Genomic DNA, 112,332 nt, shown 5'->3' with positions numbered 1-112,332 from the left:
GTCCCGCTTAGACGGGCGCGTCAGACAAGTTGCTCGTAGAGGTCTTGCCAGTCGGGATTGCCCTGCTCGACCAACGCAAACTTCCATTCGCGCCGCCAGCGCTTCAAGCGCTTTTCATGGGCGATACACTCGACGATGGAGGGCGCCTGTTCGGCCCATACGAGCCTGTCCAGCCGGTAGCGGCGGCAGAAATCCGAACCATCCCCTGTGCGGTGCTGGTGTATGCGTGCCGCCAGATGCGCTGTCACGCCCACATACATGGTCCCGCGATAGCGATCGGCCATGATGTAGACCCAACCGCCTTGCTGATCCGGTTCCATGATCAAAGAACAGTAGAAGCGGGACCCCGGGTCAAGCCCGGGGTGACGGCACTTCTGTTCAGGCCGGCCTGACCGACGTTCGTCTCTCGAACGCAGCCGCCCTCAACCGAACACCGCCAGCCCCGCCGCAAGCAGGGCAATTGGCAGATGCGGCAACGCCACCGGCGGCGTGAAGAACTTGCCCCGGCGCAGGCTGGAGGCGATCTCGCCATGCGCATGGTGTGGCGGCGTCAGCGTCGTCGCCGGATCAGGCGCGGTCTTGGCGCGCGGCCCCTTGAACGTGCCGTGCCAGTAAGCGCGGATCTGGAGCGGGGCGAGCGTGCCCGCGGGGCTTATCCGCCGCATCTCGGTTTCGATCGCCTCGATCCGCGGCAGGAAGGACCATTGGAAGCATTTCCACAGGAATTCGATCAGCCAGAAGGAAGCCGCACTCGCCGCCGCAACCCAAAGGATGACGGAGCGGTCGGAGAGGCTGATGCTGTCCGATCCATAAGCTGCGACCACGCCGGCGAGCGAGACGGTCACGCTCCAGGTCTTTATCTGGAGCGCGCGTTCGTCGAACGTCTCCACATGGTCCTGGAGCTTGAAATATTCGGCCTGGAGAAGCTCTAACCGCGTCGGATCGTCCATACCGGTGCCCCCATCAGGGCGCGACCGGTCAGACCTGGCCCATCAATCCTGAAACGGGTCGCGCACCAGGATGGTATCGTCGCGCTCGGGGCTCGTCGAGACGAGGGCTACCGGGCACTGGATCAGTTCCTCGATACGGCGGACATATTTGATCGCCTGCGCCGGCAGGTCGGCCCAGCTCCGAGCGCCCGCGGTCGACTGGCTCCAGCCTTCGATCACTTCATAGACCGGCTCGACACGCGCCTGATCCTGCGGGTGCGGCGGAAGATAATCATAATGCTGGCCGTCGAGCGTGTAGCCCGTGCAGATTTTCAGCTCCTCGAACCCATCGAGCACGTCGAGCTTGGTGAGCGCGATGCCAGTGATGCCCGACACCGCGGCGGACTGGCGCACCAGCACCGCATCGAACCAGCCGCAGCGGCGCTTGCGGCCGGTGACGGTGCCGAATTCATGGCCACGCTCGCCCAGCCGCTGGCCGGTTTCGTCCTCCAGTTCGGTAGGGAAGGGGCCGCTGCCGACGCGGGTGGTGTAGGCTTTCACGATCCCCAGAACGAAGCCGGCCGCCGACGGCCCGAGGCCCGATCCGCCCGCCGCCGTGCCGGCGATCGTGTTGGACGAGGTGACGAACGGATAGGTGCCGTGATCGACGTCGAGCAGCACGCCCTGCGCGCCCTCGAACAGGATGCGGTCGCCGCGCTTGCGCGCCTCGTCCAGCGTTCGCCACACCGGCTTGGCGAAGGGCAGGATGAACTCGGCGATCTCGGCCAGTTCGGCCATCAGCGCCGCACGGTCGATCGGCGCCTCGCCAAAGCCGGCGCGCAGTGCGTCATGGTGCGCGCAGACACGGTCGAGCTGGAGGTCGAGATCGTCGAGATGCGCGAGGTCGCACACGCGGATCGCGCGGCGGCCCACCTTGTCCTCATAAGCCGGGCCGATGCCGCGGCGGGTGGTGCCGATCTTGCCGGCACCGCTCGCATCCTCGCGCAGCCCGTCGAGGTCGCGGTGGAAGGGCAGAATCAGCGGGCAGGTCTCGGCGATCTGCAGATTCTCGGGCGTCATCTTCACGCCCTGGCCGGCGAGCTTCGCCACCTCGTCGCGGAAGTGCCAGGGATCGAGCACCACGCCGTTGCCGATCACCGAAAGCGTGCCGCGGACGATGCCGGAAGGCAGCAGGCTCAGTTTGTAGACATTCTCGCCCACGACCAGCGTGTGCCCGGCATTATGCCCGCCCTGGAAGCGAACGACGCAATCCGCGCGCTCCGCCAGCCAGTCGACGATCTTGCCCTTGCCTTCATCGCCCCACTGGGCGCCGATGACGGTGACGTTGGCCATTCTACTCTTCTTTCCTTCTCAACCCTCTCCCGCCTTTGCGGGAGAGGAGGGGCCCGCCGCCGCATGGCGGTGGGAGGTGAGGGTCTTCTTCGTTCCTCCACCGCGTTCGCGGCAGGAGGGGCATTACAGGGTCACGGGCGCTCCGCCCTCTAAAATATGCGTGCATGCCGCTGCGGCGGGATCGTCGTCCTCCGCCAGTGCCGCGATCGTCGTCCAGCCTTCGCCGCGCAACTTTGCGGCCGCCTTCGGATCACCACCGACGGGCACGAACACGCGCTTGCTCGGCTCCTGGCCTAGCCCGGCATCGACCAGCGGATCGATATAGAGCGAAAAGCCGATGGCCGGCTCCTCGCGATCGTCGGCGTGCAGGATGGTGTAGCTCCCACCGCGGCCGATCTCGCCCGAAAGCCCCTCGCCGAACAGCGAGAAGCCGATCCAGCTCTGATATTCGAAGCCATGGCGCTCGGTCGGATCGAGCGTCAGATTGACCCGACCCGCGAACGCCGCCGCGATCCGCTCGATCGCGTCGAGGCGGGAGGTGAGGGGGGCAATGTCCCCCAGCGCGCGCAGCTTGGCCATGGCAGGCGCCACGGGTCCGGCCGCGGCGACCAGCGGCAGATAGGCTTCGGCCTCCAGCGCGGCGAGCGCGCCGACATCCTTGGCATCCAGCCGCTCGCGCACACGCTCCAGCCGCGCGGCGGTCAGCGGCATCGGCCCCGCGGCCAGCGTCTCGATCAGGTCGGGCAAAGTCAGGTCGACGGTGATGCCGGTCACGCCGGCCGTCTCCAGCGCCTCGATCGCGACGCCCAGCACCTCGATCGCCGCGGCCACCGAATCGCTGCCGATCAGTTCGGCGCCGGCCTGGATCAGCTCGCGCTCCGGGCGGAGCTGCGTCGTCTTGAGCTTGAGCACCGGCCCGCCATAAGCGAGCCGCAGCGGCCGCGGGCGATACGCCATCCGCGTCACGGCGATACGGCCGACCTGCGCGGTGATGTCGGGCCTCAGCGCCAGCGTCCGCTGCGAAATCGGGTCGACGACGCGCAGCAAATCGTGCGCACGCGCGGATTTCAGCCGGCCGACCAGTTCGTCCTCGAACTCGGCCAGCGGCGGCGCCACGCGTTCATATCCGTTGCGGCCGATCGCCACGATCACCCGATGCAACAGCCGCGACGCCGCCTCCGCCTGCGGAGGCAGCCGATCGCGAAGCCCAACGGGCAGAAGTCCGGGCGTGTTGGTCATGGCGCAGGCTCTTAGCGTTGTTTTCGCAGGACGCCAGCCCGCGAAGGGACGCCGGCGCCTTGCCGACGTCCCCGAAGGTTCATCAGAACCGCAGCGACTTCACCTTCTTCACGCCCGGCAGGCGGCAGATGTCCCACATCGCCGGTTCCGGCGCGGGCGTGTCGAGCGAGAGCAGCAGCACCGCCTCGCCACCGGCCGAGCGGCGGCCGAGGTGGAAGGTGCCAATGTTGACGCCTGCTTCGCCCAGCTTGCTGCCGAGGCGACCGATGAAGCCCGGCGCGTCCTCGTTGACGACATAGAGCATCGTGCCGGCGAGGTCGGCTTCCACCTTCACGCCGAAGATCTCGACGAGGCGCGGTTCCGAATTGGCGAACAAGGTGCCCGCCACCGACTTCTCACCCTGCTCGGTCGTTACCGAGACGCGGACGAGCGTGTGGTAATCGCCCTCGCGGTCATGGCGCACCTCGCGCACGTCGAGGCCGCGTTCCTTCGCCAGGAAGGGCGCGTTGACCATGTTCACCGTGTCCGAATAGACGCCCATCAGGCCCTTCAGCACGGCACCCGTGATCGGCTTCTGGTTCAGTTCGGCGGCCGCACCCTCGACCTCGATGGCGACCTTCTGGATCGCATCGCTTTCAAGCTGGCCGACCAGCGCGCCGAGGCGCTCGGCCAACGCCATGTAAGGCTTCAGCTTCGGCGCTTCCTCGGCCGAAAGGCTCGGCACGTTGAGCGCATTGGTGACGCCGCCGGTCATCAGGAAATCGGCCATCTGCTCGGCCACCTGGATCGCGACATTGACCTGCGCTTCGTTGGTCGAAGCGCCGAGATGCGGGGTCGAGATGAAGCCCGGCGTCCCGAACAGCGGGCTTTCCTTGGCCGGCTCGGTGACGAACACGTCGAGCGCCGCGCCCGCTACATGGCCGCTGTCGAGCGCCGCCTTCAGCGCCGCCTCGTCGATCAGGCCGCCGCGCGCGCAGTTGACGATGCGCACGCCCTTCTTGGTCTTGGCGAGATTTTCGGCCGACAGGATGTTGCGGGTCGAATCGGTCAGCGGCGTGTGGAGCGTGATGAAGTCGGCGCGGGCGAGTAGCTCGTCCAGCGTCACCTTCTCGACACCCATGTCGACGGCGCGTTCCGGCGTCAGGAACGGGTCGAACGCGACCACCTTCATGCGCAGGCCGAGTGCGCGATCGGCGACGATCGAGCCGATATTGCCGGCGCCGATCAGGCCGAGCGTCTTGCCCGTCACCTCTACGCCCATGAAGCGGTTCTTCTCCCACTTGCCGGCCTGGGTCGACTTGTCGGCCTCCGGTAGGTCGCGGGCGAGCGCGAACATCAAGGCGATGGCATGTTCGGCGGTGGTGATCGAGTTGCCGAACGGGGTGTTCATCACCACTACGCCCTTGGCCGAAGCCGCGGGGATATCGACATTGTCGACACCGATGCCGGCGCGGCCGACCACCTTCAAATTGGTCGCGGCTTCCAGCACTTCCTTCGTCACCTTGGTGGCCGAACGGATGGCGAGACCGTCATACTGGCCGATCATCGCGATCAGCTCTTCCTTGGTCTTGCCGGTGATCTCGTCCACCTCGACCCCGCGGTTGCGGAAGATCTGGGCGGCCAACGGGTCCATTTTGTCGGAAATCAGGACTTTGGGCATGTCTCGGGTTCCTTGTGGTCGTCACCCCGGCGAAGGCCGGGGTCCAGTTCAACCTTGGATCTGGATCCCGGCCTGCGCCGGGATGACGTGGAAAACAGGGTAGGGGAGTTAAGCGCGCGCCTGCGACCATGCCCAGTCGAGCCAGGGCCCGAGCGCCTCGACATCGGCGGTCTCGACGGTGGCGCCGCACCAGATGCGCAGGCCCGGCGGGGCGTCGCGATAGCCGGCGACGTCATAGGCCGCGTCCTGCGCCTCGAGCGCGCCGGCGATCTTCTTGACCAGCGCCAGCTTGCCCTCGTCGTCGAGGCCGGTGACGGCATCGTCGGCAAATTTCAGGCAGACCGAGGTGTTCGACCGCGAGGCCGGATCGGCCGCGAGATGGTCGATCCACGCCGTCTTCTGCACCCACGCATCGAGCGCCGCGGCATTGGCGTCGGCGCGCTTGATCAGCGCCGACAGGCCACCGATCGACTTCGCCCATTCCAGCGCGAAGATATAATCCTCGACCGCCAGCATGGAGGGCGTGTTGATCGTCTCGCCCTTGAAGATGCCTTCGATCAGCTTGCCGCCCTTTGTCATGCGGAAGATCTTCGGCAGCGGCCAGGCCGGCGTATAGCTTTCCAGCCGCTCGACGGCGCGGGGGCCGAGGATCAGCACGCCATGCGCGCCTTCGCCGCCCAGCACCTTCTGCCAGGAGAAGGTGACGACATCGAGCTTGTCCCACGGCAGGTCTTGCGCGAAGCAGGCCGAGGTCGCGTCGGCGATGGTCAGCCCCTCGCGGTCGTCCTTGATCCAGTCGCCGTTCGGCACGCGCACGCCCGAAGTCGTGCCGTTCCAGGTGAAGACGATATCGGTCGACTGGTCGAGCGCGGCGAGGTCCGGCAGTTCGCCATAAGGCGCCTTGACGACATCGGCTTCGATCTTGAGCTGCTTGACGACATCGGTGACCCAACCTTCACCGAAGCTTTCCCAGGCAACCATCGTGGCCTTGCGCGCTCCCAACAGCGACCACAAAGCCATTTCGACGGCGCCCGTGTCCGAACCCGGAACGATGCCGATGCGGTGAGTGGCGGGCACGCCCAATATCTCGCGCGTCAGTTCGAGCGCGTGGACGAGGCGGCTTTTTCCGAGTTTGGAGCGGTGCGAACGGCCCAGCGATCCCGTGGCGAGATGCGAAGCGGCCCAGCCGGGAGGCTTGGCGCAGGGACCGGAAGAAAAATGGGGGCGCGCCGGCTTGGTGCCGGGGCGGGCAGTGTCAGTCATATAGTCTCTCCTCACAGAGAGCGCGCGCCGCGTTGGGACGGCGTGGCCCGCCGGCGCTTCTAGAGATGACGCGCGGGATGTCAACCGTGCCAATGCGGGACAATTTTTGGCTTGGGGGGCGGAAACCGGTTTCGGTGGTGTCGCGACGCGGCAAAACTAAGTAATAATACCTATCGCGTCACGAGTCGGGATAATTTTCAGCAAGAAAAGCCCGGTCTTAGTAGGGAGTAGGGATCATGAAAGGAATCATGCTGGCCAGTGCAGCGGTGGTGGCCATTGGTGTGGCGACTCCGGCTTTGGCTACGATTACCTTCTTCGTGGACGATCCGGGTGCTGTTCAACCCGATGAGAATGTTCAGTATAACGACGGTTTAAGTCCTAACCCGTCCAATCCCTTCCTTGCGCAGACCAATCAAGGCACGGGAGTCACCTTCACGTCTGATGAGTTGCTGTTTGCCCCCTCGAGCGGACAGGCGCGCATCACGGGAAGTGACGACGGTCTGACGACCCTCACATTCTTCCTGACCGATCTGACCAAGGCGATGAGCGCGGTCGAGTTCGATCTGACCGATCCGAATGGACCTAATCACGGTTTCGCAACCGTGGACTTCTATGATCAGTTCGGCGCGATCACATCGACCGGTGCGTTTCAGCTTGGCCAGGGCAGCGATTGGGTTTCGGCGGTCGGTGACATCTCATCCGTGATCAGCAAGGTCACGATCACCACGACGCTGGATCTGGAAGATGTGCGTCAGGTCCGCATAACCGCGACCGACGTTCCGCTCGTTCCCGAACCGGCGACCTGGGCGATGATGATCGCGGGCTTCGGCCTTGTCGGCGGTGCGATGCGCCGTCAGCAGGTCACGCGCCTGAGCTTCGGCTGAAGAGCTTGTGGGGTGGGGAGTCCCGGTTCGCCGGGGCTCTCCAATATCCGGCTCCCGATCCGCCGCGGCGGCTTCCCCCTCCCATCGTCACCCCGGACTTGTTCCGGGGTCCACCGTCAAGCGGGCGACGCGGCCAGCGGCTCCAACCCGAACGCTACAGCCAGATCATTCCATGAGGGATTGTCCCGTTCGATCAGATTTCGTTTCCAGTCCCGCCGCCAGCGTTTGATTTGCTTCTCGCACAATATGGCAGCCTCCATCATGCCTGCGGCCTCCCACTAAACGAGGCATTTGATGCCACATCGCTTGGTGAAGCCGTCAAAAGTGCCTTCGCGGTGCTGGGCGACACGGCGAAGGAGGTTGGAGGTTACGCCGACATACAGGGTTCCGTTCGGGCCGCTGGAGATAATGCAGGCGCAAGGCTGTCGCTCGATCATCGGCGTCGATGAGTGCCGCACCGTGGACCCCGGAACACGTCCGGGGTGACGAGGGGAAATTCGTAACGTCAACAACTTCCGCAATGTCGTCCCATTCGTGAGGCCCAGCTCAAGCCGCAGCCGCTCGCCCCCAATTTCGCACGGCCCGACTCAGCCGAGCGATCCACGCGGTTGATTTCCATGGGCTTGATGCCCCAGGATTCCCGCGATGCGTATTCGGGGGGCATGGCTGCTGATGGCGCTGGCATTGGCCGGCTGCGTCGGCTCGCCGAGGGAAAAGCCACGGCGCCCACAGACATCGCAGCGGCCCGCGCCCGCCAAGCCTGCCGATGACCCGCGCGAACTCAAGCAATGTCTTGCCGACCTCGGCAAATATGGCGCGCAATATAATGTCCTGCCTGATCGCTGGTTCGGCAATGGCTGTTCGGCCACCGGCGCGGTGCAGCTTGTCGCGATCGGCATTCCCGTCACCAATCTGGGCGCGATGAAGTGTCGCACGGCCGAACGCCTTTCCGCCTGGACCAACGAGGCGGTGCAGAACGCCGCCATGGCGTGGCTCGACAATCGCGTGGTGAAGATCGAAAGCTTCGGCACCTACAACTGCCGGACGCGCAATGGCGTGCCGGGCGCCAAGATGTCCGAACATGGCCGCGCCAACGCGGTCGACATTGCCGCCTTCGTGCTGGCCGATGGCCGGCGGATCACGGTTGAAAAAGGCTGGAACGACCCGGATTCCAATGTCCGTAACTTCCTGCGTGCCGTCCACAAGGCGGCCTGCCGGCGCTTTGCGATCGTGATCGGCCCGGCAGGCGATGCCGCCCATTACAACCATTTCCATTTCGACATGGGTGCCGACGGGCCTTATTGTAAGTGAACCGCCAAGGCCCATTTCAGCAGGCATGCCGCGACATCGAATTGATAACAGAACAAGGCTATCCGGCTTTCCATGAGTAACCGTGAAATTCCCAAGCGCGTCTTTCCTCCCGCGAAGGACGATGCAGCATCCGCCCGCCATGTCACGCCTGCACCGCAGACGACCGATCCGGCCTATCGCCTCGCCTTCCAGGACATGGATTTCCTGCTGCGCGACGATCTCCGCCCCGTCCGCTTCCAGCTTGAACTGCTGAAGCCCGAACTGCTGCTCGACGAAGCCAATATCGGCTCCACCTTCGTGATGTACGGATCGGCCCGCATCCCGGAGCCGTCGAAGGCCGATATGCTCGTCGACGCCGCCGTTACCGATACCCAGCGGCGCATCGCCGAAAGCCTGAAAGCCAAGGCGCGTTATTATGATGAGGCCCGCGCGCTCGCCGAACTGGCCAGCCAGTCGCCGCTCGATGCCGACGGGCGCCGCCAGTTCGTCGTCTGCTCGGGCGGCGGCCCTTCGATCATGGAAGCCGCCAACCGCGGCGCCGCGGACGTCGGCGCGGATTCGATCGGTCTCAACATCGTGTTGCCGCACGAACAGGCGCCGAACTGTTACGTCACGCCGTCATTGAGCTTTCAGTTCCATTATTTCGCGCTCAGGAAGATGCACTTCCTGCTCCGCGCCCGCGCCGTCGCGGTCTTCCCCGGCGGTTTCGGCACCTTCGACGAGACGTTCGAGCTTCTGACCCTGATCCAGACCGGCAAGATGAAGCCGCTACCGATCCTGTTCTTCGGCAAGGAATTCTGGACGAAGGTGATCAATTTCGACGCTTTGGTCGAAGAAGGCGTGATCTCCCCCAACGATCTCAAGCTGTTCCGCTTCGTCGAAACTGCCGAGGACGCCTGGGCGCATGTCAACGCCTACTGGGCGAAGCGCGAAGCCGATCACCGCGAACAGCAAGCGGCGGAGTAGAGCGAGAGGTAATTCTGGAGAGCCACGCTCCCGCATTTTCAACCGTCATGCTGAACTTGTTTCAGCATCCACCCCTCCACAGGCGATGGCCTCGCAAGCGGATGAGTGGACCCTGAAACAAGTTCAGGGTGACGGCGGTGATGGGCAGGGCAAGCGCTTTATCGCGCTCACTCCGGATATTTCGCCTCAAGAAAGAACAGCCCGTCCGGCGGCGCATTCAGCCCCAGCTCGTTCCGGTCGCGCGCTTCCAGCGCCGCGCTCAGATCATCCGCCGACCATTTTCCCCGGCCCACCAGCATCAGGCAGCCGACCATCGATCGCACCTGATGGTGGAGGAAGGAGCGCGCCGCCGCCTCCACCGCGATCTCGTCGCCGTAACGCGACACATTCAGCCGATCGAGCGTCTTGACCGGGCTTTCCGACTGGCAATGCGCGGATCGGAACGTCGTGAAATCATGCAGCCCCACCAGCCGCCGCGCCGCCGCGTGCATCGCGTCCGCATCCAGCGGTGCGGCGACCTGCCACGCCCGCCCGGCATCGAGCGCCAGCGGCGCCCGGCGGTTGACGATGCGATAGGCGTATCGCCGGCCGATGCAGGAAAAGCGCGCGTGCCAGTCGTCCGCCACCGTCTCGCACGCCAAGATCGCGATCGGGTTCGGCCGCAGATGCGCGTTCAATGCTTCCATCAGGCGGAAGGGCTGGAAGGGCCGCGCCACATCGACATGCGCCGTCATCGCCTCGGCATGGACGCCGGCATCGGTGCGCCCCGCCGCGTGGACGCCCGCTTCCTCGCCGGTGATCCGCGTGACGGCTTCTTCGATCGTCTGCTGCACGCTGGGCCCGTGCGCCTGCCGCTGCCAGCCCATGAACGGGCGGCCGTCAAACTCCACGGTCAGGCGGAAACGGGTCATCCGATCCTCGTCCCCGCGGGAATGGCGAAACCGCGCAGCAATTCCCCCGCGCTCATCACGCCGCGGCCCGCGCGCTGCACCATCGTTGCGCGAATTGCTTGGGCGCCACACGCAATCGTCAGCGCGTCGTTAAGAACCGTGCCGGCTTCGCCTTCAATTTCAACCACTTCACACGATAGGATGCGGATGCGCTCACCCTGATGCTCGAAGAACGCGCCCGGCGCTGGGTTGAACGCGCGCACCTGTCGCTCGATCTCCACAGCGCTCCGGCCGAAATGTATCCGCGCCTCGGCCTTGTCGATCTTGGCGGCGTAGGTCACGCCCTCTTCGGGTTGGGATATGGGTGTGTAGCGGCCAAACTCCGCCAGCACCTCCACCATCAGCGCCGCACCCTTGTTCGCCAGCTCTTCGGTGAGCGTGCCGCCGGTCTTGGCATCGACCGGTGTTTCCACGGTCGCGAGCATCGGCCCGGTATCGAGCCCGCGCTCCATCTGCATGATGGTGACGCCGGTCGCCTTGTCGCCTGCAAGGATCGCGCGATGGATCGGTGCCGCACCCCGCCAGCGCGGCAATAGGGACGCGTGGACATTGAGACAGCCGAGCCTCGGCGCATCGAGAACCGGCTGTGGCAGGATCAGCCCGTAAGCGGCCACTACCGCAACATCGAGCTCCAACGCCGCAAACGCCGCCTGCTCCTCCTCGCCCTTCAGGCTCACCGGATGCCGGACCTCGATCCCCAGCGCTTCGGCTCGCTTCTGCACGGGGGAGGGGGCGAGCGCCTTGCCCCGCCCCGCAGGCCGCGGCGGCTGGCAATAAACGGCGACGACATCGTGCCCGGCCGCGACCAGCGCGTCCAATGTCGGCACGGCGAAGTCCGGGGTTCCCATGAAGGCGATACGCATGCTGCGCGCTTTGGGCATTGCATCCGCCCAACGCAAGTTTCTATCTGTCCGCCATGGCATCTCCCGAAATCGAAGCGCTCACCCAGGCGCTGGCCCGGCTGCCGGGGCTCGGCCCGCGATCGGCGCGGCGCGCGGTCCTGCACCTCATCAAGAAGCGCGAAGTGGCGATGGCGCCGCTGCTCCGCGCGCTGGAGCAGGTGAACGATCGGCTTTCGACCTGCTCCACCTGCGGCAATGTCGACACCAGCGACCCGTGCGCCATCTGCGCCGATCCCCGCCGCGACACGCGGCTGCTCTGCGTGGTGGAAGAAGTGGCCGATCTCTGGGCGCTGGAACGCTCGCGCCTCTTCCCCGGCCGCTTCCATGTCCTCGGTGGCCGGCTCTCCGCGCTCGAAGGCGTGCGGCCTGAAGACCTCGCGATCGATCGCCTCGTCAGCCGGATCGCCGCCGGCGGCATCGACGAGGTGGTGCTGGCGATGAACGCCACGCTCGAAGGCCAGACCACTGCCCACTATATCGCTGACCGGCTGGAACAATATCCGATCCGCCTGACCCAGCTCGCCCACGGCCTGCCGGTCGGCGGGGAGCTCGATTATCTCGATGAAGGCACTTTGGCCCAGGCGCTGCGCGCGCGCCGGCCGGTTGGATAGTCGCGCTCCCTTGAAAGCGGCGCCGATTCTCACTAGCTGAGCGGCATGGCCATTCTCCCGATCCTCGAGGCGCCCGATCCGCGCCTGCGCACCATTTCCACGCCCGTCGAGACGGTCGACGATGATTTGCGCGCGCTGATCGCGGACATGTTCGAGACGATGTACGACGCCCCCGGCATCGGCCTCGCCGCGATCCAGGTCGGCGTGCCGAAGCGTGTGCTGGTGATCGACCTTCAGGAAGAGGTCGATGCCGAGGACAAGCCGGTCCGCAATCCGCGCGTCTTCATCAATCCGGAGCTGTTCGATCCTTCGGAAGAAATTTCGGTCTATCAGGAAGGCTGCCTGTCGGTGCCCGACCAATATGCCGATGTGGAGCGCCCCGCGAAGATCCACGCGCGCTGGCTCGACGAGAAGGGCGAGAAGCATGAGACGGAGCTTGATGGCCTGCTCGCCACCTGCCTCCAGCATGAGATGGACCATCTCGAAGGCATTCTCTTCATCGACCATCTCTCGCGCATGAAGCGGGACATGCTGCTCAAGAAGCTCGACAAGGCCCGCCGCTCCCGCCGCGCGGCCTGATCCTAATGCACTGAAGGCAGGGCACGTCGGCAATCGTCGGCGCATTCCCGGCACATTTCCGCGCAGCGGCGGCAATGGTCGTGGTCATGCTGCTCGCATTCCGCCGCGCACATGTCGCATGCGGTGATGCAGGCTTCGAGCATCGCGCGCATCACCTCGACATTGCGGGCTGTCCGCCGGGCTGCAACCTTCATCGTCGCGGCGCAAATGTCTGCGCAATCCAGGCAGGATCGCACGCACTGGCGCATGTCCATTGTCTCGGCGACGCAGGCGTCGGCGCAGATCGTGCAGATCACCGCACTGAACATCGCGTGGCGAACGGCCGTCGCCAGATCCTCGTTCAGATCCGGTCCGACTTCGGGATGCGCGGCCAGCATCTTCTGGATCGACATCGCACGGCCTCTTGCTGCGGGAAGATGCAGGAAGGAACGGCCGCGCGGGAAATCCTGTTCCGGGCGGTCAGGCCGCTTTGGTGCGAATTATCCCGATGGCGGCGCGGGTTATCGCATCCAGGCCGATCGCTTCGTCCGCCGATAGGATAGCGATGCGCGCTCGCATCCGCGGATCCCAATATTTGCCGATATGTTCGGCAGTTGCCGCTACGGCGACAGCCTCGCCCTGCACGGCGAAGTTCCGCGCGATCTGGTTGGCCATATAGACCAGCTTTTCGTCGGGGCTCATCATTCGGCGGGTTCCAACGCGCCCTTCATGGTCTGGTGTTCGCGTTGTCGGGAATCTGCGCCACCACCGTCCTCGCGTCAAATGATTGCGGATCAACTGCACCGGCCACGCGCTTGCAAATTGGCGATCGGCGATGCAAGGTTCGCTATCTGTTCCCTGAAAGGCCGTCATGGATTTCCTGCTTGTCGCCGCGCTGCCGATCCTGCTCGCTCTGGGGCTGGGCGTGGGCTGGTTTCTGCGCGGCACCGCGCTTGCTGACCTGCGGCGGGAGCGGGATGCGCTCGCTCAGCGCGCCAGCGCGGCGGACGCGGCGAGGGCCGTCGCGGAGGCGCGGGGCGAGGAGTTGCCGCCGCTCCGCCAGATGCTCGATGCCGTTCGCGAGGAGCGTGATATCGCCGCCCGCGATCTCGCCGCGACCCGCGCTGCCGCGGATCGGCTGCCCGCGCTCGAACAGGCGCTGGTCGTCGAACGCACCCGCGCTGCCGATCTCGCCGCTGCCAAGGCCGCGTTCGAGCGTGGTGAGGAGGAGCGCGCCCGCGCCTACGAAACCCAGATCGCCCAGCTCAAGGAGATGGAGGCCAAGCTGACGGCGCAGTTCGGCGATCTTGCCGGCAAGGCGCTGGAAGCCGCCCAGACCAATTTCCTGAAGCGCGCCGACGAACGCTTCGCGCAGGCGGGGCAGGAAGGCGAGGCGAAGCTCAAGCTGCTCCTCACCCCCGTCGAATCCAGCCTCAAGCGCTATGACGAGAAGCTGGAGAAGATCGAGAGGGATCGCGTCGGCAGCTATGGCGAACTGCGCGAGGCGGTGGCGCAACTGGCGCAAGGCAATGATATCGTCCGGCGCGAGACGGCACGGCTGACCAACGTGCTCCGCTCCAGCCCCAAGGCGCGCGGCCGCTGGGGGGAGGAGCAGCTTCGCAACATCCTCGAAGCCGCCCAGCTTTCCGAAAATGTCGATTTCACGCTGCAAAGCTCGGTCAATGATGGCGAAAAGCAGCTTCGTCCCGATTGCGTGATCAACCTGCCCGGCGGGCGCTGCATCGTCGTCGACGTCAAATGTCCGCTCGTCCATTTCGAGGCGGCGTTTGATGAGGAGGATGAGGAGAAGCGCCAGGCCCTGCTGCTCCAGCACGCGGCGGCGATGAAGGCCTATGCTGCCGATCTCGGCCGCAAGGGCTATTGGAGGCAGTTCGATCTCTCGCCTGATTTCGTCATCATGTTCATCCCCGGCGAACATTTCCTGTCTGCTGCGGCCGAACGCGCGCCCGATCTGATCGACGGCGCCTTCCGCAACGGCGTAATCGTCGCGTCCACCATCAACATGCTGGCGCTCGCCAAGGTGATGGCCGGCATGTGGCGGCAGGAACATCTCGCCGAACAGGCCAAGGAAATCGCTGAGGTGGGGAAGGAACTCTACAAACGCCTGGCCACGATGGGCGGCCACGTCTCGCGCCTTGGCCGCAATCTCAATCAGGCGACCGGCGCCTATAATGATTTCGTCGGCAGTCTCGAAGGCCAGGTGATGACCCAGGCCCGTCGGTTCGAAGCGCTGAAGGTCGATACCGGCGGCAAGAGCATTGAACTGCTCCCGGTCGTCGAAACCGGCATCCGCCCGCTCAAGAAGCTGACGGCCGGCGATGAGGATGCGGCGGAAGCGGCGGAATAGGGGTGCTGGTCCCTTCCGCATCCTGGGCATATCACGGGTACGCCCTCCCGGAACCGGGCATGGCGGGTTTCCGTGTTTGCCACTAAATCCCGCCTGTCGGGACACCCCGACGTTGTGGATGTCGTCGACGATACGAACTCCCCTCGTCACCCCGGACTTGTTCCGGGGTCCACCGTGCGGCACTCATTGATGTCGATGATCGAGCGACGGCCGTGCGTCTACATCCTCGCCAGCGCCGTTAACGGAACGCTGTATGTCGGCGTAACCTCCGATCTCCTTCGCCGTGTCGCCCAGCATCGTGAAGGCATGTTTGACGGCTTCACCAAGCGATATGGCATCAAATGCCTGGTCTATTGGGAGGCGGCAGGCACGATGGAGGCTGCGATCCTGCGCGAGAAGCAGATCAAGCGCTGGCGGCGGGACTGGAAACGGAACCTGATCGAACGGGACAATCCCTCATGGAATGATCTGGCTGTAGCGTTCGGGTTGGAAACTCTGGCCGCGTCGCCCGCGTGACGGTGGACCCCGGAACAAGTCCGGGGTGACGAAGAGCGGATATCCGCTTCCCCCGATCAATCTGCCATTCAGGCCTGTCGACCGGACGCCGGAATGTGGACATCAATTCACCGCCTTCGCTACCTTCAATGATCTCGCCGTCCACCCTCCCAAGCCTTTCAATGTAGGACTTTATCTGTTCCACACTGGCAGATGGAACAGCACGCTCCCGGCCATTTCCTGGCAGTCGCGCCAATCGCGCATTCAGCGTCCCGTCCGTTGTCTCGCCGATGCGGCTGCGGCGCGGACATGTCGCGCGACGGACGCTTCACTGTCGCGTTGGCGGCGCGTCATCGTTGCGCTCCTGTTGCTCGGGTGTCGCGTCGCTGTTGCGCCAGTGGCGCGTCGCAGTCGCTTCGGCGGCGCTTCGCAGGCGCAATTCGCACCAAAAGCGCTCACAACCCTCAATTTCCTCAACTTCGCCTCAACCGGCTCGAATCACCGCCGGCGCTGGTTGAGCACCTCATAGGCCATCACTGCCGTCGCCACCGCTGCGTTCAGGCTGTCGGCCTTGCCGAGCATCGGCATCTTCACCAGAAGGTCGCATTCGGCGGCATAATCGTCGGGCAGTCCCTGCGCCTCGTTGCCGACGAGCAGGAAGGTCGGCGCTTCGTAGCGCGGCGCCTGATAGTCGATTTCGGTTTCGAGGCTCATGCCGACAAGCTGGCCGGGGCCGGCGCGCAGCCACTCGAGAAACTCAGGCCAGCGGGCCTGCGCGATATGCTGGGTGAACAAGGCGCCCATCGATGCGCGCACGGCCTCGACCGAGAAGGGATCGACGCAATCGTCGATCAGGATCAGGCCGCCCGCGCCCACCGCGTCGCCGGTGCGCAGGATCGTCCCGAGATTGCCGGGATCGCGCAGCGATTGCGCCACCATCCAGATATTGGCGGTGCTGCGGTCGATCGCGTCGAGGCCGGTGGCGAATTCGTCATAGACGCCCACCACCGTCTGCGGATTATCCTTGCCGGAAAGCTTGTGGAGGATGTCGCGATCGGTTTCGATCGCTTCGCCGCCATTCTTTTCCACGGCGTCGACAAGATCCTGCACCAGCCGATGATGCGCCGAATCCCTGGCGAAGAAGATGAAGCGGGGAATGCGGCCGGCTTCGCGCGCCTCCGTCAGGATGCGCAGACCTTCGGCCAGGAACATGCCTTCCTCGCGCCGGTGACGCTTTTCGCGCAACGACCGGATTCGCTTCACGAGCGGATTGGAAAAGGCAGTGATCTGGCGCGGCATTCCTGGCTCTTTCCCCTCTCCCGGCGGGAGAGGGAGGGGCCCAAGCCGCAGGCTTGGGAAGGTGAGGGCAAGCATCCCTTTCCCGCATGGGGGAAAGGGCGTGACGCTTCATTCCTCGCCGAACTTGGCCTCGACCAGCTCGCACAGCGCAACCAGCGCGCGTTCCGCATCCTTGCCGGCGGCGGTGATGACGATGCTGTCGCCCATCGCGGCGCCGAGCATCATCAACCCCATGATCGACGTGCCGGCGACCTTCGATCCGTCCTTCTCGACCTCGATCGTCGCGGCCTGGCCGCTGGCGAGCGTGACGAACTTGGCGCTGGCGCGGGCGTGCAGCCCCCGCTTGTTGGTGATCTGGACGGCGCGCTGGAGCAGCGCATCGCCGTTCATGCGGCCTCGCCCAGCACTTCGGAGGCGACCGAGATATATTTGCGGCCCGCTTCCCGGGCAGCGGCAACGGCGGCCTTTACCTTCATCATCTTCCGGGCTCCCTCCAGGCGGATCAGCATGGGCAGGTTGATTCCCGCGATCACTTCGATTCGCCCCGGTTCCATCAGTGAAATGGCCAGGTTGGACGGCGTACCGCCGAACAGATCGGTGAGGAGGATGACGCCCGATCCGCGGTCCACCCGCTTCACTGCGGCAGCGATGTCGGCGCGGCGCACCTCCATATCGTCATCGGGGCCGATACAGATCGCCTCAATGGCGTCCTGCGGCCCCACCACATGCTCCATCGCGACGATGAACTCCGCCGCGAGCCGACCATGCGTAACCAGCACCAATCCGATCATTCAACCACCCGAAGAATTGCTTCCCGCGCCATTATTTGGCTTCCCCTCCAGCGAGTCGTGCGGCGCTGTAGCGAGGTCACGATGAGCCACATTCGGGGAAAATCCCGCGCTGCGCAACCGTGCCGCTACCCGCTCCGCCACATGCACCGATCTGTGACGCCCGCCGGTACAGCCGAAAGCGATGGTGACATAGGATTTTCCCTCGGCCGAATAACGCGGCAGAAGCAGGAGGATGAGATCCTCGATCCGCGACACCGCAGCCTCATAGGCGGGATCCTCGGCGACATAATCCCCCACCGCCGGGTCGAGCCCGGTCAGCGGCCGCAGAACGGAATCCCAGTGCGGATTGCGCAGGAAGCGCATGTCGAACACGAGATCGGCATCGCGGGGGATGCCGCGTGCGAAGCCGAAGGACATGACGGCAAGCGTCGGCTCCACCGGCTGCTCTCCGCCGAACCGGTGGCGCAGTTCCTTTTGCAGCGCGTTGCTGGTCGTCTCGGTCGTATCGAGAACATGGTCGGCCGATCGGCGGAGATCGGCGAGCAGTTCGCGCTCGCGGGCGATGCCGTCCGCCGCCGGGCGATCGAGTGCAAGCGGGTGACGACGGCGCGTTTCGGAATAGCGCCGCTGCAGTTCCGCGCCGCCGCAATCGAGAAACAGGGTCTCGATGTCGTGGCCCTTGTCGTCACGGAGCTGGGAGATGCGCCGTGCGATCGTCGCCGGATCGAAGCCACGGGTGCGGCTGTCGATGCCGAGTGCGAGCGACCGATTGCTGTCCGCAGACCCCTCGGGCAACGGCGTGCCGAGCAGTCGTTCGAGCAACGACAAAGGCAGGTTGTCGACGACTTCCCACCCCATATCCTCGAACGTGTCGAGCGCCGTGGATTTGCCGGCGCCGGACATGCCGGTGATGAGCAGGATGTGCCGCGGGCGGCTGGCCGCAGTCATGGCTTGATCGGCAATCCGAACCGGGCGAGCGCGAGTTCGAGCTTGATCGGCGCCGACGCCTCCAGCGCGGCCAGCGCGATGACGGGCAATTGCAGCCCGGCGACCGGGCGCATCGCCGCACTGTCATCGGGCATGCGCTCCACCAGTTCGTCGAGCAAGGCCATCAGCGCCACGGGGGCGCTTTCGACGGTATCCATGGGCAAGATGCCGACGCCGCGCACCTCGATCCGGCCCTTGATATTGGCGGGCGCGGTGGCGACGAGACCGGCGCCGGCGCGGCGCACGATCGTATAGTCGTCGCTGATCAGGCGCGCGCCGCGATCGATCAGGCGCAACGCGAGGTCCGACTTGCCCGAACCCGAGCGACCATGCAGCAGCACGGCGCGCCCGCCGATCTCGACGCAGGAGGCGTGGAGCGTTTCGGATGAAAGCGGGGGGACGGTCATCGTTCGGCTACCGGCAGCCGGATGATGAAGCGGGCGCCTGATGGTGCATCGTCGCGATCCTGAACCATGATTGTCCCATTATGTGCCTCAACAATTGCCTTGGCGATGGCGAGTCCCAGGCCGCTATGCTGGCCGAAGGCCTCACCTTCGGGCCTAATACTGTGGAAACGCTTAAAGATGGCTTCGCGGACGTCGGGAGCGACACCCGGGCCTTCGTCGTCCACGCGGCAAATTACTTCGTCACCGTCGCGCGTCGCCGCGATTTTAACCAGCCCGCCAACAGGGGAGAAGCTGATGGCGTTGTCGACGAGATTCTCGATGACGCGCGTCAGCCGCGATCCATCGCCCAGAACGACGGCGGTGCCGGCATGGGGGCGGGCAAAGGCCAGGCGGACGCCCGATTCGACGCCGCGGCGCTCGCGTGCGGCGATCAACCCTTCGATCATCGCGCCGAGGTCGATCGTCTCGAAGCGCGCACGAGACAGTTCGGCATCGAGACGTGAGGCATCGGCAATGTCGGTGATCAGCCGATCGAGCCGGTGCACGTCGTCCCGAACCACTTCGAGCAGCTGATCCTGAAGCACAGGATCCTTGACCTTCTCCATGGTTTCCACCGCAGAGCGTAAAGAGGCGAGGGGGTTCTTGAGCTCGTGCGTCACGTCTGCTGCAAAGGCTTCGGTGGCGTCGATCCGATGCCGCAGCGCCTGGCTCATGTCCGATAGCGCGCGGGCCAGCAGCCCGATCTCGTCGCGGCGGGACGGCAGGCGCGGTACCTGGACCTCACGCGCACGGCCGAGGCGAACGCGATGCGCCGCACGGGCGAGGCGACGGAGCGGGCGGACGATGGTGCGGGCGAGAAAAAGCGACAGTAGTACCGACGTCGTAATCACCATCGCCAGCACAACGCTGAGGCGGAAGCGTTCGGCGCGGACGATGCGGGTGATGTCCCGCGCGTTGGTGGTGGCGAGCAATGTCATGCCGGTGTCGTGCAGTGGTGCCGCGGCCGAGACGACAGGCGTGCGATCGGGCGCGCGCCGCAGCAGTGTCTGGGGATGGCCCGAGGCCCGCGCCCGCTCGGCCTCCGGCCAGGCTGCGAGCACGTCGTGCGTTGGCTCGATGAATTTCTCCGGCTTGTCAGCGCCGACAATGATGTCGATTGCACGGTCGAGCGTGCGGGCGGCCTTGCGCTGCCATGCTTCCTCGTCGGGATCGCGCAGCACATAGGTGGGTTCGCCCTCCGCCCAGCTATCGAGCACGCGGTTGCCGCTGCGATCGTAGAGGCGCAGGCGCAAGCCGCTGGTCTTTTCCAGCTTTTCGAGCAGTTCTCGCTGGTCCCCGACCGGCGCCGCATCCAGCGCTTCGGCGATGAGGGTGGCCTGTGTCGCCGCCTGTTCGAGCCGTGCGTCATTGAGCTGCGAGCGGTAGCTGTCGAGGTAGAAGAAGCCACCCGCCAGCATCGCCAGCGCGAAGATGTTGACCGCCAGGATCCGCGTCGTGAGCGACCAGCGTGCGGACCAAAGGAGCGCGAGATCGCTCTCGTCACTCCTCCGCAAAGCGATACCCCACACCGTAAAGGGTTTCGATCGCCTTGAATTCGGAATCGACCTGGCGGAACTTGCGCCGCAGCCGCTTGATGTGGCTGTCGATCGTGCGGTCGTCGACATAGACGTCGTCCTGATAGGCCGTATCCATCAATTGATCACGCGACTTCACAAAACCCGGGCGCTGGGCGAGCGCTTCGAGAATCAGGAACTCGGTGACGGTCAGCGTCACTTCCTTGCCGGCCCATTGAACCCGATGGCGCGCCGGATCCATCGCTAGGCGGCCGCGGACGATCTTTTCGGCGGGCGCGCTCTCCTCCTCCGGCTCGGGCTGCGCTCGGGCATCGCTGCGGCGCAGAATCGCCCGGATTCGAGCGATCAGCAACCGCTGGGAGAAGGGCTTGGTGATATAGTCATCGGCACCCATGGCGAGGCCAAGCGCCTCGTCCAATTCGTCATCCTTGCTGGTCAGGAAGATCGTCGGCACTGCGCTCTTTTCGCGCAGCCGCCGCAGCAATTCCATCCCGTCCAGCTTCGGCATCTTGATGTCGAGCACGGCGAGGTCGGGCGGATTTTCGATCAGCGCCTTGAGCGCGGCTTCGCCGTCCGAATAGACCCGCACCGTAAAACCCTCGGATTGCAGGGCTATCGAAACCGAGGTGAGAATGTTGCGATCGTCGTCAACGAGCGCGATCGTAGCCGGCATTGACCCTTCACCCCACTATCTGGCTGGGAGCTTGCCTAGCCCAACCATTTCCGCCCGGCAACAAAGCTCCTCACCCTGTCGCATTGCAGCACATTCCTACCTTTGACCGTCGCGGCCTTGTCCTATATGCGCGCCCGAGACAGGGGGTGAACGCCTCCCTCGGCCAAGCCGAGACAGAATTTGTCCTGCTAAGGAGATCATAAGTGTCCAGCCGCATTCCTACTCATGGCCTCGCTGCTCAGGGCATCAACGTCGCCGCCCAGATTCAGTGGAATCTGCCGACCGCTCCGCTGGTCGAAGAGGCGGTGCGCCGGGGCGAGGGCGTGTTGGCCAAGGATGGCCCGCTGGTCGTCAAGACCGGCAAGCACACCGGCCGTTCGGCGAACGACAAATTCTTCGTCCGTGACGCCGAAACCGAGAACACGGTGTGGTGGGGCAAGGGCAACAAGAGCATGACGCCCGAGCAGTTCGCGGCGCTGAAGGAGGATTTCCTCAAGCATCTCGGCACGAAGGAAACCTTGTTCGTCCAGGATCTGTTCGGCGGATCGCAGCCCGAGCATCGCGTGAACGTCCGCGTGATCAATGAACTCGCCTGGCACAACCTGTTCATCAAGACGCTGCTGGTGCGCCCCGAGGCGGGTGACCTGCCGGGTTTCGTTGCCGAATATACGATCATCGACCTGCCGAGCTTCCGCGCTGATCCCGCGCGCCACGGCTGCCGTTCGGAAACCGTGATCGCGGTGAACCTCAGCGAGAAACTGATCCTGATCGGCGGCACGGCCTATGCTGGCGAGATGAAGAAGTCGGTGTTCGGCATCCTCAACTACAAGCTACCCGTGGAAGGCATCATGCCGATGCACTGTTCGGCCAATATCGGCCCGAACGGTGATACGGCCGTGTTCTTCGGCCTCAGCGGCACCGGCAAGACCACCCTTTCGGCGGACGCAAGCCGCACGCTGATCGGCGATGACGAGCACGGCTGGTCTGACACGGCGGTCTTCAACTTCGAGGGCGGCTGCTACGCCAAGATGATCCGCCTCTCGCCGGAAGCGGAGCCGGAAATCTACGCGACGACCAAGCGTTTCGGCACGGTGCTGGAAAATGTGGTGATCGACGAAGCGACCCGCGAGATCGACCTCGACGACGATAGCCTGGCCGAGAACAGCCGCGGTTCCTATCCGATCGACTTCATCCCGAACGCGTCCGAGCACAATCTCGGCCCGGTGCCGAAGAACATCATCTTCCTGACCGCCGACGCCTATGGCGTGCTGCCGCCGATCGCGAAGCTGACGCCGGACCAGGCGATGTATCACTTCCTCTCGGGCTACACGGCGCGCGTCGCCGGCACCGAGATCGGCGTGACCGAGCCGACCGCGACTTTCTCGACCTGCTTCGGCGCGCCGTTCATGCCGCGTCACCCGTCGGTCTATGGCAACCTGCTGAAAGAGCGGATCGCCAAGGGCGGCGTCGATTGCTGGCTGGTCAACACCGGCTGGACCGGCGGCAGCTATGGCGTCGGCAACCGCATGCCGATCAAGGCGACTCGCTCGCTGCTCAATGCCGCGCTCGACGGTTCGCTGAACGACGCCGAGTTTGTGGTCGATCCGAATTTCGGCTTCCAGGTGCCGCAAGCCGTTGCCGGGGTCGATTCGAAGATCCTCAATCCGCGCGACACCTGGGCGGACAAGGCCGGTTATGACGCGACGGCGCGCAAGCTGGTCGACCAGTTCATCGAGAATTTCTCGCAATTCGCCGACCATGTCGACGAGGGCGTGCGGCAGGCGGCGCCGAAGGCGGCCTGACAAACCTTATCACCGTTACCGGGAGGCGCGTCCGGCAACGGGCGCGCCTTTCCTTTTGCGCTTCGTGAATTCGGTGACGAGAAATGAGTGATTACGAACCGAGGCTATTTGCCGATGCGGCCGAGATTCGCCGGATCGGCGAGGGACTGCTGGCGCGGACGTTGCCCAAGGCGGAGTGGACGCACGAGGCGCATCTCGCGACCTGCGCCTGGCTGGTGAGCGAGCGGCCGGATATCGTGCCGGAGCGCGATCTGCCGGCGATCATAGCCGCCTATAACGAGGCGGTGGGCGGCGTGAATGACGACACGCAGGGCTATCATGAGACGATCACCCAGTGCTTCATCCGCGGGGTGCGGCTGCATCTGGCGAGGGTCGATGGGGCGGGGCTGCTGGAGGCGGTGAACCGGTTGTTGCGGGAAGCGGAGGGGCGGCGGGAGTGGCCGTTGCGATTCTTCAGCGCGGAACGGCTGTTTTCGGTGGAGGCCCGGCGGGGCTGGGTGGAGCCGGACCTGGCGCCGTTACCCGAGGTAGAGAGGCAGGTTTAGACTGAATCGAGGGGTGGGCTCCTCTAAACCTATATAAACACAATATTTTCAATAAGTTATATTAGAGCTGTTCGACGATCAATGTCGAGCCTTTCGCGCCCACCACGCGGGCGCGGGCACCGGTGGGCATGTCCGGGCCGGTCGCGTTCCAGACGCCGTCACCGACCTTCACCCGGCCATGGCCGTCGCCGATCGGCTCGACCACGGTGACGATTTCACCCACCAGCCGCGCGACGCGATCGTTGAGCAGGGGATCGGGCGAGCTCGCGGGAAAGGCGGCCATGTAGCGGCGCCCGGCATAGACCGCGGCCAAGGCGGCTATCGCGAAAACCAAAGCCTGCAGCGGCACCGACAGATCGAGCAGGAAGGCGACCGCACCGGTGACGGCGGCGGCCGCGGCCAGCCAGATCAGGAAAAAGCCGGGGGCAATGATCTCGGCAATCGCCAGCACGATCGCGGCGATCAGCCAGATCCAGTGCGGATCGAGATCGAAGGGGAATTCCATCGATCAGGCCTGTTCGAACGGGCCGGGCCGGCGCGGCGCCGGGGATGCGGGCGGGGAGGGTGGAACCGCATCGCCGCCGAGCGCATCCTTCGCCAACGCGCCGATGCCGCCGAGCGTACCGATCAACTGCGTCGCCTCCACCGGGAACAGGATCGTCTTGGCGTTGGGCGAGGTCGCGAACTGGCTGACCGCATCGACATATTTCTGCGCGACGAAATAGTTGATCGCCTGAACATTGCCGCCCGCGATCGCATCCGAAACCAAAGTGGTCGCCTTGGCCTCCGCCTCGGCGGAGCGCTCGCGCGCCTCGGCATCGCGGAACGCGGCCTCGCGCCGACCTTCGGCTTCCAGGATCTGCGACTGCTTCTGACCCTCGGCACGGAGGATCTCGGACGCGCGCATGCCCTCGGCCTCCAGGATCGAGGCGCGCTTCTCGCGCTCGGCCTTCATCTGGCGGCCCATGGCGTTGACGATGTCGGCGGGCGGGCGGATGTCCTTCACCTCGACGCGGGTGATCTTGACGCCCCACGCCTCGGTCGCCTGATCGACGACGACGAGCAGCCGCGCGTTGATCTCGTCGCGCTTGCTCAGCGTCTCGTCGAGATCCATCGATCCCATCACGGTGCGCAGGTTGGTGGTGGTGAGCTGCATGATCGCGACATAGAGCTCGGACACCTCATAGGCGGCCTTGGCGGCATCGAGTACCTGGAAGAAGACGATGCCGTCGACCGAGACCATCGCATTGTCGCGGGTGATGATCTCCTGACCCGGGATCTCAACAACCTGCTCCATCATGTTGATCTTGCGGCCCACGCGATAGAAAAAGGGGATGTAGAAATTGAAGCCGGGCTGGGCCACGGCGACGAACTTGCCGAAATATTCGATGGTATATTGATAGCCCTGCCGGACGACCGTGACGCCCGCCGCGACGAATATGATCGCCAAGACCAACAGAACCAGCGCGAGCGTACCCATCAGCCTTATCCCCCATGACTTACAGGGGGATAGTGCAACGGCGCGGGGCGGAGGCCAACTGGAATCGGAGGACGGCGCTCTCCGTAAAATTCGACAGTTCTCGAAATATGGATTGATTCAGCGTGTCGAGAGTGATAATTCGACATTCATCGAAATAATGGAGCAATCCGATGTCGAAAGCCAAACTGCTGCGCTTTCTGGAAGAGCTGGCCGAGCAGATGGGCGCAAAGCGCGGGCTTTGCTGCCACGACGCTGTGAGCAACATTCCTCGCCCGCCTCACCAAGCATGCTGTGAGAGGTCCGCATGATGGAGCCGGCCGCAGCCGTCGCCGCGTTTGGCGCTCTTGCTCACGACACCCGCCTGCAGGTGTTCCGCTTGCTGGTGCAGGCCGGTCCCAATGGTGTGACTGCCGGCGACATTGCCGAGGCGCTCAAGGTGCCCGCATCCACGATGTCGCACCATCTGGCGATTATCGAGCGCGCTGGTCTTGCCACCTCGCGCCGGGAGAGCCGCTCGATCTTCTACGCCGCTGACTATGAGGGCACACGCAAGCTGATCGCCTTCATGATGGAGGATTGTTGCCAGGGCCGCCCGGAGCTTTGCGGAACGGGCCTTGCTGCACCGTCCTGCGAAACGACCTGCTGAAGGAGCGAAGATATGAAGCGACTGCATGTTCATGTCGGCGTCGAGGATCTCGACCAGTCGATCCGCTTCTATTCCACTTTGTTCGGCGCCGGGCCGACTGTCGCCAAGGCCGATTATGCGAAGTGGATGCTCGACGACCCGCGCGTGAATTTCGCGATTTCGGCGGGGCACGCCACGACGGGCGTCGAGCATCTCGGTATTCAGGTCGAGGATCAGGCAGAGCTGGCCGAAGTCTATGACCGCCTGAAATCGGCCGATCGCCCCGTGCTGGAGGAAGGCGCGACAACCTGCTGCTACGCCAAGAGCGAGAAGAGCTGGATCAACGATCCACAGGGCGTCGTGTGGGAAGCGTTCCTCACCAACGGCGAGGCGACCGTCTATGGCGGAGGCCCCGATCAGGCGAACCTCGTGGCCCGATCGGACAATGCAGCCGATGCGTCCTGCTGCGCCCCGGCACTACCGAAGAGCGCGCAGTCCGCCTCCACTTCAACCTGCTGCGGGTGAGATCAGATCCATGGCTGACAAGGTCTACAACGTGCTTTTCCTCTGCACGGGCAATTCGGCGCGTTCGATCCTCGCCGAAGCGATCCTGAACCGGGAAGGCGAAGGCCGTTTCCGCGCATACAGTGCCGGCAGTTTTCCCAAGGGTGAGGTGCATCCCTGCAGCGAGGATGTGCTGAACAGCCTTGGCTATGACACGAGCGGATTCCGGTCGAAGTCGTGGGATGAATTTGCGGCACCGGGGGCGCCTCCGCTCGATTTCATCTTCACCGTCTGCGACAACGCCGCTGACGAAGCCTGCCCCATCTGGCCGGGGCATCCCACCACGGCCCATTGGGGAATCCCTGATCCGGCTGCGGTCGAGGGCAGTGCAGCCGAACAGCACGCCGCCTTTTTCGATGCCTATCGGATGATGGCCAATCGCATCCGGCTGTTCACCAGCCTGCCGCTGGCTTCGATCGAAAAGATGGCGCTGCAGGCGCGCTTGAACGAGATCGGCCAGGACGAAGGGCGCAGCGACATCGGCAAGACGGCCGATGCCGCCTGAAGCCTCGGCGATGGCCATCGCTCCGCCCGCGATTTCGGCATTCGAACGCTATCTGTCGGTCTGGGTGGCGCTGTGCATCCTTGTTGGTATTGCCCTTGGCGCGGCGGTGCCGGGGCTGTTTGAATGGATCGCCTCGGCCGAGGTGGCGCGGGTCAATCTGCCCGTCGCCATCCTGATCTGGCTGATGATCATTCCGATGCTGCTGAAAATCGATTTCGGCGCGCTGGGGCGCGTGCGCGAACAGTGGCGGGGCGTTGGCGTGACGCTGTTCATCAATTGGGCGGTGAAGCCGTTTTCCATGGCGCTGCTGGGTAGCTTGTTCATCGGGTGGCTGTTCCGGCCATTGCTGCCCGATGCCCAGATCGAAAGCTATATTGCGGGCCTCATCCTCCTTGCGGCCGCCCCCTGCACCGCGATGGTGTTCGTCTGGTCGAACCTATGCGACGGCGATCCCAATTATACGCTGAGCCAGGTCGCCCTGAACGATCTCATCATGGTCTTCGGCTTCGCTCCGCTTGTCGGCCTGCTGCTGGGCGTTGCTTCGATCACGGTGCCCTGGGACACGCTGTTGCTGTCGGTGGTCCTGTATATCGTCGTCCCCGTGATCGCGGCGCAACTGATCCGTCGTTCCGTCCTTGCCGGAGGAGGAAAGCCGGCGCTCGATCGCTTGCTCGCCGCCCTCGCGCCCGTCTCGCTCATTGCCTTACTGGCGACGCTGGTTTTGCTGTTCGGTTTTCAGGGGCGACAGATCCTTGCGCAGCCGATGGTCATAGTGCTCTTGGCCGTGCCGATCCTGATACAGGTCTATTTCAACGCCGGGCTCGCATATTGGCTGAGTAAACGCCTTGGCGTTGCGTGGTGCGTCGCCGCACCCGCGGCGTTGATCGGCGCTTCCAACTTCTTCGAGTTGGCCGTTGCTGCCGCAATCTCGCTTTATGGCCTGAATTCGGGGGCTGCGCTGGCGACGGTGGTTGGTGTGCTGGTTGAAGTGCCGGTGATGCTGTCCTTCGTCAGCATCGTGAAGCGTTCGCGCGGCTGGTACGAGGAGTCTGTTCGCTAGCAGAAGCGACGACGCGGCGGACGGTTATTCGTGCCCGGAACGGCGAGGTGCTGAGCAATCCAGGCGGCGTGACCGAGGCGATCCTTGCGAAGGCCGCGAAGTGCCTCGGCGGGCCCCACCCCCAGTTCCTCCCTTGCAGGGAGGGGAGAAGAGGGGCTGAGGGCACCCAGCATGGGAATAGGCCGGGTATTGCGCCGCTCGCCGCTGCGGCTTGAGGAAACGGGAGGCGGCAGTTTGCGCGCTGCCTCCCGATCCTGTTGTTCAGGCCTGGCCCCTAGAAGCCCTTGCGCACCGTCACGCCGATCGTGCGTGGCTGGTTGGTGCTGAAGCCCAGACGGGCGCGGCCGCCCCGTTCACGGTCGAAGGCGAGCAGCGCGTTTTCGTCGAGCAGATTGTTCACATAGACCGACACGCCGAGATCATTGGCGAGATCGACCCCCGCGCTCAGATTGACAAGCTGATAATCCGGCAGTTTCAGGTCGACGGTCGTCGACGCGTCGGCCGGCGCGCCGCCGAAAGGCAGGCCGTGGACAAAGGTGCGCGGGTTGTTTTCCTGATCGCCGGGCTGGGTATAGCGGGTGCCGACGTGCTGGAAGCTGGCCGAGACGAAGGCTTCGGTCTCCGCGCCCAGCGCGAAGCTGTAGGTGGCGCTTGCCGATAGCTGGAACTTCGGGACGGAGGGCAGTCGATTGCCGTCCCTGATGCCTTCGATGACCGAGCCGTCGGGCCGGGCGATGGTCGCGTCGAATTCGGCTTCCACGAAGCTGGTCGACAGGCTGAGATCCAGCCCGGTGACCGGGGTCGCGGACACTTCCAACTCGACGCCCATGGTGTGTGCCTTGGGCACGTTGAAAACGATGCGCGACGAACAACTGCCCGCATCGGCCGTGACCTGCAGGTTCTTGATGTCGGTATAGAAGGCGGCGGCGGCGAAAGTGATGCCGGCCGCGCGTCCCTTGATCCCGCCCTCATAGTTCCAGAGGGTTTCGTCGTCATAGCGAGGGCGGTTGCCGAAGGTGGTCGCATCCGGCCCATTGGGCACGCCACCATCGCACAAGGGCAGGTTGAGCGGATCGTTCACGCCGCCGAGGCGGAAGCCCTTCGCCGCCTGGGCGTTGAGCGTCACATTGTCCGATATGTCGTAGCTCAGCAGCAGGCGGGGCGAGAAACCTTCGGACGAGGTCTTGTCGCGATTGTCGTCCAGGTTGGTGAACAGGCCGCCCGAGGTGAAGGTGCGTTCCTCGTCATAGACATAATAGCGCCCGCCCAGCGTGGCGGTGAACGCTTCCGTGATGTCGTAGCTGGCCTCACCGAACACCGCCATCTGCTGGAGGCTGTAGGGAATATCGGCATTATAAGGCGAGTCCGGGCCAAACCCGTTGCTGACTGCCGCCGAGGTTCCTGCGCCGAGCACGGCATCGGTGACCGCGTCATAGCCCGGCGTAGGCAGCCGCTGCGCATATTTCCGGTCGGTATCGGAATAGAATGCGCCGAACAGCCATTGGAAGGGGCCCTTGTCATTCGATGCGAAACGGATTTCCTGGGTGAATTGTTTGACGCCGGTCGTGTCGACCAGATTGGACGGCAGCAGCACGCCCGCATCCGGATAGCCCAGATCGACCGAGACACTGCCGGTAAGCGCGCTCGCATCCCGGCTGACCAGGATATCGCGATCGGTGTAGCTGGTGACCGAGGTGACATCGATCGGGCCGTGCGAGGCCTGGATCGTCAGATCGGCCAGGAGGAATTCGTCCTCGAAATCCTCGTCCAGCATGAGGAATTGCTGGCGTTCCTTGAACGTCACCGGCGGCCGGGTGGTGGTGTAGGGATTGGCGAAGAGGTTGTAGACCTCCTGCCGGTTGAAGCCGTCGGTGGTTACCTTCTGATAGACCAGGCGCGGGGTGATCGAGACGTCATCGCTGGGCTGGAACAGGATCGAGACGCGGCCGCCATAGCGCTCACCGGTATTGACGTCCTTGTCGACGTCGCCGCCTTCGCGCAGCGCATCGATGAAGCCGGCATAGCGGGTGTAATAGCCGACCGCCCGCACCGCGACCTTTTCCGAAACCGGCACGTTGATCGCGCCCTTGAGATGGCCGCCGACGTCATTTTCGTCGACCATGTTCAGATTGGCTTCGATCTTGCCTTCAAGCGCGTCGGTCTTCGGTTGATTGGTGATGTAGCGCAGCGTGCCGCCGACCGAACCGGAACCGAACAGGGTGCCTTGCGGCCCCCGCAGCGTCTCGACGCGGTTGAGATCGAACAGGTCGAGATCAGGCGTGAACAGCGAGAGCGAGACGACCGATTCGTCGAGATAGACGCCGACCTGCTCCTTCACGCCCGGCTGATCGCGCGCGATCTGGCCCGCGGATACGCCGCGGATCGACACCGTGCTCTGGCCCGGACCGAGATTCTGGACGGCGAGGCCGGCTACGTTGCGCGACACATCTTCCAGCGTCACCGCATTGGCGCGCTCGATATCGTCTTCGGTCTGTGCATTGATGGAAAAGGGAACGGCAAGAACCGTCGATGCACGCTTGGTAGCTGTAACGATGATATCGCCAGGATCATCCGCCGCTGTTTCCTGCGCAAATGCAGATTGGGACAGCGCGGCGATAGCAAGTATCGAACTTGCCGTAGCGTAAACACTACGCATGCGACGAGGCGCATTTGCAGCCTTCATGATCATCTCTCCACATATTTATAGACTTTGCAGTCACTGAGTTCTGCTTAAATCTCTCCGCAATGACCGACAATTGCTCGGATGATATTTTGCGCGATAGTGACTTATTCGCATCAGCGCGGGGATGCGGGTTGTTATTGAAGAATAAGCCTAATTCGGAAATCCCAGTATGAGATGGTGCCGGTGCCGCGCATCATCGCGACCTGTCGCCTGCACGAACATGTCGAGATATTGGCGGCGGATCGGTGGAGGGCGGCAAGCCCGATATGCGCGGCGCCTTAAATTGCTTGCCGGAAGATATCCCTAAGCAAAGATAATCGCCGGTATCAGTATTTGTCACGATGGACTCGCGTTTTTGCGCGGATTAACCGTGGATTGGCGCGCGAACACATGATCTGGACAGGCGCGCGCAAGGATTCAGGGGAAATCCATGAGCATCAAGACCATAGCTGCTGCACTATTGCTTGCCGGAAGCTTCGCGCTGGCGCCTGCCCACGCGCAGACGGCCACGCCTGAAGCGACGAGCGTCGACCCGGCCAAACCGCTGACCGCCGCCGATCTGGAAGGATTGCGCGCGGAGTTACGTTCATCGAAGAAGCAGACGATCGCGTCGAACCTCAGATTGACGGATGCCGAGGCGACGAAGTTCTGGCCGGTATATGACAAATACGCAGCCGATTTGACTGCAATAAAGGACGGTCAATACGCCATTATCGCCGAATATGTGAACAATTTCGGCAAATATGATGACAAGGCGGCGGCGGATTTCATTACCCGGTGGCTTGACCTCGACGTCAAGACGACCAGTTTGCGGGCGAGATATGTCCCCATCGTCGGTCGTGTCCTGCCCGGGATCAAGGCGGCGTCCTTTTTCCAGATAGATCGACGTGTGCAGATGGTCGTGGACCTCGGTCTCGCGTCGCGATTGCCGATCTTGCAGGGACAGTCCGCGAAATAGGCCGTTTCCCAGACCAGAATCTCGACCAAGGCGGGTTGCGCTCCGCGCCTGATGCTGCCAATGCGCCGCATGAGCCGCTTTCTCAGCACAACCTCGCCGCTCCTCCTCTCCGCCATCATCGCCCTACAACCGCTTGCCGCACGTCCTGCAGCCGAGACGGTGATCGAGACACGTGTGCGCGGGCATATCGAGACTTTGGCGGCGGATGCGATGGAGGGCCGCAAGCCCGGCACGCCCGGCGGTGACATGGCCGTCCAATATGTCGCGGGGCAGTTTGCCGCGGTGGGCCTGCAGCCAGGGGCGGCGGACGGTAGCTTCTATGCGCCGGTGAAGCTGGTCGAGCGGCGGGCAGGGGCCGTGACCGCGGATTGGCGGATCAAGGGCGCGGCGATCGCGACCGGCGCGGACGAGATGGTGCTGCGCGGTGGTGACGCCGAAACCCGAATCGCCGACGCGCCGATCCTCTTCGGTGGTTATGGCGTCGACGATTCGCTGATGAAGACGAAGACCGGCCTCAACGCCTTTGCGGGTGTCGATGTGCGCGGCGCGGTGGTGCTGCTGCTGCCGGGAAGCCCGAGCGGTGTGGCGAACGCGCCCGCTTATGCCGCGCGGCGCGAGGCGCTGTTGAAGGCGGGTGCGGCGGCGGTTCTGCGCGTCGAGACGGACGAGAAGGGCTGGCCGGCAATCCGCGATGCGCTGCGCGAGGCCCGCACCGATCTGGCCGACGGGCCGGTGCCGCCGACCACGGGCGGGCTTTCGCCGGCGGCCTGGGCCAAGATCGCCAAGGCGGCAGGGCTGGAGACTGCGCAGGCGGAAGCGGCCAAGCTGGAGTTCCGCGCGGCGCGTGTCGACGGCACGCTTTCCGCGGTGATCGGCACCGAGATGCGGCCCTATACGAGCTGGAACGTGATCGGCCGGCTGCCGGGGAGTGACCCGGCGGCGGGCGCGGTGCTGTATCTCGCCCATTGGGATCATCTCGGCATCTGCGCGCCCGAAGGCGCCAAGGATCGGATCTGCAACGGCGCGGTCGACAATGCGAGCGGCGTCGCGATGATCGTCGAGGTGGCGCGGGGGCTGGCGGCGCAGAAGAATCGGCAGGCCCGCGACATCTATTTCGTGGCGACGACGGCGGAGGAGATGGGGCTGCTCGGCGCCCATGCGCTCGCCAAGGCGCCGCCGGTCGATCCGGCGAAGATCGTCGCGGTGCTCAATTTCGATACCGTTGCGATCGCGCCGGCGGGGGCTCCCGTGGCGGCGCTGGGCCGCGGCGAAACCCCGCTCGACCCGCTGATCGACGCCGCCGCGCGGCGGATGGGCCGCAAGGTCAATCCGTCGGCCGAAGCCAATCAGTTGAGGCAGCGCCAGGACGGCTGGGCCTTCACCCAGATCGGCGTGCCCGCGGTGATGGTGGGCGGATCGCTCAACCTCGATCTGCTGAAGGCCTATCTCGGCGGCGAATATCACAAGCCCGGCGACGATCTTGCCCAACCGCTGATGCTGGACGGCGTCGCGGAAGACGTGCGGCTGCACGTCACGCTCGGCCGGATGATCGCCGATCCGAAGCGATACCAGCCGCCGCCCAGATAGGCGCGCTGGAAATCGTCACACGCCATCCCCATAAACTGCCCCAAACCACCCGGATCGAACCCATGGACATCAGCCTCGGCCTCACCTTCGACGACGTTCTCCTCATCCCCGGCGCATCGGAGGTCCTGCCCAGCCAGGCGGACACCCGCACGCAGGTGACGAAGGACATCAGCCTCAACATCCCGATCCTATCGTCGGCGATGGACACCGTGACGGAAGCCGACATGGCGATCGTGATGGCACAGCTTGGCGGGATCGGCGTGCTCCACCGTAACCTGACGGTGGAGGAACAGGCGGCCGCGGTGCGCGCGGTGAAGCGCTTCGAAAGCGGCATGGTGGTGAACCCGATCACGATCACCCCGGACGCGACCGTGGGCGATGCGCAGGCGCTGATGGCGCGGCACAAGATTTCCGGCATCCCGGTCGTCGAGGCGTCGGGCAAGCTGGTCGGCATCCTCACCAACCGCGACGTGCGCTTTGCCGAGAATGCGGGCCAGCCGATCGCCGAGCTGATGACGCACGACAATCTCGCCACGGTGCGGGCGGGCGTGAGCCAGGAAGAAGCGCGCCGCCTGCTCCACCAACGCCGGATCGAAAAGCTGCTGGTGGTCGATGACGCCTATCGCTGCGTCGGCCTGATCACGGTGAAGGATATCGAGAAGGCGGTGAACTATCCGGCCGCCACCAAGGACGCGAACGGCCGCCTGCGCGTGGCCGCGGCGACGACGGTGGGCGACAAGGGCTTCGAGCGGACCGAGGCGCTGATCGACGCCGAGTGCGACCTGATCGTCATCGACACCGCCCATGGCCACAACGCCGATGTCGCCCGCGCGGTGGAGCGGGTGAAGCGGCTTTCCAATTCGGTGCAGGTGGTGGCGGGTAATGTCGCCACCGGCGAGGCGACCCGCGCGCTGATAGGCGCGGGCGCGGACGGCGTGAAGGTCGGCATCGGGCCGGGATCGATCTGCACCACGCGCGTCGTCGCAGGTGTCGGCGTGCCGCAGCTTACCGCGATCATGGAATCGGCGAAGGCTGCGCGGGATTCCGGCGTTCCGGTGATCGCCGATGGTGGCCTGCGCACATCGGGCGATCTCGCCAAGGCGCTGGCGGCGGGCGCATCGACGGTGATGGTGGGGTCGCTCCTCGCCGGGACCGAGGAAGCGCCGGGCGAGACCTTCATCTATCAGGGCCGCGCCTATAAGAGCTATCGCGGCATGGGATCGGTGGGTGCGATGGCGCGCGGGTCCGCCGACCGCTATTTCCAGCAGGACATCAAGGACCAGATGAAGCTGGTGCCCGAGGGGATCGAAGGGCAGGTGCCTTTCAAGGGCCCGGCCAAGGACATCATCCACCAGCTTGTCGGCGGCGTGAAGGCGGCGATGGGCTATACCGGCGCGCCGACCATCCGCGAGCTACAGGAGCGCGCGCGCTTCGTGCAGATCACCAATGCGGGCCTGCGCGAAAGCCATGTCCATGACGTGACGATCACCCGCGAGGCGCCGAATTATCCGACGCGCTGAGGCGGAGGGAAAAGTAAAAGCCCGGCCGATCTGTTGACCGGCCGGGCTTTCTTTTTGGCTTCAGGCGAAGCTGACCGAGACGTTGGTGCGGCGGCGACGCATCGTGCCGCCGACGAGGCCGAAGCCCGCGATCATCATCGCCCAGGTGGCCGGTTCGGGGACGGGGGCTACATTCTCGTTGAAGCCGGTGACGAGGCCCTGGTTCCACTCATAGGGATAGGCCGAGAAGCGGCTGTTGGTGAGGCCGGCATTCTTGTCGGTGTCGAGGAACAGGTTGCCGCTGCCGAAATCGAACGAACGGATCGTCAGCAGCAGATTGCCCTTCGACGCGTCGTAATCAAACGCGGTCGACAGGTCCAAGTCGAGCCGGCCATCGGCCAGCAGCGGCAGCTCGCCATCGAACACCTTGGTGTAGGAGGCGTCGAACCATGCGCCCGAGCTGGTATCGAAGCTGTCGATCGCGGCCGACGTGGTCGACAGATAGATCTGGAAGGTGCCGGTGCGCGGCGTGCCGCCCGGCGTGACCGTGTTGTAGAAGTTGAGCTGGCTGATGTTGAGGCCCGAGCCGAAGCTGGAGGCATTATAGACCTGCTGGTAATAATAGCCGCCGATCGTGCCGCCGAACGGAATGCTGTTGCTGGAATCCGCGGTGCCGATCACCACGGCATGCGCCGGCGAAAGCGCCGCGACGGCGCAGAAAGCGGCCGCAGCCGCGCGAAGAAGAAACTTGCTCACCCCATGCTCCTTGTGAACGATTGGACGCTCAAAGCCTTGACGATTACTGGCGGCAGGCGGTTAGAGCCCGTCGCATGGGGAGCGGCTAAGGCGCATTTGCTACAGATCGGCGACGTTGGTTAATGAAAATTAAGACAATTCAATTAATTGGAGCCGAAATGTCGCATCGCGGGACAGGCACGCGATGACGCCGGCTGGACGCGCACAGGCGGCGATCGACCTGCTCGACGAGATCATCGCCGCGGCGCGCGCCGGCGGGGCGGCGGCGGACGTGCTGATCGCGCGCTATTTCAAGACGCGGCGCTATGCGGGGTCGAAGGACCGTCGCGCGGTGCGCGATCTGATCTATCGCGCGATCCGGCGGGCGGGCGAGGTGCCGGAGAGCGGCCGCGCGGCCTTGATGGGATTGGCGCAGGAAGATGCCGAGGTCGCCGCTACGTTCGACGGATCGGCGCATGGGCCGGCGCGGATCGGGGAGGGCGAAGCGGCGGCGCCTGCCGGGATCTTGCCGCACTGGCTGATGGAAAAGCTGCCGCTCGATCCAAGCGAACTGCCGGCATTGCTCGACCGCGCGCCGCTTGACCTCCGCGTCAATGCGCTCAAGGCGACGCGCGAGACGGTGATGCCGCTGATCCCCGGCGCCGAGCCTACGCCGATTGCGCCGATGGGGCTGCGCTGCCCCGAAGGGACGCAGGTCGAGAGCTTGCCCGCCTTCACCCAGGGGGTGATCGAGGTTCAGGACGAGGGCAGCCAGATCGTCACCGCCATGGCCGGAGCGGAACCGGGGATGACGGTGATCGACCTGTGCGCCGGCGCCGGCGGCAAGACGCTGGCGCTGGCGGCGGCGATGCGGAACGAGGGGCGGCTGATCGCATCCGATGCCGATCGGACGCGGCTGTCGCGACTGGCGCCGCGCGCTGAGCGCGCTGGCGTGACGGTGGAGACGCGGCTGCTGGATGGTGGGCGGGAGCTGGATGCGCTCTTGGACCTGAAGGGGCAGGCGGATCTGGTGGTGATCGATGCGCCCTGTTCGGGAACCGGCACCTGGCGCCGCAATCCCGAGGCGCGCTGGCGGCTGACGCAGGCGCGGCTTGATCGGCTGACGGCGTTGCAGGCACGGCTGATCGGGGTCGGCGCCGACCTGGTTCGACCAGGCGGATCGCTTCTATACATCGTCTGTTCATTGCTCGACTGCGAAGGTGCAGACCAGGTGGCAGCGTTTCTTGGGGCGAATCCCAAATGGTCGGCCGATCCCGGCGCGGGAATGGCAGCAATGCCACACCGCGACGGATTTCGGCTCACACCCGCAGCGAATGGGACGGACGGCTTTTTCGTCGCTAGACTGCAACGGCCATGTTAGAAGCGCGTCACGAGACCTTCACGGAGTTGTTCATGCGTCTCTCTCCGATTGCATTAGCCTTGTCGCTGGCGTTCGCGACCGTTTCGAGCGTCGGATACAGCCAGAAGCCCGACGACCAGATCAATCCCCGCTCCATGGCCCTCCTCGAACAGGGCGAAGCTGCTCGCAAGGCAGGCAATTTCGTGCAGGCCAATGATCTGCTGGAAAGTTCGCTCGCGGTCGATCCGCGTAACCGGGCCGCCTTCGTGGCGCTGGGCCGGGTGGCGCAGGCGCAGGAGCTGCCGGGCAAGGCGATCCGATTCTACAAGGAAGCGCTGGCGCTGGAACCCAACGACCTTGCCGCGCTGACGGCGCAGGGCGAGGCGCTGGTCCAGAAGGGCGCCGTCGATCGCGCCAAGGCGAACCTCGCGCGCATTCGCACGCTCTGCAAGACGGAGTGCGGCCAGGCGACGCAGCTTGCCGGTGTGATCGCCAAGGGCCCGCCGCCGGCTGTCGTTACCGCCCAGGCGGCAACCACGGTGCCGGCCAAGGGCAGCGAGCCGCCGGTCAAGCCGTAAGCTGGAAGCATATCCAATAGCCGTCATGCCAGCGGAGGCTGGCATCCATGGCTCTCTCAGTCTGCACTACCGCTTGCCGTGTGATAGCCATGGACCCCAGCCTGCGCTGGGGTGACGGTGCTGGATCGGGGGGGGGGGGGGGCGACGGATGACCGACGAGGCTAGGCCCTGATCGTCCGCGCGATCGCCACGAATTCGTCCACGGACAGGGTTTCGGCGCGGCGTTGGGGATCGATTTCCAGCGCCGCGAGCGCATCCAGCGCGCCCGGCACGCTTTTGAGGCTCTGGCGCAGCATCTTGCGGCGCTGGCCGAAGGCGGCGGCGGTGATGCGTTCGAGATCGGCGGGGCGCACGTCTTCGGGCTGCGCGGCCGGCGTGATGTGGACGACCGCCGACATCACCTTGGGCGGGGGCACGAAAGCGGAGCGGTGGACGGTGAAGGCGAGCTTCGCGGTCGAGCGCCATTGGGCGAGCACGGCGAGGCGGCCATAGGCCGAACTGTCCGGCGCGGCGACGATGCGTTCGGCCACTTCCTTCTGGAACATCAAGGTCAGCGAGCGCCACCAGGGCGGCCACGCCTCACTGCCGAGCCAGTTCACCAGCAATGCCGTGCCGACATTATAGGGGAGGTTGGCGACGATGTGGGCGCCGACGCCGGCCTCGGCCGCGGCATCGACCTCCAGCGCGTCGCCGGAAATGACGCGGAGACGGCCGCCCGATGCCTCGTCTAGTTCGGCAAGCGCGGGCAGGCAGCGGCGATCGCGTTCGACCGCGACGACCTTGGCGCCGGCACCGAGCAATGCGCGGGTGAGGCCGCCGGGGCCGGGGCCGACCTCATAGACGGTCTCGCCTTCGAGCGAGCCGGGGACGCGGGCGATGCGATCGAGGAGTTGACCGTCGAACAGGAAGTTCTGGCCGAGCGCCTTGGAGGCGCTGAGGCCGTAACGCGAAATCACCTCCCGCAAGGGAGGCAGAGCGCGGATGGCGTCCGCGCTCACGCCATGCAGCGGATGCCTGCCGCCTCCCCGGCCATGCGGATCGCCGCGATCATCGCGCCGGGCTCCGCGATATTCTTGCCGGCAATCTCGAACGCCGTGCCGTGATCAGGCGCGGTGCGGACGATCGGCAGGCCGAGCGTCATGTTCACACCTTCATCGAAATGCAGTGTCTTCAACGGAATGAGGGCCTGATCATGGTAGAGGCAGATCGCCGCGTCATAAGTGGCGCGCGCGCGCTGGTGGAACATGGTGTCGGCGGCGAGCGGGCCGACGATGTCGACGCCCTCGGCGCGCAGGATCTCGACCGCGGGGAGGATGAAATCGATCTCCTCGCGGCCCAGCGCGCCGTTTTCGCCGGCATGCGGATTGAAACCGGCAATGGCCAAGCGGGGCTTTTCAATGCCGAAGTTGCGCGAAAGGCCGCGTTCGGTGGCGCGGGCTTTGGCGACGATCAGATCCACGCTGATGAGGCTCGCCACTTGCGCCAGCGGAACGTGGGTGGTGACGGGCACGGTGCGCAGCGTCGGCCCGGCGAGCATCATCACCGCATTGGCGCCGGAAATGCCGCAGCGTTCGGCGATGAATTCGGTCTGGCCCGGATGCGAAAAGCCGATCGCGTAGAGCTGGGCCTTGGACACCGGCCCGGTCACGAGCGCCCCCGCCGCGCCGGAACGCGTGAGGCCGGCAGCCATTTCCAGCGAATCGAGCGAGCAGCGCGCGCCGGGCATATTGGGCTCGCCGGGAATGATCTCTCCGGCATCCTCGACCTGGATCAGCGGCAGCGCATCGCCGAAGACGCGCGCGGTTTCGTCGGGCGAGGCGATGCGCTGGAACGGGCCATTCCACACGGCCGCGATCGAGCGCGGATCGCCCACCGCGAAGAAGGGCGCGAGACAGGCGGAGTTCCGGGCTTCCCAGGCTTTGGCGACAATTTCCGGTCCGATCCCGGCGGGATCGCCCAATGCCACTGCGAGCGGCGCGAGGGGGGCTCCGTCAGCGATAGTCGACAACCGCATCTCGCCGCAGGTCGCGCAGATAGCGACGGGCACGACGATTGATGCGCTCCTCTTCCATCTGCGCCAGGATCTGATCGAAAGACGGGCCGGAGGCGACCTGCGGATCATCGCGACCGCACAGCACCAGCGCGCGCACACCATCTTCGAGCGAGCCGAACGGGCGCGTGGACTGGCCGATCTGGAGATCGACCATCATCTGCTGCAAGGGGGCGGGCAGATCGCGCACCTTGACCTGATCATTGTCGACCACTTCGGCGCCAATGCTCTGGGCAACCTTGTCGACCGATCCGCAGCCGGTGATGCCCTTCATCGTGTTGGCGAATTCTTCCACCTTGGGCGCGGCCTGGCTCTGTGTCGTGCCGGCGGGGAAGCTGATCGAAACCTGCTTCAGGGCAAGTTGCGCGTCGCGCGGATCAGCAGTCAACACCTGGCGCTTGTCGACGAGCGCGATGATCGAATAGCCGCCAGGGATCGCGATCGGATCGCTGACCTGGCCGCGTTCCATCGTCGAGGCGACATTGGCGAGCTCGTCGGGCAATTGCTCGCCGCGGACCCAGCCGAGATCGCCGCCGACGGCCGCGGTCGACGCTTCCGAGAACTGCCGCGCATAAGCGACGAAGGACGCGCCCTGCTTGATCTGCTGGGTGATGCGCTGGGCATTCTGCAGCACATCGGCATTGGTGTCCGGCGTCGCCGAGAGATAGATTTCGGCGATGTGCAGCTCGGTCGCGCCCTTCGACGCATTGAGCCGCTGGATCACCGCGTTCACTTCATCTTCGCTGACATTGACGAAGGGCGTGACGCGGCGGCCGAGCAGGCGGCGCCAGGCAAGCTCGCCTTCGATCTGGCGCTTGAGCGAGGCTTCGGATGCGCCCTGTTCACGCAGATAGGTGGCGAAAGCGGCCGGCGTCCGTTTGAAATTCCCGGAGACGCGGGCGAAGGTCTGGTCGATCTCCGCCTGGCTGATGGTGATCTCGTTGGCCTTGGCTTCCTGGATCTGCAGCGATTCGTCGATCAGGTTGCGCAGCACCTGCAGCCGCAGCCGCTCGCGCTCGTCATCGCCGACCTTGCCGCCATTGGCCGCGACGACCAGCGCAAGCCGTTGATCCACATCGGTATCCGTGATGATCGTGCCGTTGACGATCGCGGTCGCCTTGCGAACCGTCGGGTCTTCACGGCCGAAGATCGTGAGATCCTGCGGAATGTTCAAATTGGATGCCGGGGCCGCGGCGTCGTCCGGCACGGTCTGTGCCGGAAGGGCGGATACTGACACGCCTGCAAGGATGATGGCCGAAACACCTGCACGAGCCAATACCTTGAGATTGTTCCTCAACTGCGCCTTCACTCTCACCCCATCGGAAAATCTGGCCACCGAAGCGCGCTGTCTTGCGCGCATGCGGCTGAACGCACGCTTAGCGGCCCAGGTTCTTCAACGCTACCCGGAACAGGAAAGTGTTGCCGCGCCGGGCATCGCCGGTCTCGTCATAATCGCGACGCCAGGTAAGGCCAAGCTCGATACATTCGTCGTCGTAGAGGAATCCGAGACGATGGCGGACGGGCTCATAACCGTCGGCGATCGACAGCGGATCTTCCTGGCTGCCGGTGAGGTTGATCACCGTCGAGCCGAACACCGACCAGTACCGGGCGATCTGGATGCGGGCGCCGGCGCGCAACTCCTCACGATCGCGCAGATCTTCGAGCGTCGCATCAATGTCGCGATTGAGGCGGAGATAAGAGGCGGTGACATAGGTCGAACTGCTGCCGATGGTGACGTCCATCTCGTTGCGGCGGATGGCGAGATTGTCCTTGTCGAGCCGATAGCGGTGGGTGAGCTCGACGAACTGCCCATATTTCAGGCTAGTCCGCCCGACGACGTCCGAATGGCGGCCCGACAGGCCGGTCCCTTCGGGCAGGATCGAGGGGCGGCTGTTGAGGCGGTAGCTCTGGCCGATCACGCTGCGCAGCGAGAAGCGCGGCAGATCTACCGCCCATTCCAGGCCATAGGTGACGCGGCTGCCATCTTCCCAGCGATCATAGCCGGGGAAGCGGTTGAGCGCGAAGAGGTTGGAATCTTCCAGATCGACCGAGCGGGCATCCTCGTTGGGGATGTCGAGATTCTCGGTCTTGGGCGTGGCGACGACCTGGACGCGGGGGGTGATTCGCTGGCTGCCGCTGAAGAATTCGCCGACGAAGGGCCAGCGCATGTCTGCCGCGAGCGCGACGATGCCACGGCCGCTCCAGCCTTCGGTGCCCTGATATTGCGGGATCAGCGTTCTGAGCGCTTCATCGGTGTGGTAGACGTCGCCGCGGGCATAGGCCGTGAAGGTCACTTCCTGGCCGAAATTGGTGAGGCGGCGCAGATCCCAGCGGGCGCCGGCAAAGGCGCGCTGCGTGTCCTGCCCCTCCGTCCGCAGCAGCGCCAGGCTGTTGGCCTGAAGTTCGATGCGGCCATCCAGCAGCGGATCATCGAGCCGCAGGCGATAGTCGATGGCGGGCAGTGCGATCGGCTGGCGGCCGGCGCGATCTTCTGTGCGGAGGCCCTGCACGGCCCAGCCGGCGACCGAGAGATAGCTGGTCGCGTCGATTCGCTCGAAATTGAAGGTCGAACGCAGGCGATCGTCGCGCGAAATGTCGTAACGGCGCAGGAAGGTCTTGTCGGTGGTGGCGCGAGCGGAGGCGCTGAGGCTCCATTCGGGTGTGAGTTGGAAGCGGCCGTTCGCTTCGAAATAGCCGCGGATATCCTTGCTTGTCGGCGCGTCATCGTCGGGAATGACGGTTGCGGGTTGGCGCTTGCCGTAGGTGAGATAGCCGCCGACGCTGAACGCGCCGAGCGAGTTGAGCTCGCGATATTGCGCCTCGATCGCGGGCAGCACTTCGGTGAAGACGTGCGGCGTCAGCGTAAGATCGCGATTGGGGGCGAGCTGGACGTAATAAGGCGTTGCGAGCTCGAACCCGTTGGTCTTGCTGATGCGGACCTGCGGCATCAGGAGGCCGGAGCCGCCGCCTTCGCTGCTGTCGGGATGCGAGAGCCCCGGCAACCAAAGCAATGGTACGCCGAACAGGGTGAGCCGGGCATTATCGTAGGAAATGCGGTGACGGACGGGATCATGGACGACGCGGACCGCGGTAATCATCCATGAAGGGTTCTGGGGGCACCCATTTTCGTCGGTGACGTTGCAGGGCGTGTAAGCGGCCTGATCAAGCGTCGAGACGCCATTGACGCGGGTCGCGCGGTCGGCCGCAAGGCGACCGCCATCTTCGAGCACGAGCAGGAGGTTTTCGATCACGCCGTCCTTCAGCGTGTCCGTCAGCCGCACATTATCGCCATAAGCCGTATCGCCGCCGGGATTGACCACGGCGACGCTGCCTTCGGCGGTCACTTCGCCGGTCTTGCGATTCCAGATGACCTTGTCCGCCCGCAATCGGTTGCCGGCGCGCACCATGCGGACATCGCCCATGGCGGTGACGATATCGCCGTCATTGTCATAAGCCAGCGTTTCGGAGCTGAACACGACCTCTTCGTCGTTCGCCGGCGCGGGCGTGCCGCCCACCGGCGGCGGACCCTGCGGGCGATCGAGCAGATTCTGCGCCCATGCCGGCTGCGCAAGCGCGAGGGCCAGCGGCAGCGCAGTAAGACATATCGGCTTGAACTGGATCACAAACCCCCACGAGCAGGCCGAACGACGGCAGCCGCCGCCTATCGCACCCCCGCACGATTGCTGCAACGCCCCCATCGCCGATCCGTTGCGAGAGCAAGCTTTGCCAGCGCGGGCGACGTGGCCTAGAGGGGATTCAAAGTTCCAAACAAGGATGCGTCTTTCATGCAGGTGCGTTTTGCTTCCGTCCGTCCCGATGGCGATTATGTGCTGGCTCTGCCCGTGGGATCAGGTTCAGGTGCCGTGGATCGGATCGGGCTGGATGGAGCCGCGCTGGCGATCGTGCGACGCGCTGCGGCGGCTTCGCGCTTCGAGGGCGAAGCGGGCGCGATTGCCGAAGCCGTGACGCCGGAAGGCGAGGGCGTCCGCCGGTTGCTGGTGGTCGGCACCGGTGCTGCCGGCGACAATGAGCGCAACGGTTACGAGCAGGCGGGCGGCGCGCTCACCACGCGGTTGCTGACGTCGGGCGAAAAGACACTGGTCGTCGATGTCAGCAAGGCCACGGGCGATGCGGCGGTGGCTGCGGCCCATATCGCCTTCGCGGCGCTGCTGCGCGGCTGGCGGCACGACACCTATCGCACGAAGCTGCCCGCGAAATCGAAGCCGAGCTTGGCCGAGATCGTCATCGTCGGTGCCGGCGACGATTTCGTGAGCAAGGCGGAGGCCACCTGGACGCCGCTGAAGGCACTGGCCGACGGCATTTCATTCACCCGCGAACTGGTGAGCGAGCCCGCCAATATCATCTACCCGGAAAGCTTCGTCGAACGCTGCCAGCCGCTGAAGGATCTGGGCGTCGAGATCGAGGTGCTCGACGAAGCCGCGATGGCGAAGCTTGGCATGGGCGCGCTGCTCGGCGTGTCGCAAGGGTCGGAAAGGCCCGCGCAACTGCTGGTGATGAAGTGGGACGGGACCGGCGGCGCCAAGGAACCGATCGCCTTCGTCGGCAAGGGCGTGACCTTCGATACCGGCGGCATCTCGATCAAGCCCGCCGGCGGCATGGAGGACATGAAGTGGGACATGGGCGGCGCTGGCGCCGTGGCAGGCGCGATGAAGGCGCTCGCCAGCCGCAAGGCCAAGGCGCATGTCATCGGCGTCTGCGGGCTCGTCGAGAATATGCCCGACGGCAAGGCGCAGCGGCCGGGTGACGTCGTCACCAGCATGTCCGGCCAGACGATCGAGGTGATCAACACCGACGCAGAAGGCCGGCTGGTGCTGTGCGACGCAATCACCTGGGTGCAGCGCACGCACAAGGTGAAGACGGTGATCGACCTCGCCACCCTGACCGGCGCGATGATCATCTCGCTCGGCCATGAGCATGGTGGCCTGTTCGCCAATAATGACGAACTGGCCGACGCGCTGGTCGCCGCCGGCAAGGCTTCGGGCGACAAGCTTTGGCGTTTCCCGATGTCGGACGCCTATGACAAGCTGATCGAAAGCCCGATCGCCGACATGAAGAATGTCGGCCCGCGCGATGCGGGTTCGATCACCGCCGCGCAGTTCATCCAGCGCTTTGTGGAAGATGGCGTGAAGTGGGCGCATCTCGATATTGCCGGCATGGTGTGGGCGGCAAAGCCCGGCACGCTGTGGGACAAGGGCGCGACCGCGTTCGGCGTGCGCCTGCTCGACCGGCTGATCGCCGACAAGTACGAAGGCTGAGGGAGCTAAGAGGGCCGCGGTGCAGGTCGACTTCTATCACCTCGCCGCGAGCCCGATCGAACGGGTGCTGCCGCGCATCGCCGAACGCATATTGGCGGACGGCGGACGGCTGCTGATCGTCTGCGATGATGACGCGCTGGCGGTGCGGCTCGACCAGCATCTGTGGAACTACACGCCCGAAAGCTTCCTGCCGCATGGCCGCACGGGCGAGGGCGGCGAAGCGGGGCAGCCGGTGCTGATCGCCGCCACACCCGAAGCGCTGAACGGTGCGCGCAATATCGCGCTGGCCGACGGGCTGTGGCGGGACGAGGCGCTCGCCTTCGACCGCGCTTTCCATCTGTTCGACGACACGACCATAGCGGCAGCGCGCGAGGCGTGGAAAGCGTTGGCTGATCGCGACGGGGTGGAGCGCAATTTCTGGAAGCAGGACGAGGCGGGGCGCTGGACCAAGGCGGCTTAGTGGGGGGGCGGTGCGATAATGCCGTCATGCCAGCGTAGGCTGGCATCTCGTGCGGCCAATGTGGGTGGTCAACCTCCTGAGATCCCAGCTTTCGCTGGGATGACGGTGGAGGGTGCGCGCCTGCGAGTGCCCCGCCACCCTTGCTTCCGGCCGGCTTCGCGAGTAGGGAGCCGCCACTTTCCACACCATCAAAATATGGAGCCCGCTCGGCCATGGCGACCGAACGCACCTTTTCGATCATCAAGCCCGACGCCACGCGTCGCAACCTGACTGGCGCGATCACCGCCAAGCTGGAAGAGGCCGGCCTGCGCGTCGTCGCGTCGCGCCGCATCCACATGACCAAGGATCAGGCCGAGGGCTTCTACGGCGTCCACCGCGAGCGTCCTTTCTTCAACGACCTCGTTTCCTTCATGATCTCCGGCCCGGTCGTCGTGCAGGTGCTGGAAGGCGAGAATGCCGTCGCCCGCAACCGCGAAGTGATGGGCGCCACCAACCCGGCGAACGCCGATGCCGGCACGATCCGCAAGGAATTCGCCGAATCGATCGAGGCGAACTCGGTCCATGGTTCGGACAGCCTTGAGAACGCGGCCACCGAGATCGCCTTCTTCTTCAAGCCGGAAGAAGTGGTCGGCTGATTTTCTGATGGGATCGCGCCGGTTGGCGGGGTGATCCCATCATTATAGACGCTTCATCGCAAAATCGCGGCATTCGGCGCATGATTTTCGATCGGTTAACCCTCTGCCCATAGCCTTATCCCGTTGATCCGGCGTCGAGCCGGCGGGGTGAGGGATTGCAGATGGTTTATTCAGCGGGACGCGGGCAGCTCACGATCGGCGAGCGGCTCAATCAACAGCGCCGCATGTTCATCGTCGTCGGCGCCATCGTTCTCGGCCTGACCGTGGCCGGCGCTGCGGCCGACCTCTATTCCATCGAGCGCGTCGAGCGGGTCTCCAACAGCACGCTGGAAGTGGCGCTGCTGGAGAAGGATTTCGCATCGCTCGAGCGCGACATCTATCGCGCCGCGACCATCCCCACCAAGGAATCGATCGACGAGGTCAACGGCAACGCCCGTGACTTCGCCGCCGCCGTTGCCGCGATGCGCCCCGATGTGGCGGCCGCCGACCAGAAGGTGCTGGACGAGATCGACAGCTCCGCCGCAAGCTATGTCGCGCTGGCCCTGAAGATGGTCGATCCCGCCCAGCGCAACCCGCAGGGCCTGGCCGAGATGAGCAAGCTGGGCGGGAGCATCGACGATTCGATCGAAAGCCTGCGCAACCCCTTCATCGAGGAAATGGCCCAGGCCGGATCGATCCAGTTCTGGAGCAAGGCGGCGATGGCGATCGCGATGATCGCGGCGCTGATCCTGCTGACCTGGCGCTTCATGGCGCTGCTGGTGCGGACCCGCAGCGCGATCGCCGATGATCTTTCGTCCGCGGCTTATGGGCTGAAGGAGATCGCGGCGGGGCGTCTTGACGTCGACATCTCCGGCGTCGAGCGGGACGACGAGATCGGCGACCTTGCCCGCGCCGCTGTCGACCTGCGCAATGTCAGCATCGCCAAGCGCGAGGCGGATCGCGGCCTGACCGATATGGTCGACACCGTGGGCGTGAGCCTGCGCCGCCTGGCCGAAGGCGATCTCGACACCAATATCGACAAGCTGCCAACCGGCTATGAAGCGCTGCGCCGCGATTTCAATGCGGCGGCCGCCCAGCTTCGCGACGCCATTTCCGGCGTGTTGCAGAGCGCGGACAGCATGCACACCGGCGCCGGCGAGATCAGCCAGGCATCCGACGATCTTTCGCGCCGCACCGAGCAGCAGGCGGCTTCGCTGGAGGAGACGGCGGCAGCGATGGACCAGATCACCGCGGCCGTGCGCGAGACCGCCAAGGGCGCGGCGCTCGCCAACCGCCGGGTTTCCGAAGCGCATGGCGAGGCCGAAGAGGGCGGCCGCGTGGTGCGCGAGGCGGTGGACGCGATGGGCGAGATCGAGAAAAGCTCGCAGGAGATCGCGCAGATCATCAACGTGATCGACGGCATCGCCTTCCAGACCAATTTGCTGGCGCTGAATGCCGGCGTCGAGGCCGCGCGCGCGGGCGATGCGGGCAAGGGCTTCGCCGTCGTCGCGAGCGAAGTTCGCGCGCTCGCCCAGCGTTCGGCGGATGCCGCGAAGGACATCAAGACGCTGATCGGCGCGAGTACCAGGCAGGTCGAATCCGGCGTCCAGCTTGTCGGCCAGACCGGCGAGGCGCTGGACCGTATCGTCGCCAAGGTGAGCGAGATCGCCAAGCTGGCAGGCCAGATCTCGGTTTCGGCCGAGGCGCAGGCGGCGAGCATGCAGCAGGTGAACACCGCCGTCGCCGACATGGACAAGATGACCCAGCAGAACGCCGCGATGGTGGAGGAATCCACCGCTGCCGCGCGCAGCCTGGCATCCGAGGCGGACCAGCTTGCCGCATTGGTGCAGCGCTTCAAGATCGGCGCGGTCGAGATGCCGCCACGCAAGCCCAAGCCGGTGGCGGCGCGCAAGGCGGCGCCGGTCGTCTACGGCAATCTGGCGATTGCCGATGATGACTGGGCGGAGTTCTGATGAAGCGGATCGACCTGCTGCCGGTGATGGACCGCGAGGCGGTTTCGCTGTTGCTGCCTGAACTCAGGGACACGGTGCATGCGGGCGCCCGGATGGCCATCCATGCCGACAAGGTGGATCAGATCGGCCAAGCCGGATTGCAGATGCTGCTGAGCATCGCGCGATCGGCTGCTGCGGCAGGCGTGGAAATAGTGATCGAGGCGCCGTCGGATGCGCTGGCCAATGCGAGCGAACTGGCGGGATTGCGTTCGCGCCTGCCGTTCGCGGCGGCCCGATAGGAGCAGGATTTCGTGACCAACGAGGAAATCCAGGCGATCTTCCTGCAGGAATGCGAGGAAGGGCTGGTAAGCGCCGAGGCGGGCCTGATGGCGTGCCGCGCCGGCGAGCAAGACGGCGAGACGATCAACACGATCTTCCGCGCGGTGCATTCGATCAAGGGCGGGGCAGGGGCGTTCGGGTTCGGCGCGCTGCAGGGCTTCACCCATCATTTCGAAACCGTCCTCGATCTGCTGCGCAGCGGCGAACTGCCGCTCGAACATGAATTGATGACGACCCTGCTGCGCGCGTTCGACGTGCTGGCCGACCATGTCGCGGCGATTCGTGGCCATGGCGACACGCCCGACGATGCCGCGGTGCTGGCCGTGCTGAAGGCGATTGGCGCGGGCGAGCGGCCTGCCGCTGTCGTGGCGCCGGTGGTGGTGGAGCCTGAGCCCGAGCCGGAACCGGCGGCGCCTGCGATCGACCTGAGCTTCGACCTGGACGATCTGCTGGGCGGGCTGGAGCTGGACATCGCGGCCGCTGTCGAACCCGCGGCACCGAAGGCCGAATTGCCGTGGCGGGTGAAGCTGCGGCCGGGGCGCGGTGCGCTCCACAATGGTGGTGAGCCACTACTGCTGCTGCGCGAATTGCTGGCACTGGGCGGCGAGATCGTCGCGGTAGATGTGGCGGATATTCCCGCCATCGAGGAATTTGAGGCCGAGGGCGCCTATCTCGGCTGGACGCTGCGTGTGCCGGGCACCGTCGAGCGGTCGACGATCGAGGAGATTTTCGAGTTCGTCGCCGACGATTGCACGCTCGATATCGAGCGCGGCGAATGTGAGAAAGAACCGGAGCCGGTAGCGGTAGTACCGAAGCCCCAGGCGGTAGAAGCCCCGGCGCCCGTCGCGACCGTGGTGCCGATCAAGCCGGTGGAGGAGCCCAAGCCGACCGCCAAGGCACCGCCTGCTGCGCCGTCGGCAGCGGTGGGCGGGCAGACGATCCGCGTCGACCTCGACAAGCTCGATCGGCTGGTGAACCTGGTGGGCGAACTTGTCATCACCCAGGCCATGCTGGCGCAGCGGCTGCACGATTGCGGGCAATCCGCGATCCAGGAACTGACCGACCTCGACCATCTGACCCGCGAATTGCAGGACAGCGCGATGTCGATCCGCGCGCAGCCGGTGAAATCGGTGTTCAGTCGCGTGCCGCGCATCGTCCGCGAACTTGAGGCGCAGACCGGCAAGCGCGTCCGCCTGGAAGTGGAAGGCGAGGGGACCGAACTCGACAAGACCGTGATCGAGCGGATCGGTGAGCCGCTGACCCATCTGATCCGCAATTCGGTGGACCATGGCATCGAAAGTCCGGCCGAACGGATCGCGGCGGGCAAGGACCCGGAAGGCACGGTGCGCCTGTCGGCCGAGCATCGCGGCGGCCGCATCCTCATCACCGTCGAGGATGACGGCAAGGGGATCGACCGGGAGCGGGTATTTGCGCTTGCGGTGGAGCGCGGCATCATCGCCGCCGATGCGCGCCTGAGCGACGAGGAGATCGACAATCTGATCTTTGCGCCCGGATTTTCGACTGCAAAGGCGGTGTCCAACATTTCAGGCCGCGGCGTCGGCATGGATGTGGTGCGGCAGAATGTGCAGGCGTTGGGCGGGCGGATCACCATCGCCTCGCGCCCCGGCGAGGGATCCACCTTCACGCTGGCGCTACCGCTGACCCTCGCCATTCTGGATGGCATGATCGTGTCGGTGCGCGATCAGGTCTATATCATCCCGCTGACCCACATCATCGAAAGCCTGCGCCCCGAGGCCGGATCGGTGCGTCCGCTCGGCCCCGATCGGCTGATGCTGGATGTGCGCGGCGCGTTCCTGCCCGTGCTTTCCGTGGCAGGCCAACTCGGGCTGGGCGACGACCAGAGCGATCCCGAGCATTCGGTGCTGATCGTCGTCGAGACCGAGGAGCACGGCCAGGCGGTGCTGATGGTCGACGCGATCCTCGATCAGCGCCAGGTGGTCATCAAGAGCCTGGAGACCAATTACCGCCCGGTGCCGGGCTGTGCGGGTGCGACCATTCTGGGCGATGGGAGGGTAGCGCTGATTCTCGACGTCGAAGGGCTGGTGGCGCTGGAGTGCATGGCCGAAGCCATGCCGATGCGGCTGCGGGCCTGACGCCATGGCGGCGGGGCAGTTCGGCGGGGACGATGGCGGCATGACCGACGCCTTCCCCTTTGCGCGCGAGGATTTCGAGGCGATCGCGGCGATGGTCCACAGCCATGCCGGGATCGTGCTGACCGAAGGCAAGGCGATGCTGGTCTATGCGCGGCTGGGCAAGCTGGTGCGCGCGCGTGGCCTCGACAATTTCCGCGCCTATGTGGCGTTGCTGCGCAACGACCGTGACGAGCGTGCCCGCGCGATCGAGGCCTTGACCACAAACCACACCAAATTCTTCCGTGAAAACCATCATTTCGAGCATTTCGCGGCGCAGGTGCGGCCGGCGCTGCTGACCAAGGCGGCGCGGCGGGAGAAGGTGCGGCTGTGGTCGGCCGGATCGTCGAGCGGCGAAGAAGTGCATTCGCTGATGCTGACCTTGCTGGGCGCGGACCCGCAGGAAGCGCGCGCGATCCGCAACGGCGACGTGGTGGCGCTGGCGAGCGACCTCAACGCCCAGGTGCTCGAAACCGGGCGGCGGGGCCTCTATCCGACGGCGACCGCGCAGGAGATTCCGATGGCGCTGCGTTCGGCCTGGACCGACATGCAAAGCGACGGCGTCCAGATGCGCGACGGCGTGCGCGAACTGATCCGGTTCCGCCAGCTCAACCTGCTGCACGAATGGCCGATCCAGGGCCGGTTCGACGTCGTCTTCTGCCGCAACACGATGATCTATTTCGATGAGCCGACCAAGGCGCGGCTGATCTCCCGCATTGCTGAGAAGCTCGCGCCGGGCGGCTATCTCTATATCGGCCATAGCGAGCGGCTGGTCGGCCCAGCGGCCAATGATTTCCAGTCGGTCGGCCAGACCATCTACCGGAAGGTGGCGGCATGACGGTGCGGACGCTGATCGTCGACGATTCCCCTACCATGCGTGCGCTGCTGGCCGGGCTGCTGCGGCGCGACCCGGAGATCGAGGTGGTGGGCACCGCCGACCGGGCGAGCGTCGCGCGGCAGATGATCAAGGATCTCGACCCCGATGTCGTGACGCTGGATATCGAGATGCCCGAGATGAACGGGCTCGATTTCCTGGACAAGATCATGCGCCTGCGGCCGACGCCGGTGGTGATGGTGTCGACGCTGACCCGAGCAGGTGCCGATGCGACGCTGCGCGCGCTCGAACTGGGGGCGGTCGATTGCTATCCCAAGCCCGAAGGCGGGATGGCCGACCTGATGTGCCTCGATGACGGGGTACTGGCCGGCAAGGTGAAGCAGGCGGCGCGCAGCCGCAGGCGGGCCCGGCTGGAGCCGAGCACGCCCATTGCGCCGCAGGCGGATTTTGCCTGGAACGGCCGTTATCTCGCGATCGGCGCGTCGACCGGCGGGGTCGAGGCGCTGGGCACGTTGCTGGCGCGCTTCCCCGAAAATTGCCCGCCGACGCTGATCGTCCAGCATATGCCGCCCCTGTTCACGACCTGCTTTGCCGGGCGGCTGGACAATACGATCGCGCCGCGCGTGGTGGAGATGCAGGACGATGATCTGCTGGAGCAGGGTACGGTCTATATCGCGCCGGGCGGCACCCGGCACGCGATGGTGCGGGGCAGCCAGAAGCCGCATGTCCGGCTGGTCGAGGCACCGCCGATCAACGGCCATTGCCCGGCGGTGGACGTGCTGTTCCGTTCGGTCGCGCAATGCCTTGGCGAACGCGCCGTGGGCATCATCCTGACGGGCATGGGCAATGACGGTGCCCAAGGCTTGCGCGAGATGCGCGAGGTGGGCGCATCGACGATCGGCCAGAACGAGGCGTCATCTTTGATCTACGGCATGCCGCGCGTGGCGGCCCAGATCGGTGCGGTGGAAGAGGAACTGGCGCTCGACCGGATCGCGAAAAGGGCGCTCGAGCTGTGCAGCCGATGAAAGCCCCGACCCGCGAACAGCGCATCAATGTGATGCAGGGCACGACGTTCGTGACCGACGATCCGTCGATCGTGCTGACGACGGTGCTGGGAAGCTGCATCGCCTGCTGCCTCTACGATCCGCAGGCGCGGTTGGGGGGGATGAACCATTTCCTGCTGTCCGAACCGCGCCACGGCCGCAGGCACGATCATGGCGAGGCCGAGCGCTACGGCGTCTATGCGATGGAATTGCTGATCAACGAGATGCTGAAGAAGGGCGCCAGCCGGTCCTGGTTGCGCGCGCATCTCTATGGCGGCGCGAATCTTCACGCCGGCATGCGTGAAATCGGCACCGACAATGGCCGCTTCGCCAAGGAGTTTCTGGTCAAGGACGGCATCGCGCTGAGCCAGGCCAATATCGGCGGCACCACGCCGCGCCGCGTGGATTTCCGCGCCGCGCAGGGACAGGTGCGCTGCAAGGCGGTGGGGACCGATGTTCCCATCGAGGAAACAAGGGCGCCGCCGCGGCCCATCCATGGCGGCGATGTAGAGCTTTTTTAACCACAGATGCCCGACGAGAGCAGACGACCCGGAGATTGAAACCCATGTCCAAGACGATTCTGGCCGTCGACGACTCGCCCAGCATGCGCATGTTGTTGCGCAGCGCGCTGACCGAGCGCGGCTATGCCGTGGCCGAGGCCGAAGACGGCGTGGCGGCGCTCGAATGGCTCGACGCCAATGCGCCCAGCCTTGTCATCACCGACATCAACATGCCGCGCATGGACGGCTTCGGCCTGATCGAGGAATTGCGGTCGCGGCCGCGCTTCCGCGACATGCCGATCCTGGTCCTGACCACCGAAAGTTCAGACGACAAGAAGGCGCGCGCCCGCCAGGCCGGCGCGACCGGCTGGATCGTCAAACCGTTCGACCCGGAAAAGCTTGCCTCGGCCATCCGCCGGGTTTCTCACTGACTGCTGCACCCAAGGAAATAGAATATGTCGCGCCAGCTCATCACCTTCCAGCTCGGGGAACAGTTCCTGGGTGTGGACATCATGGCGATCCGGGAAATCCGCGCCTGGACGCCCACCACCATCCTGCCGCACGCAGCGCCGCACGTTCGCGGTGTCGTCAACCTGCGCGGTACGGTGCTGCCCGTGCTCGATCTTTCGGCGCGGCTGGGCTGGGGGCTGACCGATCCGACCGGCCGCCACGTCATCATCGTCGTGCAGATCGCGGATCAGTTGCAGGGTCTGATCGTTGATGCCGTCAATGACATCGTTTCGATCGATGAGGCCGAATTGCAGCCCGCGCCGACGCTCGGCAACGAGGCTGCGGACAGTTTTCTCGAAGGGCTGGTTCCCGTCGACGGCCGGATGGTGATGGTACTCCATCTTGACCGCCTGGCAGAGAGTGGAGTTGAACCGATCGCCGAAGCAGCCTGAGATTTCCACGCCTCCCCAAGGAAAATAATAAATGTCGCAAGTTCGTGTTCTGGTGGTGGACGATTCGGTTACGATGCGCGCGCTGTTCAGCGGCGTGCTGGAACAGGCTGACGGTATCCAGGTGATCGGCCATGCCGGCGATGCCAATGAAGCGCGCGATCAGATCGCGGCGCTGAAGCCCGACGTCATGACTTTGGACGTCGAGATGCCCGGCATGAGCGGGCTGGAATTTCTGGAAGAGGTGATGCGCGACCGGCCGATGCCGGTGGTGATGCTGTCGACGCTGACCCAGAAGGGCGCGGCCGCATCGCTGCGCGCGCTGGAGCTGGGCGCGGTGGAATGCTTCCCCAAGCCGACCCAGGCGACGATGGAGGAGTTCGCCAAGCTGGCGCCGAAGCTGACGGCGCTGGTGCGCGCGGCGGCATCCGGCCGGGTGCCTTCGGGCGAGCGGCGCAAGCCGACGCGGATGGCGGAGGAGCAGTTCGACTGGAACGGCCGCATCGTCGCGATCAGCGGCGGCACCGGCGGCGTCGATGCGCTGCTGCAGATCATCCCGGAATTCCCGGCGAACTGCCCGCCCACGGTGATCGTGATGGCGCTGGACCCCGATTTCGTCGAACCGCTTGTCGCCCGACTGGGCAATGCGACCAAGGCCAAGGTGCAGCTTGCACAAGACGGCCTGGCGCTGGCCCAGGGCAATATCTATCTCGCCGCCGATCCGCGCTTCCATGTGGTGGTCGATCGCTGGCCCGATGCGTCGATGCGGTTGATCGCATCGGACCCGGTGGCCGGCAGCCGGCCTTCAGCAAGCCTGTTGTTCGCAACGCTCGCCAAGACCGCAAAGATGGATTCGGTCGGCGTGATGCTGACGGGCATGGGCAATGACGGCGCTGCGGGGCTGAAGGCGCTGCGCGCAGCCGGCGGCGGCACCATTGTCCAGGATCCCGCGACTGCGATGGTGCGGGAGGCGCCGGCTGCGGCTGTTGCGGCTGGCGCTGCGGTAAGGACGGCGACGCTGGACGAGATCGGCGGCATCCTTCTCGGCGAATGCCGCCGCGCGCAGGCGGCTTGAGATGGCGGGGGATAGCGACATCCGCATCCTCGGCCTGCTGGCCGACGAACTGGATGCGGCCCGTGCGACGTTGGAGCGGCTGGGCATGGCTTTGTGCAGCAACCCGGCGGTCGCCGCGCAGCATATGGCCGAACTTCAGTCGCTGGACGATATCGGCCAGCGGCAGGCGGCGATCGCCACCATCTTGCGCGCGCAGGACATCAGCGAAGCCGCCGGGAAAATCACGCTGGAGAGCATCTGCCGCCGCTTGGGAACGGTTTGACGCATAAGGCTGTTTTCGACTTAACCCCGCTTTAACCTTTTGCGTTCATCAATCTAGTGGTTAATCAATTCGCATGACGGGCTAACCATGCACCGTCTGGCGAGGGGGATCACTATGCGTGTGCTGCTGATCGAAGATGAGCCGACGACGGCGAAGAGCATCGAACTGATGCTGAATGCCGAGGGCTTCAACGTCTACACGACCGATCTGGGCGAAGAGGGCCTCGATCTGGGCAAGCTGTACGATTACGACCTGATTGCGCTCGACCTAAACCTGCCGGACATGCACGGCTATGACGTGCTGAAGAAGCTGCGCGCTTCGCGGGTGCAGACGCCAGTGCTGATCCTGTCGGGCATTTCCGAGATGGACTCCAAGGTCCGCGCGCTCGGCTTCGGTGCCGACGATTATGTGACCAAGCCCTTCCATCGCGAAGAGCTGGTCGCCCGCATCCATGCGGTCGTCCGCCGTTCCAAGGGCCATTCGCAGTCGGTGATCCGCACCGGCAAGCTGGCGGTGAACTTGGATGCCAAGACCGTTGAGGTCGATGGTGCCCGCGTCCACCTGACCGGCAAGGAATATGCGATGCTGGAGCTGCTTTCGCTCCGCAAGGGCACGACCTTGACCAAGGAAATGTTCCTGAACCACCTTTATGGCGGCATGGACGAGCCCGAGCTCAAGATCATCGACGTGTTTATTTGCAAGCTGCGCAAGAAGCTCAGCCTGGCATGCAGCGGCGACAATTATATCGAGACGGTTTGGGGTCGCGGCTATGTGCTGCGCGATCCCGAAGAAGGCGGCATCGCCCAGGTCGCCTGACGAAATTTCCGTTGAGGGAATGCCGAGGCCGGTGGAGTTGGGGGACTCCGCCGGCCTTTTTGCGTTTGGCGAACCACGTTCTCCGATTTAGTGAACATACGAAACTAAATGGGAGAGACGAATCATGGATATCGAACGCGCCAACCAGTTCTGCCGCAGCTATGGCGATGCGATGGCGAGCGGGACCGCGGCGGCGCTGGCCGGCCATTACGGCTTTCCCTACATTTCGTTCACGGGCGGCTACATCTCCCGCTTCGAGGATGCCGCCGACGCGAATGGATCGGTGCAGGCGCATCTCGACCGCTTCCAGCGTGGCGGTCTTGGCCTGGACATCCGGCTTTCCGGTTTCCGCGTCGAGCCGGTTTCTGGCACCGGCGCGCTCTGCCATCTGAAGTGGGAGATCCATCCGAAGAATGGCGCGCCGGGCTGGGCGTGGGACAATGTCTATGGCCTGCGCCAGTCCGAGGACGCGCAGCATTTCGAATTCAACATCTCGGATAACGAATTCGGGGAACTTCTGGCCCGCTATCCCGATTTCATGAGCGTCTGAGAAACGGGAGGGGGCATCCGTCCCCCATTGTTTTGCGAGCGCTGCACAAGCCTCTTGTGCAGCGCAGCAAAGCGTTGCAGTCTCCCCGTAACAGAAAGGACGCGTAAACGCAGCCTATGGGGAAACGAGCCGCTTTCGACGAAATCAGGGGGCATGGCGACGGCGACGCCGCAAGGCCCGAATTCTCAGCGCTGAGCGACTGGATAAAACATACCCCAGCCGCCGAACTCGATCGGCGCCAGCAAGCCGCCGAAGCCGCCTTCCGACAATTGGGGATCACCTTCGCCGTCTATGGCGAGGAAGAGGCGGCGGAACGGATCATCCCCTTCGACATCGTTCCCCGGATCTTCACCGCGTCAGAATGGACCGGCCTTTCGGAAGGGCTGGTGCAGCGGGTGGAGGCGATCAATGCCTTCCTGGAAGACGTCTATGGCAATCGGAAGATCATCGCCGACGGGATCGTGCCCGCCGAGCTGATCCTGGGCAATCCGCAGTTTCGCCCGATCCTGGCCGGCACGCGGCCGGCACACGGCATCTTCGCCCATATCTGCGGCATCGATCTCGTCCGGACCGGACCCGACGAATTCTTCGTGCTGGAGGATAATGCCCGCACGCCATCGGGCGTTTCCTACATGCTGGAAAATCGCGAGGCGATGCTGCGGCTGTGCCCCGAACTATTCGAGATGTTCCCGGTGGCCGCGGTCGACAATTATCCCGATGCGCTGCACGAGACGCTGCGTTCGGTGGCGCCGGAAGGGCGATCAAGCAACCCAGTGTGCGTTCTGCTGACACCAGGCCACTTCAATTCCGCTTTCTACGAACACAGCTTCCTCGCCGATTCGATGGGGATCGAGTTGGTAGAAGCGGCGGACCTGCTGGTCGACGACGACGTGGTCTGGATGAAGACGATCGAGGGGCTGGTGCGCGTCGACGTCATCTACCGCCGCATCGACGACGATTATATCGACCCGCTGGTGTTCATGCCGGACTCCGTGCTGGGCGTGCCGGGGCTGATCGCGGCCTATATGGCGGGTAATGTGACCCTGGTGAATGCGCCCGGCACGGGCATTGCCGACGACAAGGCGATCTACAGCTATATGCCGGAGATCGTGAAATATTATACCGGCAGTGACGCCAAGCTGCCTAATGTCGAGACGTGGCGCTGTCGTGAGCCGGACTGCCTGAAATATGTGCTGGAGCATCTGCCCGAACTGGTCGTGAAGCTGGTCGACGGTTCGGGCGGCTACGGGATGCTCGTCGGGCCGACCGCGACCAGGCAGGAGATCGAGAATTTCCGCGCGGCTTTGGTGGCGGAGCCGCACCGCTATATCGCCCAGCCGACGCTGGCGCTTTCGACCGTGCCGACGCTGACGGACAGTGGCATCGCACCTCGTCACGTCGATTTCCGGCCGTTCGTGCTGTCAGGCGCCAATGGCGTGACGATCGTGCCGGGCGGGCTGACGCGCGTGGCGCTGCGCGAGGGTTCGCTGGTCGTCAATTCGAGCCAGGGCGGCGGCACCAAGGACAGCCTGATCCTGCTCGACCATGCGACGGGAGGCCGCTGATGCTAAGCCGCACCGCTGCATCGCTCTATTGGCTGGGCCGCTATGTCGAGCGCGCCGAATTCACCGCGCGGCTGATCGAGGCGACGATCCGCCTGGATGCCTTGTCTGCCCGGCCTGCGGGTAAGGGCGCGTGGGAAAGCGCGCTGCTGGTCGCGGCCGCGGATTTCGATTTCACGGCGACCGGGGAGACACTGACGCCGCAGAATGTCGCGCGTTACCTGACGCTCGCGCTCGATAATTCGAGTTCGATCCGGTCTTGCCTGGACAAGGCGCGCAGCAATGCACGTGCGGTGCGGACGGCGCTGTCCCGCGAGGCATGGGAAGCCATCAACCGCGCGTGGCTGGGCCTGCGCGACCGCTCATCGACCGGCGGCACGCAGGCGACGCTGGCGCTGGTCGACGCGGTGAAGGCGGAGACACGTGGCTTTGAAGGCGCGCTGCACCGGATGCTGCGCAATGAGCCATCCTGGTTCATCGGCCTGGGTGCGGCGGTCGAGCGGGCGGACAACACCGCGCGGCTGATCGACGTCAAATATCATCTGTTGCTGCCGCGGGGCGAGCTGGTCGGCGGCGTCATCGACCGCGACCAGTGGACGACGATCCTCCACACCGTCTCCGCCGTCACCGCCTATCGCTGGCTCTATCGCGACGGCCTGCGCCCCGTGCAGGTGGCGGAATTGCTGATCCACCGGCGCGAGCTGCCGCGGTCGCTGGCAGCCTCCGCGGACGAGGTGGTCAATCACCTCACCCTGCTCGGCAAGCGTACCGGTTTGCAGGGCGAGGCCGATCGGCTGGCGCGCCAGCGGCAGAGCGCGCTCAACCGCACGACCATCGGCACGATCATCGGCGGCGGGCTCCACGAATATCTTTCGGGCTTCATCATCGAGAATTCAGCGCTTGACCAGGCGATCGGAAAGCAGTTCCGGTTCGCATGACATGCGCCTCTACATCCATCACCGCACCGATTACCGCTTCAGCGAACCGCAGGACCGCGTCGTCCAACTGCTGCGGCTGACGCCGGGCAGCCATGTCGGCCAGAATGTCGTCGACTGGCGGATCGACGTGGACTGCAACGCGCGGCTGCGTGGCGGCCGCGACGGTTTCGGCAACGAGATCGCGATGCTCTATGTCGACGGGCCGGCGATGGCGGTGAGCCTGACGGTGACGGGCGAGGTGCTGACCGAGGATCGCGCGGGGATGGTGGCCGGCACGATCGAGACGCTGCCGCCGCCGCTTTATGTCCGGCCGAGTCCGCTGACGGGCCCCAGCGACGCGATCCGCGCGTTGGCGATGGAGGTGGTGGGCGGCGGCGGCCCGACGTTGGACCAGGTGCATCGCCTGATGGAACTGATCCACCGGCGGATGCGCTTCCAGCCCGAGCGGCGGGGCGACGGACGGGGAGCGGCTGCAGCCTTCGCCGAAGGGCGGGGCGGGGCGGCGGACTTTGCCCATGTCATGATCGCGGCGGCGCGGTTGCTCGGTCTGCCGGCGCGCTATGTGTCCGGCCATGTGTTCCGCGCGGCCTATCAGCATGAATGGCACGAGGCCGCCCATGCCTGGGCCGAGATCCATATCCCCGACTTCGGCTGGATCGGTTTCGATGCGACCGACAATCGCTGCCCGGACGATCGTTACGTCCGCGTGGCGATTGGCCTCGACTATCGCGACGCCGCTCCGGTATCAGGGACGCGGACCGGCGGCGGCAGCGAAGAAATGGACGTCGGGGTTCGCGTGGGGCTGGATCAGACCCAACATCAAAGTTGAGGGCCGGGGCGCGCACAAGCTCCGGGGCGAGAGGAGGCAGTGATGACCTATTGCCTGGGCATCCGGTTGCGCGACGGCCTGATCATGATTTCCGACACCCGGACCAATGCGGGGATCGACAATATCTCGGTCTATCGCAAGATGCACATATTGGCCGACACCGACGACCGGCTGGTGATCTGCATGAGCGCGGGCAACCTTTCCGTGACGCAGCATGTGCTGGGCCAGCTTGCCGAGGGGATGCCGTCGACGGGGATGGAGGAGCAGCCCCGTAAGATCGAGCATATGCCGTCGATGTTTCGCTGCGCCCAATTGGTGGGCGAGGCGGTGATGGCGGCGGGGCGCGAGCTGAAGCCGGCGCTCAATGCAGCCAGCGTCGCTTCCGGTATCTCGCTGCTGCTCGGCGGGCGGATCGGCGACGGGCCGCTCAAGCTGTTCCTGATCTACGACGCGGGCAATTTCATCGAATGCGGGGCGGATACACCCTACCTCCAGATCGGCGCGACGGCCTATGGCAAGCCGATCCTCGACCGGGCGATGTCCTATGATTCGACGCTGGACGAAGCGGTGAAGGTGGGCCTGCTCTCGTTCGACGGCACGATCCGGTCGGATCTTTCGGTCGGCCCGCCCTTCGACATGATCATCATATCGACCGACCCGGCCTTGCCCGTGGTCCGCCGCCGTATCGCCGCCGACGATGAGTATCTTGTCCTGCTTTCCGAAAGCTGGTCGCGGATGCTCAACGACAGCCGGGCGGCGATCCCGGACCCGCCCTTTCTGCAGGAAGCCGGCATCAGCACGCGATAGCAAAAGGCCCGGCCCGCGTGATGCGGACCGGGCCTCTGCTTTGGCCGGATTACGGGATCAGCGCTGCGTGAGCGGCACGTAATCGCGCTGCGCGTGGCCGGTGTAGAGCTGGCGCGGGCGACCGATCTTCTGTTCGGGATCAGCGATCATCTCGTTCCACTGCGCGACCCAGCCGACGGTGCGGGCAAGCGCGAACAGCACGGTGAACATCGTCGTCGGGAAGCCGATCGCCGACAGGATGACGCCCGAATAGAAGTCCACGTTCGGGTAGAGCTTCTTGTCGATGAAATACTGGTCGCTGAGCGCGATCCGCTCCAGCTCGCGCGCGGTATCGAGCACCGGATCGCTGATGCCGAGGCTGTCGAGCACGTCCGACGCCGCCTTCGACAGCACCTTCGCGCGCGGATCGAAATTCTTGTAGACGCGATGGCCGAAGCCCATCAGGCGGAACGGATCGTCCTTGTTCTTGGCGCGGGCGATATATTCCGGAATGCGATCGGGCGTGCCGATTTCGCGCAGCATGTTGAGCGCGGCCTCGTTGGCGCCGCCATGCGCCGGGCCCCACAGGCAGGCGATGCCGGCGGCGATGCACGCGAACGGGTTGGCGCCCGACGAACCGGCGAGGCGCACGGTCGAGGTCGACGCGTTCTGCTCATGATCGGCATGGAGGATGAAGATCTTGTCCATCGCCGATTCGACGATCGGGTTGATCTCATATTCCTCGGCGGGAACACCAAAGGTCATGCGCAGGAAGTTGCCCGTGTAGGACAGATCGTTGCGCGGGTAGAGGAAAGGCTGACCGACGGTATATTTATAGGCCATCGCCGCGATCGTCGGGATCTTGGCGATCAGGCGATGGCTGGCGATCACGCGCTGCTGCGGATCGGCGATGTCGGTCGAATCGTGATAGAAAGCGGAAAGCGCGCCGACCACGCCGCACATCACGGCCATCGGGTGCGCATCGCGACGGAAGCCGCGATAGAAGGTGGCGAGCTGTTCATGCACCATCGTGTGGCGGGTGATGGTGGTGGAGAATTTTTCGAGTTCGGACTTCGACGGCAGTTCGCCATTGAGCAGCAGATAGCTGACTTCCATGAAGCTCGACTGTTCGGCGAGCTGATCGATCGGGTAGCCGCGATGGAGAAGGATGCCCTTGTCGCCATCGATGAAGGTGATTTCCGATTCGCAGCTCGCCGTCGAGGTGAAGCCGGGATCGTAGGTGAACGCACCGGTGTTCGCGTAAAGCTTGCGGATGTCGATCACGTCGGGGCCGACGCTGCCGGACAGGACCTTATAGTCCGATCCCTTGCCGCCGAGCTCCAGTTTGGCGCTGTTATCCCCCATGTGTCTTCCTCCTACCAGTTTCGTCAGACGTCTGCCGGAGCCAGCCGGTCGGCCAGCCGGCCCAGGCTCTCCTCGCGGCCGAGGAGAACCAGGACGTCGAAAATTCCCGGCGATGTGGATCGGCCGGTCAGCGCCGCACGCAGCGGTTGCGCCACCTTGCCCAGCCCCAGGCCGGCCGCCTCGGCGACTTCGCGGACCGCGGCCTCAAGGGCGGGCGCGCTCCATTCGGATGCCGAAGCAATCGCTTGATTGGCCGAGGCCAGGACGGCGATCGCCGAAGCGTCTAGCAGGCTCGCGGCGCGTTCGTCCATGTCTATGGGGCGAGTGCGAAACAGGAATGTTGCGGCCTCTGCAAGATCGCCCAAATCCTTGGCTCTCGGCTGAAGCACCGGCATGGCGCGACGCAGCAATTCCATGTCGCTTTCGCCCAAGGATCGGCCAATCAGCGTATCGACGCGCGCGCGGATCAGCTCGGCCAGGCGGGCCGGATCGGCCTCGCGGATATAATGGCCGTTGAGATTTTCGAGCTTCTTGGTGTCGAAGCGCGAGGGCGAGCGGCCGACTCCGGCGAGATCGAACCATTCGACCGCCTGGTCGCGGCTGATGATCTCCGCATCGCCATGGCCCCAGCCCAAGCGGAGCAGATAATTGTTGAGTGCTTCCGGCAGGATACCGAACTCGTCGCGATAGGCATCGACGCCCAATGCGCCATGGCGCTTGGAAAGCTTTGCGCCGTCCGCCCCGTGGATCAGCGGGACATGAGCATACACCGGTTCCGGCCAATCCATCGCGCGGATAATGCCCAACTGGCGGAAGGCGTTGTTGAGATGATCGTCGCCGCGGATGACGTGGGTGACGCCCATGTCATGATCGTCGACCACCACCGCCAGCATATAGGTGGGCGTGCCATCGGAGCGGAGCAGGATCATGTCGTCCAGCTCGGCATTCTTGACCGTCACCGCGCCCTGGACGCGATCCTGGATCGTCGTCTCGCCCTCGCGTTCGGCCTTGAGGCGGACGACGAACGGCGCGCCGGCGGGCGCTTCGGACGGATCGCGATCGCGCCAGCGGCCGTCATAGCGGAGCGGCTGCTTGGCGGCGCGCTGCTGTTCGCGGAGTTCCGCCAGTTCCTCGGGCGTGGCGTAGCATTTATACGCATGACCCGACGCCAGCATCTGGTGCGCGACCTCGGCATGGCGGGCGGCGCGGGCGAACTGGTAGACGGGCGGCTCATCGCCTTCGAGGCGGAGCCAGGTCAGGCCATCGAGAATGGCGGCGATGGCGGGCTCGGTCGAGCGCGCGCGATCGGTATCCTCGATGCGCAGCAGGAAGCGGCCGCCATGGTGGCGGGCGAACAGATAGTTGAAGAGCGCCGTGCGCGCGCCGCCGATATGCAGGAAACCGGTCGGCGAGGGCGCGAACCGGGTGACCACGGGACGAGTTTCGACGGATGCTTCGGTGCTTGCGCCCACGCGCGCTTTCTCCAAGGATGGCCGGCGCATGGCCAGCGAATTCGGCACCGCCCCTAGCATGGCTTCCCCGGCGCGACAAACCGCGCGGGAAAGGCTGTTGCGACAGGGGCTTGGCCGCGTGGAATCTTGGCTCGACGCCGAGCGCGACCAGCTTTTCCTGTGGTTGCCTGTCGCGGTGGGCGCGGGGATCGCCGGCTGGTTCCTGCTGCCCGATGCGGCACGGTGGATAGCCTTCATGATGACGACGCTGGCGGCCGCGGCGGGATTCGCAGTGCTGCCGGGCGGCGGGCGACTACGGCAGGGGGGCATGATCGCCGGCCTTGCGCTCGCGATCGGCTGCGCATTGATCTGGTGGCGGGCGGAACGGGTGGCCGCGCCAAGGCTCGATCGGCCCGTGGTGGCGGTGTTCGAGGCGAAGGTGGCCGCGGTCGACCGGCTGGCGGCACGCGAGGTGGTGCGGCTGACTTTGGCACCGGCCGATGCCGCTGGGTTGCCGGAGAAGATACGCGTCAATGTGGACCAGGCCGACGCGTCGACGGATATTCTGCCGGGCCACCGCGTCACGCTGCGGGCCAGGCTGATGCCGCCGCCGGGGCCGGCGGTGCCCGGCGCCTATGATTTCGCCCGCGTCGCCTGGTTTCAGGGATTGGGCGCGACGGGACGTGCGCTGGGGCCGGTCGCGATTGTCGGCCAAAGCGAGTCGGCAGGGTTCTGGCAGACGCTGATGGGCTGGCGCGGGCGGCTTTCCACGTATGCCCAGACGCGACTCGAAGGCAGCGAGGGAGGCATCGCCGCAGCACTCGCGACCGGCGACCAGGGCGGCATATCCGAGGAGGATGCCGAGGCGATGCGGCGTTCGGGCCTAGCCCACCTGCTTTCGATCAGCGGTCTCCACGTGACCGCGGTGATTGCCGCGACGATGCTGCTGGTGCTGCGGTTGTTGGCGCTGAGCCCGACCTTGGCGCTGCGCTGGCCGCTGCCGTTGATCGCCGCGGGGGCGGGTGCGCTGACGGGGATCGCCTACACGCTGCTGGCGGGTGCCGAGGTGCCGACGGTGCGGTCCTGCGTGGCGGCGCTGCTGGTGCTGATCGGCATCGCCATGGGGCGCGATGCGATCACCTTGCGGCTGGTCGCCGCGGGCGCACTGGTCGTGCTTTTGCTCTGGCCCGAGGCGCTGGCCGGGGCGAGCTTCCAGTTGAGCTTTGCGGCGGTCACAGCGATCGTCGCCATCCATGAACATCCCCGGCTGCGCGCCCTGCTGGCGCGGCGCGACGAGGCCTGGCCGCTGGGTGCAGCACGCGGGCTGGGGACATTGCTGCTGACCGGTGTCGCGGTGGAGGCGGCACTGGCGCCGATCGCGTTGTTCCATTTCCACCAGGCCGGACTCTATGGCGCGCTCGCCAATATCGTCGCGATTCCGCTGACGACGTTCGTGATCATGCCCGCAGAGGCGGCCGCCTTGCTGTTCGATACGCTGGGATTGGGGGCGCCCTTCTGGTGGGTGACGGGCAAGGCGCTGGGGTTGCTGTTATGGATCGCCCATGCGGTGGCTGGGCTTCCAGGGGCGGTCGCGATGCTGCCGTCGATGCTATCGGGCGCGTTCGCGCTGATGGTGGCAGGCGGCCTGTGGATCGCGCTCTGGCGGACGCGCATGCGGCGGCTGGGGATATTGCCGCTGGTGGTGGGGGCGTTATGGGCGATCGCTACGCCGGCACCCGATCTGCTCATTACCGGTGACGGTCGTCATGTCGCCTTGCGTGACGCGGACGGCAGCATCGCGCTGCTGCGGCCGCGGGCGGGGGATTATGTGCGCGACATGCTAAGCGAGGCGGCGGGCGTCGCGGCGGATGCGGTCGCGTTCGACGACAGGCCGGGGATGCGCTGCGGCGCGGATCTGTGCCGGACGCGGATAGAGCGCGGCGGTCGCAACTGGACGCTCCTTGCGACGCGCTCACCTTATCTGGTCGACATCGAGGCGATGAACCGCTCTTGCGCGTCGGCGGACATCGTCATTAGCGACCGCCGTCTGCCACGCACCTGCCGCCCGCGCTGGCTGAAGGCCGACCGGCTGTTCCTGGCGACGACGGGCGGGCTGGCGATCAACCTTGGAAGCGGTCGGGTGCGGACGGTGGAGGAGGCGCGGCGGGGTAAGCCTTGGACTGTGGTGCGTCAGGCTGGAGGCTCTCCGGGTGATCGTCCGCTGTCGTCGACGAAGCGGACATAGATCCTCCCCAAGCTCGCTTGGGGGAGGGCGACCGCCCGACGCAACGGTGGAATTACCCCTCCACCATGCTGCGCATGGTCCCCCTCCCCGAGACAAGCTCGGGGAGGATTTGAAGATCTGGTCCCGCGGCATTGCCCAGGCTGGTATCCATGGCTCGCTCCATCCGCGTTACCGCTTTCGGGATAGCCATGGACCGCGGCCTTCGCCGGGGTGACGGTGAGAGTGTGAAAGGGCGCGCGCCCCACTCAATATCGGCGGATCAACCCCGCCAGCTTGCCCTGCACGCGGACCTGGTTGGGCTTGTAGCGCATCGGATCATAAGCGCGGTTGGCGGGATCGAGGCGGACCATCGCGCCTTCGCGGCGGAAATATTTGAGGGTCGCTTCATTGTCGTCGATCAACGCCACGACGATCTCGCCATCGCGGGCCGTTTCGGTGCGGCGGATGAGCGCGAAATCGCCGTCGAGGATGCCGGCTTCGACCATCGAATCCCCGGACACTTCGAGCGCATAATGATCGCCCGGGCCAAGCAGGGCAGCGGGCACCGACAGCGAGGACTGGCCTTCCAGCGCCTCGATCGGCAGGCCGGCGGCGATGCGACCGTGAAGTGGAATTTCCAGCACGTCGTTGGCCGCGATCGGCAGCGCCTTGGCGGCGGGCTTGAGGATCGCCGGCTGTGCGGGGGCGGGCTTTGCCTCCGGTGTCCGTTCCGGCATGCGCAGCACTTCGAGCGCGCGGGCGCGGTTGGGCAGACGGCGAATGAAGCTGCGTTCTTCGAGCGCGCTGATCAGGCGGTGGACGCCCGACTTGGATTTCAGATCGAGCGCCTCCTTCATCTCCTCAAACGAAGGAGAGACGCCGGTTTCAGCCAGCCGATCATGGATGAAGCAGAGCAGTTCATGTTGCTTGCGCGTCAGCATGGCTAACCCCGAACGAAGGAACGAACGGAGAACGTGTAGGAAACGGAACGGTTCTTGTCAAGCGATGGAGAACAGTTCGACAACATCGCCCGCGGCAGCGGCGGGCGCGAAGGGCGGGCGGATGATGAGGACGTTGGCGGCCGCCAGCATGGCGAGCGCAGCGCTGTCCTGGGAACCGAGTGCTTGAACCATTCCGCCGCTGCGCTGGCCGCGCAGGAATTCCATGCGTTTTCCGGTGGCAGGTAATGGCGTTGAGAGCTGGGCGGTCTCCGGGCTGTCGAACGGATCAGCGGCGCCACCGAGATGGCGGACCAAGGGCAGCAGGAAAAGCCGGGCGGTGACAAAAGCCGACACCGGATTGCCGGGAAGACCGAGGACGATTGTGCTGCCCAACTTCGCAGCCATGATCGGCTTGCCCGGTTTGAGTGCTACCCGCCAGAAATCGATCGTCGCGCCGGCTGCTTCCAGCGCGGGGCGCACGAAATCGCGATCGCCGACCGAGGCACCGCCGGTGGTGACGATGATATCAGCGCCGCGCGCGGCATCGGCGGCCGCGATGGTGGCTGCAAGATCGTCGGGCACGATGCCGCGATCCTCGACGATTGCGGGCGTTTCGGCTGCGAGCAGGGTGGCAAGCATCGGCGCGTTGGAAGAGGGCAGGCAAACGCCGTCCACCGGCTCGCCGGCGGGGACGAGTTCGTCGCCGGTGGAGATGAGGGCGATGCGCGGACGGCGGCGAACGGCCAGCGCGCCATGCCCCCCGGTCGCGGCGAGCGCGATGCGGGCGGGGGTGAGGCGCGCACCGGGCTCGATCAGCGCGTCGCCGGATGCGAAATCGCTGCCGGTGCGGCGGATATGGGCGCCGGCATGGGGTGGGCCTTCGCCGGCCAAAACGAGGCGATCACCGCCCCGCTGGGCTTCCTCCTGCAACAGGATCGCATCGGCGCCGGCGGGGACGGGGGCGCCGGTGAAGATGCGCGCAGCTTCTCCCGCGGCCAGAGTGAAGCCGAGTGTGGAGCCAGCCGCGCTTTCGCCGACGACGCGCCACGGCCCGGGCATCTCGGCGAAACGGATCGCATAGCCGTCCATGGCCGAAAGATCGGCGGCGGGCTGGGTGCGGCGGGCAAGCACCTGCTCCGCCGTCCAGCGGCCAGCGGCTTCGACCAGCGGGAGGGTTTCGGTGGGCAGCGCAGGCGCGAGCGCGAGCAATTGCGCCTGTGCTTCGGCGAGGGGGAGGAGGGCGGCCACCTAGTCCGCGCGCCAGTCGCCCGAGCGGCCGCCGGATTTGGCGATGAGTCGGACCTCACCGATCACCATCCCGCGATCGAGCGCCTTGGCCATGTCGTAGACGGTGAGGAGCGCCACCGAGACGGCGGTGAGCGCTTCCATCTCCACACCCGTCTGGTGCGTGGTGCGGACAACGGCGGTGGCGGTGACGCCGCCCGGGCCGACTGCGAGATCGAGCGTGACGCCCGCGATCGGCAGCGGGTGGCAGAGCGGGATGAGGTCGCTCGTCTTCTTGGCGGCCATGATCCCGGCGATGCGGGCGACGGCGAGGACGTCGCCCTTGGCGACCGCGCCGTCGCGGATGGCGGCGGCGGCATCGACCGTCATGCTGATGCGGCCGGTGGCGGTCGCCTCGCGTGCGGTGGTGGCCTTGACCGAGACATCGACCATGCGGGCGGCGCCGGCTTCGTCGAGGTGGGTGAGGCGATTTTCGGTCATTGGCCGGTCAGCAGCTTGCGGGTGGCGGCTTCAACATCGGCCTGGCGCATCAGCGATTCCCCGACGAGGCAGCAGGAGACGTGGTGCTTCGCCATTGCATCGAGATCGGCCTTCGATCCGATACCGCTTTCGGTGACGAAGGTGCAGCCGGCCGGCGCGCGATCGGCGAGTTCCCAGGTGCGGGCGAGATCGATGGTGAAATCGCGCAGGTCGCGATTGTTGACGCCGATCAGGCGGGACTTGAGGCGGAGCGCGCGATCAAATTCATCGGCGTCATGCACCTCGACTAGAGCATCCATGCCATGGTGGATCGCGGCGGCCTCGATCTCGGCCATCTCGCCGTCGTCCAACGCGGCGACGATGATGAGGATGGCATCGGCGCCGAGTGCACGGGCTTCGGCCACCTGCCAGGGATCGACCATGAAATCCTTGCGCAGGCAGGGCAGATCGCAGGCGGCGCGGGCGGCGACGAGATAATCGTCATCGCCCTGGAAATAAGGCTCGTCGGTCAGCACCGAGAGGCAGGCGGCGCCCCCGGCCTGATAGGCGCGGGCATGGGCCGGCGGATCGAAATCGGCGCGGATCAGGCCCTTGGAAGGGCTGGCCTTTTTGATCTCGGCGATCAGGCCGAAGCCACCGGCGGCGACCTTGGCGTCGAGTGCGGCGCGGAAGCCGCGGGGGGCGGACTGGGCGCGGGCGCGCGCTTCCAGATCGGCGAACGAGGTCGCGGCCTTGCGGCGGGCGACTTCCGCGCGCTTGGTGTCGCAGATTTCGATCAGCTTGTTCATCAAAACGCGATCCAGCAGGCGAGGAGCTGCTTCGCAAGCCCCTTGTCGATCGCCTCGGCGGCTTCCTCGACACCTTCGCGCAGATCATTGGCATGGCCGGCGACGATCAGCGCCGCAGCGGCGTTCAGCAGTACGGCATCGCGATAAGCGCCATGTTCGCCATCGAGCAGGCGGCCGAGCGCTGCGGCGTTGTGGGCGGCGTCGCCGCCGCGCAGCGCTTCGAGCGGATGGCGGGTGAGGCCGGCATCCTCGGGCGTGATGCGGATCGCACCTTCGCCGCAGGCGCCAAGGCGGACGATGCTGCTCGGCCCTGCGATAGAAAGCTCGTCGAGCGGTTCGTCGCCTGCGACCATCATCGCGGATTCGGTGCCGATCAGGCTGAGCGCCTCGGCATAGATGGGCAGATAATCGGGACGGGCGACGCCGATGAGCTGGCGGGTGACGCGCGCCGGATTGGCGATCGGGCCGATCAGGTTGAAGATCGTCCGCCGGCCGATCGCGCGGCGCACCGCGGCGAGATGCTTCAGAGCCGGGTGGTGAAGCTGCGCGAAGAGGAAGGCGATGCCGAGATCGGCAAGGCTCTCTTCAGCGCGCGCCGAGGCGCGATCGAGATCGAGGCCGAGCGCTTCCAGCGTATCCGACGACCCCGCCTTGGACGATGCTGCGCGGTTGCCATGTTTGGCGACCGGCACGCCGCAGGCCGCCACAACGATGGCGACCGCGGTCGAGACGTTGAGACTGTGCGAGCCGTCCCCGCCCGTGCCGCAGACGTCGATCGCGCCGGCCGGGGCCGTCACCGGGATCATCCGTTCGCGCAGCGCCATGGCGGCCGCGGCGATCTCGATACTAGTCTCGTCGCGTTCGGCCATCACCGTCAGGAAATGGCGGGCATGATCCTCGGCAACCTTGCCGTCGAGCAGATCGCCGAACGCCGCGAAGGCACTCGCATGATCGAGCGGCGTTGCCGCGTCGGGAAGCAGCACGGTCGTCGTCATGCGGGCAGTTTCGCGGCCACGCCGGCTTCGCGCAGGAAATTGGCTAGAAGATCGTGGCCATGCTCGGTCGCGATGCTTTCCGGGTGGAACTGGACGCCGTGGATCGGCAACTCGCGATGGCGGAAGCCCATCACTGTGCCATCGGGCGTGCGGGCATTGACCACCAGATCGGCAGGAATGTCCTCGACGATCAGCGAGTGATAGCGCGTCGCGGTGAAGGGGGAGGGCAGGCCGGCGAAGACGCCGCTGCCGTCATGTTCGATCGGGCTGGTCTTGCCGTGCATCAGTTCGGGCGCGCGGACGACCTTGCCGCCGAAATGCTGGCCGATCGACTGATGGCCGAGGCAGACGCCCATCAACGGCTTCTTCGCGGAAGCACACGCCGCGACCAGTTCGAGCGAGATTCCCGCCTCATTGGGAGTGCAAGGGCCGGGCGAGATCAGGAAGCCCGCCGCCCCGCTCGACATCGCCTGGCCGACGCCGATGGCGTCGTTGCGGACGACTTCAACCTCGGTCCCCAACTGGCGGAGATAGTGGACCAGGTTCCAGGTGAAGCTGTCATAATTGTCGATGACGAGGATCATGCCCGACGCTTTAGGGGCGCAGGCGCGATTGGGGAAGGGAGCTTACCTGTTTCGCGGGCAAAGGGAGGTTTGGTTACAACTCTCCGATCATGTGCCTCACAGCCACTGAGAGCCCAAGATTGCAGTCAGCGAGAGTGCCGCGCCGAAAACCATAGTGAAGTTCCCGGCATTATTGCGTTGGAGAGCGTTCGCGACTGCCAAACAAGCAAATGCGTAGATGCCTAAAGCAATTAGAAATGCGATCTCGCTAGCACGCGTCGCCGCACCGAGCCCCAATATGATCATCATCGGAACGATGATGCCTATGACGTAGAGGAAGATTTGCAGAGGTTTCCGCAAGAATCGAAGAAGGCGCATCAAAACTCCCTTAGCCCTCCGCTCTATTTGATGGGGAAAGGCTAAGGGTGGCTGGTTAAAATACTTGCCTTGGCGGAGCTATTCGATGGCCGTTAATCCGGCGTGCGCCGCATGATGTTTTCGGATTGATTGAGCCGCAGATCAACCAATCACGCGACCTGCATCAGCGCATAGCCGCCCAGCGCCATCGCGCCGCCGACCGAGGTGCCGACCAGAAGGTAGCCGAAAATCTCCACGATCTTCGGATTCGGGCGCTGCGCCTTGCGGTTGCGGCTCGCGCTCGACAGCACGAAGCTCGCCAGCATTCCATAGGTCAAGGCAGCCGCTTCAATCATTTTCCACACCCGATTCCCGCTCTTCGCACATGCACAATGCCGGGCATTCGCTAAGGGCGGGTTAACCGTGATGCAAGGGGCGCTATTGGCCGAACCCCGCTTCATGAGCACGGCTTATCGCTTCGCCTGCGGCGGCAAGCAGCGCGCCAGTCTTGGCTTCGCATTCGCGCTGTTCATAAGCGGGGTCGCTGTCGGCGACGATGCCGGCGCCGGCCTGGACGTGCATGACGCCATCCTTCACCACCGCGGTGCGGAGCACGATGCAGCTATCCATCGACCCGTCGGGCGAGAAATAACCGACGCCGCCAGCATAAGCGCCGCGCGATTCGGGCTCGAGCTCGGCGATGATCTCGCACGCGCGGACCTTGGGCGCGCCGGAGACGGTGCCCGCCGGGAAGCCCGCGAAGAGGGCGTCGAGCGCGTCCTTTTCGGGCGCGAGGCGACCGACCACATTTGAGACGATGTGCATGACGTGGCTGTATTTTTCGATCGTGTAGCTGTCCGTCACGGTGATGGTGCCGGCTTCCGCGACGCGACCAATGTCGTTGCGGCCGAGATCGAGCAGCATGAGATGTTCGGCGCGTTCCTTGGGGTCGGCGAGCAGCGAATCGCGGTTGGCGGCATCCTCGGCGGCGGTCTTGCCGCGGGGCCGTGTGCCGGCGATCGGCCGGATCGTCACCTCGCCATCGCGGGCGCGGACGAGGATTTCCGGCGAGGAGCCGATGATCGCGAAACCAGGCATGTCGAGGAAATAGAGGAAGGGCGACGGGTTGATCCGTCGCAGCGAACGATAAAGATCGAAGGGCGGTAGCGGGAAGGGCAGCGAGAAACGCTGCGCTAGGACCACCTGAAAGATGTCGCCAGCGGCGATATAGTCCTTCGCCTTCAACACCATGTCGCGATAGCGCTCTGCCGGAACCGCGCGTTGCGGGGTGGCATCGGGCGGGGCGGCGGGCGTTGCGGCGCGCGGCGGGAGCGCTGCGGCCAGGCGCGCGGAGGCGCTGTCGATGCGCTCGTTGGCAAGCGCAACGGCGGCATCTGCATCCTCGCTTGCATCGGGCCAGAGCGGGGCGACCAAGAAAAGCTCGTCCGCCAGCCGATCGAACACGAGGATCAGGGTGGGCCGGACGAACAGCATGTCCGGCAGATCGAGCGGGTTGGCCGGCGGGCGCGGCAGTTTTTCGACCAGGCCGACCGTTTCATAGGCGAAATAACCGACGAGACAGGCGAGCGCGGAGGGCAGCCCTTCGGGCACGTCCATGCGGCACTGCGAAACCAGCGCGCGCATCGCTGTCAGCGTATCGGCCTCGCACGGCTCAAACGCCGCGCGATCGGTGAGCCAGCGGTGGTTGATCGTGGCCGACCGGCCCTCGGCGCGGAAGACGAGATCGGGGGCGAGGCCGAGCAGGGTATAGCGCCCACGCGCGGCGCCGCCTTCCACCGATTCGAGCAGGAAATCGCCACGACCCGGCTCGATCAGCTTGAGCGCGGCGGCGATCGGTGTGTCGACGTCGGCGATCTGCCGGCGCCACACGAGCGCCGGTTTGCCGGCGCGCAAATCTGCCGCCGCTTTCGCATCATGGGCCGGTGTCACCGGCCCTGCCCGCCCAGTTCCGCTTTCAGCGCGTTGATCGCCGGCGCGTTGCGCTGGACACCGACATCCTTGGAGGCGGCCGCGACGAACTGCTGGAGATATTCGTCGCCGATGTTGCGCGAGAAGCCGCCGCGCAGCGAATTGACGAGCGCAGGCTCCGTCTTGGCATCGCCGGCAATCACGTCGCCCAGCTGGACGACGAACCAGCCGGCATTGTTCGGCGCGGCGATCAGGCGGGTTTCGCCCTTCTTCATGCCGAACATCAGCTTGAGCGGCGGCGGCGCGGGGCGATCCTGGCGCAGCAGATCCATCTGTCGCGCGGCTGCCTTGGTCGGCGCCGGCAAGCGGACGCCAGCCTGAGCGAAGGCATCGGCGAGCGGGGTGCCGGCCTTGGCCTTCGCCAGAATGGCGTCGGCGATGGCGCGGGCCTGCTTGGCGGTGCGTTCGCTGCGGATACCGGCGATCACCGCCTCGCGCACGTCGGTGAGCGGGGCGGGCGTGGCGGGCACGACCTGCGAAACCTGCATCAGCGCATAACGCTCGGCACCGATGGTTTCGACGGTCGGGTCATCCTCGGTGGTCATCTGCGACGCAGAGCGCATCAGCGCGGCCACTTCCGGCGGCGCCTGCCACGCGGGCTGATCCGGCGCGCGGCCGTCGGTCAGGATGGCCGGCGTGGTCGCGACCACGAGCTTCTTCGCCTTCACGACATCATCGAAGCTCGCGCCGTCGGCGATCTCGTCCTCAACGCCGCTGACCAGCGAGGCCAGCGTCTCATCGCGCTTCTGCTTGGTGAGCGATTCGGCGATCTCGGCGCGGACCGCGGCCAGCGAGCGGCCGGCAGTGGCGTTGATCTTCGCGACCTGGACGACATACCAGCCGAGATCGCCCTTGATCGGGCCGGCAACACCGCCCTGGGGCTGGGTGAAGGCTGCGTCGGCAATGGCGGCCGAAGCGCTTTCGGCGAGTTTCGCCTTGGCGACATCGGAGGTCAGCGCTTCGACGCCAGCTTGCTTGGCGGCATCGGCGATCGGCGTGCCGGCCTTGACCTTGGCGACCAGCGCAGCGGCGGCTTTCTGATCGGACAGAATGACTTGCGCGATCGAGCGGGTCTCGTTCGCGGCATAAGTGGCTGCATTGGCCTTGTAGAAAGCGTCGATCTCCGCCTCGGTCGGCGTGAAATTGCCGGGCAGATTATCCTGACCGAAGATCGCGTAGCGCAGCACGCGGCGTTCGGGGATGGTGAATCGGGCGATATTGGCCTTGTAGAAAGCCTGGATCTCAGGGTCCGTCGGTGCGGGGCCGGCAGGAATGGCTTCGGACGGCACGATGCCGATCAGGCCCGTGCGCTGTTCGAGCAGCAGCGACGCATTGGCCATCAGCAGCGCATCGGGCGCACGAGCACCAAAAGCGATCGGCACGAAAAGTTGGCGACGGAGCGCGTCACCCGCGATGTCGGTGCGATACTGACGCTCGCTGATGCGCGCCTGATTCAACGCATTTTCCATCGCCGTGCGATCGAACCGTCCGGTGAGGCCGAAGAAAGCCGGCGTGCTGGCGATTTCGCCATCGATAAGCCGATCGCTGACGCCGAGCCCGTTGGCGCGGCCCCAGACTTCGAGAGCGCGGAAGGCAATGGCCTGATCAATGATCTGGTCGATCGCGCCCTGGGCGGCGAAGCCCGCCATGTCGAGCTGCGGATTTTGCTGCTGGGCCTGGCGCAGCGCATTGTCGATGCGCTGGCGCGTCTCGGTCGCGCTGACCTTCGATCTCCCGACGGTCGCAAGTTGCGGACCGCTGGAGTTGCTGCCGTTGATCCAGCTCGGATCGATGCTCGTCACCGCGAAGGCGATCAGGACCAGGCCGAAAAGGCCCAGCACCAGCCAGGAAGAAAGCGCGCGACGGAAGAAGGAAATCATTGCTGGTCCTGGGGCCATTGCCGAAGACCTCCGCCATAGAGGCGCGGGCTTGCGCCATCAAGCGGCGGGGCGCTACGGGCAGCCCCGACATTGATTTTCAGGGAGGCGGTGATGGCGTTGCGGAAGCTGGTGGCTGGAAACTGGAAGATGAACGGATCGATCGCGGCGCTGGCCGAGCTGGATGCGATCGCCGCTGCCGCTGCCGTCCATAACGGGCTGGACGTCGCCATCTGCCCGCCCTTTCCGCTGATCGCCGCAGCAGCACAGCGCCAGCCGCAGCTCGCCATCGGCGCGCAGGATTGCCACACGGGCACGAGCGGCGCGCATACCGGCGATGTCGCGGCGGGCCTGATCGCGGACGTCGGCGGCCGCTACATCATCCTCGGCCATAGCGAACGCCGCGCCGATCATGGCGAAAGCGATGCGCTGGTCCGCGCCAAGGCCGAAGCGGCGATCGGTGCCGGGCTGGTGGCGATCGTTTGCGTCGGCGAAACCGAGGCCGAGCGCGACGCCGGCCGGGCTGTCGCGGTGGTTGAAGGGCAGCTTGATGGATCGGTGCCGCCTGCCGGCACGGGCGCGACCCTGGTCGTCGCTTATGAACCGGTCTGGGCGATCGGCACCGGCCGCACGCCGTCCACCGCGGACGTGGCCGAGATGCACGCGGCGATCCGCGCCAAGCTCAGCGCACTGCTGGGCGGGGAGGGCGCCAAGGTGCGCATCCTTTATGGCGGATCGGTGAAGCCGACCAATGCGGCGGAGCTGATGGCGGTCGCCGATGTCGATGGCGCACTCGTCGGCGGCGCGAGCCTGACGGCGGCGCAGTTCGTGCCGATTATCGAGGGTGCGGCGGGCTGAGCCGAAACGGGCGCTCCGCGATCAGCGAAGCGCCCGCTTTTTCAGGCGAAAGTGACTCGCGTCGTCATCCGCTGGCGGCGCATCGCCCCGCCGACAAGGCCGAAGCCGGAGATCATCATCGCCCAAGTTGCGGGCTCGGGAACCGGGCTCGACGCGCCGAAGACGAATGCGAGCTGGTTCTTGTAGAGCTGCTCCGAATCGACCGTGTCGGTCAGGAAGCCGTTCCAGATCGTGCGGCCATCATTGCCGTAGATGATCGCGGCGTCGCCATTGGCGAAGGTCGCGGCGACGGTGCCCGTCGTCGCCGACAGGCCGGTGGTGTAGATGCCCCAGCCCGGATTGGTGGCCGTCAGCGTGCCCGAAATGCCGGTCGCGAACGGGCCGGAAACCGTTATTTCCGTCTGGTTGTTGTTGCCGGTGAAGGTGCCGCCCAGGAAATCGGGCGAGCTCGACTGCCAATCGGTAAAGATCACCCGGCCGCCGGCTGCGACATAGGCGTCAAGCGCGGCAATATCCTCGGCAAAGGCGTTGCTGTTCTGGTTGGCGTAAACGACCAGATCATAATCGCCGAGCGTGAAGCTGCCGAGGTCATTGTCGGTCGACGTCAGATCATAGCCGCCGCTGGCCAGCACGTTGCCGAAATAGTCGGTGCCCAGCACCGAATCGTTGCGATAGAGGATGTTCTGAGCATTGGCGGGCAGGGCCAACAGCAGAGCAGAGGCCGCGCCGCCGAGCGCGAGCGCCAGGCGGCGAGAAGATAGAGACGACATCAGGAAATCTCCCCAAAATGGAAGCAACAGGAACGAATTTTCTGATTTTAGGGCGACTTAAGCTTTCCTAACGGCCGCTTAACGATGTCCGCAACCCGAATCGTACCTTTTCGTCGATGTCTCTGTGATGTTTGTCGATTTCGTCAGATCTGAGCGGCGAGGCGCTTGGGCGCGGCGAGGCGGTAACTGTGGGCCACGCGATCGGCGACGTGATCCCAGTCGGGCGCGGCCAGTTCGCGCCCACGCTCTTCCAGTCTGATGCCGATCCAGCCCGACACGCCGATATAAGCGGGGAAATAATAAAGCTCGGGATCGCTTTCGAGCAGCATCTCCTGCTCGTCGCGGCCGCTGGTCTTCACGCAGACGCTGGTGATGCCGTCATGATGATGATCGTCGGTGAAATAAGCGAACATCTTCTTGCCGGCGACCTGGAAGGCATGGCTGCCATGGCTGAGCTTCGTACTCGCTTCGGGCAGCGCCAGGCAGATGCGGCGGACTTCCTCGAGCAAGCGCGGGTCGCTCATCTCAGGCTCCTTGCATAATCGGCGAGGGCGACGGCGTAGAGCTTATGTTCTTCGGCCAGCACGCGATCGGCCAGCAGGTCGGGGGTGTCGCCCGGCAGGATCGGCACGCGCGCCTGCGCGATGACCGGGCCGTCATCCAGTTCGGGCGTCACGACATGGACCGAGCAGCCCGCCTCCATATCGCCCGCGGCGATTGCGCGGGCGTGGGTGTCGAGGCCCTTGTAGAGCGGCAGCAGCGAGGGGTGGACGTTGAGGATGCGCCCCTTCCAGCCGCTGATGAACTCCGGCGACAGCAGGCGCATATAGCCGGCGAGCGCGATCAGCTCGACATTGGCCGCGCGCAGCTCGGCGTCGAGCAACCGATCGAATTCGGCGCGGGGAATGCCCTTGTGGCTCTTGGCCCAGGTCGGCACGCCCGCATCCGCCGCCAGCTTCAGGCCGCCCGCATCCTCGACATTGGAAAGCACGCAGACGACGCGATAGGGGCAATCGGCGACGGTGCTGGCGTGAACCAGCGTCGCCATGTTCGTGCCCCGCCCCGAGATGAGAATCCCGACGCGGACCGGATCAGTCATTATGGGTGGCGGTCCAGGGCTCGCGTGCGCTCCACGCCTCGTTCGAGCCCTTGACGGTGCAACCCTTGTCGCCGGCCGCGATATGGCCGATGCGGAACACGGTTTCGCCCGCCGCTTCCAGCCCCGCGGTGACGGCGTCGGCGTCACCCGGACGGACGATTACGGCCATGCCGATGCCGCAGTTGAAAGTGCGCGCCATCTCGCCCGGCTCGATATTGCCCTGCGCCTGCAGGAAGGCCATCAGCCGCGGCTGCGGCCACGCATCGGCGTCGACATGGGCATGGAGGCCCTTGGGCAGCACGCGCGGGATGTTCTCCAGCAGGCCGCCGCCGGTGATGTGCGCCATCGCCTGCACCTGACCGGCGCGAACGAGCGGCAGCAGCGACTTCACATAGATGCGCGTCGGCGCGAGCAAAGCGTCGATCAGCAGCACATCCTGATCGAACAAAGCCGGGCGATCGAGCTTCCATCCCTTGTCCGCAGCGAGCCGGCGGACGAGCGAGAAGCCGTTGGAGTGGACGCCCGAGGAGGCGATGCCGAGGATGATGTCGCCGTCGGCGACGCGGGTGCCAGTCAGCGCCTGATCGCGCTCGACCGCGCCGACGCAGAAGCCGGCGAGGTCGTAATCGCCATCGGCATACATGCCGGGCATTTCGGCCGTCTCACCACCGATCAGCGCGCAGCCGGCGATACGGCAGCCTTCGGCGATGCCGGCGATCACCTGCTCGGCGACGCCGTTGTCGAGTCGGCCGGTGGCGAAATAATCGAGGAAGAAAAGCGGCTCGGCGCCCTGAACGATGAGATCGTTCGCGCACATCGCAACGAGATCGATGCCGACGCCACCGTGCTTGCCGCTGTCGATCGCGAGCTTGAGCTTGGTGCCGACACCGTCATTGGCCGCGACCAGCAGCGGATCCTTATAGCCCGCGGCCTTGAGATCGAAGAAGCCGCCGAAGCCGCCGAGATCGGCGTTGGCGCCCGGTCGCGCGGTGGCGCGCGCCAGCGGCGCGATCGCCTTCACGAGGGCGTTCCCGGCCGCGATGGAGACGCCGGCCTTGGCGTAGGTATAAGGGGTGTCGTCGCTCATGTTCGCTCGACTAGACATATCGCGCTTGGATTTCCACGCCCAAGTCGCCAAAAGACGCGCGTGATCTCTGCCGTTCGTCCCTTCGCCCAATGGAATCGCACCTGGATCGCCGTTGCGGCGGTCGCCATGCTGGGCGTGGCCGGTGTTGTCGTCGCCCAGATCGAGGGCAGCGACCGCGGAATCGCGCCGATTGACAGCAGTTCCAGCTATGAAGTGGGCGGCGTTGCCGTCGACGTGACCGGCAAGGATGCGGATTCGGCGCGGATGGGCGGCTGGCGGGTGGCGCAGCGCAAGGGATGGGCCTTGCTGTGGAGCCGGACCAACGGCCAGCCGGTTTCGGCGGCACCCAGCCTTTCCGATTCGACGCTCGATTCGATCGTCGCCGGTATCGTCGTCGAGGACGAGCAGGTCAGCCCGCGGCGCTATATCGCCAAGCTGGGCGTGCTGTTCGATCGCGCGCGCACCGGCCAGTTGCTCGGCAGCCATGGCCAAGCGATGCGATCGCCGCCGATGCTGCTGATCCCGGTCATCTGGTCGGGCGGCACGCCGACCAGCTTCGAGACGCGGACCGAATGGCAGCGGGCCTGGGCGCGCTTCCGCCCCGGCGGCAGCCCGATCGATTATGTGCGGCCGACAGGGACGGGTAGCGATCCACTGTTGCTGAACGTCGCGCAGACGGGCCGGCCGGGGCGCGGCTGGTGGCGGATGATCCTCGATCAGTTCGGTGCGGCGGACGTGATCATTGCCGAGGTCGCGGTCGAGCGAAGTTGGCCGGGCGGGCCGATCACGGCGCGTTTCACGGCTCGGCATGGCCCGGACGACCGCATCCTCGACCGCTTCACGCTCCGCGTGCCGAACGGCGATGCGCTGCCGGCGCTGATGGACGAGGGCGTGCGCCGGATGGATGCAAGCTTCTCGCAGGCGTTGCGCGACGGCCGGCTGCGCCCCGATCCCTCGCTGGTGATCGAGGAGGAGCCCGAGGAGCTGTCCGACGAGGCCTTCGCCAACGAAACGATGGCGGACGAGGTGGCCGTGACGGCCGCCCCCTACAACATCCAGGTCGATACAGCCGATGCCGCTGCGCTGACCGCCGCGGAGGGCATGCTGCGCGGCGTCCCCGGCGTGCGCAGTGTCGAGACGACCAGCATGGCGCTCGGCGGCACTTCGGTGATGCGGGTCGGCTATGAAGGCGACATCAGCGGCCTCAAGGTGGCACTGCAAGCGCGTGGCTGGCGCGTCGACGAAGGACCAGGCACGCTTCGCATCCGGCGTGCAGCCGCCGCTGCCCCACCGCCACCGGCCCCGACACCGGGCGCTCAATGAGCCAGATCGCCCTGCCATTCGCCTGGCCGGCGGTGGAGGACGAACGGGATTTCTGTCGCGGCGAAGCCAACGCGCTGGCGCTTCGCCATCTGGAACATCGCGCGTTGTGGCCGGTGATGGCGACGGTGCTGACCGGGCCGCGTAAATCGGGACGCAGCCTGCTCGGCCGCATCTTCGTCGCCCATGCCGGTGGCAGATTGATCGATGACGCGGATCGCCGGCCCGAGGAGGAGCTGTTCCACGCCTGGAACCGCGCGCAGGCAGACCGTAGGCCGCTATTGTTGATCACCGACGCGGCTCCCCCGCTGTGGGAGATTCGCCTGCCCGATCTGCGATCGCGCATCGCCGCGACGCCGCATGTCGCGATCGGCGAGCCGGACGACGCGCTGGCGGCGGCGCTGCTGGAACGGCTGCTCGGCCAGCGCGGTCTGGCGGCGGGGCCTGAGGTGACGGCCTATCTGCTGCCACGGATCGAGCGCAGCTATGTGGCGATCCTGCAGATCATCGACGCGCTCGACCAGCTTGCGCTCGCCAAGCGATCGCGAATCACGGTGCCGCTGGCGCGCGAGGCACTGGCGGCACTGGGTGTCATCGACGATTCATGAGTTATGGCCTAGTCTGTAACCATGGACGACGCTGCAGCCCTTCAACCGATCGCCGACATCGAGCCCGCCACCTTCGAGGTCGAGCCGTCGCAACGCTATTTCAACCGCGAGATTTCGTGGCTGGGGTTCAACCGGCGCGTGCTGGAAGAGGCGTGCAACACTGCCCATCCGCTGCTGGAACGGCTGCGCTTCCTGTCGATTTCCGGCAATAATCTCGACGAATTCTTCATGGTCCGCGTGGCCGGCCTCAAAGGGCAGTTGACCGAAAATGTCGACGCTCGTTCGGCCGATGGACTGACCGTCGCCCAGCAACTTGCCGCGATCGAGCTCGAGGCGGATCTTTTGACGGATTCGCAGACGGCCGTGTGGCGCGATCTGAGATCGGAGCTGGAGCAGGCCGGAATCAAGGTTCTCGGGCATCAAGAGATTGTTGGCGAAGAAGCTGCGTGGCTCGAACAACATTTCCGCGAGCAGATATTTCCGGTGCTGACGCCGCAGGCGCTCGATCCCGCGCATCCGTTTCCGTTCATTCCGAACAAGGGCTTCAGCCTGTTGTTCGAACTCAAACGGCTTTCCGACGGCGAACCGATTCGCGAGTTGCTGATGGTGCCGGCGACATTGCCGCGCTTCGTCCGGCTGCCGGGTGCGGCGGCCCGCTATGTATCGATCGAAGCGTCGATCCGGCGATTCACCGGCGTGCTTTTCCCCGGCTATGCCGTGGAAGGGTATGGCGCCTTCCGCGTCATTCGCGACAGCGACATCGAAGTGGAGGAAGAGGCCGAGGATCTCGTCCGCTATTTCCGTTCCGCCATCAAAAGGCGGCGCAAGGGGCGGGTGATCCGTCTCGAACTGCTCGCCGGTATGCCCGCGTCGCTGGAGCGGCTGGTGAAGGACGAGATCGTCGGGTCGGAGGCGATCATCACCGACACCGAGCAGTTCCTCGGCATTTCCGATCTCGAACAGCTTGTCGATGAGGATCGGCCGGACCTTAAATTCCCGCCCTTCGCACCCCGTTTTCCGGAACGTATTCGCGAACATGGCGGCGATTGCTTCGCGGCGATCCGCGCCAAGGACATCGTCGTCCACCACCCTTATGAGTCGTTCGATGTGGTGCTGGCCTTCCTGCGCCAGGCGGCGAGCGATCCCGACGTGGTGGCGATCAAGCAGACGCTCTATCGCGCGGGCAAGCAATCGGCGGTGATTCGCGCGCTGGTCGATGCGGCCGAAGCCGGCAAGTCGGTGACCGCGGTCGTGGAGCTCAAGGCGCGGTTCGACGAAGAGCAGAATTTGATGTGGGCCTCGCAGCTCGAACGCGCGGGCGTGCAGGTCGTCTACGGTTTCGTCGACTGGAAGACCCACGCCAAGGTGTCGATGGTCGTCCGGCGCGAGGGCGGCGGATACAAGACCTACTGCCATTTCGGCACTGGCAACTATCATCCGGTGACGGCCAAGATTTACACGGACCTGAGCTTCTTCACCGCCGATCCGCGGGCCGGCCGCGATGCGGCGCAGCTCTTCAACTACATCACCGGTTATGTCGAGCCTTCGAACCTGGAAATGCTCGTCATGTCGCCGCACGGGATGCGCGACCGGCTGTGCGATCTGATCCAGGCCGAAATCGACAATGCCAATGCCGGCCAGCCGGCGGCGATCTGGGCGAAGATGAACTCGCTGGTTGATCCGGCGATCATCGAGCAGCTCTATCGCGCCAGCGCAGCGGGCGTGCAGATCGACCTCATCGTGCGCGGCATTTGCTGCCTGCGGCCCGGCGTTCCCGGCCTTTCTGAAAATATCCACGTCAAATCGGTGGTCGGGCGCTTCCTGGAGCATAGCCGCATCATGTGCTTCGGCAACGGCGCGGCGCTGCCCAACAACGACGCGAAGATCTACATCTCGTCGGCGGACTGGATGCCGCGCAACTTCGACCGGCGCGTCGAATATATGCTGCCCATCGAGAATGAGACGGTCCACGCCCAGATCCTCGATCAGGTGATGGTCGCCAATCTGATCGACAGCGAACAGAGCTGGCACCTGAAATCGGACGGCAGCTATGAACGGGTCGAGCCGGGTAAAAGGCCGTTCAACCTGCATCGCTATTTCATGACCAATCCGTCGCTTTCGGGCCGAGGTGCGGCGCTGGAACGGAGCGGCGCGGTGCCGAAATTGAGCCTGCGGCGGGGCGGCTAGGGGTTTCGGACGCGGCAGTTTCCCGCTAATCCCTTGCCCCGCATGGTCGCCGCATCGCTCTACCGCAAGAAGCCCCGCAAGGGGATCGAGGACGGCCGCACGGCCATCATCGACATTGGATCGAATTCCATCCGCCTCGTCGTCTATGACGGGCCGGTCCGCATCCCATCCATCCTGTTCAACGAAAAGGTGATGGCCGGCCTCGGCCGCGGGCTGGTGAGGGATGGCGCTCTGGATGCGGAAGCCACCGATCGCGCGCTGACTGCGCTTTCCCGCTTCCAGCGGCTTGCGGCACAGATGGGCGTTGCAGATGTGCGGACGGTCGCCACCGCGGCCGTGCGCGAGGCGAGCAACGGTGCCGAATTTGTCGGCCGCATCGAGTCGCTTGGGTTGGCGGTCGAACTGCTTTCGGGCGAGGACGAGGCCAAGATGGCGGGCTATGGCGTGCTCGCCGGCATTCCCGACGCCGATGGCATCGTCGGCGATCTCGGTGGCGGCAGCCTGGAACTGATCCGCGTCGGCCAGGGCGAGGTGCATGAACGCCTTTCCTTTCCGCTGGGCGTGCTGCGGGTGGCGGCGATCCGCGACAAGGGGCCGAAGGCGCTGGAGCGTGTGATCAACGAAGCGATCGGCGAATCGGGCTGGGAAGGGCGGGGTCAGGGCCTGCCTTTCTATCTGGTCGGCGGTTCGTGGCGGTCGCTGGCGCGGCTGGAGATGCACCTGTCGGGCTTCCCGCTGCCGATCATCCACAATTACCGCATGCCGGCCGAAGCACCGCAGCGACTGATCCGGTCGCTCGCCCATCTCGACAAGGCGAGGCTGCGCGAGGTTTCGGGCCTGTCGCAGCCGCGTATCCCGACCTTGGGCCATGCCGCGGCACTGCTCGCCGCACTGGTGCGGCATCTGGGATCGAGCGGCCTCGTCGTATCAGCCTATGGACTGCGCGAAGGGCTGCTCCACGCCAGTCTGCCGCCCGAGGTGCAGGCGCAGGACCCGCTGATCTGCGCCACGCGCGAAGAGGGCGTGCGCCAGGGGCGCTTCCCCGAACATGGCGACCTGCTCGATCGCTGGATGGCGCCCTTGTTCGAAAGCGAAACCGCGGCCGACGCGCGGCTGCGCCATGCCACCTGCCTGCTCGCCGACGTGGGCTGGCGCGCCCATCCAGAATTCCGTGCGGAACGCGGGCTCGAGACGGCGCTGCACGGCAATTGGGTGGGAGTCGATGCACAGGGGCGCGCCAAGATGGCACATGCGCTGTTCCGCAGCTTCGGCGGCACCGGAATCTCGCCAGTCGTGGCGCAACTGTTGGCGGCGGCGGATATTTCCCAGGCCGAACGCTGGGGCCTTGCCATGCGGCTCGGCCAACGACTGAGCGGCGGCGTCGCCGAGCCGTTGGAGACCAGCGCGCTCAGCCTCGATCGCGAAGCCGTGACCTTGACGCTGCGGCAGGCCGATGCGGCGCTCTACGGAGAATCGGTCGAGCGTCGCCACAAGACGCTGGCGGCGGCGTTCGATCTTAAAGCGGGTTTCGCGGTGGCCGGCTGACCGCTCAGCCGCAACTGACCTTCAGGATCACTTTCGCTTCATCGGTGCCGATGTTCAGGCGATCGGGGCGATAATCCATCGTCACCGGCTGGTTGGGGAGCGTGACACGCACGGTCTTCGATCCGGTCGCCTTGCGGGCCTGTTCGACGGTCGCCTCGTCCGCGGTCTTGCCGACGAAGGATTGTCCGGCATCCGCATTGCACATGGTGCTGGCCTCGTCGGCAGGGGGAGTCGTTTCGCACGCGGTCAGCAGCAGGACCGAGACACCTGCAGCGAACAGGACAGTGGAACGCATAAAACTCCTCCCGATGTTCAGGCGGCCATGGCCTTCTTGGCCGTACCGGGCGCGCCTTCGCCGAAATAGCTGGAAACTTCCGACGAATCATAATGTTCCACGGGTGGAATGTTCAACGCGGCGCGCGCTTCATCCAGGCTGAGGCCGAACAGTTCCTCATATTTCGCCATGAACAAGGGCTTGGCGGCGCGACCGATCTGGATGCCGCGTTCCGTGAAATCCGAAAGCGTGGCGTAAGCGGCCGGATAATGAAGCTGAACGCGGGTGAACATCGGCATGATCAGCAACATGTGGACCGCCACCATCTCGCCCGCGAGTTCGGGCGACATGTTGCGGTTCCAATTCTCGATGCGCATCCAGAAGGGCACGACCTCCGCCATCGCATCGAAGCCGACGCCGCCGAGGATATGCTCGAAATCATGCGTCTGGGCAGAGCGCAGCTCGAAATATTCGAGGTCTGTCGCCGGCCGCCAGTTGGGATCGACGCGCAGCCGCGGATCGAGCGCGATGTCGAGATCACCGGCGACCAGATAATCGTAGAAGATCCGACCGAGCGTGCCCTTGGCGTAGTCGGCAAGGTCCTCGCGCTTGAAACTGGAGATGAAGCGTTCCTCCATGAACGCATCGAACTCCGGATTGCGCTTGCGCTCCTCTGCGAGCAGGCGGTTCACTTGCGCGGTGTCGCGCACTTCCCAATAAGCGCGGACGATGTTGGTGCTGTCCCACCCCACGCGCCGATCCGGCCCGTTGCGGCGGAGCATGGCGGTGTTCATCGCATCGCCCAGCCGCGGGTTGTTGAGATAGCGCGAGGAACTGACGAGCACGCTGCTCTGCGTGGCAATGTCGAGGACGCCCAGACGCGAGAAATCATCCATGATCCGCCTCCTGATCGGGCGCGCCTCTGGCGGACGCGCTTGTAAGGGCGGAGTTTGCCTGCGCTTGGATGAAGCGCCAAGGGCAAAATGAAGCAGATTTACTGTGCCAAAGCTTACTCCGGCACGAGCTCCGACATCACCAGCTTGCCCTTGCGGACGCTGAAGGCGGTGCGCCCTTCGACCAGCGCGATCGCATCCTTGCCGAACAGATCGTAGCGCCAGCCTTCGAGCAGCGCCAAGCCTTCGCGCTGGCCGGCGGCGATCGCCTCCAACTCCTCCGACCGGGCGATGAGCCGCGGAGCGACGTCCGATTCGCGCGAGCGGATCTTGAGCAGCAGCTTGAGGAGGTCAGCGATCAGCGCGCCTTCCTTGCCAAGGCCGGGCTTGCGATCGTCGCGCGCGGGCATTTCATCATCGGACAGCGGGGTCGCGGCCTCGATCGCGCCGATCAGGCGGCCGCCAATATCGTTGGTGGCCCAGCTCGGCGAGAGGCCGCGGACTCGCGAGAGATCGGCCTGCACCTTGGGCGGGTGCGCGGCGATGTCGGCCAGCGTCTCGTCCTTGGCGATGCGGCCGCGCGGCAGATTCTTGCCCTGCGCCTCGCGCTCGCGCCAAGCGGCCAGCGCCTTCAGCCGACCGAGAACGTCGGCCTTGCGGCTCGGCACGCGGATGCGCAGCCAGGCGAGTTCGGGCAGATTTTCATAGTTGGACGGATCGCCCAGCCGCTCCATTTCCTGATCGAGCCACTGGCCCCGGCCGGTTTTCCGCAAGCGATTGAGGATCTTGGGGAAGATTTCCATCAAATAGGTGACATCGCCGATCGCATAATCGATCTGGCGCTTGTCCAGCGGGCGGCGGCCCCAATCGGTAAAGCGGGCGCCCTTGTCGAGCTTGATGCCGAGCATGGATTCGACGAGATTCGAGTAACCGACCTGTTCGCCCATGCCCAAGGCCATTGCCGCGACCTGCGTGTCGAACAAAGGATGCGGCGTCTTGCCGGTCAGGTTGTAAACGATTTCGAGATCCTGGCCGCCGGCGTGGAAGATCTTCAGCACATCCTCATTATTGACCATGAGGTCGAGAAGCGGTGTGAGATCAATGCCTTTGGCCTTGGGGTCGATCGCGGCAGCCTCATGCTCGTCGGCGATCTGGATCAGGCAGAGATCCGGCCAGAAGGTATTCTCGCGCATGAACTCGGTATCGACCGCCACATAAGGTGACTTGGCGAGACGGGCGACGAGAGCGGCAAGCGTTGCGCTATCAGTAATCAGCGGATGAATGTTCATGTCTGGTGCATAGCCCGGTATCGCGGCTTGACAAGGCGCGCTTGCACGCGCGAAGCGCGGCGCTCGCGAAAATCAACCTATTGTTGAAAGAACATCACGCCATGCACGCTTACCGTAGCCACACTTGCGCGCAGCTTCGCGCTTCGGACGAAGGGGCGACCGTGCGCCTTTCGGGCTGGGTTCATCGCAAGCGCGACCATGGCGGCGTGCTCTTCATCGACCTGCGCGATCATTATGGCCTGACCCAGATCGTCGCCGACAGCGATTCGCCGGCCTTCGCCACGCTAGACGCGGTTCGCGTGGAATCGGTCATCACGATCACCGGCAATGTGAAGACGCGCGCCGAGGGCACGGCCAACGCCAACCTCGCGACCGGCGAGATCGAGGTCTATGCCCGCGAGGTGGCGATCCAGTCCGCCGCGCAGGAATTGCCGCTGCCGGTTGCGGGCGAGGCCGAATATCCCGAGGACATCCGCCTCCGTTACCGCTTCCTCGATCTGCGTCGCGAACGGCTGCACAAGAATATCGTGCTGCGGTCGAACGTCATCGCGTCGCTGCGCCAGCGGATGATCGGGCAGGGCTTCACGGAGTTCCAGACGCCGATCCTGACCGCGTCCTCGCCCGAAGGTGCGCGCGATTATCTGGTGCCGAGCCGCGTCCACCCCGGCAAGTTCTACGCGCTGCCGCAGGCGCCGCAGATGTTCAAGCAGTTGCTGATGGTCGCGGGCTTCGACCGTTACTTCCAGATCGCACCCTGCTTCCGTGACGAGGACGCGCGCGCCGACCGTTCGCCGGGCGAATTCTATCAGCTCGATTTCGAGATGAGCTATGTCACGCAGGACGACGTGTTCGCCGCGATCGAGCCGGTGCTGCATGGCGTGTTCGAGGAGTTTGCAAACTTCGACGGCAAGGGCCGCACCGTCTCGCCGCTGCCGTTCAAGCGCATCCCCTACAAGGAATCGATGCTGAAATATGGCAATGACAAGCCGGACCTGCGCAATCCGCTGATCATCAGCGACGTCTCCGCCTATTTCCAGGGATCGGGCTTCGGCCGCTTCGCTTCGATCGTCGAGGCGGGCGATGTGGTCCGCGCCATCCCGGCGCCGGGAACGGCGGAGAAGAGCCGCAAATTCTTCGACGACATGAACAGCTGGGCGCAGTCCGAAGGCTTTGCGGGCTTGGGCTATGCCACCCGCAAGGGCGGCGAATGGGGCGGCCCGATCGCCAAGAACCATGGCGAGGAAGGCATGAACGCGATGGCCGACGCGCTGGGCCTCGGCCCCGACGACGGCCTGTTCTTCGCCGCCGGCAAGGAGGCGCAGGCCGCCAAGCTCGCCGGCCTCGCCCGCACCCGCGCGGCCGAGCAACTCGAACTGATCGACGCCAAGCGCTTCGAATTCTGTTGGATCGTCGACTTCCCGATGTTCGAATATGACGAGGACAACAAGAAGGTCGACTTCAGCCACAACCCCTTCTCGATGCCGCAGGGCGAGTTGGAAGCGCTGGAGACCAAGGACCCGCTCGATATCCTCGCCTTCCAGTATGACATCGTCTGCAACGGCGTCGAGCTGTCGTCGGGCGCGATCCGGAACCACCGGCCGGAGATCATGTACAAGGCGTTCGAGATCGCCGGTTACAGCAGTGAGGAAGTGGACACGAACTTCGCGGGCATGATCAACGCCTTCAAGTTCGGCGCACCGCCGCACGGCGGATCGGCGCCCGGTGTCGACCGCATCGTCATGCTGCTGGCGGACGAGCCGAACATCCGCGAGGTGATCGTCTTCCCGATGACGCAGAAGGCCGAAGACCTGATGATGCAGGCCCCTGCGCCGGCAACGCCGAAGCAACTGCGCGAGCTGAACCTGCGCGTGGTCGAACCGTCGAAGGGCTGACATCCGCTTTTCTCGTCACCCGGAACTTGTTTCGGGGTCCACCGTGCGGCAAGTCTTGTCGGCGCTTGTTGCACGGTGGATGCCGAAACAAGTTCAGCATGACGAAAAGGGACGGCGGACGGCATGGCCATCGATCTTGCGGACTACGAGAAGGGCGCCAAGTTCGACGGCGACTATGATGAGGCGCTGGCCGAGGTGCAGGAGCGCCTCGCCCGCATCCAGGTCGCCTATATCGTCCACAAACGCAGCGCCATCATCCTGTTCGAAGGCTGGGATGCGGCGGGCAAGGGCGGCATCATCCAGCGGCTGACCGCCGAATGGGACCCCCGTTATTTCGAGGTGTGGCCGATCGCCGCGCCGGGCGAGGAGGAGAAAGAGCGCCATTTCCTCTGGCGTTTCTGGACCCGGCTGCCGGGCCATGGCGACATCAATATCTTCGATCGCAGCTGGTATGGCCGCGTGCTTGTCGAGCGCGTCGAGGGCTTTGCGACCGAGAAGCAGTGGCGCCGCGCCTATGACGAGATCAACGAATTCGAGGCGCAGCAGAAGGAAGACGGCACCGCGATCATCAAGCTGTTCGTCCACACCACCCAGGAAACCCAGGACGAACGGATCAAGAAGCGCATCCAGCACCCGTGGAAGCGCTGGAAGACGGGCGCCGAGGATTTCCGCAACCGTTCCCGCCGGATGGATTATCTGAAGGCGATGGATGACATGTTCGAAAATACCGACACGCGCTGGGCGCCGTGGAAAGTAATCGACGGCAACAACAAGAAGGCCGCCCGCATCGCCGCGCTCAACTTCATCGCCGATCGGCTGGAAAAGACCGTGCCGATGTCGCCCCCGCCGATCTCATCGGACCTCGTTGCGCTCGCGAAAGCCAATTTCGGGTCCGATTTCGAGGTTGAGTGAATGAACACTCCACTCCGTTTGTGTCGAGCGAAGTCGAGACACGGCCGCGAATGGCGTGCTCAGGGACGGGATGTCTCGACTACGTTCTCGGCTTCGCTCGAACTCCGCTCGACACGAACGGGGGCGGGATAAATCTTAGCCCGCGGGATAGCTGATCCCCAGCACTTCCCATTCCTTGGGGCCGGCGGGCAGGTCGACGCGGCGGACGTCGCCGATGGTGGCGCCTTTGAGCGCGCGGGCGAGGGGGGAACGCCAGCTTATCCGGCCCTGGCCGGCATCGGCCTCATCCTCGCCGATGAGCGTGACCACGCGTTCCTTGTCATCTTCGTCGACCAGCGTGACGGTGGCCCCGAACCACACCCGGCTGCGATCGGCCTGATGGGCGGGATCGACCACCTTGGCCGCCTTCATCCGGCGGGAGAGGTGGCCCAGCTCGCGGTCGATCTCCCGCAATTTCTTGCGGCCATAGATATAGTCCCCGTTTTCAGAGCGATCGCCATTGCCCGCCGCCCAGGAAATGACCTCGACCAGCTTGGGTCGTTCGTCTCCGAACAGGTGCTCGTAACGCTCGTGGAGCGCGCGGAGGCCAGCGGGCGTGATGTAATTGGGCGGACGATCATTCATGGTCGTAGCGAATATCAGCCCGGAGTCGATTTGCCGAGATAGGCCGACAGCTTGTTGCGCGTCGGCATCTTGGCATATTGCGGGTTCATCGCCGAATAGACGACCGCATTCTCCAGCACGCGCTGCACATAGCCGCGCGTCTCGCTGAGCGGAATGGCTTCGATCCAGTCGATCACATCGATCCCGCTCATGCGCGGATCACCGTTAGATTTCAGCCACTTGTTCACATTACCGGGGCCGGCATTGTAGCTCGCGACCGCGAGCACATGGCTGCCGCCATAATAATCGAGCATCCGCCGGAAGAAGGAGGAGCCGAGCATGATATTGTAGCTGGGGTCGCTGGTCAGGCGATCATAATCATAAGGCAGGCCAAGCTTGCCGGCCTGTTCGCGCGCGGTGCCGGGCATGAGCTGCATCAGGCCGCGCGCGCCGGCATGGCTGACGGCTTGCCGGTCGAACTGGCTTTCCTGCCGGGCGATGGCGTGGATCATCACCCAATTGCCGCTTTCCGTCGGCGGCACGGCGACCTGCGGGAAGCCGGTGGGGACGAAATCGCTGACGCCGGTGTTGCGGGCGTTGCGTGCGACCATCACGCCGAGATCGGGTCGGCCGATTTCGCGCGAGAGATCGGCGGCGAGGACGTGATCGGTGTCCGATTTGGAATCCTGGGCGATGGTGCGCAGGAACAAGCTCTGGTCGCGCCACGAGCCGAGTTCACCGAGAATGCGGGCGGCGCGGACGATCGGGCGCTGGTTGAAGGTGGTGCGCTGGGCGGCATCCACTGCCGTCGGCGCGACCTGCGGCGTCGCGGCGGCGCGGCCGATGCGTTCGGCGGCGAGCTGGCCGTAGAACTGGTCGGCATGAGAGGCCGCTTCGGTGAAATAGCGGGTTGCGTTCGCCTGATCGCCCGCGGCAAGCGCCGCGCGGCCGGCCCAATAGAGGCCCTTGGTCTGCGTGCCCGGCGATTGCGCGGCGGCGGCGTAGCGGCTGAACATGCCGACCGCATCCGCCGGCCGGTTGAGCTTCTTGAGTGCAGTGACGCCGCCCAGCCAGACAAGGTTGGTATATTCGTCCCGCTCGCCGAAACTGCGGTCGCGGATCACCGTGCCCGGCGCGAAGGCGCTGTCGGCCTGGCGGGCGATGTCGAACGCGAAGCTGTTCTGATTGTCGTTGGCGGCGCCGCGCGCATTGAGGACGAGTATCTCCAGCCATTTTTCCGCGTCGAGCGGTGGCGTGGCAAAATTCCGCCGCTGGCCGAGCCAGCTCCGCGCCGTGACGCTCTGGGTGGAATCACGCAGATAGCGGGCGCGATCGGCAACGAAGCCGGGATCATTGTTGCCGCTGGTCGCGAATACCATCGCCTTGTCCGCGGCGTCAGCGCGCTTCGTCTGCATGGCCAGCCGCGCATCGAACAAGGGTTGCTTGACCGGTGAGGTTCGGACGAGCTGGCGTTGGGCCGCGGTGGTAGCGCGATCCCACAACAGGCGATCCATGCGCGTGTCATGGTCCGCCTGGGTGATCTGCGCACCGAAGCGGCCGAGCAGGCGCTGTTCGTCGGAGTCGCTCAATGCTCCACCGGTCCAGGCGCCGCGGGCGGCAACGGTCGCGTCAGCACCGCGGCCGATCGACGCCAGCGCCTCCGCCTGACGCAGCCGGCCGACATTGGTGAGCGGCGGGAAGCGATCGAAGAAGCGGGCCACATCGGATGGGGCAGCCGGAAAGGCATCGAGCTGGCGTTCGGCCGTCCGCCGCATTGCCGATTCGCCCGGCCATCCGGGGAAGTTGGTGAGGAAGCCGGCATAATCGGAGAAAGGCAGGCTGTCCGTCTGGCGCAGGCGGCTCCAGCGGATGAGGCCTTCGGCCACGGGGTCGGTGGGCACGCCGGCCGCAGAGGGCGCGCTGCCGGCGGACAGACCGAGCCGGCTGCGATACCAGTCCCGCTGCTCCGTCGTCAGCGTCGCGGCGCCCGCCACCGACGCCATCAACACCCCAAGACCTAAAACGCGCGTCAACATACTGGACATGATGTGGCAGGCATCCCTATCAGCCGCTCCAACAAAGCGGGTCCGTCCGATGGTGCACTATGACGCGCCCGAGGCCGCAGGTGAAGGGAGTGCGTGATGTTCAGCGGGTCGATTCCGGCTCTCGTGACCCCGTTCCGCGACGGGAAGTTCGATGAGGCGGCCTTCCGCACGTTCGTCGATTTCCAGATCGACAACGGCTCCTCGGCGCTCGTGCCGTGCGGCACGACGGGCGAAAGCGCGACGATGTCGATCGAGGAGCATAATCATGTCGTCGCGGTCTGCATCGAGCAGGCGGCCGGCCGCGTGCCGGTGATCGCTGGCTGCGGATCGAACGACACCAAGGTGGCGCTGGAGCATATGCAGCATGCCAAGGCCGCGGGCGCCACGGCCGGGCTGGTGGTGCTGCCTTATTACAACCGCCCCAACCAGGACGGGCTGATCGCGCATTACAAGTATCTGACCGACAATAGCGACCTGCCGATCGTCCTTTACAACGTGCCGGCACGCACGGTGACGGACATCTCGGTCGAGACGATGGCCGAGCTCGCGAAGATCCCGACCATCATCGGCATCAAGGATGCGAGCGGCAAGGTGGAGCGGGTGGCGGCGCAGCGGCTCGCCTGCGGCACGGACTTCTGCCAGCTTTCGGGCAATGACGACATGGCCCTGGGCTTCATGGCGATGGGCGGCGTGGGCTGCATCTCCGTTACCGCCAATGTCGCACCCCGGCTGTGCGCCGATTTCCAGGCGGCCTGCCTGTCGGGCGACTGGAAGGGCGCGCTCGCGTTGCAGGACCGGCTTTTCCCGTTGCACACCGCGTTGTTCACCGATGCTTCACCTGGCCCGGTGAAATACGCGCTGAGCCGCACCCGGCCAGATTTCCCCGTCGAGTTGCGCCTGCCGATGACCTGGCCGTCGGAGGCAAGCCGCAAGGCGGTGGACGAGGCACTCGCACATGCGGGGCTGGTGTGATGGGGCGGGCGTCCCTATCTGGCGTCATTCCGGTGCGAACCGGAATCGCGTGCGGCTGGTACGCCCACCGTTAGAGGCCCCGGCATCCGCTTGGGTGACGAAACCTTAGAATAGAAGTTCATGGCCCGCCCCAAGCCCGCAACCTTCGAAAAAGTGAAGACGGTCGCCGAGAACCGGCGGGCGCGCTATGAATATTTCCTCGAAGACTTCTTCGAGGCGGGCATCGCGCTGACCGGCACCGAGGTGAAGTCGCTTCGCTTCGGTGAGGGTTCGATCGCCGAAAGCTATGCCGAGGTGAAGGGCGATCAGGTGTGGCTGGTCAACGCCAACGTGCCCGAATTCAGCCACGGTAACCGCTTCAACCATGAGCCGAAGCGGCCGCGCAAGCTGCTGCTGCATGCGCGCGAGATCGAGAAGATGCGCACCGCCGTATCGCGTGAGGGCATGACGCTGATCCCGCTGTCGATCTATTTCAATCCGCGCGGGCGGGCGAAGGTCGAACTGGCGCTGGCCAAAGGCAAGAAGCTGCACGACAAGCGCGACACCGAGAAACAGCGCGACTGGAAGCGCGAACAGCAGCGTCTGCTGCGCGACCGGGGGTAAGCGCGATGTTCGAGAAGATGCGCGCCTGGTCAGAGCGCAACATGCCGACGCGCGAGACATTCGAATCGATCCGCTGGCTGAGCCCGATCGCACACCGCATCCTCCTGCCCGAACTGTGGCGTTTCCACCGCCGGTCCGTGCCGCGCGGCGTTGCGCTGGGCGTGCTGGTGGGCGTTCTGATCCCTGTTGCGCAGACCGTGTTCGCGGCGCTTTTCGCTCTGCCCTCGCGGGCCAACGTGCCGGTCGCGGCCTTGACGACCTTCATCACCAATCCGCTCACCACGCCGCCGATCTGGGCCTTCGCTTACTGGGTCGGGCGCCGGATGCTGGGGCATGGGCCGGGGGAGGCGGTGCTGCCGACCGACAATGTGAATCAGGTGATCGGCTGGTCCGAATGGCTGCTGCGCGACGTCGGCCCTGCCCTGGGCCTCGGGCTTGTCGTCGTGGCCGTCGTGGGTGCCGCGGTCGGCTATCTCCTCGCTTCGGTGCTGTGGCGGATGTGGATCGCCCGCAAGTGGCGGCATCGGCGCAACGACCGGATCATCCGCGGTCGATAGAGCCAATTTGTGCCGTCAGACCCGCGGGTTGCGCTCTGACGGTCGATGGACCCGATGTGCTGCCGACGGATTGCTTGACGGCACATGGCAGGGCGGACGATGAAGACCAGCCATGGCAACCGCCTTTCCATCCTCTGCGAGCCCTGATTTCCAGCCGGCGGACCGGCCGATCCTGATCGGCGTGTTCGTGCTGGGCGTCGTGACGACGGCCATCCTGCTGTGGCTGTTGGGCGACGCGGTGACGGCGGGCGTATTCCTGGCCGTGTTCTGCGCCGCTGTCGGCCTGGTCATGCTCCACGCCAGCCGGCGTGAGGGCGTGAGCCGTAGCGACGCACAAGCCGATATCGGCCTGATGAGCGCGGCGATCGATGATTCGAGCGAGGCGATCGCGATCACCGACCGGGCTGGACGGCTGATCTGCGCGAGCCGCGTCTATGGTCAATGGTTTCCTGGCCTGCCGGCACCGCCCGGCCTGGCGATCGGCGATCATGGCGACGAGCGGCTGGCCCAGGCAGGTCGTGCGGCATGGCGCGACGGATCGGCGACGGTGGCGGGCCTTGTCACGGGCCGCGGTAGGCTGGTGGCGACGGCCACGCGTGCGGGAGCGGCGGAAGACCACCTTGTCTGGCGGCTGCGGCGGATGGACGGTAACGACCTTGCCGACGAAACCGTACGGATGGTCCGCGGTGACGGCGGCACGCGGCTGGGTGCTGCCGGCGTGATGGCGGCGATTGTCGATGGCGGCGGGCGAATTGTCGCTGCCAACCGGGTTTTCCTGCAGCGCGCGCTGGGCGACGACAATGGCGACGCGGGCGCGCACGTCTTCGCCGATCTGCTCGACGACAGCCGCAATATCATCCGGTTTCGCAGCGAAGGCGAGAATGCGACGCCGCTGCGTGTCGTACAGGTGCCGTTGGACGACGGCATTGGCGAGAGCCCGACCCTGTTCCTGCTGCTTGATGACGCGGCCGCGCTCCGGCCGGCGGCGGAGGCGGCATCCGGCCATATCGAGGCGCTGCTGGCGATGCTGCCGCTGGGCCTGGCGCTGGCGGAGCGCGACGGCCGCATCCTGTTCATGAACGATGCCTTCCGTCGCGCGGCCGGTCTGCCGACCGGCCAGCCGGTGCTCTATCCGAGCGATCTGGTGGTCAAGGAGGACAAGGCCGCCGTCGCCGATGCGGTGCGGCGCTTCGCGGCCGGGCAGCGCATGTCCGGCGATATTGCGGTCCGCCTGCGCTATCGCCCCGAGGAGCCGGTGGCGCTAACGATCGCCGGCGCGCGCGGGCTTGGCGAGGCGGCAGCGCTGCTGAGCCTCAAGGACAATAGCGAGGAATCTCGCCTTAAGAATCAGGTCGCGCAGGCGACCAAGATGCAGGCTGTCGGCCAGCTTGCCGGCGGTGTCGCTCACGATTTCAACAACATTCTGACCGCGATCATTGGCCATTGCGATCTGATGCTGCTGCGCCATCGCCCCGGCGAGAGCGATTATGACGACATCCAGCAGATCCGCCAGAATTCGAACCGCGCGGCCGGTCTGACGCGGCAGTTGCTCGCTTTCTCTCGCCAGCAGACGCTGCGCCCCCAGATATTGCAGCTTCCCGACGTCATTTCGGAAATCTCCAACCTCATCAAGCGCCTGATGGGCGAACAGGTGAAGCTGGTGGTGAAGCATGGCCGCAATCTCGGCCAGGTGCGTGCCGATCCGGGCCAGCTCGAACAGGTGATCGTCAATCTTGCGGTCAATGCCCGCGATGCGATGCATGGGGGAGGCACGCTGACGGTGCAGACCTATGCGGTGACGGCCGCCGAGGTTCGCCGGCTGAACAGCGATATCCTGCCCGTCGCCGACTATACGGCGCTCAGCGTGTCCGACACCGGCACCGGCATTCCGCCTGAATTGCTGGGCAAGATCTTCGAGCCCTTCTTCACCACCAAGGAAGTGGGCAAGGGCACCGGCCTTGGCCTGTCCACCGTCTATGGCATCGTCAAGCAATCGGGCGGTTTCATCTTCGCCGATTCCAAGCCCGGCGTGGGGACGAGCTTCGTCATCTATCTGCCCGTCCATCGCGCCGATCCCGTCGTCGATGCGCCGCCGCCGCCCAAGAAGCCCAAGCAGGGCGAATTGTGGGGCACGGGCACGATCCTGCTGGTCGAAGACGAGGACATGGTCCGCGCCGTCGCGGAACGGGCGCTATCGCGACAGGGCTACAAGGTGCTGACCGCCGCCAATGGCGAGGAAGCCCTGGAAGTGCTGGACGCGACGGCGGAAGAGGGCGGCGAGGAGATCGATCTGCTCGTGTCCGACGTCGTGATGCCGACCATGGACGGGCCAACCCTGGTCCGCCATGCCCGCGAGAAATTCCCCAATCTGCCGATCCTCTTCATGTCGGGCTATGCCGAGGAGCAGCTCCGCCGGTCGATCGATCTGGACCGCGTCGCTTTCCTCGCCAAGCCCTTCTCGGTGCAGCAACTTGCCGAGGCAGCGCGCGACGCGCTCGCCCAGAACAAGGTCTGAGCCTCTTCAAAGAATATTGAATCGCGTTCAACTGGAGCGCACCATCGCTGCCGAATCGCGATCAAAAGCGCGATCGGAGGAGAGGCGATGTTTGACACGATCGTGCGCGGCGGAATGATCGTCGATGGAACCGGCAATTCCGCTTATTCCGGCGATGTCGCGATCAAGGCGGGCAAAATCGTCGCGGTCGGCAAGGATCTTGGCGCGGCGCGCGACGAAGTGGATGCAGGCGGGCGCATCGTCACGCCCGGCTGGGTCGACATTCATTCGCACTATGACGGGCAGGCGACCTGGGACCCGCTGCTGTCGCCATCGGGTCAGCATGGCGTGACGACGACGGTGATGGGCAATTGCGGCGTCGGCTTCGCGCCCGCGCGGCCCTCCGATCGAGATGCGCTGATCACCTTGATGGAGGGGGTGGAGGACATTCCCGGCAGCGCGCTTTCGGAAGGGCTGCCATGGACCTGGCAGAGCTTCCCCGAATATCTCGACCGGCTGGACGAGATGCCGCGCGTGATGGATGTTGCCGCATTGATGCCGCACAGCGCCGTTCGCGCTTTTGTGATGGGGCCGGAAGAATCGATCCGCGGCGTCGCCACCCCGGCCGAGACCGCGGAGATGAGCCGCATCGTGCGCGAGGGCATAAAGGCCGGCGCGATCGGTTTTTCGACATCGCGCACCAAGCTGCACCTGAGCGCGGACGGCAAGCCGGTGCCAGGCAGCTTCGTCGAGATGGAGGAGTTGCTGACCTTGGGCCGTGCGGTCGGCGAGGGCGGGGGCGGGATGCTCCAGCTTGTCTGCGACTGGTCCCGCGATGATCCGGCCCGCGAATTCGCATGGATCAGGCGGCTTTCGGAGGAGACGGGCCAACCTTTGTCCTTCACGCTCGTTCAGTTCGACGAAACGCCCGAACATCCCCGTCGCCTGCTTTCCCTGCTCGCGGAGGCGCGTGCGGAGGGCCTGCCGATCCATGCCGGCGTGGGATCGCGCCCGGTGGGAATGCTGATCAACCTCGAAAGCAAGATCCATCCCTTTTCCGACTATCCGTCCTATGCGGAGATTGCGGGGTTGCCGCTGGCGGGGAAGCTCGCACGGATGCGTGACCCCGCGTTTCGCGCGCGGATGCTGGCGGAGGAAAGCACCAGCCAGAACCGTTACTGGCGGCCGAAGATGCAGGCGTGGAGCAATATGTTCCCGCTCGGCAATCCGCCGCAATATGAACCCGGCCCCGAACGCTCCATGGCGGCGGCATCGGCGCGCACCGGGCGGACACCGCAGGAAATGGTCTATGATCTGATGACCGCGGGGGAGGGCGCCGAATGGCTCTATTTCCCGATGATCAATTATTCGGAAGGGAGCCTGGAGCCGCAGTTGGAAATGATGCGCGATCCCGGCGGCGTGCTGAGCCTTGCCGACGGCGGCGCACATTGCGGGCTGATCTGCGATGCAAGCGCACCGACCTTCCAGATCACCCATTGGGTGCAGTCGCGCGAGCGCGGGCCGCGGCTGGGGCTGGAGGAAGCGGTGCATTTCCAGACCGGGCGGACCGCGGCGATGTGGGGCTTCAACGATCGCGGCGTGATCGCGCCCGGCAAGCGCGCCGACCTCAACATCATCGATCTCGATCGGCTGAAGCTGCTGCCGCCGCGCTGGGCGGCGGACCTGCCGGCTGGCGGACGCCGGCTGTTGCAGGATGCGGAAGGCTATGATGCGACCTTCGTTGCGGGCCGCATGACGTGGCGCCATGGCGAGCCGACCGGGGAACGGCCGGGGCGCCTTGTCCGCAAGATCGAACCGTTGGGCGTCTGACGATTAACCGCCTGCAAAAGCTGGCAGGCGTCGCGCGGCCATTGTATGAGGTTCGGGATGACCGAACCTCTCCGTATCCTCGTCGTCGAAGACGAGCCGCTGATCGCGATGGTGCTCGAAGACTATATCGAATCGCTCGGCCATGAGTTGGCCGGTACTGCCGATTCGGTCGACACCGCCTTGGCATTGATAAGCGACGGGGCGTTCGACGTGGCGATCCTCGACGTCCATCTGCGCGGCGGGGAGCCTAGCTGGCCGGTCGCGGACGCGCTGGTGGCGGCGGAGAAGCCGTTCCTGCTGGCGACGGGGGGGCATGTCGAGCCGCCGCCCCCCCAACATGACGGCGCACCGGTGCTGACCAAGCCCTTCACGATGGAAGGACTGCGCAGCGGGCTTGGTGGAATCACCGCTGCGGCCTGATTTTGTTCCCCTCTTGTTCGACGTGAACAATCCGTGTACGAAGCAACCCAGTTGAACCGCGCCGCAGCGCGATCTACGAGGGAGCTGACCGGATGGCCGCACAGTTGAAGCTCATCGGTTCCGAAAAGGAAAAGGCCGACATGGACAGGCAAAAGGCCCTTGAGGCCGCGCTCGCGCAGATTGATCGCGCGTTCGGCAAGGGCTCCGCGATGAAGCTGGGCAGCCGGGAAAAGATCGAGATCGAGGCGATCTCCACCGGGTCACTGGGACTGGATATCGCGCTCGGCATCGGCGGTCTGCCTCGTGGCCGCATCGTCGAGATTTTTGGGCCGGAAAGCTCGGGCAAGACGACGCTCGCACTGCACGCCATCGCCGAGGCGCAGAAGGCCGGCGGCACCGCTGCCTTCGTCGACGCCGAACATGCGCTCGACCCGGTCTATGCCAGGAAGCTGGGCGTCGATATCGACGAACTGATCGTCTCGCAGCCCGACACGGGCGAACAGGCGCTGGAGATTACTGACACGCTGATCCGGTCGAACGCGATCGATGTGCTTGTGATCGACTCGGTTGCGGCACTGGTGCCGCGGGCCGAAATCGAAGGCGAAATGGGCGACAGCCATGTCGGTCTGCAGGCCCGCCTGATGAGCCAGGCGCTGCGCAAGATCACCGGATCGATCAGCCGCTCGCGCACGCTCGTCATCTTCATCAACCAGATCCGCATGAAGATCGGCGTGATGTACGGCAATCCGGAAACCACGACCGGCGGCAATGCGCTGAAATTCTACGCGTCGGTGCGCCTCGACATCCGCCGCACCGGCCAGATCAAAGACCGCGACGATATCGTCGGCAACGCGACCCGCGTGAAGGTCGTCAAGAACAAGGTCGCGCCGCCGTTCAAGCAGGTCGAATTCGACATCATGTATGGCGAAGGCGTGTCCAAGGTCGGCGAGATCCTCGATCTCGGCGTCAAGGCCGGCGTGGTCGAGAAATCGGGCGCGTGGTTCAGCTATGACTCGATCCGCATCGGCCAGGGTCGCGAAAACGCCAAGACCTATCTGCGCGAAAATCCCGAGGTCGCCGAGCGGCTGGAACAGGCCATCCGCGGCAAGACCGCCGATGTCGCCGAAGCGCTGATGACCGGGCCCGAGCCCGACGACGACATCTGATTGCCATGGGGGAGGTGAATGCGCGGCCGGTGCGTCTGATCGGCCTGCCGACCGACATTCACTCCTCCTTCCTTCGCGGGCCGGCGGCTGCCCCGACTGCGATCCGCGCGGCCTTGTGGAGCGAGGCGGGCAACCCGGCGTCGGAAAGCGGGCTGGAACTTGGCGCTGACATAGTGATCGATGATGGCGGCGATCTGCCGCTGGCCGAGAATGCGGGCGACGATGCGCTGATCCGCGCGAGCGTTGCGGCGGCGATCGCGGATGGCGCCTTTCCGCTGCTGTTGGGCGGGGACCATAGCGTCACTTTCCCCATCGTCGAGGCGGTCGCTGCGGCGCATGGCCCGATCGACATTCTCCACATCGACGCGCATCCTGATCTCTATGACGATTTCGAGGGCGATCCGCGCAGCCATGCCTCGCCCTTCGCGCGGATCATGGAGCGTGGCCTGGCGCGCCGGCTGGTCCAGGTCGGCATCCGCACGCTCAATCGCCATTGCCGCGAACAGGCAGCGCGCTTCGGCGTCGAGATCATCGAGATGCGCCACTTCGCGATCGAAGCGGTGCCGCGGCTCGACGGGCCGCTCTATCTGAGCATCGACATGGACGGCATCGACCCCGCCTTCGCGCCTGGTGTGTCGCATGTCGAACCCGGTGGGCTCACCGTGCGAGAAGTGTTGGCGCTGCTCCACCGCATCGAGGCGCCGCTGGTGGGGGCTGACGTAGTCGAACTCAATCCATCGCGCGATGTGAGCGGCATCACCGCTGCGCTCGCAGCGAAGCTGGTCAAGGAAATCGCTGCGATCGCAACGGTGAACGGCCGGCCATAGGTGATAAAATCAGGCTGCTGATCCCCTAGGATATCGGATCATCGGCGCGCGGGACGGGGACCGTTCGGATTACTAGTTGCTATGCCCGGCTGGCACGACGGCGAAGTCGGCTGGGACGGTCGTTTCAAATCCTTCCCGAGCTTGTCTCGGGGAGGGGGACCATGCGCAGCATGGTAGAGGGGCAATGTCCCGCACTACCCCTCAACCACCGGCCTGTGGCCGGCGTTTCCCCTCCCCAAGCAAGCTTAGGGAGGAATTTATAGCAAAATCTCGGTAAGGCGACGGTCTGCCTTGCGATTGATACATCGGAGGGCGGACTAAGGCCCTTCCGAGCGACCCGGGAGACGAGACCATATGGCAAAGCTCATATTCGCACTAAACCAGTCGCTGGACGGCTATGTCGACCATATGGCGTTTGGGCCTGATCCCGTCCTCTTCCGTCATTTCATCGATGATGTGCGCGGTCTCGCCGGCAGTGTGTACGGCCGCCGCATGTATGAGGTGATGCGTTATTGGGATGAGGACCATCCCGAGTGGGGTGCGGAAGAGCGCGCTTATGCGGAGGCGTGGCGGGCGCAGCCGAAATGGGTCGTGTCGCGCTCGTTGCCGTCCATCGGCCCCAACGCGACGCTTGTCGGGGATGACATGGAGGCAACCATATCCGGCCTGAAGGCTGAGCTAGATGGCGAGATCGAAGTGTCGGGACCGCATCTGGCGCAAAGCCTGACCGACCTCGGCCTTGTCGATGAATATCGGATCTATCTCCATCCCGTCGTGCTCGGCAGCGGCAAGCCGTTTTTCGCTGGTCCCCGGCCCCCGTTGCGGCTCATGGGCAGCGACCGAATTGGACTGGACGTGATCCGATTGAGCTATGTTCCCGCTTGATTGCGGGATCGGATCGGACACGCTCGCACGCACATTGACGTTGACGTGAGCGTAAACTAGCATGCCGTCATGCCAGCTCATGCGACCATCGACACGCCCGACGCCCAAAACCGCCAATCCTATACCATCTCCGATCTGTCGGAGGAGTTTGGCGTCACGGCGCGCGCGTTGCGCTTCTACGAGGATGAAGGGCTGATCTCGCCCGAGCGCGTCGGGCTTGCCCGCGTCTATTCCAAGCGCGATCGCGCGCGGCTCGCCTGGATCCTGCGGGCCAAGCGCGTCGGCTTCAGCCTCGCCGATATTCGCGAGATGATCGATCTCTACGATCTCGGCGACGGTCGCGAGACCCAGCGCCATGTGACGATCGACAAGTGCGAGGCGCGGATCGAGACGCTGAAGCGTCAGCGCGAGGATATCGACGCTGCCATCGCCGAGCTGGTGTCCTTCGTCGACCTCGTAAAAAGCGACGAGAATGACCCGATCCGGGTGGCGGCGCGGGAACGCGAAGCCCGCATTCTTGAAGAACAAAGGCGCGCCCGGAAATCCGGCCAAGACGCCTGACAGCAGGAGCCTGAACAATGCCGATCTATTCCGCGCCCCTGCGCGATACCCGCTATGTGCTCGATGCCATTCTGGGCCTCGATCGTTATTCGAACCTGCCGGGCTTCGAAAGCGCGTCGCCGGATATGGTGGAAGCGGTGCTCACCGAAGGCGCTAAATTCTGCGAGGAAGTGCTCTTCCCGCTCAACCAGATCGGTGACGAGGAAGGCTGCACGCGCCACGCCGACGGCAGCGTGACGACCCCGACCGGGTTCAAGGCCGCCTATGACGCCTTCCGCGACGGCGGCTGGCCGACGCTTTCCGGCCCGACCGAATTTGGCGGGCAGGGGATGCCGCACGTCATCCACACCGCGTTCGAGGAGTATCTGATCAGCGCCAACATGGCCTTCGCCATGTATAACGGCCTGACGATGGGCGCGACCGCCGCGATCCTCGCCAAGGGATCGGACGAGCAGAAGGCGCTCTATGCGCCGCGGATGATCGCTGGCGAATGGGGCGGGACGATGAACCTGACGGAGCCGCATTGTGGCACCGATCTCGGCCTCATCCGCACCAAGGCCGAGCCGCAGGCCGACGGCACTTATGCCATCACCGGCACCAAGATCTTCATCTCGTCGGGCGAGCATGACCTGACCGAGAACATCATCCACCTCGTCCTCGCCAAGGTGACGGGCGCGCCGGACAATGTGAAGGGCATCAGCCTCTTTATCGTCCCCAAATTCATGGTCGATGCCGATGGCACGCTGGGCGCGCGCAACGGCGTGTCGTGCGGGTCGATCGAAGAGAAAATGGGCATTCACGGCAACGCGACCTGCGTGCTCAATTATGACGGCGCAACCGGCTTTCTGGTGGGCGAGGAGAATAAGGGCCTGGCCGCGATGTTCATCATGATGAACGCGGCGCGGCTGGGCGTGGGCCTTCAGGGCCTGTCGGTCGGCGAAGTCGCCTATCAGAATGCGGTGCAATACGCCAAAGACCGGCGCCAGGGCCGCGCGCTGACCGGCCCGAAAGACCTGGACCAGAAAGCCGACACTCTGTTCGTCCACCCGGACGTGCGGCGGATGCTGATGGAGAGCAAGGCCTGCCTGGAAGGCGCGCGCGCTTTCTGCCTGTGGGGCGGCCTGCAGGTCGATCTGTCGCACAGCGCGCAAAGCGAGGAAGAACGGCAGGCGGCAGAGGATCTGATCACGCTGCTGACCCCGGTCATCAAGGGCTATGTCACCGATCTCGGCTACGACATCGCCACCAAGTCACAGCAGGTCTATGGCGGCCACGGCTACATCCGCGAATGGGGGATGGAGCAATATGTGCGCGATGCGCGCATCGCCATGATCTACGAAGGCACCAACGGCGTGCAGGCGATGGACCTGGTCGGCCGCAAGCTGCCGATGAATGGCGGCCGCGCGGCGATGGCGCTGTTCGCGCTGATCGGCGAGGAAATCGGCGCGGCCAAGGCCAATCCCGAAACCGCGGACTTCGCGGCGCGCTTGGAAAAGGCGCTGGGCGAATTGCAGGCCGCCAGCATGTGGCTGATGCAGAACGGCATGGCCAACCCCGAAAATGCCGGGGCTGCGGCCTATAGCTATATGACGTTGATGGGCATCGTCTCGCTCGGCTGGATGTGGCTGAAGATGGCGCAGGCATCGTCCGCGGCGCTGGCCGCCGGCACCGACGACCGCGCCTTCCACGAGGCGAAGCAGGTGACGGCGCGCTTCTTCGCCGAGCGCATTCTGCCCGACGCTGGCGCGCTCCGTCGCAAGATCGAGACCGGCGCGGAAAGCATGATGGCGCTGCCCGTCGAAGCGTTCTGATCCCGATATCCGTCGCGGCCCTTGCCATTTCGGCAAAGGCGGCGGCGGAGCGGCCATAGAAATCGCGGCGGCGGTGCGTTCACGCTTGTCGCGATATGGCCAATGGTTACAGACGTCTCTCCGGCCTTCGCCGGCGGACGGAGAACAGGCATGGCGACGCGGCCCGGACAGGATCTCACCACTGGGCCGATCGCGCGCACGCTGTTGCTGTTCGCGCTGCCGACGCTGGGATCGAGCGTGCTCCAGTCGCTCAACGGCTCGATCAACGCGATCTGGGTAGGGCAGTTTCTGGGCGAGGCGGCGCTGGCCGCCACGGCCAATGCCAATCTCGTCATGTTCCTGATGTTTTCCGCCGTGTTCGGTTTCGGCATGGCGGCGACCATCCTGATCGGCCAGCGCATCGGCGCGGACGATGTGGATGGCGCGCGGCGGGTGATGGGCACGACGATCGGCATGCTTGCCGTGGGTGCGACACTGGTGGCGTTGGCGGGCTGGCTATGGGCGCCGAACCTGCTCCACTTGCTGGCGACGCCGCCCGAAGTTTTCGACTTTGCACTCGCTTATCTGCGTATCAGTTTCCTTGGGCTGCCAGCCGGGATGATCATGGTGCTGCTGACCATGGGGCTGCGCGGCACAGGCGACGCGATGACGCCTTTGTGGTTCATGATCCTCGCGGCGGTGATCGATATCGCGCTCAACCCTGTGTTGATCCTGGGGCTGGGACCTGCACCCGCATTGGGAATAAGGGGGGCGGCGACGGCGTCGCTGATCGCCAACATCATCTCGCTCGCAGCCTTGGTCGCCTACATCTACGTTCGCGATCTGCCGCTGCGCCTGCGCGGTTCCGAGATCGGCTATATTGTCCCCGAACGGACGCTGACGCGCACGATCTTCGTCAAGGGCGTGCCGATGGGGCTGCAGATGCTCACGGTCTCGATTTCCGCTCTCGCGATGATCGGGCTGGTCAATCGTGAGGGTGCGGCGGTTACCGCGGCTTATGGTGCCGCCAACCAGCTCTGGACCTACATTCAGATGCCGGCAATGGCGCTGGGCGCGGCGGTGAGCGCGATGGCGGCTCAGAATATCGGCGCCAACCGCTGGGATCGCGTAGGCCAGGTGACGCGGGCGGGCATCTGGATGAACGTGCTGATTACGGGCGGCGCGGTGCTGGTGATGCTCGCGATCGATCGCCATGCCCTGTCGCTGTTCCTGGGCAATGACGGTCACGCCATGGACGTCGCCCAGCATATGAATCTGATCGTGAGCTGGGGCTTCATCCTGTTCGGGGTCACCTCGGTGCTTTCCGCCGCGGTGCGTGCGAACGGGGCGGTGATGGTTCCGCTCGCCATCCTCATCGTCGCCTTCTTTCCCGTCCGCCTGGGTCTGGCAGCCTATTATCAACCGCGGATCGGCGCGGATGCGATCTGGTGGAGCTATAATGCCGGCGCGCTGACGACGTTGATCATGACATTCGCATATTATCGCTTCGGCAAGTGGCGGGAATTGAGGATGATGCCGCAGACCGACCCGATCGAGGCCGAGGAAATGGTGATATCGGGCGCGGAGCCGGCCGGACGCTGCCAGCCGAACGGCTAGTAGATCAGGTGCGCAGCCGCTCGATCGCCTGGGCCAGCGCCACATAGAGCTTGCCCATGTCCGAGGAGAGCAGGGTGACGCTGAGCGGCGCGCCATCGCGGCTGGAAAGCACGCGGCGGAGCATCGCTTCGAAATCGTGGATGTAGCGGTTCACCTGATCGCGGAACTCGGCCTCTTCCTCATAATGCCGCGTGATTTCCTTCGTTTCCGCAGCATCAAGGAGGCGAACCGCGCGGCGCGTGAAGACGCTGCGATCGCCCTTCAGATAGGAGGTCCAGGCGCTGTCGGTGACATCGTTGGACAGAATCTTGGCGACGTCGATCGAGGTCGAGTTGAGCGATTCGATGAGGAGGGCGACCCGACGCGAGAAGCTTTCCTCGTCATGCTCGGCCACCTGGCTGTGGACTTCATCGACGCGGGCGTCGACCGTCGCGGCGGTATCCTTGATCGCCGCGAGTTGGTTCTGCAGCCGTTCGCTCGCCGCCGTGGCGGCAGCGACAGCGCGCTCGGCGGTCGCATTGATATCGCCCAATTGCGTCGCCAGCGTCTCATTGATCGCCTTCTCGATCGCCTCGCGGGTGGCGGTGCCGAGGCTCGCGGCGGCGTTCGGGATGACGGTGCCGATCGATTCGCGGGCGCGCTCCGCGGCCTGCACGGCGGTTTCGCGGACGCGCAGCAGGGCCTCGACGAGTTGCGGGCCGGCCTGATCGGCGAGCGTCCGCGCGCTTTGCTCAGCTTCGGCGATGCTCGCCTGCAACTCGGTGGCCTGGGTGCGGATCTCCGCTAGGCGCCCGGCCGCCGATGCCTGGATGGCATCGAGCGCGGTCCGCTGGTCGGTGATCGCCTTTTCGACGTCGGCGATATTACCGGTCGCGTTCGATACGGCCTGCTGGAGCGCTTCGGCCTCCGGCATCATCGCGGCGATGGCGGTCTGGCTGCGTTCGGCCTGCGCCTCGACGCTGGCGAGCGCGGCCGGAAGCTGTTCGCCGAGCCCTGTGGTGCTGGCATCGAGCGCCGCCTTGAGCGCGGTCGCGCGCTCGACCAGCGCTTCGGTGGCGGGGGCGGCGGCGGCAAGGCGGTCGGTCAGGCTGTCGCTCTGGTCACGGAGTTGGACCAGCGCCTCGCCAAGTTCGCGCGCGGTATCGCCGCCCTTCGTGCCGAGACTGGCGATGCGCGCTTCGATATCGGCGATCGAACGGTCCACGCCTTCCAGGAAGGCCTGATTGTTCTGGTCGCGCGCAGTGATGCGGCCGGTCAGCGCTTCGATCCGTTCATCGGCGGCGTTGCCGTGCCGATCAATCGCGGCAAGCTGGGTAGCAAGCTGCTGCGCGGCGCCCGCGGCGACGGCATCGGCCTTCTCGCCCTGTTCGGCCAGCGCGGTGAGCTGGCCGGTCAACGTCGTGAGGCGGCCATCGGCCTCGCCAGCCACTTCGCGCAGACGGTGGATCAGGCTGCGCACCTGTTCTTCGACACGCGGCAGATCGTCGATCAGCACTCCCATGTCGCTGCGGGCGATTTCGGCGGTGGTTTCCAGATGATCGGATTCGACCCGAAGCGCCTTGCTTTCGCGCGCCATCGCTGCGGCGAGTTCGCCGAGCCGCAACGTCGAATCCTGGCCGACATTCAGCAACTGCTCCGTGTGATCGGTCAGTTCCCGCCGGCTTTCGGCAATGCGGCCAGCTAGCTGGGCGACCGCCAGCTCGAGATTGATGGATTCGACCCGCATCGCTTGCGCGGTCTGGCCGAAACGAACGGCCTCGCGCCGGCTGGTGCGCTGAAGAACGAGGAAGAGGACGCCGAGCAGCGCCAGCGGGCCGCTGGCGAGCGAGACGATGGCGGTCAAGCCGCTGAGCGGCGAGCCCTGCGCTTCCAGCGTAGTGGCGACAGCAGCGATCCACAGCGCGCCGATAACCAGCAACGCACCGCCGATGACAATGTCGCGCCAGGGCGTGCCGATTTCGGCCGGTTCCATCTCAGCCACAAGCGGTGCCGGCTGCGCTGTAGTGGGCGGCGGAGCAGCAGGCTCCTCGGTCGGCATTCCGACGCCGCCTTCCTCGCGGTTGCGGGAAATGGCTTCGAGCAGCGCGCGATGCTCGCGCCATTGGTCGGTGGATCGTGCCCCCTGGTTCATAGACATTGTTTATCAGCTTTCCTGCGTCGCGGAAGGCCTGCTGAAACCGCCTGTTAATCCCCGCGTGCCAGAGTTTGCCGATGATGTACGATCCCGGCGCCCTTGAAACCGCACTCGCCGCCGCCGTGGGGAGCGACCCAGCCCTCGTGGCCGAGCTGCGTACCGTCTTCCTGGCCAGTGCGCGCGGCCATGCCGATGCGCTCGATCGTGCGTCCGGCGCGGCCGAATGGCGAATCGCGGCGCTGCGCCTGCAAGGGCTGGCGGCGAGCTTCGCCGCGGTCGACCTGATGGCGCTGGCCGAACGCGCCGCCACCGGCACGCCCAGCGATCCGACGGTGGTTGCCGCGATCAACCGGTCGATCGACAGCTTCGTCCTCTGATTTCCGGCGCGGCAATCGCGCCGTTGGGCGCCCGCCGCCTTTGCATCGCACGGCTTCCCGGCTTATCGCGTGAAAAGAGGCGATTGGGGGAAGCATCGTGGCGCTCGCGGCGCTGATATCGGCGTATCAACTGGCTAACGACGAAACCGAAGGGCTGCGCGCGACCTTGCCGCTGGCCGGGCGGACGCTTGTCGAACATCAGGCGCGCCTTGCCGGCTATGCCGGTGCCGAGCAGATATTGATCCTAGCGGAGCGGATCCCGGTGGCACTGGCCCAGGCGGTCGAACGATTGCGGCGCAGCGGCCTCAAGGTCGATATCACCCGCGATGTGGCGGACGCCGCCGATCGCATCCACCCCGAAGAGAAATTGCTGGTGATCGGCGACGGCTGCCTGGCATCGCCGCCGGTGGTGGAGCGCATGGCCGAGGCGCAGGGGCCGAGCCTGCTGACCGTGCCCGACGAGCCGGAGCATGCGATTTTCGAGCGAATCGACGCGACCGCCCGCTGGGCCGGGTTGATGATGGTTGATGGTGCCTTTCTGCGCGACACGGCAGCGATGCTGGGCGACTGGGATATGGAATCCACGCTGCTGCGGCGCGCAGTGCAGGCCAATGCCCAACGTATGGACGTTACGACGGGCAATGGCCGCGGCCGAACCGGCAGGATTCCCCTGTTGGTGGACGGTGTGGCCCATCTGGAAGGCTTCGACCGCCTGATGCTCGCAGGGGCGCGACCGCGCGGGCGGGACTGGACGTGGCGGCATATCTTCCCTGCCATCGAGAATCTGGTGGCGGCGCCACTGCTGCGTCGCGCCGTCGATCCTGTCTGGTTCGCGGTCGGATCCGTCACGGCGGCGGTGATTGCGGGGATATTCTTCGGGGTCGACTGGCGGCTGGCGGGTCAGGCGGCCTTGATGGTGTCCGGGCCGATCGCCGCGGTTGCGGAGCGTTTGGCGGGGGCGCGGCTTTCGCCGCTGCGATGGGCACGGGCCTTCCTGATTGCGCGCGGCATCGCTGCGTCGGGCGCGTTGGTGGTGCTCTGTTATGGGATCGCTGAGGAAGCGGGTTGGGGCGCCTGGTTGATCGGCGCGACGATCCTGCTGGCGATGGCCGCCCTGATCGGTGAGCAGCGTATCCTGAAGCGTTTGCCCGGCGGCCTTGCACCGCATTGGGTGGCGAGCCTTGATGGCCTTATCTGGGCGATGACGCCCTTTGCGCTGATCGGGCAATGGTTTGCCGGCATCGCGGTGCTCGCGCTTTATGCCATCGCCTCCTTCGCCGTCGTCCAGCGCGAGGTGGCGAGCCGGGTGGCGGTGCGCACCGCAGGGCCCGCCTGATCGCGCAAGCATCGGTGCAAAAGACTATAATCGTCGTTTAGCGGGCCTTAACCGCATCGCGCTAGAGTAGGGTGATGGCCGCCTTTGTCCCGGAACCGATCGACAGCGCCGAGCGCTTGCTGGGCGATGCGGCGCGTGCGCAGATTGCGGGTCGCGATCGCATCCGGCTGGCGCTGATCGACCTGTTGCTGCCGGAAGGCCGGCGACTAAGGGATATCGAGCGGGCGGCCGCCGCGAACCTGTTGCAGCGATTGGTGGCGACTGTCGAAGATGATCTGCGGGATCGCATCGGCCAACGGATCGAGACGCGCGATCCCGTGCTGGCGGCAGCGATCAGCGGCGGTGCGCCGCCGATCGCAGCGCCGATGATGGAACATGCCGGCATGCTGCGGGATGCGGAACTCGTCGGGCTGGTGCTTCGCCGCGCCGAGGAGCATCGGCTGAGCGTGACGCTGCGCCTGACCGCTGCCCGCATGTTCGAACTGTCGACCGAGCCGCCACTGATCGACATGCTGATCGACGATTCCGAGCCGGCCATCGCGGAAGCAGCCATGGCGATGATCGTCGCCGAAAGCCGGCGGATCGACCGTTTCCAGGACCCGGTGCTCGCGCGGACCGACCTGCCGGCCGAGGTGCAGTACCGGCTGATCTGGCGCGTGGCGGCCTGCCTGCGGCGCTATCTGATCGATATCGGCAGGCTCGATCCCGCCATCGCCGATCGCGAGGTGGGGACGGCCGCGCAGGCATTGCTGGCTGGTTATGACGAAGGATCGACTCTGGAAGGACGGGCGATTGCGCTGGCGCTGTTGTTGCGTGCGGCTGATCGCCTGACCGACGCCCTGATCTCGCGTGCGCTGGCCGAGGGGCGTGTGGCGCTGACCGTTGCCGGCCTGGCCCTGCGTGCGGGGATCGAGTTCGGCTCCGCGTGGGACATGATGTTCGACGCCGATGGCAGCCGCTTGGCGGTATTGCTCGGCGCGATCGGCATGGGCAGCGCGACGGCCGCCGACATCCTGTTCCGCTGCGTCCCCAACGATATGGACCCGGACACAGCGGCGACGCGGATCGAGGCGTTTATGACGCTCGACCGGCGGCGCGCCGAGGAGACGCTGCGGCCATGGCGTCTTGACGCCGCCTTCCGTGGCGCGATCGACGAGCTTGAGGCGGGCCTGCGGCAATGATGGCCGCTGTCCATGGGCGGCTCGATCGGGACTTCCGCCTCGTTGAGGCGGATGCAGCGCTGGAATCGCTGCATCGGCGGGCCGGTGGTGCGGATGGCGGCGTCATCGCCGTGCCGCAACTGGCGAGCGTCGCCCGTCTTTCGCGCCGGCTGGGGATCGTCGTTTCGCGCGGCGTGATCGCGGCCGACGGCGATGCCGATCTCGAACTTTGGGTACGCGCCGAGCCGCATGGGGAGGGCATCGCGCTCGCCATCGCGGGCTGGACCGAACGGCCGGCCGCGGACGCCTTTCCCGCGGCGATCATCGACCGGGAGCATGATTTCATCCGCGCCTCGGCGGATTGGCTGTGGGAGACGGACGAGGCGCTGAAGCTTATCGCGCTGTCGCCGGGCGTGGTGCCGTCACGCGAATCCCTGCTGGGCAAGCCGCTGACCAAGCTCGTCACGCTGAGCGAGAATGAAGCGGGCGTGCTGCCGATCCTTGACGCCATGGCGTCGCAGCGCCGTTTCGACGATCAGGAAGGCGAGTTGCGCGACGGCGGCGGCCGGGTGCGGCTTTCGGCGGTGCCGATCTTCGACGCGTCGGGACGGTTCGCCGGGCTGCGGGGTGCCGCGGTGGCTGTGGCACCACCACCTGCGCCGACGCTGGCGATGGTCAAGGATAGCGGCGGCACCGCCATCGAGATCGGCAACGCGGACGCCTTCGGCCGCCGGCTGGACGCGGCACTGCGGTCGCCGCTCGACCGGATCATCGCCGGCGCCGAACATATCCGCGCACAGGCCGATGGGCCGTTGCGGCGCGACTATGCCAATTATGCGACCGACATCGCGGCGGCAGGGCGGCACCTGCTGGCGCTGGTCGAGGATCTGGTCGATTTGCAGGCGATCGAGCGGCCCGATTTCGCGCCGGTGGTGGAGCGGCTCGACCTGGCCGATGCCGCGCGCCGGGCGGCGGGCCTGCTGAGCGGGCGGGCGGCGGATCGCGACGTGCGGATCGACCGGCCGGCGATGGGCGAGGTTTTGCTGGCGCAGGGCGATCAGCGTCGAGCGTTGCAGGTGCTGGTCAACATCGTCGGCAATGCCGTGCGTCATTCGCCGGAGGGCGGTGCGGTGTGGCTGCGCTGCGAGCGGCAGGGCAGCTATGCCGCGGTGACGGTGGCGGACCAGGGGCGCGGCATCGAGCCTGCGGACCATGACCGCATCTTCGAGAAGTTCGAGCGGTTGCACCCGGGTGATGGGGCGGGAACGGGGCTTGGCCTCTATATCGCGCGGCGGCTGGCGCGGGCGATGGGGGGCGACCTGACGGTGGAGAGCGCCGCGGGCCAAGGGGCGCGGTTCATCTTCACTTTGCCGGTGATTGAGTGACAGGTTTACACTCGTTTCGTGGGTAGGCGGCGACCGGCATTTCCAACATTTCCGCGGTAAATTTGCGCCCGCATAGGCAATTGCCGGCCGTTTTAGAGATGCGATGAGAGTAAACCGCGTGGCCGCATTCTGATAGGATCGCGGCCATGATCCGCGGAATCCATCACGTCGCCATCAATGTCGCCGATTTCGACCGGATGGCCGATTTCTACCGCCGCGCCTTTGGTTTCGAGGAGATGCCTGGCGCCTTCGCCTGGGCGGACAATCCCGATTATGACCGCGTGCTCGGCGTGCCCGGATCGAAGGGGCGGGTGACAATGTTCCGCGCCGGCGCTTCCTTCCTGGAACTGTTCCAATATTCTGCGCCGCCCGCCCGCGATGCGCCGCCGCTCCGCCCCAATGACCGCGGCTACACGCATTTCTG

General features: G+C 65.4%; 109 protein-coding genes and 1 pseudogene (1 of these 110 running past the window's edge). 62 read left to right on the top strand and 48 right to left on the bottom strand.

From position 1 onward, the window contains the following. Positions 1-20: 20 nt before the first annotated feature. The 6 genes from ACFB49_RS07360 to ACFB49_RS07335 form a co-directional block, all read right to left on the bottom strand. The gene (locus ACFB49_RS07360; protein ID WP_380877886.1) at positions 21-320 is read right to left on the bottom strand and encodes a GIY-YIG nuclease family protein; all 300 of its coding nucleotides are present in this window, start codon (positions 318-320) and stop codon (positions 21-23) included. A gap of 102 nt (positions 321-422) precedes the next feature. Continuing rightward, positions 423-950, bottom strand: a complete 528-nt coding sequence (locus tag ACFB49_RS07355; protein WP_380877883.1) for a hypothetical protein — start codon at positions 948-950, stop codon at positions 423-425. A 42-nt stretch (positions 951-992) separates the two neighbouring features. Then, positions 993-2,282 carry an adenylosuccinate synthase gene (locus ACFB49_RS07350; protein WP_380877881.1) on the bottom strand — a complete coding sequence of 430 codons (1,290 nt, stop codon included), beginning with the start codon at positions 2,280-2,282 and terminating at the stop codon, positions 993-995. Between the two features lie 123 nt (positions 2,283-2,405). Next, entirely contained in the window at positions 2,406-3,521 is a 1,116-nt protein-coding gene (locus tag ACFB49_RS07345; RefSeq protein WP_380877879.1) for an ATP phosphoribosyltransferase regulatory subunit, read from the bottom strand. A gap of 82 nt (positions 3,522-3,603) precedes the next feature. Then, positions 3,604-5,181: a phosphoglycerate dehydrogenase gene (serA, locus tag ACFB49_RS07340; protein WP_380877876.1), complete on the bottom strand. Its 1,578-nt coding sequence runs from the start codon at positions 5,179-5,181 to the stop codon at positions 3,604-3,606. Positions 5,182-5,289: 108 nt separating this feature from the next. Then, positions 5,290-6,444: a phosphoserine transaminase gene (locus ACFB49_RS07335; RefSeq protein WP_380877873.1), complete on the bottom strand. Its 1,155-nt coding sequence runs from the start codon at positions 6,442-6,444 to the stop codon at positions 5,290-5,292. A gap of 236 nt (positions 6,445-6,680) precedes the next feature. Here ACFB49_RS07335 and ACFB49_RS07330 point away from each other — a divergent pair, with 236 nt between their 5' ends. Next, entirely contained in the window at positions 6,681-7,328 is a 648-nt protein-coding gene (locus ACFB49_RS07330; protein ID WP_380877870.1) for a PEPxxWA-CTERM sorting domain-containing protein, read from the top strand. A gap of 116 nt (positions 7,329-7,444) precedes the next feature. Here ACFB49_RS07330 and ACFB49_RS07325 read toward each other — a convergent pair. Continuing rightward, positions 7,445-7,765 (bottom strand): annotated as a pseudogene (locus ACFB49_RS07325) (GIY-YIG nuclease family protein). A gap of 208 nt (positions 7,766-7,973) precedes the next feature. On the opposite strand from ACFB49_RS07325, the gene ACFB49_RS07320 reads away from it, so the two are divergent. Continuing rightward, complete coding sequence (locus ACFB49_RS07320) at positions 7,974-8,639, top strand: extensin family protein (protein WP_380877867.1); 666 nt, start codon at positions 7,974-7,976, stop codon at positions 8,637-8,639. A gap of 72 nt (positions 8,640-8,711) precedes the next feature. Beyond that, the gene (locus tag ACFB49_RS07315) at positions 8,712-9,605 is read left to right on the top strand and encodes a TIGR00730 family Rossman fold protein (RefSeq protein WP_380877864.1); all 894 of its coding nucleotides are present in this window, start codon (positions 8,712-8,714) and stop codon (positions 9,603-9,605) included. 167 nt (positions 9,606-9,772) lie between these two features. Here ACFB49_RS07315 and truA read toward each other — a convergent pair whose 3' ends face one another. Then, a complete protein-coding gene (truA, locus tag ACFB49_RS07310; protein WP_380877861.1) occupies positions 9,773-10,516 on the bottom strand; it encodes a tRNA pseudouridine(38-40) synthase TruA in 744 nt (247 codons plus the stop codon). After that, positions 10,513-11,418 (bottom strand): methionyl-tRNA formyltransferase, encoded by a 906-nt coding sequence (gene fmt, locus ACFB49_RS07305; protein ID WP_380877858.1) that lies wholly within the window; start codon positions 11,416-11,418, stop codon positions 10,513-10,515. The genes truA and fmt overlap by 4 nt, the downstream gene beginning before the upstream one ends. Positions 11,419-11,471: 53 nt before the next feature. On the opposite strand from fmt, the gene recR reads away from it, so the two are divergent. Both recR and def read left to right on the top strand, forming a co-directional pair. Next, positions 11,472-12,068 carry a recombination mediator RecR gene (recR, locus tag ACFB49_RS07300; RefSeq protein WP_380877855.1) on the top strand — a complete coding sequence of 199 codons (597 nt, stop codon included), beginning with the start codon at positions 11,472-11,474 and terminating at the stop codon, positions 12,066-12,068. 45 nt (positions 12,069-12,113) lie between these two features. Then, complete coding sequence (gene def / locus ACFB49_RS07295; protein WP_380877852.1) at positions 12,114-12,647, top strand: peptide deformylase; 534 nt, start codon at positions 12,114-12,116, stop codon at positions 12,645-12,647. Positions 12,648-12,649: 2 nt separating this feature from the next. Here def and ACFB49_RS07290 read toward each other — a convergent pair whose 3' ends face one another. Both ACFB49_RS07290 and ACFB49_RS07285 read right to left on the bottom strand, forming a co-directional pair. Then, the gene (locus ACFB49_RS07290) at positions 12,650-13,039 is read right to left on the bottom strand and encodes a four-helix bundle copper-binding protein (RefSeq protein ID WP_380877850.1); all 390 of its coding nucleotides are present in this window, start codon (positions 13,037-13,039) and stop codon (positions 12,650-12,652) included. Between the two features lie 67 nt (positions 13,040-13,106). Continuing rightward, positions 13,107-13,331, bottom strand: a complete 225-nt coding sequence (locus ACFB49_RS07285; RefSeq protein WP_380877847.1) for a formate dehydrogenase subunit delta — start codon at positions 13,329-13,331, stop codon at positions 13,107-13,109. A gap of 166 nt (positions 13,332-13,497) precedes the next feature. On the opposite strand from ACFB49_RS07285, the gene ACFB49_RS07280 reads away from it, so the two are divergent. Both ACFB49_RS07280 and ACFB49_RS07275 read left to right on the top strand, forming a co-directional pair. After that, positions 13,498-14,994, top strand: a complete 1,497-nt coding sequence (locus tag ACFB49_RS07280) for a DNA recombination protein RmuC (protein WP_380877845.1) — start codon at positions 13,498-13,500, stop codon at positions 14,992-14,994. Between the two features lie 195 nt (positions 14,995-15,189). Continuing rightward, positions 15,190-15,510: a GIY-YIG nuclease family protein gene (locus tag ACFB49_RS07275; RefSeq protein ID WP_380879883.1), complete on the top strand. Its 321-nt coding sequence runs from the start codon at positions 15,190-15,192 to the stop codon at positions 15,508-15,510. 477 nt (positions 15,511-15,987) lie between these two features. On the opposite strand, the gene ACFB49_RS07270 is transcribed toward ACFB49_RS07275, so the two are convergent. The 7 genes from ACFB49_RS07270 to ACFB49_RS07240 all read right to left on the bottom strand — a co-directional run bounded on the left by ACFB49_RS07270 (position 15,988) and on the right by ACFB49_RS07240 (position 21,220). Continuing rightward, entirely contained in the window at positions 15,988-16,788 is an 801-nt protein-coding gene (locus ACFB49_RS07270) for a TrmH family RNA methyltransferase (RefSeq protein WP_380877843.1), read from the bottom strand. Between the two features lie 108 nt (positions 16,789-16,896). Beyond that, entirely contained in the window at positions 16,897-17,178 is a 282-nt protein-coding gene (locus ACFB49_RS07265) for an HPr family phosphocarrier protein (protein ID WP_380877840.1), read from the bottom strand. Beyond that, a complete protein-coding gene (locus ACFB49_RS07260) occupies positions 17,175-17,579 on the bottom strand; it encodes a PTS sugar transporter subunit IIA (protein WP_089218573.1) in 405 nt (134 codons plus the stop codon). Before ACFB49_RS07260 ends, ACFB49_RS07265 begins: the two co-directional genes overlap by 4 nt. Further along, on the bottom strand, positions 17,580-18,527 hold the full coding sequence (gene rapZ / locus ACFB49_RS07255) for an RNase adapter RapZ (protein ID WP_380877837.1): 948 nt from the start codon (positions 18,525-18,527) through the stop codon (positions 17,580-17,582). It lies immediately after the preceding gene. Beyond that, complete coding sequence (locus ACFB49_RS07250; protein WP_380877834.1) at positions 18,524-18,973, bottom strand: HPr kinase/phosphorylase; 450 nt, start codon at positions 18,971-18,973, stop codon at positions 18,524-18,526. Before ACFB49_RS07250 ends, rapZ begins: the two co-directional genes overlap by 4 nt. Continuing rightward, on the bottom strand, positions 18,970-20,526 hold the full coding sequence (locus ACFB49_RS07245; protein ID WP_380877832.1) for an ATP-binding protein: 1,557 nt from the start codon (positions 20,524-20,526) through the stop codon (positions 18,970-18,972). Before ACFB49_RS07245 ends, ACFB49_RS07250 begins: the two co-directional genes overlap by 4 nt. Further along, positions 20,513-21,220: a response regulator transcription factor gene (locus tag ACFB49_RS07240; protein WP_380877830.1), complete on the bottom strand. Its 708-nt coding sequence runs from the start codon at positions 21,218-21,220 to the stop codon at positions 20,513-20,515. The genes ACFB49_RS07245 and ACFB49_RS07240 overlap by 14 nt, the downstream gene beginning before the upstream one ends. Positions 21,221-21,423: 203 nt before the next feature. Here ACFB49_RS07240 and ACFB49_RS07235 point away from each other — a divergent pair, with 203 nt between their 5' ends. Both ACFB49_RS07235 and ACFB49_RS07230 read left to right on the top strand, forming a co-directional pair. Continuing rightward, positions 21,424-23,022, top strand: coding sequence for a phosphoenolpyruvate carboxykinase (locus ACFB49_RS07235; RefSeq protein WP_380877827.1), 1,599 nt, complete (start codon positions 21,424-21,426; stop codon positions 23,020-23,022). An 83-nt stretch (positions 23,023-23,105) separates the two neighbouring features. Continuing rightward, positions 23,106-23,567: a hypothetical protein gene (locus tag ACFB49_RS07230; protein WP_380877825.1), complete on the top strand. Its 462-nt coding sequence runs from the start codon at positions 23,106-23,108 to the stop codon at positions 23,565-23,567. Between the two features lie 61 nt (positions 23,568-23,628). Here ACFB49_RS07230 and ACFB49_RS07225 read toward each other — a convergent pair whose 3' ends face one another. Both ACFB49_RS07225 and ACFB49_RS07220 read right to left on the bottom strand, forming a co-directional pair. Further along, positions 23,629-24,072 (bottom strand): NfeD family protein, encoded by a 444-nt coding sequence (locus tag ACFB49_RS07225; RefSeq protein WP_380877823.1) that lies wholly within the window; start codon positions 24,070-24,072, stop codon positions 23,629-23,631. 3 nt (positions 24,073-24,075) lie between these two features. Then, complete coding sequence (locus ACFB49_RS07220) at positions 24,076-25,047, bottom strand: SPFH domain-containing protein (protein ID WP_380877821.1); 972 nt, start codon at positions 25,045-25,047, stop codon at positions 24,076-24,078. A 304-nt stretch (positions 25,048-25,351) separates the two neighbouring features. On the opposite strand from ACFB49_RS07220, the gene ACFB49_RS07215 reads away from it, so the two are divergent. From ACFB49_RS07215 to arsB, 4 genes are read left to right on the top strand one after another with little or no spacing between them, the layout of a single operon-like run. Beyond that, a complete protein-coding gene (locus ACFB49_RS07215) occupies positions 25,352-25,693 on the top strand; it encodes an ArsR/SmtB family transcription factor (RefSeq protein ID WP_380877819.1) in 342 nt (113 codons plus the stop codon). Between the two features lie 12 nt (positions 25,694-25,705). After that, positions 25,706-26,197, top strand: a complete 492-nt coding sequence (locus tag ACFB49_RS07210) for an ArsI/CadI family heavy metal resistance metalloenzyme (RefSeq protein WP_380877817.1) — start codon at positions 25,706-25,708, stop codon at positions 26,195-26,197. A 10-nt stretch (positions 26,198-26,207) separates the two neighbouring features. Next, entirely contained in the window at positions 26,208-26,741 is a 534-nt protein-coding gene (locus tag ACFB49_RS07205; protein WP_380877814.1) for an arsenate reductase ArsC, read from the top strand. Positions 26,742-26,751: 10 nt separating this feature from the next. Further along, positions 26,752-27,801 carry an ACR3 family arsenite efflux transporter gene (gene arsB, locus ACFB49_RS07200; RefSeq protein ID WP_380877812.1) on the top strand — a complete coding sequence of 350 codons (1,050 nt, stop codon included), beginning with the start codon at positions 26,752-26,754 and terminating at the stop codon, positions 27,799-27,801. Between the two features lie 274 nt (positions 27,802-28,075). Here arsB and ACFB49_RS07195 read toward each other — a convergent pair whose 3' ends face one another. Then, positions 28,076-30,457 carry a TonB-dependent receptor gene (locus ACFB49_RS07195; RefSeq protein ID WP_380877809.1) on the bottom strand — a complete coding sequence of 794 codons (2,382 nt, stop codon included), beginning with the start codon at positions 30,455-30,457 and terminating at the stop codon, positions 28,076-28,078. 457 nt (positions 30,458-30,914) lie between these two features. Between ACFB49_RS07195 and ACFB49_RS07190 the strand changes: the two genes are divergently transcribed. The 3 genes from ACFB49_RS07190 (at position 30,915) to guaB (ending at position 34,549) form a co-directional block, all read left to right on the top strand. Beyond that, positions 30,915-31,442, top strand: a complete 528-nt coding sequence (locus ACFB49_RS07190) for a hypothetical protein (RefSeq protein WP_380877807.1) — start codon at positions 30,915-30,917, stop codon at positions 31,440-31,442. A gap of 69 nt (positions 31,443-31,511) precedes the next feature. Next, on the top strand, positions 31,512-33,029 hold the full coding sequence (locus ACFB49_RS07185; protein WP_380877805.1) for a M20/M25/M40 family metallo-hydrolase: 1,518 nt from the start codon (positions 31,512-31,514) through the stop codon (positions 33,027-33,029). A gap of 62 nt (positions 33,030-33,091) precedes the next feature. Next, positions 33,092-34,549, top strand: a complete 1,458-nt coding sequence (gene guaB, locus ACFB49_RS07180) for an IMP dehydrogenase (RefSeq protein ID WP_380877803.1) — start codon at positions 33,092-33,094, stop codon at positions 34,547-34,549. Positions 34,550-34,609: 60 nt separating this feature from the next. Here guaB and ACFB49_RS07175 read toward each other — a convergent pair whose 3' ends face one another. Beyond that, positions 34,610-35,284 (bottom strand): PEPxxWA-CTERM sorting domain-containing protein, encoded by a 675-nt coding sequence (locus ACFB49_RS07175; protein ID WP_380877801.1) that lies wholly within the window; start codon positions 35,282-35,284, stop codon positions 34,610-34,612. A gap of 184 nt (positions 35,285-35,468) precedes the next feature. On the opposite strand from ACFB49_RS07175, the gene ACFB49_RS07170 reads away from it, so the two are divergent. Beyond that, positions 35,469-36,644: an RsmB/NOP family class I SAM-dependent RNA methyltransferase gene (locus ACFB49_RS07170; protein WP_380877798.1), complete on the top strand. Its 1,176-nt coding sequence runs from the start codon at positions 35,469-35,471 to the stop codon at positions 36,642-36,644. Between the two features lie 32 nt (positions 36,645-36,676). Continuing rightward, the gene (locus ACFB49_RS07165; protein ID WP_380877795.1) at positions 36,677-37,201 is read left to right on the top strand and encodes a tetratricopeptide repeat protein; all 525 of its coding nucleotides are present in this window, start codon (positions 36,677-36,679) and stop codon (positions 37,199-37,201) included. A 161-nt stretch (positions 37,202-37,362) separates the two neighbouring features. Here ACFB49_RS07165 and rsmA read toward each other — a convergent pair whose 3' ends face one another. The 4 genes from rsmA to ACFB49_RS07145 are packed head-to-tail and all read right to left on the bottom strand — an operon-like array spanning position 37,363 to position 42,874. Beyond that, positions 37,363-38,199 carry a 16S rRNA (adenine(1518)-N(6)/adenine(1519)-N(6))-dimethyltransferase RsmA gene (gene rsmA / locus ACFB49_RS07160; RefSeq protein ID WP_380877793.1) on the bottom strand — a complete coding sequence of 279 codons (837 nt, stop codon included), beginning with the start codon at positions 38,197-38,199 and terminating at the stop codon, positions 37,363-37,365. Further along, positions 38,196-39,215 (bottom strand): 4-hydroxythreonine-4-phosphate dehydrogenase PdxA, encoded by a 1,020-nt coding sequence (pdxA, locus tag ACFB49_RS07155; RefSeq protein ID WP_380877790.1) that lies wholly within the window; start codon positions 39,213-39,215, stop codon positions 38,196-38,198. The genes rsmA and pdxA overlap by 4 nt, the downstream gene beginning before the upstream one ends. After that, positions 39,193-40,611 carry a peptidylprolyl isomerase gene (locus tag ACFB49_RS07150; protein WP_380877788.1) on the bottom strand — a complete coding sequence of 473 codons (1,419 nt, stop codon included), beginning with the start codon at positions 40,609-40,611 and terminating at the stop codon, positions 39,193-39,195. Before ACFB49_RS07150 ends, pdxA begins: the two co-directional genes overlap by 23 nt. A gap of 16 nt (positions 40,612-40,627) precedes the next feature. Then, positions 40,628-42,874: an LPS-assembly protein LptD gene (locus ACFB49_RS07145; RefSeq protein ID WP_380877785.1), complete on the bottom strand. Its 2,247-nt coding sequence runs from the start codon at positions 42,872-42,874 to the stop codon at positions 40,628-40,630. A 162-nt stretch (positions 42,875-43,036) separates the two neighbouring features. On the opposite strand from ACFB49_RS07145, the gene ACFB49_RS07140 reads away from it, so the two are divergent. The 19 genes from ACFB49_RS07140 to ACFB49_RS07050 all read left to right on the top strand — a co-directional run bounded on the left by ACFB49_RS07140 (position 43,037) and on the right by ACFB49_RS07050 (position 60,158). After that, complete coding sequence (locus ACFB49_RS07140; RefSeq protein WP_380877782.1) at positions 43,037-44,527, top strand: leucyl aminopeptidase; 1,491 nt, start codon at positions 43,037-43,039, stop codon at positions 44,525-44,527. A 19-nt stretch (positions 44,528-44,546) separates the two neighbouring features. Next, positions 44,547-44,987: a DNA polymerase III subunit chi gene (locus ACFB49_RS07135; protein ID WP_380877780.1), complete on the top strand. Its 441-nt coding sequence runs from the start codon at positions 44,547-44,549 to the stop codon at positions 44,985-44,987. Positions 44,988-45,199: 212 nt separating this feature from the next. Next, positions 45,200-45,622: a nucleoside-diphosphate kinase gene (gene ndk, locus ACFB49_RS07130; protein WP_380877778.1), complete on the top strand. Its 423-nt coding sequence runs from the start codon at positions 45,200-45,202 to the stop codon at positions 45,620-45,622. Between the two features lie 161 nt (positions 45,623-45,783). Continuing rightward, complete coding sequence (locus tag ACFB49_RS07125) at positions 45,784-47,574, top strand: methyl-accepting chemotaxis protein (protein WP_380877775.1); 1,791 nt, start codon at positions 45,784-45,786, stop codon at positions 47,572-47,574. Further along, positions 47,574-47,852 (top strand): STAS domain-containing protein, encoded by a 279-nt coding sequence (locus tag ACFB49_RS07120; RefSeq protein WP_380877772.1) that lies wholly within the window; start codon positions 47,574-47,576, stop codon positions 47,850-47,852. Before ACFB49_RS07125 ends, ACFB49_RS07120 begins: the two co-directional genes overlap by 1 nt. A gap of 12 nt (positions 47,853-47,864) precedes the next feature. Further along, positions 47,865-50,006, top strand: coding sequence for a chemotaxis protein CheA (locus ACFB49_RS07115; RefSeq protein ID WP_380877770.1), 2,142 nt, complete (start codon positions 47,865-47,867; stop codon positions 50,004-50,006). A 4-nt stretch (positions 50,007-50,010) separates the two neighbouring features. Continuing rightward, a complete protein-coding gene (locus ACFB49_RS07110) occupies positions 50,011-50,880 on the top strand; it encodes a CheR family methyltransferase (protein ID WP_380877768.1) in 870 nt (289 codons plus the stop codon). Further along, positions 50,877-51,902 (top strand): chemotaxis response regulator protein-glutamate methylesterase, encoded by a 1,026-nt coding sequence (locus ACFB49_RS07105; RefSeq protein WP_380877765.1) that lies wholly within the window; start codon positions 50,877-50,879, stop codon positions 51,900-51,902. Before ACFB49_RS07110 ends, ACFB49_RS07105 begins: the two co-directional genes overlap by 4 nt. Further along, entirely contained in the window at positions 51,899-52,441 is a 543-nt protein-coding gene (locus ACFB49_RS07100; RefSeq protein ID WP_380877763.1) for a chemotaxis protein CheD, read from the top strand. The genes ACFB49_RS07105 and ACFB49_RS07100 overlap by 4 nt, the downstream gene beginning before the upstream one ends. Positions 52,442-52,485: 44 nt before the next feature. After that, positions 52,486-52,851: a response regulator gene (locus tag ACFB49_RS07095; protein ID WP_380877760.1), complete on the top strand. Its 366-nt coding sequence runs from the start codon at positions 52,486-52,488 to the stop codon at positions 52,849-52,851. Positions 52,852-52,875: 24 nt separating this feature from the next. Then, positions 52,876-53,322 carry a chemotaxis protein CheW gene (locus ACFB49_RS07090; protein WP_380877757.1) on the top strand — a complete coding sequence of 149 codons (447 nt, stop codon included), beginning with the start codon at positions 52,876-52,878 and terminating at the stop codon, positions 53,320-53,322. Positions 53,323-53,353: 31 nt separating this feature from the next. Then, the gene (gene cheB / locus ACFB49_RS07085) at positions 53,354-54,394 is read left to right on the top strand and encodes a chemotaxis-specific protein-glutamate methyltransferase CheB (protein ID WP_380877755.1); all 1,041 of its coding nucleotides are present in this window, start codon (positions 53,354-53,356) and stop codon (positions 54,392-54,394) included. Position 54,395: 1 nt separating this feature from the next. Then, the gene (locus tag ACFB49_RS07080) at positions 54,396-54,656 is read left to right on the top strand and encodes a hypothetical protein (protein WP_380877752.1); all 261 of its coding nucleotides are present in this window, start codon (positions 54,396-54,398) and stop codon (positions 54,654-54,656) included. Between the two features lie 114 nt (positions 54,657-54,770). Continuing rightward, positions 54,771-55,472, top strand: a complete 702-nt coding sequence (gene ctrA, locus ACFB49_RS07075) for a response regulator transcription factor CtrA (RefSeq protein ID WP_380877749.1) — start codon at positions 54,771-54,773, stop codon at positions 55,470-55,472. 124 nt (positions 55,473-55,596) lie between these two features. Further along, a complete protein-coding gene (locus ACFB49_RS07070; protein ID WP_380877747.1) occupies positions 55,597-56,022 on the top strand; it encodes a hypothetical protein in 426 nt (141 codons plus the stop codon). Positions 56,023-56,138: 116 nt separating this feature from the next. Beyond that, on the top strand, positions 56,139-57,587 hold the full coding sequence (locus tag ACFB49_RS07065; RefSeq protein WP_380877745.1) for a circularly permuted type 2 ATP-grasp protein: 1,449 nt from the start codon (positions 56,139-56,141) through the stop codon (positions 57,585-57,587). Continuing rightward, a complete protein-coding gene (locus ACFB49_RS07060; protein WP_380877743.1) occupies positions 57,587-58,522 on the top strand; it encodes an alpha-E domain-containing protein in 936 nt (311 codons plus the stop codon). Before ACFB49_RS07065 ends, ACFB49_RS07060 begins: the two co-directional genes overlap by 1 nt. Continuing rightward, on the top strand, positions 58,485-59,351 hold the full coding sequence (locus ACFB49_RS07055) for a transglutaminase domain-containing protein (protein ID WP_380877740.1): 867 nt from the start codon (positions 58,485-58,487) through the stop codon (positions 59,349-59,351). Before ACFB49_RS07060 ends, ACFB49_RS07055 begins: the two co-directional genes overlap by 38 nt. A gap of 42 nt (positions 59,352-59,393) precedes the next feature. Continuing rightward, complete coding sequence (locus ACFB49_RS07050; RefSeq protein ID WP_380877737.1) at positions 59,394-60,158, top strand: peptidase; 765 nt, start codon at positions 59,394-59,396, stop codon at positions 60,156-60,158. A gap of 57 nt (positions 60,159-60,215) precedes the next feature. On the opposite strand, the gene ACFB49_RS07045 is transcribed toward ACFB49_RS07050, so the two are convergent. Beyond that, complete coding sequence (locus tag ACFB49_RS07045; RefSeq protein WP_380877734.1) at positions 60,216-61,502, bottom strand: citrate synthase; 1,287 nt, start codon at positions 61,500-61,502, stop codon at positions 60,216-60,218. A gap of 23 nt (positions 61,503-61,525) precedes the next feature. Beyond that, positions 61,526-63,004 carry a glutamate--tRNA ligase gene (gene gltX / locus ACFB49_RS07040; RefSeq protein WP_380877731.1) on the bottom strand — a complete coding sequence of 493 codons (1,479 nt, stop codon included), beginning with the start codon at positions 63,002-63,004 and terminating at the stop codon, positions 61,526-61,528. 28 nt (positions 63,005-63,032) lie between these two features. On the opposite strand from gltX, the gene ACFB49_RS07035 reads away from it, so the two are divergent. Beyond that, positions 63,033-65,198, top strand: coding sequence for a ComEC/Rec2 family competence protein (locus ACFB49_RS07035; RefSeq protein ID WP_380879881.1), 2,166 nt, complete (start codon positions 63,033-63,035; stop codon positions 65,196-65,198). 245 nt (positions 65,199-65,443) lie between these two features. On the opposite strand, the gene lexA is transcribed toward ACFB49_RS07035, so the two are convergent. The 10 genes from lexA to ACFB49_RS06985 form a co-directional block, all read right to left on the bottom strand. Further along, on the bottom strand, positions 65,444-66,118 hold the full coding sequence (lexA, locus tag ACFB49_RS07030) for a transcriptional repressor LexA (RefSeq protein WP_380877728.1): 675 nt from the start codon (positions 66,116-66,118) through the stop codon (positions 65,444-65,446). Between the two features lie 57 nt (positions 66,119-66,175). After that, a complete protein-coding gene (gene glp / locus ACFB49_RS07025) occupies positions 66,176-67,366 on the bottom strand; it encodes a gephyrin-like molybdotransferase Glp (protein WP_380877726.1) in 1,191 nt (396 codons plus the stop codon). Next, on the bottom strand, positions 67,367-67,843 hold the full coding sequence (gene moaC / locus ACFB49_RS07020) for a cyclic pyranopterin monophosphate synthase MoaC (RefSeq protein ID WP_380877724.1): 477 nt from the start codon (positions 67,841-67,843) through the stop codon (positions 67,367-67,369). Further along, the gene (gene trpC, locus ACFB49_RS07015) at positions 67,840-68,634 is read right to left on the bottom strand and encodes an indole-3-glycerol phosphate synthase TrpC (RefSeq protein ID WP_380877722.1); all 795 of its coding nucleotides are present in this window, start codon (positions 68,632-68,634) and stop codon (positions 67,840-67,842) included. The genes moaC and trpC overlap by 4 nt, the downstream gene beginning before the upstream one ends. Next, a complete protein-coding gene (trpD, locus tag ACFB49_RS07010; protein WP_380877719.1) occupies positions 68,631-69,626 on the bottom strand; it encodes an anthranilate phosphoribosyltransferase in 996 nt (331 codons plus the stop codon). The genes trpC and trpD overlap by 4 nt, the downstream gene beginning before the upstream one ends. Then, positions 69,623-70,210 carry an anthranilate synthase component II gene (locus ACFB49_RS07005; RefSeq protein WP_380877716.1) on the bottom strand — a complete coding sequence of 196 codons (588 nt, stop codon included), beginning with the start codon at positions 70,208-70,210 and terminating at the stop codon, positions 69,623-69,625. The genes trpD and ACFB49_RS07005 overlap by 4 nt, the downstream gene beginning before the upstream one ends. Before the next feature lie 96 nt (positions 70,211-70,306). Next, complete coding sequence (locus ACFB49_RS07000) at positions 70,307-70,567, bottom strand: hypothetical protein (protein ID WP_380877713.1); 261 nt, start codon at positions 70,565-70,567, stop codon at positions 70,307-70,309. 149 nt (positions 70,568-70,716) lie between these two features. Beyond that, a complete protein-coding gene (locus tag ACFB49_RS06995) occupies positions 70,717-70,902 on the bottom strand; it encodes a hypothetical protein (RefSeq protein WP_380877710.1) in 186 nt (61 codons plus the stop codon). Positions 70,903-70,984: 82 nt separating this feature from the next. Further along, positions 70,985-72,496 (bottom strand): anthranilate synthase component I, encoded by a 1,512-nt coding sequence (gene trpE / locus ACFB49_RS06990; protein WP_380877708.1) that lies wholly within the window; start codon positions 72,494-72,496, stop codon positions 70,985-70,987. Then, positions 72,493-74,415 (bottom strand): SurA N-terminal domain-containing protein, encoded by a 1,923-nt coding sequence (locus ACFB49_RS06985; protein ID WP_380877706.1) that lies wholly within the window; start codon positions 74,413-74,415, stop codon positions 72,493-72,495. Before ACFB49_RS06985 ends, trpE begins: the two co-directional genes overlap by 4 nt. A 111-nt stretch (positions 74,416-74,526) precedes the next feature. Here ACFB49_RS06985 and tpiA point away from each other — a divergent pair, with 111 nt between their 5' ends. After that, positions 74,527-75,270, top strand: coding sequence for a triose-phosphate isomerase (tpiA, locus tag ACFB49_RS06980; protein ID WP_380877703.1), 744 nt, complete (start codon positions 74,527-74,529; stop codon positions 75,268-75,270). Between the two features lie 41 nt (positions 75,271-75,311). On the opposite strand, the gene ACFB49_RS06975 is transcribed toward tpiA, so the two are convergent. The 4 genes from ACFB49_RS06975 to purM all read right to left on the bottom strand — a co-directional run bounded on the left by ACFB49_RS06975 (position 75,312) and on the right by purM (position 78,226). Beyond that, entirely contained in the window at positions 75,312-76,040 is a 729-nt protein-coding gene (locus tag ACFB49_RS06975; protein ID WP_380877701.1) for a PEPxxWA-CTERM sorting domain-containing protein, read from the bottom strand. A gap of 143 nt (positions 76,041-76,183) precedes the next feature. Further along, on the bottom strand, positions 76,184-76,564 hold the full coding sequence (locus ACFB49_RS06970; protein ID WP_380877698.1) for an MmcQ/YjbR family DNA-binding protein: 381 nt from the start codon (positions 76,562-76,564) through the stop codon (positions 76,184-76,186). Beyond that, positions 76,561-77,088, bottom strand: coding sequence for a phosphoribosylglycinamide formyltransferase (purN, locus tag ACFB49_RS06965; RefSeq protein ID WP_380877695.1), 528 nt, complete (start codon positions 77,086-77,088; stop codon positions 76,561-76,563). Before purN ends, ACFB49_RS06970 begins: the two co-directional genes overlap by 4 nt. A gap of 43 nt (positions 77,089-77,131) precedes the next feature. Continuing rightward, entirely contained in the window at positions 77,132-78,226 is a 1,095-nt protein-coding gene (purM, locus tag ACFB49_RS06960; RefSeq protein ID WP_380877692.1) for a phosphoribosylformylglycinamidine cyclo-ligase, read from the bottom strand. A gap of 60 nt (positions 78,227-78,286) precedes the next feature. Between purM and ACFB49_RS06955 the strand changes: the two genes are divergently transcribed. The 4 genes from ACFB49_RS06955 to ACFB49_RS06940 are packed head-to-tail and all read left to right on the top strand — an operon-like array spanning position 78,287 to position 83,886. Next, a complete protein-coding gene (locus ACFB49_RS06955) occupies positions 78,287-79,549 on the top strand; it encodes a heavy-metal-associated domain-containing protein (protein ID WP_380877689.1) in 1,263 nt (420 codons plus the stop codon). Continuing rightward, positions 79,546-80,154, top strand: a complete 609-nt coding sequence (locus tag ACFB49_RS06950) for a chromosomal replication initiator DnaA (protein WP_380877688.1) — start codon at positions 79,546-79,548, stop codon at positions 80,152-80,154. The genes ACFB49_RS06955 and ACFB49_RS06950 overlap by 4 nt, the downstream gene beginning before the upstream one ends. Positions 80,155-80,175: 21 nt before the next feature. After that, entirely contained in the window at positions 80,176-82,341 is a 2,166-nt protein-coding gene (locus tag ACFB49_RS06945) for an RNA degradosome polyphosphate kinase (RefSeq protein ID WP_380877686.1), read from the top strand. A gap of 42 nt (positions 82,342-82,383) precedes the next feature. Further along, positions 82,384-83,886 (top strand): Ppx/GppA family phosphatase, encoded by a 1,503-nt coding sequence (locus tag ACFB49_RS06940; RefSeq protein WP_380879879.1) that lies wholly within the window; start codon positions 82,384-82,386, stop codon positions 83,884-83,886. Positions 83,887-83,890: 4 nt separating this feature from the next. Here ACFB49_RS06940 and ACFB49_RS06935 read toward each other — a convergent pair whose 3' ends face one another. The 3 genes from ACFB49_RS06935 to rnd form a co-directional block, all read right to left on the bottom strand. Then, on the bottom strand, positions 83,891-84,181 hold the full coding sequence (locus ACFB49_RS06935) for an I78 family peptidase inhibitor (RefSeq protein ID WP_380877683.1): 291 nt from the start codon (positions 84,179-84,181) through the stop codon (positions 83,891-83,893). Between the two features lie 17 nt (positions 84,182-84,198). After that, positions 84,199-85,056, bottom strand: a complete 858-nt coding sequence (locus ACFB49_RS06930) for a Coq4 family protein (protein WP_380877680.1) — start codon at positions 85,054-85,056, stop codon at positions 84,199-84,201. 113 nt (positions 85,057-85,169) lie between these two features. Beyond that, the gene (rnd, locus tag ACFB49_RS06925; protein WP_380877679.1) at positions 85,170-86,342 is read right to left on the bottom strand and encodes a ribonuclease D; all 1,173 of its coding nucleotides are present in this window, start codon (positions 86,340-86,342) and stop codon (positions 85,170-85,172) included. Between the two features lie 101 nt (positions 86,343-86,443). On the opposite strand from rnd, the gene aspS reads away from it, so the two are divergent. Next, the gene (gene aspS, locus ACFB49_RS06920; protein ID WP_380877677.1) at positions 86,444-88,234 is read left to right on the top strand and encodes an aspartate--tRNA ligase; all 1,791 of its coding nucleotides are present in this window, start codon (positions 86,444-86,446) and stop codon (positions 88,232-88,234) included. Positions 88,235-88,357: 123 nt separating this feature from the next. Further along, positions 88,358-89,146 carry a polyphosphate kinase 2 family protein gene (locus ACFB49_RS06915; protein ID WP_380877675.1) on the top strand — a complete coding sequence of 263 codons (789 nt, stop codon included), beginning with the start codon at positions 88,358-88,360 and terminating at the stop codon, positions 89,144-89,146. Between the two features lie 135 nt (positions 89,147-89,281). Here ACFB49_RS06915 and ACFB49_RS06910 read toward each other — a convergent pair whose 3' ends face one another. Both ACFB49_RS06910 and ACFB49_RS06905 read right to left on the bottom strand, forming a co-directional pair. Next, a complete protein-coding gene (locus ACFB49_RS06910; RefSeq protein ID WP_380877673.1) occupies positions 89,282-89,770 on the bottom strand; it encodes a GreA/GreB family elongation factor in 489 nt (162 codons plus the stop codon). A gap of 14 nt (positions 89,771-89,784) precedes the next feature. Continuing rightward, positions 89,785-91,794 carry a lytic transglycosylase domain-containing protein gene (locus ACFB49_RS06905; RefSeq protein ID WP_380877670.1) on the bottom strand — a complete coding sequence of 670 codons (2,010 nt, stop codon included), beginning with the start codon at positions 91,792-91,794 and terminating at the stop codon, positions 89,785-89,787. A gap of 96 nt (positions 91,795-91,890) precedes the next feature. Here ACFB49_RS06905 and dapA point away from each other — a divergent pair, with 96 nt between their 5' ends. The 12 genes from dapA (at position 91,891) to ACFB49_RS06845 (ending at position 105,516) form a co-directional block, all read left to right on the top strand. After that, positions 91,891-92,766 carry a 4-hydroxy-tetrahydrodipicolinate synthase gene (gene dapA, locus ACFB49_RS06900; protein ID WP_380877667.1) on the top strand — a complete coding sequence of 292 codons (876 nt, stop codon included), beginning with the start codon at positions 91,891-91,893 and terminating at the stop codon, positions 92,764-92,766. Between the two features lie 120 nt (positions 92,767-92,886). Beyond that, positions 92,887-93,369, top strand: coding sequence for an SsrA-binding protein SmpB (smpB, locus tag ACFB49_RS06895; protein ID WP_380877664.1), 483 nt, complete (start codon positions 92,887-92,889; stop codon positions 93,367-93,369). A gap of 5 nt (positions 93,370-93,374) precedes the next feature. Beyond that, positions 93,375-93,926 carry a DUF2062 domain-containing protein gene (locus ACFB49_RS06890; RefSeq protein WP_380877662.1) on the top strand — a complete coding sequence of 184 codons (552 nt, stop codon included), beginning with the start codon at positions 93,375-93,377 and terminating at the stop codon, positions 93,924-93,926. A gap of 112 nt (positions 93,927-94,038) precedes the next feature. After that, positions 94,039-96,441, top strand: coding sequence for an ATP-binding protein (locus ACFB49_RS06885; RefSeq protein ID WP_380877660.1), 2,403 nt, complete (start codon positions 94,039-94,041; stop codon positions 96,439-96,441). Positions 96,442-96,528: 87 nt separating this feature from the next. Beyond that, entirely contained in the window at positions 96,529-98,250 is a 1,722-nt protein-coding gene (locus tag ACFB49_RS06880) for an amidohydrolase family protein (RefSeq protein ID WP_380877657.1), read from the top strand. 57 nt (positions 98,251-98,307) lie between these two features. After that, a complete protein-coding gene (locus ACFB49_RS06875; RefSeq protein ID WP_380877654.1) occupies positions 98,308-98,670 on the top strand; it encodes a response regulator in 363 nt (120 codons plus the stop codon). Positions 98,671-98,762: 92 nt separating this feature from the next. Next, positions 98,763-99,836 (top strand): recombinase RecA, encoded by a 1,074-nt coding sequence (gene recA / locus ACFB49_RS06870; RefSeq protein WP_380877651.1) that lies wholly within the window; start codon positions 98,763-98,765, stop codon positions 99,834-99,836. Positions 99,837-99,841: 5 nt separating this feature from the next. After that, positions 99,842-100,663: an agmatinase gene (gene speB, locus ACFB49_RS06865; protein WP_380877649.1), complete on the top strand. Its 822-nt coding sequence runs from the start codon at positions 99,842-99,844 to the stop codon at positions 100,661-100,663. Positions 100,664-101,017: 354 nt separating this feature from the next. Further along, a complete protein-coding gene (locus ACFB49_RS06860; RefSeq protein ID WP_380877646.1) occupies positions 101,018-101,548 on the top strand; it encodes a dihydrofolate reductase family protein in 531 nt (176 codons plus the stop codon). A 69-nt stretch (positions 101,549-101,617) separates the two neighbouring features. Continuing rightward, positions 101,618-102,109 carry a MerR family DNA-binding transcriptional regulator gene (locus tag ACFB49_RS06855; RefSeq protein ID WP_380877644.1) on the top strand — a complete coding sequence of 164 codons (492 nt, stop codon included), beginning with the start codon at positions 101,618-101,620 and terminating at the stop codon, positions 102,107-102,109. A gap of 17 nt (positions 102,110-102,126) precedes the next feature. Continuing rightward, positions 102,127-103,920, top strand: a complete 1,794-nt coding sequence (locus ACFB49_RS06850; RefSeq protein WP_380877641.1) for an acyl-CoA dehydrogenase C-terminal domain-containing protein — start codon at positions 102,127-102,129, stop codon at positions 103,918-103,920. A 150-nt stretch (positions 103,921-104,070) separates the two neighbouring features. Then, positions 104,071-105,516 (top strand): MATE family efflux transporter, encoded by a 1,446-nt coding sequence (locus ACFB49_RS06845; protein WP_380877638.1) that lies wholly within the window; start codon positions 104,071-104,073, stop codon positions 105,514-105,516. Between the two features lie 4 nt (positions 105,517-105,520). Here ACFB49_RS06845 and ACFB49_RS06840 read toward each other — a convergent pair whose 3' ends face one another. Next, positions 105,521-107,653, bottom strand: coding sequence for a hypothetical protein (locus tag ACFB49_RS06840; RefSeq protein ID WP_380877636.1), 2,133 nt, complete (start codon positions 107,651-107,653; stop codon positions 105,521-105,523). Between the two features lie 74 nt (positions 107,654-107,727). Here ACFB49_RS06840 and ACFB49_RS06835 point away from each other — a divergent pair, with 74 nt between their 5' ends. From ACFB49_RS06835 to ACFB49_RS06815, 5 genes are all read left to right on the top strand, one after another. Next, positions 107,728-108,027 carry an Hpt domain-containing protein gene (locus ACFB49_RS06835; protein ID WP_380877633.1) on the top strand — a complete coding sequence of 100 codons (300 nt, stop codon included), beginning with the start codon at positions 107,728-107,730 and terminating at the stop codon, positions 108,025-108,027. A gap of 97 nt (positions 108,028-108,124) precedes the next feature. Next, positions 108,125-109,363, top strand: coding sequence for a hypothetical protein (locus tag ACFB49_RS06830; RefSeq protein WP_380877631.1), 1,239 nt, complete (start codon positions 108,125-108,127; stop codon positions 109,361-109,363). A 74-nt stretch (positions 109,364-109,437) separates the two neighbouring features. Next, a complete protein-coding gene (locus tag ACFB49_RS06825) occupies positions 109,438-110,544 on the top strand; it encodes a DUF2336 domain-containing protein (RefSeq protein ID WP_380877628.1) in 1,107 nt (368 codons plus the stop codon). Then, positions 110,541-111,908 carry a sensor histidine kinase gene (locus tag ACFB49_RS06820; RefSeq protein WP_380877625.1) on the top strand — a complete coding sequence of 456 codons (1,368 nt, stop codon included), beginning with the start codon at positions 110,541-110,543 and terminating at the stop codon, positions 111,906-111,908. Before ACFB49_RS06825 ends, ACFB49_RS06820 begins: the two co-directional genes overlap by 4 nt. 146 nt (positions 111,909-112,054) lie before the next feature. Then, a protein-coding gene (locus ACFB49_RS06815; protein WP_380877622.1) for a VOC family protein crosses the window boundary here: on the top strand, positions 112,055-112,332 show its 5' portion. 175 nt of this gene lie beyond the right edge of the window; the window shows 278 of its 453 coding nt (coding positions 1-278); the start codon lies at positions 112,055-112,057; its stop codon lies off the right edge, out of view.

Origin of the sequence: Sphingomonas sp. DBB INV C78, from assembly GCF_042693015.1 — a bacterium.
Lineage (GTDB): Bacteria > Pseudomonadota > Alphaproteobacteria > Sphingomonadales > Sphingomonadaceae > Sphingomonas_E.
The sequence above is the reverse complement of the archived record's forward strand: the minus strand, read 5'-3'. Positions and strand labels throughout refer to the sequence as shown.

Excerpts from the sequence above, each read along its gene's own strand:
- dapA (WP_380877667.1), top strand. The coding sequence starts at position 91,891 with ATGTTCAGCGGGTCGATTCCGGCTCTCGTGACCCCGTTCCGCGACGGG.
- ACFB49_RS07070 (WP_380877747.1), top strand. The coding sequence starts at position 55,597 with ATGGATATCGAACGCGCCAACCAGTTCTGCCGCAGCTATGGCGATGCG.
- ACFB49_RS07330 (WP_380877870.1), top strand. The coding sequence starts at position 6,681 with ATGAAAGGAATCATGCTGGCCAGTGCAGCGGTGGTGGCCATTGGTGTG.
- ACFB49_RS07035 (WP_380879881.1), top strand. The coding sequence starts at position 63,033 with ATGGCTTCCCCGGCGCGACAAACCGCGCGGGAAAGGCTGTTGCGACAG.
- ACFB49_RS07165 (WP_380877795.1), top strand. The coding sequence starts at position 36,677 with ATGCGTCTCTCTCCGATTGCATTAGCCTTGTCGCTGGCGTTCGCGACC.
- ACFB49_RS07355 (WP_380877883.1), bottom strand. The coding sequence starts at position 950 with ATGGACGATCCGACGCGGTTAGAGCTTCTCCAGGCCGAATATTTCAAG.
- ACFB49_RS07360 (WP_380877886.1), bottom strand. The coding sequence starts at position 320 with ATGGAACCGGATCAGCAAGGCGGTTGGGTCTACATCATGGCCGATCGC.
- ACFB49_RS06875 (WP_380877654.1), top strand. The coding sequence starts at position 98,308 with ATGACCGAACCTCTCCGTATCCTCGTCGTCGAAGACGAGCCGCTGATC.
- ACFB49_RS06820 (WP_380877625.1), top strand. The coding sequence starts at position 110,541 with ATGATGGCCGCTGTCCATGGGCGGCTCGATCGGGACTTCCGCCTCGTT.
- smpB (WP_380877664.1), top strand. The coding sequence starts at position 92,887 with ATGGCCCGCCCCAAGCCCGCAACCTTCGAAAAAGTGAAGACGGTCGCC.
- serA (WP_380877876.1), bottom strand. The coding sequence starts at position 5,181 with ATGCCCAAAGTCCTGATTTCCGACAAAATGGACCCGTTGGCCGCCCAG.
- ACFB49_RS06910 (WP_380877673.1), bottom strand. The coding sequence starts at position 89,770 with ATGAATGATCGTCCGCCCAATTACATCACGCCCGCTGGCCTCCGCGCG.
- ACFB49_RS06825 (WP_380877628.1), top strand. The coding sequence starts at position 109,438 with ATGGCCGCCTTTGTCCCGGAACCGATCGACAGCGCCGAGCGCTTGCTG.
- ACFB49_RS07205 (WP_380877814.1), top strand. The coding sequence starts at position 26,208 with ATGGCTGACAAGGTCTACAACGTGCTTTTCCTCTGCACGGGCAATTCG.
- ACFB49_RS07350 (WP_380877881.1), bottom strand. The coding sequence starts at position 2,282 with ATGGCCAACGTCACCGTCATCGGCGCCCAGTGGGGCGATGAAGGCAAG.
- ACFB49_RS06945 (WP_380877686.1), top strand. The coding sequence starts at position 80,176 with ATGGACGACGCTGCAGCCCTTCAACCGATCGCCGACATCGAGCCCGCC.
- ACFB49_RS06975 (WP_380877701.1), bottom strand. The coding sequence starts at position 76,040 with ATGTCGTCTCTATCTTCTCGCCGCCTGGCGCTCGCGCTCGGCGGCGCG.
- ACFB49_RS07150 (WP_380877788.1), bottom strand. The coding sequence starts at position 40,611 with ATGCGCGCAAGACAGCGCGCTTCGGTGGCCAGATTTTCCGATGGGGTG.
- truA (WP_380877861.1), bottom strand. The coding sequence starts at position 10,516 with ATGACCCGTTTCCGCCTGACCGTGGAGTTTGACGGCCGCCCGTTCATG.
- ndk (WP_380877778.1), top strand. The coding sequence starts at position 45,200 with ATGGCGACCGAACGCACCTTTTCGATCATCAAGCCCGACGCCACGCGT.
- ACFB49_RS07260 (WP_089218573.1), bottom strand. The coding sequence starts at position 17,579 with ATGATCGGATTGGTGCTGGTTACGCATGGTCGGCTCGCGGCGGAGTTC.
- ACFB49_RS07320 (WP_380877867.1), top strand. The coding sequence starts at position 7,974 with ATGCGTATTCGGGGGGCATGGCTGCTGATGGCGCTGGCATTGGCCGGC.
- ACFB49_RS07195 (WP_380877809.1), bottom strand. The coding sequence starts at position 30,457 with ATGCGTAGTGTTTACGCTACGGCAAGTTCGATACTTGCTATCGCCGCG.
- gltX (WP_380877731.1), bottom strand. The coding sequence starts at position 63,004 with ATGCGCCGGCCATCCTTGGAGAAAGCGCGCGTGGGCGCAAGCACCGAA.
- ACFB49_RS07080 (WP_380877752.1), top strand. The coding sequence starts at position 54,396 with ATGGCGGGGGATAGCGACATCCGCATCCTCGGCCTGCTGGCCGACGAA.
- ACFB49_RS06915 (WP_380877675.1), top strand. The coding sequence starts at position 88,358 with ATGGCCATCGATCTTGCGGACTACGAGAAGGGCGCCAAGTTCGACGGC.
- pdxA (WP_380877790.1), bottom strand. The coding sequence starts at position 39,215 with ATGCGGTTGTCGACTATCGCTGACGGAGCCCCCCTCGCGCCGCTCGCA.
- ACFB49_RS07230 (WP_380877825.1), top strand. The coding sequence starts at position 23,106 with ATGAGTGATTACGAACCGAGGCTATTTGCCGATGCGGCCGAGATTCGC.
- ACFB49_RS06850 (WP_380877641.1), top strand. The coding sequence starts at position 102,127 with ATGCCGATCTATTCCGCGCCCCTGCGCGATACCCGCTATGTGCTCGAT.
- ACFB49_RS06985 (WP_380877706.1), bottom strand. The coding sequence starts at position 74,415 with ATGATTTCCTTCTTCCGTCGCGCGCTTTCTTCCTGGCTGGTGCTGGGC.
- ACFB49_RS06905 (WP_380877670.1), bottom strand. The coding sequence starts at position 91,794 with ATGTCCAGTATGTTGACGCGCGTTTTAGGTCTTGGGGTGTTGATGGCG.
- ACFB49_RS07265 (WP_380877840.1), bottom strand. The coding sequence starts at position 17,178 with ATGAACGGCGATGCGCTGCTCCAGCGCGCCGTCCAGATCACCAACAAG.
- ACFB49_RS07125 (WP_380877775.1), top strand. The coding sequence starts at position 45,784 with ATGGTTTATTCAGCGGGACGCGGGCAGCTCACGATCGGCGAGCGGCTC.
- ACFB49_RS07100 (WP_380877763.1), top strand. The coding sequence starts at position 51,899 with ATGAAAGCCCCGACCCGCGAACAGCGCATCAATGTGATGCAGGGCACG.
- ACFB49_RS07345 (WP_380877879.1), bottom strand. The coding sequence starts at position 3,521 with ATGACCAACACGCCCGGACTTCTGCCCGTTGGGCTTCGCGATCGGCTG.
- ACFB49_RS07250 (WP_380877834.1), bottom strand. The coding sequence starts at position 18,973 with ATGACCGTCCCCCCGCTTTCATCCGAAACGCTCCACGCCTCCTGCGTC.
- ACFB49_RS07095 (WP_380877760.1), top strand. The coding sequence starts at position 52,486 with ATGTCCAAGACGATTCTGGCCGTCGACGACTCGCCCAGCATGCGCATG.
- purM (WP_380877692.1), bottom strand. The coding sequence starts at position 78,226 with ATGAGCGACGACACCCCTTATACCTACGCCAAGGCCGGCGTCTCCATC.
- tpiA (WP_380877703.1), top strand. The coding sequence starts at position 74,527 with ATGGCGTTGCGGAAGCTGGTGGCTGGAAACTGGAAGATGAACGGATCG.
- ACFB49_RS07120 (WP_380877772.1), top strand. The coding sequence starts at position 47,574 with ATGAAGCGGATCGACCTGCTGCCGGTGATGGACCGCGAGGCGGTTTCG.
- ACFB49_RS07060 (WP_380877743.1), top strand. The coding sequence starts at position 57,587 with ATGCTAAGCCGCACCGCTGCATCGCTCTATTGGCTGGGCCGCTATGTC.
- ACFB49_RS07065 (WP_380877745.1), top strand. The coding sequence starts at position 56,139 with ATGGGGAAACGAGCCGCTTTCGACGAAATCAGGGGGCATGGCGACGGC.
- recR (WP_380877855.1), top strand. The coding sequence starts at position 11,472 with ATGGCATCTCCCGAAATCGAAGCGCTCACCCAGGCGCTGGCCCGGCTG.
- recA (WP_380877651.1), top strand. The coding sequence starts at position 98,763 with ATGGCCGCACAGTTGAAGCTCATCGGTTCCGAAAAGGAAAAGGCCGAC.
- ACFB49_RS06970 (WP_380877698.1), bottom strand. The coding sequence starts at position 76,564 with ATGAGCGACCCGCGCTTGCTCGAGGAAGTCCGCCGCATCTGCCTGGCG.
- ACFB49_RS06995 (WP_380877710.1), bottom strand. The coding sequence starts at position 70,902 with ATGATTGAAGCGGCTGCCTTGACCTATGGAATGCTGGCGAGCTTCGTG.
- trpD (WP_380877719.1), bottom strand. The coding sequence starts at position 69,626 with ATGACGACGACCGTGCTGCTTCCCGACGCGGCAACGCCGCTCGATCAT.
- ctrA (WP_380877749.1), top strand. The coding sequence starts at position 54,771 with ATGCGTGTGCTGCTGATCGAAGATGAGCCGACGACGGCGAAGAGCATC.
- ACFB49_RS07220 (WP_380877821.1), bottom strand. The coding sequence starts at position 25,047 with ATGGGTACGCTCGCGCTGGTTCTGTTGGTCTTGGCGATCATATTCGTC.
- rapZ (WP_380877837.1), bottom strand. The coding sequence starts at position 18,527 with ATGACTGCGGCCAGCCGCCCGCGGCACATCCTGCTCATCACCGGCATG.
- ACFB49_RS06890 (WP_380877662.1), top strand. The coding sequence starts at position 93,375 with ATGTTCGAGAAGATGCGCGCCTGGTCAGAGCGCAACATGCCGACGCGC.
- ACFB49_RS06940 (WP_380879879.1), top strand. The coding sequence starts at position 82,384 with ATGGTCGCCGCATCGCTCTACCGCAAGAAGCCCCGCAAGGGGATCGAG.
- ACFB49_RS07285 (WP_380877847.1), bottom strand. The coding sequence starts at position 13,331 with ATGATGAGCCCCGACGAAAAGCTGGTCTATATGGCCAACCAGATCGCG.
- ACFB49_RS07240 (WP_380877830.1), bottom strand. The coding sequence starts at position 21,220 with ATGCCGGCTACGATCGCGCTCGTTGACGACGATCGCAACATTCTCACC.
- rnd (WP_380877679.1), bottom strand. The coding sequence starts at position 86,342 with ATGAACATTCATCCGCTGATTACTGATAGCGCAACGCTTGCCGCTCTC.
- ACFB49_RS07335 (WP_380877873.1), bottom strand. The coding sequence starts at position 6,444 with ATGACTGACACTGCCCGCCCCGGCACCAAGCCGGCGCGCCCCCATTTT.
- ACFB49_RS06885 (WP_380877660.1), top strand. The coding sequence starts at position 94,039 with ATGGCAACCGCCTTTCCATCCTCTGCGAGCCCTGATTTCCAGCCGGCG.
- ACFB49_RS07185 (WP_380877805.1), top strand. The coding sequence starts at position 31,512 with ATGAGCCGCTTTCTCAGCACAACCTCGCCGCTCCTCCTCTCCGCCATC.
- ACFB49_RS07000 (WP_380877713.1), bottom strand. The coding sequence starts at position 70,567 with ATGCGCCTTCTTCGATTCTTGCGGAAACCTCTGCAAATCTTCCTCTAC.
- def (WP_380877852.1), top strand. The coding sequence starts at position 12,114 with ATGGCCATTCTCCCGATCCTCGAGGCGCCCGATCCGCGCCTGCGCACC.
- aspS (WP_380877677.1), top strand. The coding sequence starts at position 86,444 with ATGCACGCTTACCGTAGCCACACTTGCGCGCAGCTTCGCGCTTCGGAC.
- ACFB49_RS06835 (WP_380877633.1), top strand. The coding sequence starts at position 107,728 with ATGATGTACGATCCCGGCGCCCTTGAAACCGCACTCGCCGCCGCCGTG.
- ACFB49_RS06880 (WP_380877657.1), top strand. The coding sequence starts at position 96,529 with ATGTTTGACACGATCGTGCGCGGCGGAATGATCGTCGATGGAACCGGC.
- ACFB49_RS07045 (WP_380877734.1), bottom strand. The coding sequence starts at position 61,502 with ATGGGGGATAACAGCGCCAAACTGGAGCTCGGCGGCAAGGGATCGGAC.
- ACFB49_RS07215 (WP_380877819.1), top strand. The coding sequence starts at position 25,352 with ATGATGGAGCCGGCCGCAGCCGTCGCCGCGTTTGGCGCTCTTGCTCAC.
- ACFB49_RS07140 (WP_380877782.1), top strand. The coding sequence starts at position 43,037 with ATGCAGGTGCGTTTTGCTTCCGTCCGTCCCGATGGCGATTATGTGCTG.
- ACFB49_RS06855 (WP_380877644.1), top strand. The coding sequence starts at position 101,618 with ATGCCAGCTCATGCGACCATCGACACGCCCGACGCCCAAAACCGCCAA.
- ACFB49_RS07280 (WP_380877845.1), top strand. The coding sequence starts at position 13,498 with ATGGATTTCCTGCTTGTCGCCGCGCTGCCGATCCTGCTCGCTCTGGGG.
- guaB (WP_380877803.1), top strand. The coding sequence starts at position 33,092 with ATGGACATCAGCCTCGGCCTCACCTTCGACGACGTTCTCCTCATCCCC.
- arsB (WP_380877812.1), top strand. The coding sequence starts at position 26,752 with ATGGCCATCGCTCCGCCCGCGATTTCGGCATTCGAACGCTATCTGTCG.
- ACFB49_RS06930 (WP_380877680.1), bottom strand. The coding sequence starts at position 85,056 with ATGGATGATTTCTCGCGTCTGGGCGTCCTCGACATTGCCACGCAGAGC.
- ACFB49_RS07210 (WP_380877817.1), top strand. The coding sequence starts at position 25,706 with ATGAAGCGACTGCATGTTCATGTCGGCGTCGAGGATCTCGACCAGTCG.
- fmt (WP_380877858.1), bottom strand. The coding sequence starts at position 11,418 with ATGCGTATCGCCTTCATGGGAACCCCGGACTTCGCCGTGCCGACATTG.
- ACFB49_RS06950 (WP_380877688.1), top strand. The coding sequence starts at position 79,546 with ATGAGCCAGATCGCCCTGCCATTCGCCTGGCCGGCGGTGGAGGACGAA.
- ACFB49_RS07090 (WP_380877757.1), top strand. The coding sequence starts at position 52,876 with ATGTCGCGCCAGCTCATCACCTTCCAGCTCGGGGAACAGTTCCTGGGT.
- ACFB49_RS06860 (WP_380877646.1), top strand. The coding sequence starts at position 101,018 with ATGGCAAAGCTCATATTCGCACTAAACCAGTCGCTGGACGGCTATGTC.
- ACFB49_RS07190 (WP_380877807.1), top strand. The coding sequence starts at position 30,915 with ATGAGCATCAAGACCATAGCTGCTGCACTATTGCTTGCCGGAAGCTTC.
- ACFB49_RS07275 (WP_380879883.1), top strand. The coding sequence starts at position 15,190 with ATGATCGAGCGACGGCCGTGCGTCTACATCCTCGCCAGCGCCGTTAAC.
- purN (WP_380877695.1), bottom strand. The coding sequence starts at position 77,088 with ATGGCGACGCTGGTTCACGCCAGCACCGTCGCCGATTGCCCCTATCGC.
- ACFB49_RS07225 (WP_380877823.1), bottom strand. The coding sequence starts at position 24,072 with ATGGAATTCCCCTTCGATCTCGATCCGCACTGGATCTGGCTGATCGCC.
- speB (WP_380877649.1), top strand. The coding sequence starts at position 99,842 with ATGGGGGAGGTGAATGCGCGGCCGGTGCGTCTGATCGGCCTGCCGACC.
- ACFB49_RS07005 (WP_380877716.1), bottom strand. The coding sequence starts at position 70,210 with ATGATCCTCGTCATCGACAATTATGACAGCTTCACCTGGAACCTGGTC.
- ACFB49_RS07050 (WP_380877737.1), top strand. The coding sequence starts at position 59,394 with ATGACCTATTGCCTGGGCATCCGGTTGCGCGACGGCCTGATCATGATT.
- cheB (WP_380877755.1), top strand. The coding sequence starts at position 53,354 with ATGTCGCAAGTTCGTGTTCTGGTGGTGGACGATTCGGTTACGATGCGC.
- ACFB49_RS07315 (WP_380877864.1), top strand. The coding sequence starts at position 8,712 with ATGAGTAACCGTGAAATTCCCAAGCGCGTCTTTCCTCCCGCGAAGGAC.
- moaC (WP_380877724.1), bottom strand. The coding sequence starts at position 67,843 with ATGACCGAAAATCGCCTCACCCACCTCGACGAAGCCGGCGCCGCCCGC.
- ACFB49_RS07170 (WP_380877798.1), top strand. The coding sequence starts at position 35,469 with ATGACGCCGGCTGGACGCGCACAGGCGGCGATCGACCTGCTCGACGAG.
- ACFB49_RS07110 (WP_380877768.1), top strand. The coding sequence starts at position 50,011 with ATGGCGGCGGGGCAGTTCGGCGGGGACGATGGCGGCATGACCGACGCC.
- ACFB49_RS06840 (WP_380877636.1), bottom strand. The coding sequence starts at position 107,653 with ATGTCTATGAACCAGGGGGCACGATCCACCGACCAATGGCGCGAGCAT.
- ACFB49_RS07270 (WP_380877843.1), bottom strand. The coding sequence starts at position 16,788 with ATGCCGCGCCAGATCACTGCCTTTTCCAATCCGCTCGTGAAGCGAATC.
- lexA (WP_380877728.1), bottom strand. The coding sequence starts at position 66,118 with ATGCTGACGCGCAAGCAACATGAACTGCTCTGCTTCATCCATGATCGG.
- ACFB49_RS06845 (WP_380877638.1), top strand. The coding sequence starts at position 104,071 with ATGGCGACGCGGCCCGGACAGGATCTCACCACTGGGCCGATCGCGCGC.
- ACFB49_RS07105 (WP_380877765.1), top strand. The coding sequence starts at position 50,877 with ATGACGGTGCGGACGCTGATCGTCGACGATTCCCCTACCATGCGTGCG.
- ACFB49_RS06935 (WP_380877683.1), bottom strand. The coding sequence starts at position 84,181 with ATGCGTTCCACTGTCCTGTTCGCTGCAGGTGTCTCGGTCCTGCTGCTG.
- ACFB49_RS07290 (WP_380877850.1), bottom strand. The coding sequence starts at position 13,039 with ATGTCGATCCAGAAGATGCTGGCCGCGCATCCCGAAGTCGGACCGGAT.